Source organism: Mesorhizobium sp. M1312 (genome assembly GCF_040318115.1).
Taxonomy (GTDB): domain Bacteria; phylum Pseudomonadota; class Alphaproteobacteria; order Rhizobiales; family Rhizobiaceae; genus Mesorhizobium.
On sequence record NZ_JAMYLQ010000012.1, the window covers coordinates 1 to 114,592 of the forward strand.

Annotated in this window: 102 protein-coding genes and 4 pseudogenes; 60 read left to right on the top strand and 46 right to left on the bottom strand. The window is 62.1% G+C overall.

Annotation, left to right across the window (positions count from 1 at the left end):
* Positions 1-224: 224 nt before the first annotated feature.
* Positions 225-1,106 carry a DMT family transporter gene (locus tag NKH36_RS15700; RefSeq protein WP_352959193.1) on the bottom strand — a complete coding sequence of 294 codons (882 nt, stop codon included), beginning with the start codon at positions 1,104-1,106 and terminating at the stop codon, positions 225-227.
* Between the two features lie 182 nt (positions 1,107-1,288).
* Between NKH36_RS15700 and NKH36_RS15705 the strand changes: the two genes are divergently transcribed.
* Complete coding sequence (locus tag NKH36_RS15705) at positions 1,289-1,795, top strand: hypothetical protein (protein ID WP_352959192.1); 507 nt, start codon at positions 1,289-1,291, stop codon at positions 1,793-1,795.
* A gap of 172 nt (positions 1,796-1,967) precedes the next feature.
* Here the strand turns inward: NKH36_RS15705 and NKH36_RS15710 are convergent, their stop codons facing one another.
* Complete coding sequence (locus tag NKH36_RS15710) at positions 1,968-3,296, bottom strand: DNA polymerase IV (protein WP_352959191.1); 1,329 nt, start codon at positions 3,294-3,296, stop codon at positions 1,968-1,970.
* A gap of 68 nt (positions 3,297-3,364) precedes the next feature.
* On the opposite strand from NKH36_RS15710, the gene NKH36_RS15715 reads away from it, so the two are divergent.
* Both NKH36_RS15715 and NKH36_RS15720 read left to right on the top strand, forming a co-directional pair.
* Positions 3,365-3,940 (top strand): GNAT family N-acetyltransferase, encoded by a 576-nt coding sequence (locus tag NKH36_RS15715; protein WP_352959190.1) that lies wholly within the window; start codon positions 3,365-3,367, stop codon positions 3,938-3,940.
* A gap of 293 nt (positions 3,941-4,233) precedes the next feature.
* On the top strand, positions 4,234-5,721 hold the full coding sequence (locus NKH36_RS15720) for a hypothetical protein (RefSeq protein WP_352959189.1): 1,488 nt from the start codon (positions 4,234-4,236) through the stop codon (positions 5,719-5,721).
* A 24-nt stretch (positions 5,722-5,745) separates the two neighbouring features.
* Here NKH36_RS15720 and NKH36_RS15725 read toward each other — a convergent pair whose 3' ends face one another.
* The gene (locus tag NKH36_RS15725; RefSeq protein ID WP_352959187.1) at positions 5,746-6,045 is read right to left on the bottom strand and encodes a DUF3572 domain-containing protein; all 300 of its coding nucleotides are present in this window, start codon (positions 6,043-6,045) and stop codon (positions 5,746-5,748) included.
* A 250-nt stretch (positions 6,046-6,295) separates the two neighbouring features.
* Here NKH36_RS15725 and NKH36_RS15730 point away from each other — a divergent pair, with 250 nt between their 5' ends.
* Both NKH36_RS15730 and NKH36_RS15735 read left to right on the top strand, forming a co-directional pair.
* Positions 6,296-6,652, top strand: coding sequence for a response regulator (locus tag NKH36_RS15730; protein ID WP_287247952.1), 357 nt, complete (start codon positions 6,296-6,298; stop codon positions 6,650-6,652).
* Positions 6,653-6,685: 33 nt separating this feature from the next.
* Positions 6,686-8,059 (top strand): PleD family two-component system response regulator, encoded by a 1,374-nt coding sequence (locus NKH36_RS15735; protein WP_352959186.1) that lies wholly within the window; start codon positions 6,686-6,688, stop codon positions 8,057-8,059.
* Positions 8,060-8,447: 388 nt separating this feature from the next.
* Here the strand turns inward: NKH36_RS15735 and rpmG are convergent, their stop codons facing one another.
* The 8 genes and pseudogenes from rpmG to NKH36_RS15775 all read right to left on the bottom strand — a co-directional run bounded on the left by rpmG (position 8,448) and on the right by NKH36_RS15775 (position 17,837).
* Positions 8,448-8,615 (bottom strand): 50S ribosomal protein L33, encoded by a 168-nt coding sequence (gene rpmG / locus NKH36_RS15740; protein WP_006201775.1) that lies wholly within the window; start codon positions 8,613-8,615, stop codon positions 8,448-8,450.
* 481 nt (positions 8,616-9,096) lie between these two features.
* Positions 9,097-9,552, bottom strand: a pseudogene (locus tag NKH36_RS15745) (YqfO family protein).
* Positions 9,553-9,655: 103 nt separating this feature from the next.
* Entirely contained in the window at positions 9,656-10,831 is a 1,176-nt protein-coding gene (locus tag NKH36_RS15750) for an MFS transporter (protein WP_352953619.1), read from the bottom strand.
* Between the two features lie 21 nt (positions 10,832-10,852).
* The gene (locus tag NKH36_RS15755; protein WP_352959185.1) at positions 10,853-11,587 is read right to left on the bottom strand and encodes an NUDIX hydrolase; all 735 of its coding nucleotides are present in this window, start codon (positions 11,585-11,587) and stop codon (positions 10,853-10,855) included.
* A gap of 73 nt (positions 11,588-11,660) precedes the next feature.
* Complete coding sequence (locus NKH36_RS15760) at positions 11,661-12,113, bottom strand: DUF983 domain-containing protein (protein WP_352959184.1); 453 nt, start codon at positions 12,111-12,113, stop codon at positions 11,661-11,663.
* Entirely contained in the window at positions 12,113-14,419 is a 2,307-nt protein-coding gene (gene rnr / locus NKH36_RS15765) for a ribonuclease R (protein WP_502912048.1), read from the bottom strand. The genes NKH36_RS15760 and rnr overlap by 1 nt, the downstream gene beginning before the upstream one ends.
* A gap of 6 nt (positions 14,420-14,425) precedes the next feature.
* The gene (topA, locus tag NKH36_RS15770) at positions 14,426-17,068 is read right to left on the bottom strand and encodes a type I DNA topoisomerase (protein WP_352963190.1); all 2,643 of its coding nucleotides are present in this window, start codon (positions 17,066-17,068) and stop codon (positions 14,426-14,428) included.
* A gap of 451 nt (positions 17,069-17,519) precedes the next feature.
* Complete coding sequence (locus tag NKH36_RS15775) at positions 17,520-17,837, bottom strand: COG4315 family predicted lipoprotein (protein WP_352959182.1); 318 nt, start codon at positions 17,835-17,837, stop codon at positions 17,520-17,522.
* Between the two features lie 174 nt (positions 17,838-18,011).
* Here NKH36_RS15775 and NKH36_RS15780 point away from each other — a divergent pair, with 174 nt between their 5' ends.
* Positions 18,012-18,758 carry a cytochrome c biogenesis CcdA family protein gene (locus NKH36_RS15780; protein ID WP_352959199.1) on the top strand — a complete coding sequence of 249 codons (747 nt, stop codon included), beginning with the start codon at positions 18,012-18,014 and terminating at the stop codon, positions 18,756-18,758.
* An 88-nt stretch (positions 18,759-18,846) separates the two neighbouring features.
* On the opposite strand, the gene NKH36_RS15785 is transcribed toward NKH36_RS15780, so the two are convergent.
* Positions 18,847-19,737, bottom strand: a complete 891-nt coding sequence (locus tag NKH36_RS15785; RefSeq protein ID WP_352963193.1) for an AbiTii domain-containing protein — start codon at positions 19,735-19,737, stop codon at positions 18,847-18,849.
* 344 nt (positions 19,738-20,081) lie between these two features.
* Here NKH36_RS15785 and glmU point away from each other — a divergent pair, with 344 nt between their 5' ends.
* The 3 genes from glmU (at position 20,082) to NKH36_RS15800 (ending at position 24,353) form a co-directional block, all read left to right on the top strand.
* A complete protein-coding gene (gene glmU / locus NKH36_RS15790) occupies positions 20,082-21,443 on the top strand; it encodes a bifunctional UDP-N-acetylglucosamine diphosphorylase/glucosamine-1-phosphate N-acetyltransferase GlmU (RefSeq protein ID WP_352959180.1) in 1,362 nt (453 codons plus the stop codon).
* A gap of 247 nt (positions 21,444-21,690) precedes the next feature.
* A complete protein-coding gene (gene glmS / locus NKH36_RS15795; RefSeq protein ID WP_352959178.1) occupies positions 21,691-23,514 on the top strand; it encodes a glutamine--fructose-6-phosphate transaminase (isomerizing) in 1,824 nt (607 codons plus the stop codon).
* An 80-nt stretch (positions 23,515-23,594) separates the two neighbouring features.
* On the top strand, positions 23,595-24,353 hold the full coding sequence (locus NKH36_RS15800; protein WP_352959177.1) for a DUF502 domain-containing protein: 759 nt from the start codon (positions 23,595-23,597) through the stop codon (positions 24,351-24,353).
* Here the strand turns inward: NKH36_RS15800 and recG are convergent.
* Entirely contained in the window at positions 24,305-26,410 is a 2,106-nt protein-coding gene (gene recG, locus NKH36_RS15805) for an ATP-dependent DNA helicase RecG (RefSeq protein ID WP_352963195.1), read from the bottom strand. The genes NKH36_RS15800 and recG overlap by 49 nt on opposite strands.
* 92 nt (positions 26,411-26,502) lie before the next feature.
* On the opposite strand from recG, the gene NKH36_RS15810 reads away from it, so the two are divergent.
* The 3 genes from NKH36_RS15810 to NKH36_RS15820 all read left to right on the top strand — a co-directional run bounded on the left by NKH36_RS15810 (position 26,503) and on the right by NKH36_RS15820 (position 31,856).
* Complete coding sequence (locus NKH36_RS15810; protein ID WP_352959174.1) at positions 26,503-26,790, top strand: FAD assembly factor SdhE; 288 nt, start codon at positions 26,503-26,505, stop codon at positions 26,788-26,790.
* 12 nt (positions 26,791-26,802) lie between these two features.
* Positions 26,803-30,300 carry a transcription-repair coupling factor gene (gene mfd, locus NKH36_RS15815; protein ID WP_352959172.1) on the top strand — a complete coding sequence of 1,166 codons (3,498 nt, stop codon included), beginning with the start codon at positions 26,803-26,805 and terminating at the stop codon, positions 30,298-30,300.
* A gap of 182 nt (positions 30,301-30,482) precedes the next feature.
* Entirely contained in the window at positions 30,483-31,856 is a 1,374-nt protein-coding gene (locus tag NKH36_RS15820; protein ID WP_352959198.1) for a class II 3-deoxy-7-phosphoheptulonate synthase, read from the top strand.
* A 2-nt stretch (positions 31,857-31,858) separates the two neighbouring features.
* On the opposite strand, the gene NKH36_RS15825 is transcribed toward NKH36_RS15820, so the two are convergent.
* Both NKH36_RS15825 and NKH36_RS15830 read right to left on the bottom strand, forming a co-directional pair.
* The gene (locus NKH36_RS15825; protein ID WP_352959171.1) at positions 31,859-32,323 is read right to left on the bottom strand and encodes a type II toxin-antitoxin system RelE/ParE family toxin; all 465 of its coding nucleotides are present in this window, start codon (positions 32,321-32,323) and stop codon (positions 31,859-31,861) included.
* Entirely contained in the window at positions 32,320-32,586 is a 267-nt protein-coding gene (locus NKH36_RS15830) for a type II toxin-antitoxin system ParD family antitoxin (RefSeq protein WP_352959170.1), read from the bottom strand. The genes NKH36_RS15825 and NKH36_RS15830 overlap by 4 nt, the downstream gene beginning before the upstream one ends.
* 222 nt (positions 32,587-32,808) lie before the next feature.
* On the opposite strand from NKH36_RS15830, the gene NKH36_RS15835 reads away from it, so the two are divergent.
* The 3 genes from NKH36_RS15835 to NKH36_RS15845 all read left to right on the top strand — a co-directional run bounded on the left by NKH36_RS15835 (position 32,809) and on the right by NKH36_RS15845 (position 34,309).
* Complete coding sequence (locus NKH36_RS15835; protein ID WP_352959169.1) at positions 32,809-33,228, top strand: GFA family protein; 420 nt, start codon at positions 32,809-32,811, stop codon at positions 33,226-33,228.
* A 93-nt stretch (positions 33,229-33,321) separates the two neighbouring features.
* A complete protein-coding gene (locus tag NKH36_RS15840) occupies positions 33,322-33,681 on the top strand; it encodes a diacylglycerol kinase (protein ID WP_352959167.1) in 360 nt (119 codons plus the stop codon).
* Between the two features lie 40 nt (positions 33,682-33,721).
* Entirely contained in the window at positions 33,722-34,309 is a 588-nt protein-coding gene (locus tag NKH36_RS15845; protein ID WP_352959165.1) for a hemerythrin domain-containing protein, read from the top strand.
* 3 nt (positions 34,310-34,312) lie between these two features.
* Here the strand turns inward: NKH36_RS15845 and NKH36_RS15850 are convergent, their stop codons facing one another.
* Both NKH36_RS15850 and NKH36_RS15855 read right to left on the bottom strand, forming a co-directional pair.
* Positions 34,313-34,900 (bottom strand): DedA family protein, encoded by a 588-nt coding sequence (locus NKH36_RS15850; RefSeq protein WP_352959164.1) that lies wholly within the window; start codon positions 34,898-34,900, stop codon positions 34,313-34,315.
* Positions 34,897-35,460 (bottom strand): DUF1003 domain-containing protein, encoded by a 564-nt coding sequence (locus NKH36_RS15855; RefSeq protein ID WP_352959163.1) that lies wholly within the window; start codon positions 35,458-35,460, stop codon positions 34,897-34,899. Before NKH36_RS15855 ends, NKH36_RS15850 begins: the two co-directional genes overlap by 4 nt.
* An 84-nt stretch (positions 35,461-35,544) precedes the next feature.
* Between NKH36_RS15855 and NKH36_RS15860 the strand changes: the two genes are divergently transcribed.
* The 5 genes from NKH36_RS15860 (at position 35,545) to gltX (ending at position 42,467) form a co-directional block, all read left to right on the top strand.
* Positions 35,545-36,258: a DNA-3-methyladenine glycosylase I gene (locus NKH36_RS15860; RefSeq protein WP_352959161.1), complete on the top strand. Its 714-nt coding sequence runs from the start codon at positions 35,545-35,547 to the stop codon at positions 36,256-36,258.
* Between the two features lie 118 nt (positions 36,259-36,376).
* Entirely contained in the window at positions 36,377-38,092 is a 1,716-nt protein-coding gene (locus NKH36_RS15865; protein WP_352959160.1) for an NAD+ synthase, read from the top strand.
* Between the two features lie 56 nt (positions 38,093-38,148).
* On the top strand, positions 38,149-38,562 hold the full coding sequence (locus NKH36_RS15870) for a GNAT family N-acetyltransferase (protein WP_352959159.1): 414 nt from the start codon (positions 38,149-38,151) through the stop codon (positions 38,560-38,562).
* 487 nt (positions 38,563-39,049) lie between these two features.
* Positions 39,050-40,855 carry an ABC transporter ATP-binding protein gene (locus NKH36_RS15875; RefSeq protein WP_352959158.1) on the top strand — a complete coding sequence of 602 codons (1,806 nt, stop codon included), beginning with the start codon at positions 39,050-39,052 and terminating at the stop codon, positions 40,853-40,855.
* 238 nt (positions 40,856-41,093) lie between these two features.
* Entirely contained in the window at positions 41,094-42,467 is a 1,374-nt protein-coding gene (gene gltX / locus NKH36_RS15880) for a glutamate--tRNA ligase (RefSeq protein ID WP_352959157.1), read from the top strand.
* On the opposite strand, the gene NKH36_RS15885 is transcribed toward gltX, so the two are convergent.
* From NKH36_RS15885 to NKH36_RS15900, 4 genes are all read right to left on the bottom strand, one after another.
* Entirely contained in the window at positions 42,385-43,623 is a 1,239-nt protein-coding gene (locus NKH36_RS15885; protein WP_352959156.1) for a DUF2865 domain-containing protein, read from the bottom strand. The genes gltX and NKH36_RS15885 overlap by 83 nt on opposite strands.
* Before the next feature lie 355 nt (positions 43,624-43,978).
* Positions 43,979-46,303, bottom strand: a complete 2,325-nt coding sequence (locus tag NKH36_RS15890; RefSeq protein ID WP_352959155.1) for an NADP-dependent malic enzyme — start codon at positions 46,301-46,303, stop codon at positions 43,979-43,981.
* A 150-nt stretch (positions 46,304-46,453) separates the two neighbouring features.
* Positions 46,454-47,944 (bottom strand): gamma-glutamylcyclotransferase family protein, encoded by a 1,491-nt coding sequence (locus NKH36_RS15895; RefSeq protein WP_352959154.1) that lies wholly within the window; start codon positions 47,942-47,944, stop codon positions 46,454-46,456.
* Positions 47,945-48,157: 213 nt separating this feature from the next.
* Positions 48,158-48,937: an SDR family oxidoreductase gene (locus NKH36_RS15900; protein WP_352963203.1), complete on the bottom strand. Its 780-nt coding sequence runs from the start codon at positions 48,935-48,937 to the stop codon at positions 48,158-48,160.
* A 119-nt stretch (positions 48,938-49,056) separates the two neighbouring features.
* On the opposite strand from NKH36_RS15900, the gene NKH36_RS15905 reads away from it, so the two are divergent.
* Positions 49,057-49,878 (top strand): UDP-2,3-diacylglucosamine diphosphatase, encoded by an 822-nt coding sequence (locus NKH36_RS15905; protein ID WP_502912049.1) that lies wholly within the window; start codon positions 49,057-49,059, stop codon positions 49,876-49,878.
* A 109-nt stretch (positions 49,879-49,987) separates the two neighbouring features.
* Positions 49,988-51,205 (top strand): MFS transporter, encoded by a 1,218-nt coding sequence (locus tag NKH36_RS15910; protein ID WP_352959150.1) that lies wholly within the window; start codon positions 49,988-49,990, stop codon positions 51,203-51,205.
* On the opposite strand, the gene dgcA is transcribed toward NKH36_RS15910, so the two are convergent.
* Positions 51,176-52,159 (bottom strand): N-acetyl-D-Glu racemase DgcA, encoded by a 984-nt coding sequence (gene dgcA / locus NKH36_RS15915; RefSeq protein WP_352959149.1) that lies wholly within the window; start codon positions 52,157-52,159, stop codon positions 51,176-51,178. The two genes, NKH36_RS15910 and dgcA, sit on opposite strands and share 30 nt — an antisense overlap.
* Positions 52,160-52,237: 78 nt before the next feature.
* Between dgcA and NKH36_RS15920 the strand changes: the two genes are divergently transcribed.
* The 4 genes from NKH36_RS15920 (at position 52,238) to NKH36_RS15935 (ending at position 56,347) form a co-directional block, all read left to right on the top strand.
* Positions 52,238-53,425 (top strand): MlaE family ABC transporter permease, encoded by a 1,188-nt coding sequence (locus tag NKH36_RS15920; RefSeq protein WP_352959147.1) that lies wholly within the window; start codon positions 52,238-52,240, stop codon positions 53,423-53,425.
* A 1-nt stretch (position 53,426) separates the two neighbouring features.
* Complete coding sequence (locus tag NKH36_RS15925) at positions 53,427-54,245, top strand: ABC transporter ATP-binding protein (RefSeq protein WP_352959146.1); 819 nt, start codon at positions 53,427-53,429, stop codon at positions 54,243-54,245.
* 14 nt (positions 54,246-54,259) lie between these two features.
* A complete protein-coding gene (locus NKH36_RS15930) occupies positions 54,260-55,633 on the top strand; it encodes an MlaD family protein (RefSeq protein WP_352959145.1) in 1,374 nt (457 codons plus the stop codon).
* A gap of 108 nt (positions 55,634-55,741) precedes the next feature.
* Entirely contained in the window at positions 55,742-56,347 is a 606-nt protein-coding gene (locus NKH36_RS15935; protein WP_352959143.1) for an ABC-type transport auxiliary lipoprotein family protein, read from the top strand.
* A gap of 249 nt (positions 56,348-56,596) precedes the next feature.
* Here NKH36_RS15935 and NKH36_RS15940 read toward each other — a convergent pair whose 3' ends face one another.
* Complete coding sequence (locus NKH36_RS15940) at positions 56,597-56,836, bottom strand: hypothetical protein (protein WP_352959202.1); 240 nt, start codon at positions 56,834-56,836, stop codon at positions 56,597-56,599.
* On the opposite strand from NKH36_RS15940, the gene NKH36_RS15945 reads away from it, so the two are divergent.
* The 4 genes from NKH36_RS15945 to NKH36_RS15960 all read left to right on the top strand — a co-directional run bounded on the left by NKH36_RS15945 (position 56,732) and on the right by NKH36_RS15960 (position 59,950).
* On the top strand, positions 56,732-57,412 hold the full coding sequence (locus NKH36_RS15945) for a VTC domain-containing protein (protein WP_352959195.1): 681 nt from the start codon (positions 56,732-56,734) through the stop codon (positions 57,410-57,412). The genes NKH36_RS15940 and NKH36_RS15945 overlap by 105 nt on opposite strands.
* Positions 57,409-58,380, top strand: a complete 972-nt coding sequence (locus NKH36_RS15950; RefSeq protein WP_352959142.1) for an esterase-like activity of phytase family protein — start codon at positions 57,409-57,411, stop codon at positions 58,378-58,380. Before NKH36_RS15945 ends, NKH36_RS15950 begins: the two co-directional genes overlap by 4 nt.
* 168 nt (positions 58,381-58,548) lie before the next feature.
* Positions 58,549-59,076 (top strand): winged helix-turn-helix domain-containing protein, encoded by a 528-nt coding sequence (locus NKH36_RS15955; protein WP_352959141.1) that lies wholly within the window; start codon positions 58,549-58,551, stop codon positions 59,074-59,076.
* A 430-nt stretch (positions 59,077-59,506) separates the two neighbouring features.
* Positions 59,507-59,950: an SRPBCC family protein gene (locus tag NKH36_RS15960; RefSeq protein WP_352959140.1), complete on the top strand. Its 444-nt coding sequence runs from the start codon at positions 59,507-59,509 to the stop codon at positions 59,948-59,950.
* A gap of 75 nt (positions 59,951-60,025) precedes the next feature.
* Here NKH36_RS15960 and NKH36_RS15965 read toward each other — a convergent pair whose 3' ends face one another.
* Complete coding sequence (locus tag NKH36_RS15965) at positions 60,026-66,385, bottom strand: kinesin (protein ID WP_352963210.1); 6,360 nt, start codon at positions 66,383-66,385, stop codon at positions 60,026-60,028.
* A 270-nt stretch (positions 66,386-66,655) separates the two neighbouring features.
* Here NKH36_RS15965 and NKH36_RS15970 point away from each other — a divergent pair, with 270 nt between their 5' ends.
* The 3 genes from NKH36_RS15970 (at position 66,656) to NKH36_RS15980 (ending at position 68,681) form a co-directional block, all read left to right on the top strand.
* A complete protein-coding gene (locus tag NKH36_RS15970; RefSeq protein WP_352959137.1) occupies positions 66,656-67,024 on the top strand; it encodes an Hpt domain-containing protein in 369 nt (122 codons plus the stop codon).
* 100 nt (positions 67,025-67,124) lie between these two features.
* Positions 67,125-67,445 carry a 2Fe-2S iron-sulfur cluster-binding protein gene (locus NKH36_RS15975; protein ID WP_006334837.1) on the top strand — a complete coding sequence of 107 codons (321 nt, stop codon included), beginning with the start codon at positions 67,125-67,127 and terminating at the stop codon, positions 67,443-67,445.
* A 207-nt stretch (positions 67,446-67,652) separates the two neighbouring features.
* Positions 67,653-68,681, top strand: coding sequence for an NAD(P)/FAD-dependent oxidoreductase (locus NKH36_RS15980; RefSeq protein WP_352963213.1), 1,029 nt, complete (start codon positions 67,653-67,655; stop codon positions 68,679-68,681).
* Positions 68,682-68,727: 46 nt separating this feature from the next.
* Here the strand turns inward: NKH36_RS15980 and NKH36_RS15985 are convergent, their stop codons facing one another.
* Positions 68,728-69,345 carry a DUF922 domain-containing Zn-dependent protease gene (locus NKH36_RS15985; RefSeq protein WP_352959134.1) on the bottom strand — a complete coding sequence of 206 codons (618 nt, stop codon included), beginning with the start codon at positions 69,343-69,345 and terminating at the stop codon, positions 68,728-68,730.
* 84 nt (positions 69,346-69,429) lie between these two features.
* On the opposite strand from NKH36_RS15985, the gene folP reads away from it, so the two are divergent.
* From folP to folK, 3 genes are all read left to right on the top strand, one after another.
* Positions 69,430-70,272 (top strand): dihydropteroate synthase, encoded by an 843-nt coding sequence (folP, locus tag NKH36_RS15990; RefSeq protein ID WP_352959132.1) that lies wholly within the window; start codon positions 69,430-69,432, stop codon positions 70,270-70,272.
* 114 nt (positions 70,273-70,386) lie between these two features.
* Complete coding sequence (gene folB / locus NKH36_RS15995) at positions 70,387-70,746, top strand: dihydroneopterin aldolase (protein ID WP_126106424.1); 360 nt, start codon at positions 70,387-70,389, stop codon at positions 70,744-70,746.
* Positions 70,730-71,242, top strand: coding sequence for a 2-amino-4-hydroxy-6-hydroxymethyldihydropteridine diphosphokinase (folK, locus tag NKH36_RS16000; protein WP_352959130.1), 513 nt, complete (start codon positions 70,730-70,732; stop codon positions 71,240-71,242). The genes folB and folK overlap by 17 nt, the downstream gene beginning before the upstream one ends.
* Before the next feature lie 49 nt (positions 71,243-71,291).
* Here folK and NKH36_RS16005 read toward each other — a convergent pair whose 3' ends face one another.
* The gene (locus tag NKH36_RS16005) at positions 71,292-71,840 is read right to left on the bottom strand and encodes a DUF924 family protein (protein WP_502912050.1); all 549 of its coding nucleotides are present in this window, start codon (positions 71,838-71,840) and stop codon (positions 71,292-71,294) included.
* Entirely contained in the window at positions 71,837-73,693 is a 1,857-nt protein-coding gene (locus tag NKH36_RS16010; RefSeq protein ID WP_352959128.1) for a monovalent cation:proton antiporter-2 (CPA2) family protein, read from the bottom strand. The genes NKH36_RS16005 and NKH36_RS16010 overlap by 4 nt, the downstream gene beginning before the upstream one ends.
* Before the next feature lie 260 nt (positions 73,694-73,953).
* Between NKH36_RS16010 and NKH36_RS16015 the strand changes: the two genes are divergently transcribed.
* A complete protein-coding gene (locus NKH36_RS16015) occupies positions 73,954-74,208 on the top strand; it encodes a hypothetical protein (RefSeq protein WP_352959126.1) in 255 nt (84 codons plus the stop codon).
* A 96-nt stretch (positions 74,209-74,304) separates the two neighbouring features.
* On the opposite strand, the gene NKH36_RS16020 is transcribed toward NKH36_RS16015, so the two are convergent.
* The 4 genes from NKH36_RS16020 to NKH36_RS16035 form a co-directional block, all read right to left on the bottom strand.
* Positions 74,305-74,859 (bottom strand): hypothetical protein, encoded by a 555-nt coding sequence (locus NKH36_RS16020; RefSeq protein ID WP_352959124.1) that lies wholly within the window; start codon positions 74,857-74,859, stop codon positions 74,305-74,307.
* 188 nt (positions 74,860-75,047) lie between these two features.
* Positions 75,048-76,136 (bottom strand): YcjF family protein, encoded by a 1,089-nt coding sequence (locus NKH36_RS16025; protein WP_352959122.1) that lies wholly within the window; start codon positions 76,134-76,136, stop codon positions 75,048-75,050.
* Positions 76,133-77,629 carry a YcjX family GTP-binding protein gene (locus NKH36_RS16030; protein ID WP_352959120.1) on the bottom strand — a complete coding sequence of 499 codons (1,497 nt, stop codon included), beginning with the start codon at positions 77,627-77,629 and terminating at the stop codon, positions 76,133-76,135. Before NKH36_RS16030 ends, NKH36_RS16025 begins: the two co-directional genes overlap by 4 nt.
* Positions 77,630-77,693: 64 nt before the next feature.
* Positions 77,694-78,197: a SixA phosphatase family protein gene (locus tag NKH36_RS16035; RefSeq protein WP_352959118.1), complete on the bottom strand. Its 504-nt coding sequence runs from the start codon at positions 78,195-78,197 to the stop codon at positions 77,694-77,696.
* A 263-nt stretch (positions 78,198-78,460) separates the two neighbouring features.
* On the opposite strand from NKH36_RS16035, the gene dksA reads away from it, so the two are divergent.
* Positions 78,461-78,877 carry an RNA polymerase-binding protein DksA gene (gene dksA, locus NKH36_RS16040; RefSeq protein WP_006202025.1) on the top strand — a complete coding sequence of 139 codons (417 nt, stop codon included), beginning with the start codon at positions 78,461-78,463 and terminating at the stop codon, positions 78,875-78,877.
* A gap of 100 nt (positions 78,878-78,977) precedes the next feature.
* On the opposite strand, the gene NKH36_RS16045 is transcribed toward dksA, so the two are convergent.
* Positions 78,978-79,721 (bottom strand): hypothetical protein, encoded by a 744-nt coding sequence (locus tag NKH36_RS16045; RefSeq protein ID WP_352959116.1) that lies wholly within the window; start codon positions 79,719-79,721, stop codon positions 78,978-78,980.
* A gap of 371 nt (positions 79,722-80,092) precedes the next feature.
* On the opposite strand from NKH36_RS16045, the gene cckA reads away from it, so the two are divergent.
* Both cckA and NKH36_RS16055 read left to right on the top strand, forming a co-directional pair.
* A complete protein-coding gene (gene cckA / locus NKH36_RS16050) occupies positions 80,093-82,663 on the top strand; it encodes a cell cycle histidine kinase CckA (RefSeq protein ID WP_352959114.1) in 2,571 nt (856 codons plus the stop codon).
* Between the two features lie 86 nt (positions 82,664-82,749).
* Entirely contained in the window at positions 82,750-83,460 is a 711-nt protein-coding gene (locus NKH36_RS16055; protein WP_352959112.1) for a purine-nucleoside phosphorylase, read from the top strand.
* Here NKH36_RS16055 and NKH36_RS16060 read toward each other — a convergent pair.
* Positions 83,457-83,762, bottom strand: a complete 306-nt coding sequence (locus NKH36_RS16060; RefSeq protein WP_077384009.1) for a ribbon-helix-helix domain-containing protein — start codon at positions 83,760-83,762, stop codon at positions 83,457-83,459. The genes NKH36_RS16055 and NKH36_RS16060 overlap by 4 nt on opposite strands.
* Before the next feature lie 281 nt (positions 83,763-84,043).
* Between NKH36_RS16060 and NKH36_RS16065 the strand changes: the two genes are divergently transcribed.
* From NKH36_RS16065 to NKH36_RS16075, 3 genes are all read left to right on the top strand, one after another.
* The gene (locus tag NKH36_RS16065; protein ID WP_352959110.1) at positions 84,044-84,439 is read left to right on the top strand and encodes a VOC family protein; all 396 of its coding nucleotides are present in this window, start codon (positions 84,044-84,046) and stop codon (positions 84,437-84,439) included.
* 79 nt (positions 84,440-84,518) lie between these two features.
* The gene (locus tag NKH36_RS16070; RefSeq protein WP_352959108.1) at positions 84,519-85,067 is read left to right on the top strand and encodes a gluconate 2-dehydrogenase subunit 3 family protein; all 549 of its coding nucleotides are present in this window, start codon (positions 84,519-84,521) and stop codon (positions 85,065-85,067) included.
* 47 nt (positions 85,068-85,114) lie between these two features.
* Positions 85,115-86,686 (top strand): GMC family oxidoreductase, encoded by a 1,572-nt coding sequence (locus tag NKH36_RS16075; protein WP_352959106.1) that lies wholly within the window; start codon positions 85,115-85,117, stop codon positions 86,684-86,686.
* Between the two features lie 67 nt (positions 86,687-86,753).
* Here NKH36_RS16075 and NKH36_RS16080 read toward each other — a convergent pair whose 3' ends face one another.
* Entirely contained in the window at positions 86,754-87,149 is a 396-nt protein-coding gene (locus NKH36_RS16080; RefSeq protein ID WP_352959104.1) for a hypothetical protein, read from the bottom strand.
* A 302-nt stretch (positions 87,150-87,451) separates the two neighbouring features.
* Here NKH36_RS16080 and urtA point away from each other — a divergent pair, with 302 nt between their 5' ends.
* The 6 genes from urtA (at position 87,452) to NKH36_RS16110 (ending at position 93,880) form a co-directional block, all read left to right on the top strand.
* Positions 87,452-88,762, top strand: a complete 1,311-nt coding sequence (gene urtA / locus NKH36_RS16085) for an urea ABC transporter substrate-binding protein (protein ID WP_352959102.1) — start codon at positions 87,452-87,454, stop codon at positions 88,760-88,762.
* 125 nt (positions 88,763-88,887) lie between these two features.
* The gene (gene urtB / locus NKH36_RS16090) at positions 88,888-90,504 is read left to right on the top strand and encodes an urea ABC transporter permease subunit UrtB (protein WP_352959100.1); all 1,617 of its coding nucleotides are present in this window, start codon (positions 88,888-88,890) and stop codon (positions 90,502-90,504) included.
* Positions 90,501-91,733 (top strand): urea ABC transporter permease subunit UrtC, encoded by a 1,233-nt coding sequence (gene urtC / locus NKH36_RS16095; RefSeq protein WP_352959098.1) that lies wholly within the window; start codon positions 90,501-90,503, stop codon positions 91,731-91,733. Before urtB ends, urtC begins: the two co-directional genes overlap by 4 nt.
* A gap of 3 nt (positions 91,734-91,736) precedes the next feature.
* A complete protein-coding gene (gene urtD / locus NKH36_RS16100; RefSeq protein ID WP_352959096.1) occupies positions 91,737-92,483 on the top strand; it encodes an urea ABC transporter ATP-binding protein UrtD in 747 nt (248 codons plus the stop codon).
* Positions 92,484-92,553: 70 nt separating this feature from the next.
* Complete coding sequence (gene urtE, locus NKH36_RS16105) at positions 92,554-93,249, top strand: urea ABC transporter ATP-binding subunit UrtE (protein WP_352959094.1); 696 nt, start codon at positions 92,554-92,556, stop codon at positions 93,247-93,249.
* A gap of 454 nt (positions 93,250-93,703) precedes the next feature.
* Positions 93,704-93,880, top strand: coding sequence for a hypothetical protein (locus tag NKH36_RS16110; RefSeq protein ID WP_352959092.1), 177 nt, complete (start codon positions 93,704-93,706; stop codon positions 93,878-93,880).
* Between the two features lie 40 nt (positions 93,881-93,920).
* Here NKH36_RS16110 and NKH36_RS16115 read toward each other — a convergent pair.
* The 9 genes and pseudogenes from NKH36_RS16115 to NKH36_RS16155 form a co-directional block, all read right to left on the bottom strand.
* Positions 93,921-95,071: pseudogene (locus NKH36_RS16115) on the bottom strand (GGDEF domain-containing protein).
* Positions 95,072-95,167: 96 nt separating this feature from the next.
* Positions 95,168-95,974, bottom strand: a complete 807-nt coding sequence (locus tag NKH36_RS16120; protein ID WP_352959090.1) for a DUF72 domain-containing protein — start codon at positions 95,972-95,974, stop codon at positions 95,168-95,170.
* A gap of 28 nt (positions 95,975-96,002) precedes the next feature.
* A pseudogene (locus NKH36_RS16125) lies at positions 96,003-96,471 on the bottom strand (GNAT family N-acetyltransferase).
* Positions 96,472-96,505: 34 nt separating this feature from the next.
* Positions 96,506-99,427: an excinuclease ABC subunit UvrA gene (gene uvrA / locus NKH36_RS16130; protein ID WP_352959088.1), complete on the bottom strand. Its 2,922-nt coding sequence runs from the start codon at positions 99,425-99,427 to the stop codon at positions 96,506-96,508.
* A gap of 316 nt (positions 99,428-99,743) precedes the next feature.
* Entirely contained in the window at positions 99,744-99,920 is a 177-nt protein-coding gene (locus NKH36_RS16135; protein ID WP_352959086.1) for a hypothetical protein, read from the bottom strand.
* 665 nt (positions 99,921-100,585) lie between these two features.
* Positions 100,586-100,894 (bottom strand): hypothetical protein, encoded by a 309-nt coding sequence (locus tag NKH36_RS16140; protein ID WP_352959084.1) that lies wholly within the window; start codon positions 100,892-100,894, stop codon positions 100,586-100,588.
* A 73-nt stretch (positions 100,895-100,967) separates the two neighbouring features.
* Positions 100,968-101,573, bottom strand: coding sequence for an ATP-dependent Clp protease proteolytic subunit (locus NKH36_RS16145; RefSeq protein ID WP_352959083.1), 606 nt, complete (start codon positions 101,571-101,573; stop codon positions 100,968-100,970).
* A gap of 21 nt (positions 101,574-101,594) precedes the next feature.
* Positions 101,595-102,062 (bottom strand): SRPBCC family protein, encoded by a 468-nt coding sequence (locus NKH36_RS16150; RefSeq protein WP_352959081.1) that lies wholly within the window; start codon positions 102,060-102,062, stop codon positions 101,595-101,597.
* The gene (locus tag NKH36_RS16155; RefSeq protein WP_352959079.1) at positions 102,059-102,373 is read right to left on the bottom strand and encodes an ArsR/SmtB family transcription factor; all 315 of its coding nucleotides are present in this window, start codon (positions 102,371-102,373) and stop codon (positions 102,059-102,061) included. The genes NKH36_RS16150 and NKH36_RS16155 overlap by 4 nt, the downstream gene beginning before the upstream one ends.
* Positions 102,374-102,609: 236 nt before the next feature.
* Here NKH36_RS16155 and ssb point away from each other — a divergent pair, with 236 nt between their 5' ends.
* Positions 102,610-103,128, top strand: coding sequence for a single-stranded DNA-binding protein (gene ssb / locus NKH36_RS16160; RefSeq protein WP_352959077.1), 519 nt, complete (start codon positions 102,610-102,612; stop codon positions 103,126-103,128).
* 134 nt (positions 103,129-103,262) lie between these two features.
* Entirely contained in the window at positions 103,263-103,688 is a 426-nt protein-coding gene (locus NKH36_RS16165; protein WP_352959075.1) for an OsmC family protein, read from the top strand.
* A gap of 87 nt (positions 103,689-103,775) precedes the next feature.
* Here NKH36_RS16165 and NKH36_RS16170 read toward each other — a convergent pair.
* Both NKH36_RS16170 and NKH36_RS16175 read right to left on the bottom strand, forming a co-directional pair.
* Positions 103,776-104,323: pseudogene (locus NKH36_RS16170) on the bottom strand (MarC family protein).
* 400 nt (positions 104,324-104,723) lie between these two features.
* On the bottom strand, positions 104,724-105,260 hold the full coding sequence (locus tag NKH36_RS16175) for a hypothetical protein (RefSeq protein WP_352959073.1): 537 nt from the start codon (positions 105,258-105,260) through the stop codon (positions 104,724-104,726).
* 86 nt (positions 105,261-105,346) lie between these two features.
* On the opposite strand from NKH36_RS16175, the gene NKH36_RS16180 reads away from it, so the two are divergent.
* Both NKH36_RS16180 and gyrA read left to right on the top strand, forming a co-directional pair.
* Complete coding sequence (locus tag NKH36_RS16180; protein WP_352963231.1) at positions 105,347-106,201, top strand: AraC family transcriptional regulator; 855 nt, start codon at positions 105,347-105,349, stop codon at positions 106,199-106,201.
* A 190-nt stretch (positions 106,202-106,391) separates the two neighbouring features.
* On the top strand, positions 106,392-109,202 hold the full coding sequence (gene gyrA, locus NKH36_RS16185) for a DNA gyrase subunit A (RefSeq protein ID WP_352963234.1): 2,811 nt from the start codon (positions 106,392-106,394) through the stop codon (positions 109,200-109,202).
* 54 nt (positions 109,203-109,256) lie between these two features.
* Here gyrA and NKH36_RS16190 read toward each other — a convergent pair whose 3' ends face one another.
* Positions 109,257-109,409 carry a hypothetical protein gene (locus NKH36_RS16190; protein ID WP_127314881.1) on the bottom strand — a complete coding sequence of 51 codons (153 nt, stop codon included), beginning with the start codon at positions 109,407-109,409 and terminating at the stop codon, positions 109,257-109,259.
* Positions 109,410-109,663: 254 nt separating this feature from the next.
* Between NKH36_RS16190 and coaD the strand changes: the two genes are divergently transcribed.
* The 7 genes from coaD (at position 109,664) to NKH36_RS16225 (ending at position 114,562) form a co-directional block, all read left to right on the top strand.
* A complete protein-coding gene (coaD, locus tag NKH36_RS16195; protein ID WP_027151950.1) occupies positions 109,664-110,164 on the top strand; it encodes a pantetheine-phosphate adenylyltransferase in 501 nt (166 codons plus the stop codon).
* A 75-nt stretch (positions 110,165-110,239) separates the two neighbouring features.
* Positions 110,240-110,830: a peptidylprolyl isomerase gene (locus tag NKH36_RS16200; protein WP_352963017.1), complete on the top strand. Its 591-nt coding sequence runs from the start codon at positions 110,240-110,242 to the stop codon at positions 110,828-110,830.
* A 27-nt stretch (positions 110,831-110,857) separates the two neighbouring features.
* Positions 110,858-111,370 carry a peptidylprolyl isomerase gene (locus NKH36_RS16205; RefSeq protein ID WP_352963014.1) on the top strand — a complete coding sequence of 171 codons (513 nt, stop codon included), beginning with the start codon at positions 110,858-110,860 and terminating at the stop codon, positions 111,368-111,370.
* Positions 111,367-111,765: a hypothetical protein gene (locus tag NKH36_RS16210; protein ID WP_352963012.1), complete on the top strand. Its 399-nt coding sequence runs from the start codon at positions 111,367-111,369 to the stop codon at positions 111,763-111,765. The genes NKH36_RS16205 and NKH36_RS16210 overlap by 4 nt, the downstream gene beginning before the upstream one ends.
* A 12-nt stretch (positions 111,766-111,777) precedes the next feature.
* On the top strand, positions 111,778-112,890 hold the full coding sequence (queA, locus tag NKH36_RS16215; protein ID WP_352963009.1) for a tRNA preQ1(34) S-adenosylmethionine ribosyltransferase-isomerase QueA: 1,113 nt from the start codon (positions 111,778-111,780) through the stop codon (positions 112,888-112,890).
* Positions 112,887-114,017, top strand: coding sequence for a tRNA guanosine(34) transglycosylase Tgt (tgt, locus tag NKH36_RS16220; protein WP_352963006.1), 1,131 nt, complete (start codon positions 112,887-112,889; stop codon positions 114,015-114,017). The genes queA and tgt overlap by 4 nt, the downstream gene beginning before the upstream one ends.
* Before the next feature lie 308 nt (positions 114,018-114,325).
* Entirely contained in the window at positions 114,326-114,562 is a 237-nt protein-coding gene (locus NKH36_RS16225) for an Lrp/AsnC family transcriptional regulator (RefSeq protein WP_352963003.1), read from the top strand.
* The last annotated feature ends 30 nt before the right edge of the window (positions 114,563-114,592 follow it).

Consider the following 114,592-nt stretch of genomic DNA (forward strand, 5'->3'; position numbering starts at 1 on the left):
CCGGCGGCTCTCGCCACCCAAAACCGCCGCTACAACACGTTCGCGAAGATCATCCGAAAGAGGTCGCGTCATCAGATGCTGGCCTCCACTCCAGCCAGCATCTTGAATCACAAAACCGACTGATCCGGAATCCCCTTCGATTCCGTCAAATGAGGAACCGCTCTAGCTCTTTTGCTTCAATGCATTTTGTCAGACGCCAAACGAAGACGTTTGGCTGCAAAATGCTAAGACGCTGCCACTTCCGCAGGTTTGGTCGCTTTTTTCTGCAGATTGAGCAGATTGCCCAGCAGGATCAGCAAGGCGCCGCCGGCGGTGAAAGCATCGATCTGCTCGTGGTAGAGCAGCCAGCCGATCAGCGCCGACAGCGGCACGCGCAAAAAGTCCATCGGCGAGATGACGGTCGCGTCGGCATAGGCGAGTGCGCGGGCCATGCAGAAATGCGACGACATGCCGGTGAAGGCGATCAGCAGGATCCACGGCCACAGCTCGATCGGCGGGTTGCGCCATTCGTAGAGCGCCGGGATAAGGCCGAGCACCGACTGGATGACCAGCATCCAGAAGATGATGGACACGACGCTGTCCGTCCGCGTCAGCGATTTGACCAGGACCACGGAAATACCGAAGCAGACCGCGGCACCCAGCACGACAACATGTCCTGGATCGACGGAGCCGACGCCTGGACGGACGATGATCATCACGCCGATCAGCCCGAGCACGATGGCCGCAAGTCTTGGTCGGCTTAGTCTCTCACCAAGAAAGCCGACCGCCAGAATGGCCGTCCAGATCGGCGTCGTGAATTCGATGGAGATCAGCACGGCCAGCGGGATCAGCGTCAAGGCATAGAGCCATGCCGCCTGGCCGACAAAATGGACGACGTTTCGGGCGATATGGGCCAAGGGGCGTTTGGTGCGCATCGCCGCAAAACCGCCTGACATCATCACCAGCGGCAGGAGGATGAAAAGGCCGATCACCGAGCGCAGCTCCAGCACCTGGAATACGTTGAGCTCGGCCGTCGTGGCGCGGCCGGCGACCGACATCGTCAGAAACGATGCGATCGACAGCGCCATCCAGAACGCGGCCTTGGGGATCGAGGGTGAGGGTGCCATGCGCGCTATGTCGCAAGCCGGGACTTTCACCGCAACCACTAGTCGACGCATTCGGCTGGGCCAGAAGCGACGTGTTGCAAAACGGTCATGTGGAAGGCGGAACCTGCCGTCACGGTGAGCGTTCGTCCAACAGCCAGTTCGTTGGAAATGTCGTGATACAGATATCAACGGGGAGAGATCCAATGAAATCATTCGCACGTTTTGTAGTTGCCGGCTGCCTGGCGGCTGCAACTGGCGCAGCTTGCGCCGACGAAGCCGATTTTCTCCGCTCGTTCGAGGGGAATTTCGCCGGCAAGGGTACCGTCAAGGTAACCACCGAGGCGCCGACGGTGAACGTCTCCTGCCGCTTCAATTCCGACGCGACGTCGAGCTCATTGTCGCTGGACGGCACCTGCCGCGGTCTCGTCGTGGTGTCGCGCGCCATCAGTGCCGATCTGAAGTCCAGCGGGACGAAGTACACCGGCACCTATGTCGGATCCCGCACCGGGCCGGCGCAGCTCAGCGGCAGGCGCTCGGGCAATGCCATCAATCTCGGCATCCGCTGGGCGAAGGAGGTCAACGGCGATCGCACTGCGCAAATGACCGTCGAGAAGAATGGCGAGGACGGCATGCGGCTGACCGTTATCGACGTTGACCCGAAAACCGGCGAGCGCGTGATGACCAGCCGGATCGATTTGCGTCGTATCTGAAGGTCGCTCTATCTTTTTGTTTGAGCATGACCTTTTCCGACCCGGATTCCACTTTTTCTGAATCATGCTTAAAGCACGTCGCATCTGAACGGGTTCATGCGACGCGCTTTAAGTTCTTGTTTTTGTGCATGTCGTTGTCCCAAAACCGCTGCGCACTTTTGGGCGACATGCATTAGTCCTCGATCGGCTCGGGCGGGTGGGTGTTGCGGCCCTTGCCGAAGGTGTAGCCGGTCTCCACCGCCTTGCGGCCGAACTTGTCGCGCAGCGTGTCGATGGCGCCTTCGGCCATAGCGCGCTTGCGCGACCGGATATCGACGAGGTCGGGCGGATCGGCCTTGTCGTCATTCGAGAGGTCGCTGACACCGATGCCGAGCAGCCGGTATCTTGTGCCATCCGCTTCCTTGCGCAGCAGCTCGAGCCCGGTCGAAAAAATGCGGTCGGCCAGCCGTGTCGGGTCGCCGAGTTGGCGGTTGCGCGTGCGGGTCTTGAAATCCTGGGTCTTCAGCTTCAGCACGACGGTGCGCCCGGCAATGCCGGATTTCTTCAGCCGCCCCGAGACCTTTTCCGACAGCGCTCTCAGCACCGAAACCAGTTCATCCAGGGAGGCGATGTCGGTGTCGAAGGTGGTCTCCGCCGAGACGCTCTTTGCGTCCTGGTCGGGATGGACGCGGCGGTCATCCTCGCCGCGTGAAAGATGGTAGAGCCGGTTGCCCATCACGCCGTAGCGTCGCATCAGGTCGCCGCGCTCCATGCGCTGCAACTGGCCGATCATGCGGATGCCGTCCCGTTCAAGCGTGGCGGCGAAAGCTTTTCCCACGCCCCAGATCAGCGTCACCGGCTGCTCGGCCAGAAAGCCTGATGCCTCGGCCTCGCCGATCACCGAAAAGCCGCGTGGCTTGCGAAAATCCGACGCCACCTTGGCCAGGAACTTGCAGTAGGACAGGCCTGATGAAACGGTGATGCCGATCTCTTTCTCCACGCCGAGCGCGAAGCGCGCCAGCACCACCGCGGGCGGCAAGCCATGCAGGCGCTCGGTGCCGGCAAGGTCCAGAAAGGCTTCGTCGATGGAGATCGGCTCGACCAGCGGCGTCAGCGCCTGCATCATAGTGCGCACCTCGCGGCCGACGCGTACATATTTTTCCATGTCGGGCGGGATGACGACCGCCTCCGGACAGGCTTCGAGCGCCTTGAACATTGGCATCGCCGAGCGCACCCCATGGATGCGGGCGATGTAGCAGGCGGTGGAGACGACGCCGCGCTTGCCGCCGCCGATGATCAACGGCCGGTCCTTCAGCGCCGGGTTGTCGCGCTTTTCGACCGCCGCGTAAAACGCGTCGCAATCGATATGGGCGAGATGCAGCCGGTAAAGCTCCGGATGGCGGGCAAGTCGTGGACTGCCGCAGCGTTCGCAGCGCCGTGCCTCGCCGCGCTGGAAAGTCAGGCAGTCGCGGCAAAAACCGTGATCGGGATTGTTGACAGGAGCCGCCATCGCTGCGAACATAAAGAGAACAAAAGCAATGGTACGTCAGGACGGGCGCCACGACAAGGCGGTGGGCCGGGAGAGAGCTCATGAATACGACCATAGCGCCGCTGGTGCCTGAGCTTTGGGCTGATTTCGAACATCTTTTCGGTAAGCAAGGCGCCTGCTACGGCTGCTGGTGCACACATTTCCGGCTGTCGCCGGCCGCACGCCGCGCCAGCAACCGGGAGCGCAATAAGGACCACATCAAGGCGCGGATCGAGGCCGGGCCACCACCGGGCCTGCTGGCGTTCGAGGATGGCAAGGCGGTCGGCTGGATGCAGATCGGCCCGCGCGCCGACGTGCCCGAATGGAACAATAAGGGCAGGGGGTCGGCGCCGGTCGATCCCGCCGACGCCACGGATCCGGGCGTCTGGGCGATTTCCTGCTTCTTCATCCGCGTCAAGGCACGTGGCAGGGGCGTGACGCACCGGCTGGTCGAAGGCGGGATCGAGTTCGCTCGCCAGAGTGGTGCGCGGCTGGTCGAGGCATGTCCGATCGACCTGTCGAAAGATTCGCGTTCGATCGGGCTGTTCGTCGGCTCGTCGCGGGTCTTCGAGAAAGCCGGCTTCGAGAGGCTGGTCGAGCGCAAAGCGGGCCGGCCGCTGATGCGATTGGTGCTTTAGCCACCGCAGCCGACGTTCACGACGCGCTCGGCAAGTCGGCGGAAGATCTCGGCGCGCCGGGCAAGGATGCCGTCTTCGGCTGGGGCCTGCTCAATGCCCGCGCCGCTTGCGTCGTCACGCCGAAGAAGGCGATTTGAAGCTCCGATGACGCGAGCTCTGCCGGGGCGATAGGCTGATGCATCGTCGGTGCTGGTGCCCCGGAATCTAGCGCCCAGGAGGGATTGCACCTTGCCCGTTTCTGCTTACGGTTACATCTGGAGTTTCTACCATAAGAATAGCAACGGAGATTCTGCGTGAACCGTGTTCTGCCGGCCGTCTTTGTCCTCGCGCTCAGCGCGCCCGCCTTCGGCCAGACCGTTGACAGCGAGGGTGCGAAGCAGCTCTCTGAAAATCTGTCCCGCTATATCGGCAGTAAGGCGAGCAGTCTCCTGAAGGTTTCGGTGGAAGGCGACGCTTACAAACTCGCTGTCGACGTCAAACCTGTCGTGGACCTGCTGGCGGCGCAGCATTCCTTCAAGCTCGACTTCAGCCCCTACGCATTGCTCGTCAAGCCGAGCAGCAACGGGACATGGAGCGTCTCGGCGGATGTGTCGCAAAGCGGGTCCTTCGAGTTCAAGGGGCCAGAGGGCCCGCAGAGCATGCAGTTCTCGATTACAAACGGCAAGTTTTCCGGCGTCTACGATCCCGAACTGGCAGCTTTCACCAGCGCCACACACTCGATGGCCGGAATGACGATGAAATCCCGGGACACCATGCAGCGCGCGGAGGTGAGCACCGGCGCCGGTACTGCCACCATGAACGCAAGCAAAGCTGCGAATGGCGGCGTGGATTTCACCGCGACGCAGACGGTCGCCGATTTCGCCGAAGCGCTTGATTTTGACGACCCCAAAAGCGGGTTGAAATTCCCGCTCACGATCAAATCGCCAGTCCTGTCGGTGAATGCGACCGGCAAAGGCGTGCGGACAAAGCCGTTTCTCGATCTGCTGGCATTTGCCGTCGCCAATGAAGACGAGGCCAAACTGAAGGCCAACCAGGCGCAGCTCAAATCGCTTTTGCTCGCCGCGCTGCCGCTGTGGGAGCGGATCGACGGAAGCTACGCGCTCAAGGATATCAGTGTCGAAAGCCCGGTCGGGCATTTCAGTGCGGCGGAGCTGGGCACCAGCTTCGGGTCCGACGGCATCGCCCAGAACGGAGCAATCAACTATACGATCAGGGCCGCAGGATTGGCGATCCCTCCGAATCTTGTGCCCGCCTGGGGTACGGCGCTGCTGCCCACCGACATCAATCTGAATTTCGGCGGCGCCAATATCGATCTCGACAGCATGGCGAAAAAGGCGATCGAAGCCTTTGATCTCAATAAGAATCCGCCGCTGCCGGCCGACTTTGGCGATCGGATCAAGGCTGATTTCATGGCCAAGACGCCGAAATTTGTCATCGGCCACAGCACGGTGAAGAACGGCGACATGGAAATCGCGATGGAAGGCGAGATGACGTTCCCCGGCTTGAAGCCCGAGACAAATGTGACGATCGATATCGCAGGCTATGACAGAATTGTGGAAAGCCTGCAGGCGGCGGCGAAGTCGGAGCCGGAAGCCGCGCAATATGTGCCGGTGGCGCTTGCGATCAAGGGATTCGGCAAGATGTTGCCGGACGGTCGCATCGAATGGGTCGTCAACGGCAAGCCGGACGGTTCGGTCACAGTCAATGGTGTCATGGTGAAGCCGGCCGATCCGGTTGCGAATGATGAAGGCGACGGCAGCAAAGAAGAAACGACGCCGTAGGCGTTTTCGCGATCCGATCGTCGCTCATATGGAATGCTCATGATCGTCGTCGCCGAGCGGCAGCGCCCGCAGCGCCTTGCCGATGGAAGCCGGCGGCGTGTCGGTTTCCTCTGCGAACCGCATGAGCGTCGGCTCGTGGGCGAGGATGAACTGCAGCACGCCGGCCAGGAACCCCGGCTCGCCGGCGGCCTGGCGGATGGAATGTGCCTCGATGCCGGTGATCGCCAGGAAACGGGGCAGAAGTTCCGGATCGGCGGCGACGAAGCCCAATGCTTTCACGGCAATGGTTTCCGCTTCCTCGCGCATTGACGCTGCGTTTGCCATCACTACCTTCATGCGCGGTGGAATGAGTCTCTTTCTGGCAGTAATCGCAAGCGTCGCCTGCGGCAAGCCATCTAGCTCTGCAATGCGGTATCCGAGGTGAAATCCGAAGCTTTTCCGGCAGCCGGTTTCCGTTTCGTCAATTATATTGCCGTAGGGTCGAGCAGGGTTTGGTGCGTACCGGCGAAGGCGCATGACGGCAACCTTCGAGCGGAAGGCAGGCCGGGACGGGAATTTGATGCCTAAGAAGGTCATGATCGTCGAGGACAATGAGCTCAACATGAAGCTCTTTCGCGACCTCATCGAAGCGAGCGGTTACGAGACGGTACGCACACGCAACGGCCTGGAAGCGCTGGACCTGGCGCGACTGCACAAGCCTGACCTCATCTTGATGGACATCCAACTGCCCGAAGTGTCGGGGCTGGAGGTGACCAAATGGCTGAAGGAGGACGATGACCTCCATGTCATACCGGTCATTGCCGTCACCGCATTCGCGATGAAGGGCGATGAGGAGCGCATCCGCCAGGGTGGCTGCGAAGCCTATATTTCCAAGCCGATCTCGGTGCCGCGTTTCATCGAAACCATCAAATCCTATCTGGGCGACGCCTGATGCGTTCTTCCAGCCGAGCCGGAGCTTTATAAGATGACTGCACGGATCCTCGTCGTCGACGACATCCCTGCCAATGTGAGGCTGCTCGAGGTCCGGCTGCTTGCCGAATATTTCGAGGTGCTGACCGCCACCAACGGGCTGGACGCGATCGAGACCTGCGAAAACGGCAAGGTCGATGTCGTTCTGCTCGACGTGATGATGCCTGATATGGACGGGTTCGAGGTCTGCCGGCGGCTGAAGAGCGACCCGGCGACGTCGCATATCCCCGTCGTCATGATCACCGCGCTCGACCAGGTTTCGGACCGCGTGCGCGGCCTCGAGGCCGGTGCCGACGATTTTCTGACCAAGCCGGTCAACGATCTGCAATTGATGACGCGCGTCAAAAGCCTGGTCAGGTTGAAAACGTTGACCGACGAGCTGCGCCTGCGCGCCTCGACCACGCGCAATATCGGCATCGAAGAGCTTTTGAGCCGCAACTTCGCATCCTCAGACACCACGCCGAAGGTTCTGCTGATCGACGAGCGCAAATCCTCCTTCGATCGCGTCCAGAAAATGCTGCGCGGCAGCGCCGACCTCGACATCGCCACCGATCCGCATGCCGGCTTCTTCCAGGCCGCCGAGACGCCCTATGAATGCGTGATGATCTCGACGGCCTTTGCCGATTTCGATCCGCTCAGGCTCTGCTCGCAACTGCGTTCGCTCGATCGTACCCGTTTCGTGCCGATCATCCTTCTGGCGGAGCAGGGTGAGGAGGGGCGCATCGTCCGCGGCCTCGAGCTCGGCATCAACGATTATCTGATGCGGCCGATCGACCAGCAGGAGCTGACCGCTCGGCTGCGCACGCAAGTGCGCCGCAAGCGCTACAACGACCAGCTTCGCGCCAGCGTCACCCAGACCATCGAGATGGCGGTGACCGACGCCCTGACGGGATTGCACAACCGCCGTTACCTCGACAGCCATCTGCAGACGTTGTTCGACCGTGCCGTGGCGCGGCGGCGGCCGCTGTCAATGATGATCACCGATCTCGACCGCTTCAAGACCATCAACGACGCGCATGGCCATGACGGCGGCGACGAGGTGCTGCGCGAATTCGCGCGGCGGCTGCGCAAGAATGTGCGTGGCATCGATCTCGCCTGCCGCTTCGGTGGCGAGGAGTTCGTCGTGGTGATGCCGGACACGGACGGCGCCGTCGCCGAAAAGGTCGCGGAGCGCATTCGCGCCGAAATCGCCCTTATGCCGTTTGCCGTCGGTCACGACGGCAAGACGATCGAGGTTACCGTCAGCGTCGGCGTGTCGTCGGTGCTGAAGGGCGTGGATACGGTTGCCGGGCTGATGAAACGCGCCGACCTCGCGCTCTACGAAGCCAAGAGCGCCGGCCGCAACCGCGTCGTAGCCAAGGCGGCGTAAGGCCGATTATCCAGTCAGTGCGACAGGGTTACGAATTTACCTTAACGCAAGCGATTCGCCGGGCTTGGTTAAGAAATTGTTGATTTTCACAGGCTGTTGCGCAAATGTGCAGACCAATGACGGGACCGGCGCGAGGGTAGATCGCCGGGTCGATCCGAAGAATACCCCATGATTCAGGTCCGCCGCATCTCCTGGGTCCGTGGGGTCGGCCGGCCGGCGCTGGCACATAGTGGCCTCCTCGTACCGCTGCCAAACGCCGACCGGCCCCCATTCTCAAAATAACATCAAAACTCTGCGCCAAGCATTGGAAATTTTCGACTTTTCGAGGCCTTGAAACGAAAACGCCGCCCACAGGGGCGGCGTTTCGGCTTTAAAGCAGGAAACCAGATTACTTGATCTTGGTTTCCTTGAACTCGACGTGCTTCTTGGCGACCGGATCGTATTTGCGGAACGACAGCTTGTCCGTCTTGGTGCGGCTGTTCTTGCTGGTCACGTAGAAGAAACCGGTGTCGGCGGTCGACAGAAGCTTGATCTTGATGTTTGCGGCTTTGGCCATTGTATCAGTCCGTTATGTTCGTGGAGTTTTGGCCGCTGGAGCACGGGGAAACACCCGGACGCGGGAAACTTGACGCGACACATAAAGAACGCGCCCGGAAAGTCAACCCCGTGAGGCGGCCACCCCGTGAGACGGGCTCTGTCGTAAGCAGATGAGTTGTCCGGATTAGGTAGCACGTGAGTTGTCCTGTTTTATTGCAGCGAACGACCGGCCATTTGTCGATGCCGGTGCTGCCCCTCATCCGCCTGCCGGCACCTTCTCCCCGTATAGTGACGGGGAGAAGGGGCTTGCCCACGGCCTCGGCTCCCTTTCTGCAACGCTGGAGATTGGCGAAGTCCTTTGCGAACGCGTTCTTCTCCCCGTCACTATACGGGGAGAAGTGCCCCGGCAGGGCGATGAGGGGCAGCGGAAACCTGAAGCAATTGCTTGCGCAAGCCGTGGCCAGTTATCAAATCCAGCCGGCACCCAGCAGTGTTCCTGATTATGCATCTTCCTTAACTGTAGCTACCTTCTTCCAGTCTCCCGTGGTGTTCCACCAGCGGTTCGGGTTGGAGCGGTCGTCCAACCCCTTGGAACGGCTGGCAAGGATCGGCTGGATGCGGATCACCGGCTCCTGTTAGCTGTGGGCCTGGAATATCGCTTCGACAATGCGGGCCGCCAGCGCCTGGTCGTCGGGCAGCTCAAACGACACTTCCACCGTACCCTGCCGCCTGCGCAATTCCGTCTCGGCGCCGGCGGCCGCGCCTTCGAGCGGCCGGTAGCGCTCGATGCCATGCGCCGACTGGTAGGCATTGCTGTCGTATTTGCCCATGGTCAGCGGGGCGATCGCAACCACCGCTTCCATGATGCGGTCGACATCGCCGACCGGTGTCTGAAAGGTCACCAGCAGCAGCAATTCCATCCGCACCGATTTTGTTTCGAACCCGGAGTCGATCATGGTGGCATCCTCAAATTCGTGGCTTGTTGCTGACAATCTACCCAGGTGCTGCTGACACGGTTATGTCAGCAGCCTCACGCTGCGAGGCATCGATCGGGTCTTTCTACAGGATTTTTCGGACGAGCCTGGCGCCGACTAGCGCGATATAGAAGGCGAAGAACATGCCGAGCGCCCAGCCAAAGCCCGAGGGTCCGAAAAGGTCCATGCCGATGCCGATCGCCTGCGGGCCGAGCACCATGCCGACACCGTAGCAGAGCACGAAGGCAGCGTTGGCCGAAGCCAGGTCGTGGCCGGACAGCTGCGAGCCGAGATGGGCCAGGCCGATCGTGTACATGGCCGCGACCACCCCGCCCCAGACGAACAGAAGCGCCGCCATCAGATGCCAATTCTGCGCGAAGTGCGGCATGAAGATGGTGCCGGCAAGGCCGATGGTTGCGCAAGCCAGAAGCAGATAGCGGCGGTCGCTGACACGGTCGCTGATCATGCCGAGCGGGATCTGCAACAGCACGTTGCCGAGTCCGATCATGGTGAGCAGCAGGGCGGCATCGGCCTCGGAGTAGCCGATGCGGTTGCCATAAACGGGGAACAGCGCAAAGCCGCCGGTCTCGACCGCGCCGAATACCAGCACCGCGGCGGTCGCCGTCGGCACCAACCAGATGTAGCGAAGGAAGTTGCTGGTTTCGCCATTGGAGACGATCGTCGGGCTCTCGTTGCGTGCCGCCAGAACTGGAATGGCGGCTAGCGTCACCAGTGCCATGATGACGCCGAAGGGCAGGAAGCCGGTGCTGCCGAGGTGGGCAAAAAGCCACGGCCCGGCGGCAAAGCCGAGCGACAGCACGGTGGCGTAGATGCCGAGGACGAGGCCGCGCCGGTGCGGCGGCGCCGATGTGCTGATCCAGAATTCCGACAGGATGAACAGCACGGTCAGCGCGATGTGCAGCAGGACGCGCAGCGGAAACCACATCCAGAAGTCCGGCGCGAAATGGAAGCCGACAAAGGCCAGCACTCCCGTGGCGATCATGGCGAGCATCGTCCTGGCGACGCCGAACCGCATCGCGAGCGGGGTGGCGAGCGGTGCGCCGACGATCGAGGCGAGACCGGCGACAGCGGTGTTGAAGCCGATCATCGACGCCGAATGGCCGCGCGTTTCGAGGATGACGCTGAGCAGCGGCATGCCGAGGCCGATGGCGATGCCGACGACGCTGATCGACGAGATCGCCGCGATCATCGGCAGCCAATGTACGCGTTCCTCGACCTCTTGCTGGGTATCGACTGTCATGGGATGTGAATGCTCTATGCTCTACAGAATTTCGCGGACGAAGCGATTGCCGACGAGCCGGTAGAAAGGCACGGAACCACCGGGGCGCAGCAGCGGATCATCGACGAGCCGCTTTTCCAGCTCCTCGAGGACGGCCCTCGTGATGTCGGGAATATCGGCCTGCCTGGCTTTGGCGAGCGGCAGCCAGACCAGTTCCTCCAGCTCGTTGGTCGGACTGCCGTCCGGCAGCTCCACGGCGACATCTTCGCGCCAGGCGCTGAAGAAGCGCGTATCGAAGCGCCGCACCCGATTTGGCGGCGTGATGGCACGCGCGATGAAACGCAGCTCCGCCAGCGACGGTCTTACACCGTGCTTGGCAAAACCCTGCCAATCGCGCCTGCTCGTCGCAAAAGTGCCTTTCCGACCGATCAACAGGCCGGCCTCCTCATACGTCTCGCGGATTGCCGACAGCGCGATGGCGCGGGCGCGGGCCGGGCTGGTGCGGCCGACGCCGGCAGTCAGCCTCGCCTGTTCCTCAGGGTGCAACGCTGTGGCAACGGGAATTCGGCTGTCGGCTGGATCGGTACGGCCACCGGGAAAGACGAATTTTCCCGGCATGAAGGCGTGACGGGCGTGGCGCCGGCCCATCAGTACCAGGAACTCGTCGCCCTTGCGGTCGAGCAGGATCAATGTCGCGGCGTCGCGTGGCCGAATTGGCTTGGCGCCGAGCGCGATCCGCTCAACCTTGTCGACGTCCGCCTTGGTCATAACGTCCATGCGCACGACCTAGCGGAATCTTCTCCGTTGCGAAAGTGGCGTCCATCCATGCCGATTTGCGCCAGCCTCGGTTTCAAGCCTCGGGATGCGACTCGATCAGATCTTCTTCCCCGCCGAAGCCATGCATATAGAACGCCCATTGCAGGCCGATGACGGCGCCCTTGACCGGCTGCAGCAAGACCACCGCCATGAGGATGGTCAGCGGCACCCAGATGGCGATGTGCTGCCAGGTAGACAGAGTGGAGGTCGCTTCGACGCCCATGAAGGCGCCGAGCACGATGTGGCCGACGATGACCACCACCAGATAGGCCGGCAGATCGTCGGCGCGATGGTGATGAAGCTTCTCGCCGCAATGATCGCATTTATCGACGGTCTTGACGAAGGCGCGAAACAGCTTTCCCTCGCCGCAATGCGGGCAGCGGCCAAGCGCGCCACGCTTCATCGCCGTCCACAGCGGGCGGGCAATGCGGCCCGAGTGATGTTCGCCGCCGAAAACCTGTTGGTTCATCTTCAAATCGCTTGGCATTACCGTCTCCTGCCGCGCGAGCCTGGACGCGATTGCGACGCACGGGCACGGCCCTTGGCCTTGTGAAACGACCGTTTGGAGCCGGGCAGCGGCTTTGGGTCGGTCAGCATCTCGAAACGCATCGCGCCGGCCATAGGCGCCACCTCGATCAGGCGAACCTCGACGCGGTCGGCAAGCTGATAGCCCTTGCCGGTGCGTTCTCCGAAAAGCGATCGGGCAGTTTCGTCGTATATGTAGTAATCGCCGTCCAGACTTGACACCGGGATGAAACCATCTGCGCCATACTGCGGCAATTGGACAAATAGTCCCGATTTGGTGACCCCCGAAATGCGCGCATCGAAACGATCGTCGACACGCTCGGCGAGATAGGCGGCGATCAGCCGGTCGACCGTATCGCGCTCGGCAGCCATGGCGCGGCGCTCGGTGGCTGAGATCAGCGCAGAAACTTCTTCCAGCCGCTCCGCCTCATCCTGCGTCAGTCCGCCCGCACCGAAGCCAAGCGCGGCAATCAGCCCGCGATGCACGATCAGGTCGGCATATCTGCGGATCGGCGAGGTGAAATGCGCATAGCGCTTCAGATTGAGGCCGAAATGGCCGATGTTGCTGGGCGAATATTCGGCCTGCATCTGCGTGCGCAGCACCACCTCATTGACCAGCCCCTCATGGTCGGCGCCGCGGACGCGGTCCAGAATACCGTTGAATTGGTTCGGCCGCATCTGCGCGCCGCGCGCCAGCGACAGGCCAAGCGTCTGCAGGAACTCGCGCAGCGATTCCTGCTTGGCGAGCGAAGGCGCGTCATGGATGCGGTAGACCAGCGCCTGTCGTTTCGCCTCCAGCGTCTCGGCGGCCGCGACGTTGGCCTGGATCATGAATTCTTCGATCAGCTTGTGCGCATCGAGCCGCTCCGGCACGACAACCCGGTCGACGGTGCCGTCCTCCTTGAGCAGGATTTTCCGCTCCGGCAGTTCAAGCTCGAGCGGCTGGCGCGTCTCACGACCGCGCTTCACGACTGCGTAGGCGTCCCACAGCGGCTTCAGCACCGTGTCGAGGATCGGGCCGGTTTTATCGTCCGGTGCGCCGTCGATCGCGTCTTGCGCCTGAGGATAGGCGAGTTTCGCCGCCGATTTCATTATGATGCGGTGGAAGGAATGCCTGAGCTTGCGGCCATCGGCCGAGAAGGTCATGCGGACCGCCAGCGCCGGGCGATCCTGGCCTTCGCGCAGCGAACAAAGGTCGTTGGAGATGCGCTCCGGCAGCATCGGCACGACGCGGTCCGGGAAATAGACCGAGTTGCCGCGCTTCAACGCCTCGCGGTCAAGCGCGGTGCCATAGCGCACATAAGCGGCGACATCGGCAATCGCCACGGTAACCACCACGCCGCCGGGGTTCTTTTCGTCCGGATCCGATATGGCGAACACCGCATCGTCATGGTCCTTGGCGTCGGCCGGATCGATGGTGACCAGCGGCAGTTCGCGCCAGTCCTCGCGGCCGGCCAGCGTCGCCGGTTTGACCGCCTCCGCCTCGGCAATGACGTCTGCCGGGAAAATATGCGGAATGTCATGCGCGTGGATGGCGATCATCGAGACCGCTTTTTCGCTGGTCAGCGAACCGAGCACCGCCAGCACCTTGGCTCTGGGCAGTCCGTAGCGGGAGGCCCGCGCCGGCTCGACCTCGACCAGATCGCCGTTCTTGGCGCCGTTCTGGAATTCCTTGTCGACGATCAGCTCCGGCTGGCGTCTTTCGACAGGCTCGATGCGGAACGTGCCGTCCTGCAGCACGCGGAAGACGCCGAGAACGGCCTCGGTGCGCTTCTCGAAGATCTTCATCACCCGCCCGGTATAGGCAGGGCCCGTCGCGTCATCGGTTGGAAAGGTCTTGGCCAGCACGCGGTCGCCGATGCCCGGTGTCGGGCCGCCGCCGCCGCGCGACACGCGGATCGCTATGACAGGAGGCTCGCCGTTGCCGACGGCTTCGGTTGGGTGCGCCAGCAGCACGCCGTCCGCGTCACGGCCAAAGATATCGAGAACGGCGACATGGGCGAGGGCGCCGACGCGGGCGAGCCGCTTGCGCTCCTTGGTCAGCAGGGCCTCGTCCTGCAAGTCGCGCAAAATGTCCTTCAGCCAGATACGGTCCTCGCCGCGCAGCGCAAACGCTTTGGCGATGTCGCGTTTGCCTGAGCGATCCGGATTTTCGGCGATGTAGCGCAGGATCTCGTCGCGGGACGGGCGGTAATTGTCTTTGACCTTGGCCCTGGTGTCGGCGGTGCGCAGATCGCCATGACTTCTTCCGGATACCCTGCGCGCCACGATGCACTATCCCTTTTTGTTGGCCGCTTTCTTGGCCGCTGGTTTTTGGGCCGCCGGCTTTTTGGCCGCCGCTGGCTTTTTGGCAGGTGCGGCCGCTTTGCGGAAGGGCTTTCTGCCGGCGTTGCCGCCCTTGGCTTCCTTCTCGGCAATCAGCGCCACTGCGTCCTCGATCGTCACCGACTGCGGGTCCTTGCCCTTCGGCAGCGTCGCATTGACCTTGCCGAAATTAACATAAGGCCCGTATTTGCCGTCACGCACGACGATCTTGCCGCCGCCCGCCGGATGCTCGCCAAGCTCCTTCAAGGCGGCGGGCGTGCCGCCATTGCGGCCGCCCGGGCCCTTCAACTGCTTCTCGGCGATGACCGACACGGCGCGGTTGAGACCGATCGAGAACACGTCCTCGATGCTGTCGAGATTGGCGTAGGTGCCGTCATGCAGAACGAACGGGCCGTAGCGCCCCAGCCCGGCCGAGATCATCTTGCCGGATTCCGGATGCTTGCCGACGTCGCGCGGCAGCGACAGCAAGGCAAGGGCCTTTTCGTGGTCGATCGAATCGACTGTCCAGCCCTTGGGCAGGCTGGAGCGCTTGGCTTCCTTGCCGTCGCCGCGCTGGATATAGGGGCCGAAACGACCGCTGCGCAGGGTGATTTCCTCCGCCGTGTAGGGGTCCTTGCCCAGCACCTTGGTGCCGTCCTCGCCATTGCCGTTCTCGCCATTGGGGTTGGCGGCGTCGCCGAGCTGGCGGGTGAAGGAGCATTCGGGATAATTCGAGCAGCCGACGAAGGCGCCGAACTTGCCGAGCTTCAGCGACAGGTTGCCGGTGCCGCATTTCGGGCAGATGCGCGGATTTGAGCCGTCCTCGCGCGCGGGAAACACCAGCGGCGCCAGTTCCTCGTTGAGCGCGTCGAGCACGTCGGTGACCCGCAACTCCTTGATGTCGGCGACGGCGCCCGAAAAATCCTTCCAGAAATCGCGCAGCACATCCTTCCAGGCGAGCTTGCCGTCCGAGATCTCGTCGAGTTTTTCCTCGAGCGAGGCGGTGAAATCATATTCGACATAGCGCTCGAAGAAGCTTTCGAGGAAGGCCGACAACAGCCGGCCCTTGGCCTGCGGCAACAGCTTGCGCTTGTCCATGCTGACGTAGTCGCGGTCCTCGAGCGTCTTCAGGATCGCCGTGTAGGTCGACGGCCGGCCGATGCCGAGCTCTTCGAGCTTCTTGATCAGCGAGGCTTCCGAATAGCGCGGCGGCGGTTCGGTGGTGTGCTGGGTGGCGTTGATCGCCTCGCGGTCGAGCTGTTCGCCGGCACGGATCTCGGGCAGACGGCGGTCTTCCTCGTCTTCCGAATCCTCGTCCTTCTGGTCGGTGTAAGCGGCAATGAAGCCGTCGAAGCGAACGACCGAACCGACGGCGCGGAGCTCCGCGGTGCGGGCGCCGTTGACCGCCTCGATTTCGGCCGTGGTGCGCTCGATCTCGGCCGGCTGCATCTGGCTGGCGATGGCGCGTTTCCACACTATCTCGTAGAGCCGTGCCTGGTCGGCATCGAGATATTGCCTGACCGAAGCGGGCGTGCGCATAAAATCGGTCGGGCGGATCGCTTCGTGCGCCTCCTGGGCGTTCTTGGCCTTGGTCGTGTATTGGCGCGGCTTCTCGGGCAGGTATTTGGGGCCGAACTCCTTGGCAATCGCATCGCGCGCGGCTGATATCGCCTCGGGCGCCATCTGCACGCCGTCGGTTCGCATATAGGTGATCAGGCCGGTGGTCTCGCCGCCGATATCCATGCCTTCATAGAGCCGCTGCGCCACCTGCATTGTGCGGGTGGCCGAAAAACCGAGGCGCGAGGAGGCAGCCTGCTGCAGCGTCGAGGTGGTGAAGGGCGGACCTGGATTGCGCTTGGTCGGCTTGGCTTCGACCGACAGCGCCTTGAAGGTCGCGCCTTCGAGCATCGCCTTGATGTTATCGGCCTGCGCCTTGTTGGATATGTCGAGCTTTTGCAGCTTCTTGCGGTCGAAGGCGGTCAGCCGCGCTTCGAAATTTTCCTTGCGAGGCGTGCCGAGGAGAGCTGATACCTGCCAGTATTCCTCGCGGATGAAGCGCTCGATCTCCAATTCGCGGTCGCAGACGAGACGCAGTGCCACCGACTGGACGCGGCCGGCGGAGCGGGCGCCGGGCAGCTTGCGCCACAGCACGGGCGACAGCGTGAAGCCGACGAGATAGTCGAGCGCGCGGCGAGCGAGATAGGCGTCGACCAGCGGCACATCGATCTGGCGCGGATTGGCCATCGCTTCCAGCACCGACGACTTGGTGATGGCGTTGAAGACGACGCGGCTGACCGGCTTGTCCTTCAGCGCGCGCTTCTGCTTCAGCACCTCCAGAACATGCCAGGAAATGGCTTCGCCCTCGCGATCCGGATCGGTGGCGAGGATCAGGCCGTCGGCGTCCTTGACCGCCTTGGCGATGTCGGCAAGACGTTTGCTCGAGGCGGTGTCGACAGCCCAGGACATGGCAAAATCCTCGTCCGGACGCACCGAGCCATCCTTGGCCGGCAGATCGCGGACGTGGCCGAACGAGGCCAGGACCTTATAGTTCTTTCCAAGATACTTGTTGATTGTCTTCGCTTTGGCCGGCGATTCGACGACGACGACGTCCATGAGGTCTCATATCAGCTGTGGTGCGGCAGAAGAATTCCGCTGCGCGCGACGAAATCTCGTATAATTGTCGCTCACATGGCCGCGCTTTTGCATCCGGTCAAGGGGAAGCGCCCAAAATGCAGTCCTGCATTGAGTTCACAACCCAAGAGCGAGTCATGTGATATCCGCAATCCCAGATAAGGGGAGCGGCTGCCTTATCGTTGGACAAGCCGGCAATGAATCCGGGAGAACGGGACAAATTCTTCCGCGGATATAAGAGAAAGATCGATCATGCGCCAGCCCCAGCTGAAGAGACGTCCGGTATGATGCTCTGTCGGCGGGCGAGACCGGCGTCGCGAGTGGGGCCCGTATGTCCAGCGGGACAGTACCAGAAGTTGGCCGCCGGAAGGCCTGCAGGATACGCGGCAGCCACGATTCTCCCGCCCGGTCAAGGCGGGGATCCAGGTCGGGCTTAGTCGGCCTTGGCTATATGCCAGACGCCGCCGACGCCGTCGCCGGTCACATCGCCGGCCTTCTTGTCCTTGATGAACGTGTAGAGCGGCTTGCCCTCATAGGCCCACATCCTGGTGCCGTCGGTCCGCTCGACGACCGTCCATTCGCCCTCGGCCTTGGCGTCGGCCTCAGCCTTTAGCGGCGGCCAATTGGTGGCGCATTTGTCGTAGCAGTTCGACTTGCCCGTCTCGTCCTTGTCGTAGGTATAAAGGGTCATGCCGTTGGCATCGGTGTAGATCTTGGTGCCGCCGACATCGGCTTCCGTGATCGATTTCATGAGGTTCTGCCTGATAGGATCGAGAAGCGCGCGGAAAGTCGCGGTCCCGTTGCATCAACGCGCTTGGCGTGTCGTTTCTTCCTCGATGCAGGGCGGCAACTTGCCACGCAATGGTGATTGGCGGACAAGTCCGTGCGCCGCTATATCGGCGCCGATACAGGTGGAGTCTCGGGAATGGCATTGGATATCGGCTATGTCAGCGCGGTTGGGGCGGGGGCGATCTCGTTCCTGTCGCCTTGCGTGCTGCCGCTGGTGCCGCCCTATCTCTGCTACATGGCCGGCGTGTCGGTCGATGATTTCCGCGGCAATGCCGGCGTCACGGCCAAGGCCGACGCACGCAGCGCACTGCTCTATGCCTCGATTGCCTTCGTTCTCGGCTTCTCGACCGTCTTCGTGGCGTTGGGCGCCGGCGCCTCGACCATTGGCCGGCTGCTGCGCGTCTGGCAGGAGCCGTTGGCTATGGCCGCCGGCGTGCTGATCATCCTGATGGGGTTGAACTTCCTCGGCATATTGCGCATCCCGCTGCTGTCGCGTGAGGCGCGCTTCCAGTCGCAGGGCAAGCCGGCAAGTGTTGTTGCCGCCTATGTCATGGGACTTGCCTTCGCCTTCGGCTGGACACCCTGCATCGGACCGGTGCTGGGACCGATCCTGACGCTGGCCGGCGGCCGCGAGACGGTGGGCGAGGGCGCGGCTCTGCTCGCCGCCTATTCGCTCGGCCTCGGTATACCGTTCCTGATCGCGGCGCTGTTTTCCGGCGCCTTCATGCGCTTTCTCTCGAAGTTCCGCGTCCATCTCGGCCGTGTCGAAAAGGCGATGGGCGCGCTGCTGGTCGTCGCCGGCGTCTTTTTCCTGACCGGCGGCGTGCAGGCCATGTCTTATTGGTTGCTGGAGAATTTCCCTGTGCTAGGGCAGTTGGGGTAAGTTTCATTGCGCGCCATGCAAACTGCGCTCCGGCGGGCCTACTATTGAAACTGAAAGTCAGTTGCTCTACCGGCCGCGCGCTCCCGGATCATAGGCCCCAATATTGCTTGGCCGCAGACGTCGCCACTTCGGTCAACGCTGCTTTGCCGATACCCCAAGCCTCGCTTGCGCCTTTTGCCCCGGCCTTTTTCAACCAAGCCCTCGCGCTCTTTCCTAATGGCTCTTTCGAGGTCTCCGGCTTTTCGGCCTCGATGATCTTGGCTAGCTCATTCGCCTTATCCTTCGGAATACCTTTGCCTGTCAGCGCGTCTATGAGACTTGCACCGTCGCCTTTCACCACGCTCAGGGTAATTTGTGTGGCATCGCCCGAATTGTTGATAGTCGTAACATCACCGTAGAAAGTGTTCTGTGTGATCTGAGCCGCTTGGGCTTGTTCCTGTTCACCGATACCCTGAACGGGCTGGCCTACTGTGATGTCTGCGGCAGCAGGCACGTTCTTCTCGAGTTCCAGTGTGAGATCGAGGACCTTTGCCCTGACGGCATGCTGGATACGGGCAAATGCGTTCAAGTCGATCCTACCCACGAGATCGACGCATGGAGCATCGGGATATATCTTGGTCTGGACCAATAATTTTAGATTCCCGGTATCAATGCCGTACCAAGCATCATCGCTCTTTCCCGCGAGCATGCTGTCAATCAAAGAGAGACTTTCGCGTATCTCGAAATCAACCCAATGATCGCCGCCGTGCTTACGGATCAGATAGGCAGCCACCGAGACGTTGTTGAGTGTCTGAAAGCCGTTCGAAAACGTTCCTGTGTATGACACGGCAGTCTTCCGATAGTCGGGAATCTCGACGCCTCGCGGATACCCCTCAGCCTCGTGCCGAACCCATTCTTCGAGATTATCGACGCCAAGTTTGGATGCGAGGAAGCGCACCTTGAGCAGAATGGAACCCACCCCAACCCTGTCGTCGAGCAACGCTGCCTGATGTCGTGTAGTAGAGCCATCGTATCCTCTTTCCACGGTGCCGACACAACAGATAAGGTAACGATATCAGCTTACCACGCCGGTGGTTATCGCGTCGCGCTCCGCGCTTACCCAGAAGGCAGCGACCCTCTGCGCCCGCATGTGGCCCGTAACTCCAGAGCGGCAAAGTACCTGTTCCATCGCCCGTTTGGCGATCGTAACGAGAATCGAACTCATGACCGCTGATTAAAAGTCAGTTGCCCGACCATCTCACCGGAATTTAACCGCATTGGTGCAACATGGCGCCAATGCTATCTATTCTCGATCCCCAACCCTTTTCATATGGTTGCCATTCCATGAGCCAGAGAACCTGCCTGTCCGTCATCCTCGCCGCCGGCGAAGGCACGCGCATGAAGAGCGCCGTGCCGAAAGTGCTGCACACAATCGCCGGCCTGCCGATGGTCGCCCATGTCGTGAGAGCTGCCGAGGCCGCCGGAGCGGGCGACCAGGCACTGGTGATCGGCCATGGCGCGGAAGAGACGCGCAAGGCCACGCAAAAGTTCGCGCCGAAGGCGGAGACCTTCGTCCAGGAAAAACGCCTCGGCACCGCACATGCCGTTCTGGCTGCTCGCGGCGCCATATCAAAGGGTTACGACGACATCCTGGTGATGTTCGGCGATACGCCGCTGATCGATCCGGAGGTGCTGACTGCTGCGCGCCTGAAGCTGGCCGAAGGCGCTGCCGTCGTTGTGGTCGGCTTCCGCACGTTAAATCCTTCCGGCTATGGCCGGCTGATCGAAAAAGGTGGCAAGCTCGTCGCTATCCGCGAGGAAAAGGACTGCACCGATGAGGAGAAGAAAATCATCTTCTGCAATGGCGGGCTGATGGCGGTGGCCGGCAAGCACGCGCTGCAGCTGCTCGATCAAGTCGGCAACAACAACGCCAAGGGCGAATATTACCTCACCGACATCGTCGAGATCGCCAGCGGACAGGGTTTTGATGTCGTTGCCGCAGAAGCCGGCTTCGAGAATGTGCTCGGCATCAACAACCGGGCCGAACTCGCCGAGGCGGAAGGCATCTGGCAGCAGCGCCGGCGGCGCGAGGCCATGCTCTCCGGCGTCACATTGATCGCGCCGGAAACCGTGTTCTTTTCGCACGATACCGAGATTGGTGCCGATACGATCGTCGAACCCAATGTCTGGTTCGGGCCCGGCGTGAAGATCGCCACTGGCGCCAAGATCCATGCCTTCAGCCATATTGAAGGCGCCACCATCGCCTCAGACTGCGATGTCGGCCCGTACGCGCGGCTACGACCGGGTTCCGATCTCCGGCAAAAAGCCAAGGTCGGCAATTTCTGCGAGGTCAAGCAGGCGACGATCGAGGAGGGCGCCAAGGTCAATCACCTGACCTATATCGGCGATGCCCGCGTCGGCGCCGGCGCCAACATCGGCGCTGGAACCATCACCTGCAATTATGACGGCTACTCGAAGTTCTTCACCGACATCGGCGAGCGCGCTTTCGTCGGCTCGAATTCCTCGCTGGTGGCGCCTGTTACAATCGGTAAGGGCGGCTACATCGCTTCGGGCAGCGTGATCACCGAAAGCGTGCCCGACGATGCGCTGGCCTTCGGCCGCGCCCGCCAGAGGACGCTGGCCGGCAAGGGCAGGGAATTGCGTGAGCGTTTTGCTTCGGCTGCGGCGGCCCGAAAAAAAAGCTAGCCTGACGGGGCTCGGCGACGAGTTGCATCATATCTTTGATGGATTTCAAGAACCACCGAGGCGAGGTAGGATGCATGCTCGGAGAAACTGAGCGATTGCGGTAACCGGATTGCAAGAGCGCTCTGTCATGGTGCATCTGTGCAGAACCGTTCCGGCTGATATGGAACGAAACGCAATGTGATTTTTGTGGCAGCCCTGCCAACCCTAAATGGCGCTGGGTTTCATGCCGGAATCGGGGCAAACGTCTATGTGCGGTATCGTCGGAATTGTCAGCCACTCGCCGGTCGCGCCACTCATCGTCGATGCGCTGAAAAGGCTCGAATATCGCGGCTATGATTCGGCCGGCGTCGCCACCGTCGAGCACGGCAAGCTTGCGCGTCGCCGCGCCGAGGGCAAGCTGATCAATCTCGAACGCCGGCTGAAGGACGAACCGCTCGACGGCATGATCGGCATCGGCCATACGCGCTGGGCAACGCACGGTGTGCCCAACGAGACCAATGCGCATCCGCATTTTTCCGACGGCGTCGCCATCGTCCACAACGGCATCATCGAGAATTTCGCCGAATTGCGCGACGAGCTGATGCGCGACGGCTACACATTTTCATCGCAGACCGACACCGAGGTCGTCGCACACCTGGTGGGGCGCGAACTGGCCAGGGGCCTGAAGCCGGTCGAGGCCGCGCACCAGGCGCTGAAGCGGCTGGAAGGCGCTTTTGCGCTGGCCATCATGTTTAGGGGAGACGAGGACCTCATCGTCGGGGCGCGCAACGGCCCGCCGCTGGCCGTCGGCCATGGCGACGGCGAGATGTTTCTTGGCTCGGACGCCATCGCGCTGGCGCCCTTTACCAATTCGATCACCTATCTGGAGGACGGCGACTGGGCGGTGGTGCGCCGCAACGATGTCGGCATCTTCGACATGGATGGCAACAAGGTCGACCGTAAGCGCCAGCAGTCGCTCAGCACCAGCTTCATGGTCGACAAGGGCAACCGGCGCCATTTCATGGAGAAGGAAATCCATGAACAGCCCGAAGTGATCTCGCACACGCTGGCGCATTATGTGGATTTTGTCGGTGGCGTATCGAAGCCGCTCGACCTGCCGTTCAATTTCGCTGAGATCAATCGGTTGGCGATTTCGGCCTGCGGCACCGCCTACCTGGCCGGCCTGATCAGCAAATATTGGTTCGAGCGATATGCGCGGCTGCCGGTCGACATCGATGTCGCTTCGGAATTCCGCTACCGCGAAATGCCGCTGTCGAAGACCGACGCTGCGTTCTTCATCTCGCAATCGGGCGAGACCGCCGACACGCTGGCCTCGCTGCGCTATTGCCGCAAGGCGGGGATGAAGATCGGCGCGGTCGTCAATGTCCGCGAATCGACGATGGCGCGCGAGTCCGACGTCATCCTGCCGACGCTGGCCGGGCCGGAGATCGGTGTCGCCTCGACCAAGGCCTTCACCTGTCAATTGTCGGTGCTGGCCTCGCTTGCCGTGCGGGCCGGCGTGGCGCGCGGGACGATTTCGCGGGAGCAGGAAACGACGCTGGTCCGCCAACTGTCGGAAGCGCCGCGCTATGCCAACCAGGTCTTGAAGCTCGACGGGCAGATCGAAAAGGTGGCGCGCGAACTCGCTCACTATAAGAACGTGCTCTATCTCGGCCGCGACACCAATTTCCCGCTGGCCATGGAAGGCGCGCTGAAGCTCAAGGAAATCTCCTATATCCATGCCGAAGGCTACGCCGCAGGCGAGCTGAAGCACGGGCCGATCGCGCTGATTGACGAGAACATGCCGGTGATCGTCATTGCCCCGCATGACCGCATCTTTGAAAAGACCGTGTCGAACATGCAGGAAGTGGCGGCGCGCGGCGGCAAGATCATCCTGATCACCGACAGCAAGGGTGCCGCGCACGCCACGGTGAAGACGATGGAGACGATCGTGCTGCCGGACGTGCCGGAAATCATCTCGCCGATCATCTACGCGCTGCCGATCCAGATGCTGGCCTATTTCACCGCGGTGTTCATGGGCACCGACGTCGACCAGCCGCGCAACCTGGCAAAATCGGTGACTGTGGAATAGGCGTGGTTTAAAAAAATTCGCAGTTCCAAAGCCGAATACGGTTCATTAATGTTGCGCCGCAATCATTGCTGCGGTGAACCATGTCCGATGCTCCCAAGACCTCAGGCATGACCCGGCTGCGGAATTATTTCCTGACAGGTTTTGTCGTCTGCGCGCCGCTGGCGATCACCGCCTACATCGCCTGGTCCTTCATCGGCTGGGTCGATTCCTGGGTGAAACCCTATATTCCGGCGCGTTATAACCCCGATAGCTATCTGCCGGCGCCGGTTCCGGGATTCGGCCTGATCGTCGCCTTGATCCTGATCACCCTGATCGGTTTCCTGACCGCCAATATCGTCGGCCGCGCCATCGTCAACTTCGGCGAGCGGCTGCTCGGCCGCATGCCGCTGGTGCGCGGCATCTACGGCTCGCTGAAGCAGATCTTCGAGACCGTGCTGTCGAACAAGGGCGACATGTTTCGCCAGGTCGGGCTGGTCGAATACCCGCGCAAGGGCGTCTGGTCGCTGGTCTTCGTCGCCAGCGACAAGGAAACCGAGATCAACCAGAAGCTCGACCAGGAAGGTGATCCGCTGATCGCGGTGTTCATGCCGTGCGCGCCCAACCCGACCACCGGCTTTCTCATGTATGTGTCGAAATCCGACATTGTGCTGCTCGACATGACGGTCGAGGACGGCGCCAAGCTGATCGTTTCGGCAGGCTTGGTGGCGCCGGCGGTCAAGACGAAAATGGTGACGTTGAACGGCAAGCCGATCGGCGTTCAGATCGCCAATCCGCCGGTCGGCGCCGGGCCTCAGCCGGCGCGCAAGAGCCGCACCGCCTCGTCGCGGCCGAACAAATAAAGCAGCATGCGAAGGGCGGCGCCGCGTTCGGATTGCAGCTCGGGATCGCGCGACAGGATCAGCCGTGCGTCGTCGCGGGCGGCTTCGAGCAGGTCGGCATGCGCCTCGATGCGCGCCACCTGGAAGCCCGGGGTGCCGGACTGGCGGGTGCCCAGCAGCTCGCCTTCGCCACGCAGCTTCAGATCCTCCTCGGCGATGCGGAACCCGTCCTCGGTCTCGCGCATCACCGACAGCCGGCGCGTTGCAGTCTCGCCCAGCGGATCCTTGTAGAGCAGCACGCAGGAGGACGGTTTTTCGCCGCGCCCGACCCGACCGCGCAACTGGTGCAGCTGGGCGAGGCCGAAGCGCTCGGCATGCTCGATGACCATGATCGTGGCATCCGGCACATCGACGCCGACCTCGATGACCGTGGTGGCGATCAGGATGCGTGTCTCGCCGGCCTTGAAGGCGCGCATCGCTTCGTCCTTGTCGGCGCCCTTCATGCGCCCGTGCACCAGGCCGATCACGTCGCCGAACAGCGGCTTTAGCGAGGCAAAACGGTCTTCCGCCGACATCAGCTTGATCTCTTCGGATTCCTCGACCAGCGGACAGATCCAGTAGATCTTCTGGCCGTCGGCGACGGCGTCGCGCATGCGGCCGACCAGTTCGTCGAGCCGCTCGAGCGGCAGGGTGACGGTGCGGATCGGCTGGCGACCGGCTGGTTTTTCGGTGAGCTTCGACACGTCCATGTCGCCGAACGCGGTCAGCACCAGCGTGCGCGGGATCGGCGTCGCCGTCATCACCAGCATGTCAGGCGCGTCGCCCTTGGCGGTGATGGCAAGCCGCTGGTGGACGCCAAAACGGTGCTGCTCGTCGATGACGGCAAGGACGAGGTCGTGGAAGGTCACCGTTTCCTGGAACAGCGCATGGGTGCCGACGACGATGTCGATCTCGCCATTGGCCAGACCGGCCAGCGTCTCGGTGCGCTCGCGGCCTTTTTCGCGGCCGGTGAGGATGGCGCTGCGCAGGCCCGCTTGTTCCGCCAAAGGCGCAATCGTCGCAAGGTGCTGGCGCGCCAGGATTTCGGTCGGCGCCATCAACGCTGCCTGGCCGCCGGCCTCGACGGCGCGCGCCATGGCGAACAGCGCGACAACCGTCTTGCCGGAGCCGACATCGCCCTGCAGCAGGCGCAGCATGCGTTCGGGGTCACCGAGATCGGCGTTGATTTCGGCAAGCGCCATTTCCTGCGAGGTGGTCAGCGAATAGGGAAGGGCGGCGCGCAGCTTTTCGACGATGCGGCCGTCCCCGACCAGTGGTCTTCCAGACAAGCGGCGGACTTTTGCCCGCACCAGCGCCAGAGACACCTGGCCTGCCAGAAACTCGTCATAGGCGAGACGCCGCCAGGCTGCGCCATCGACCGAGACGTGGATCGGGTCGGCGGGATTGTGGATGCGGGCGAGCGCCTCGCCGAAGGCAGGAAAGGTTCGGCGGCGCAGAAACTCGCCATCCTGCCATTCCGGCAGCACCGGCAAGCGAGCGAGCGCCTGGCCGATAGCCCGGCGCAGCACTTTTCCCGAGAGCCCAGCGGTGAGCGGATAGACCGGCTCGACCAGCGGTAGGTTTTCCGCCTCACTGGCCAGCGCGATGTGGTCTGGGTGGACCATGGTCGGGCGGCCGTTGAACCATTCCATGCGCCCGGAGACCACGACTTGCTCGCCCTCGGGCATCGCCTTTTCAAGATAGGCGGCATGCGCATGGAAGAAGGTCAGCGCGATCTCGCCGGTGTCGTCATGGGCGCAGACCCGGTACGGCACCGATCTGTTACCGCGCGGCGGCGGCTGGTGGCGGTCGATGCGCACTTCGAGGGTGACGATCGCGCCTTCGGCCGAACCGGCAATACCCGGCCGGTTGCGGCGGTCGATCACCGTGTGGGGCAGCACGAATAGGAGATCGCCGGCGCGCGCGCGGTCTCTCAGATCGGCCGGCACGATTTTCTCGATCAATGCGCCGACCTTCGGCCCGACGCCGGCAAGCGAGGTGATCGGGACAAACAGCGGATCGAGGAGGGAAGGGCGCATGATGTCAGCTTATGTCGAGACAGCCGCAGCGCAAGGCTGACACCGCCTTCTATCCACGCTATATGCGCCGCTTCAGGCAAGGATGCTGAACAATGACGGGAACGAGACGATCAAGCGAGGGGCTCGACGCCCGCCGCCGCAAGCTTCTGTTTCGATCCTGGCATCGCGGCCTGCGCGAAATGGACCTCATTCTCGGCAGTTTCGCAGACGCCGAGATCGGCGCCTTGACCGGCGACGAACTCGACCAATATGAAAGGCTCCTCGACATTCCCGATACCGAATTCCTGCCCGTGATCACCGGCGAGCGCCCGATTCCCGCAAATATCGACTGTGCCGTCATGCAAAAGATCCTGGCGTCGCGCCAGGCGATGACATTCTGAATACGTGATTTCATGAGCTTGATCCCCACCATTGGCCTGCCGAAAGGCCGCGCCGGCCAGTTCATCGTCGACGGTGTCGCCGACGGTTACGAAGCCTTTGCGCTGGTGCAGGCCGCGCAAGAGATCGCGCCCGACAGGCCGGTGCTGTTCGTGGCGCGCGACGGTCAGCGCCTGCCTTCGATCGTCGAGGCGCTTTCGTTCGCCGCGCCAGGCCTGCCCGTGCTCGAACTGCCGGCCTGGGATTGTCTGCCTTACGACCGCGTCTCGCCCGGGGCGGATGCTGCCGCGCGGCGTCTGGACGCGCTCACCGCGATGGTCGCGCTGGTGAAAAAACCGCACCGCGCCGTCATTCTGACCACCGCCAATGCGCTGCTTCAGCGCATTCCGCCGGCAAGCCTCGTCGAGGCACAGACGTTTCACGCCAAACCCGGCAACCAGATCGACATGAATGCGCTGGTGTCGCGGCTGGAGACGTCAGGCTTCGAGCGGGTGCCGACCGTGCGCGGCGTCGGCGAGTTTGCCGTGCGTGGCGGCATTCTGGACCTGTTCGCACCCGGCTGGACGGAAGCGCTCAGGCTCGATTTCTTCGGCGACACGCTGGAATCGATCCGCGTCTTCGACGCTGACACGCAACGCACCACCGGCCAGCGCAAGTCGATGGCGCTCCAGGCGATGAGCGAAGTGGCGCTGACGCCGGAGACCATCAGCCGTTTCCGCCGCTCCTACATCGAAGCCTTTGGCGCGCCCTCGCGCGACGACGGGCTCTATGCGGCGGTCAGCGAGGGAAGGCGTTTCGCCGGCATGGAGCATTGGCTGCCGTTCTTTTACGAGCGGCTGGAGACGGTGTTCGACTATCTGCCGGACACGCCTGTGGTGTTCGACCATCTGGCACATGAGGCGCTTGCTGAGCGCCATGCGCTGATCCTCGATCACTACGAGGCGCGCAGGAAGCAGGCGGACGGTGCGCTGAAGGACGCCGTACCGTACAAGCCGGTGCCGCCGGACCTGCTTTATCTGTCGCCCGAAAACCTCATCGCCTCGCTTGGCCCGCGCGAAGCGATCGACTTCACGCCGTTCGACGCGCCCGATGCCGGCGCGAAGAAAATCTTCCATGCCGGCTCGCGGCATGGCCGCAGCTTCGTCGAGGAACGCGCCGACCCCAACGTCAACGTCTTCGACGTCGTCGTAAAACACATTGCCGATGAACGGGCCGCCCGCCGCCGCGTCGTCATCGCCGGCTGGACCGAAGGTTCGCTTGACCGGCTCGGCCAGATCCTGGCGGAACATCATCTCGGCAATCTCAAGCCGGTCGCCACGCTGGCCGAGGCGGAAAAGCTCGAAGCGGGGCAGGCGGCACTTGCCGTACTGCCGCTCGAATCCGGCTTCGAGACCGAGAAACTGGTCGTCGTCGCCGAGCAGGACATTCTGGGTGACCGGCTGATCCGGCGCTCGAAGCGCAAGAAGCGTCCTTCCGACTTCATCGCCGAGGCCTCGGCGTTGTCCTCCGGCGACATCGTCGTCCATACCGACCATGGCATTGGCCGCTTCATCGGTCTGCGCACCATCGAGGCGGTCGGTGCGCCGCATGATTGCCTCGAAATCCATTATGCCGGCGACGACCGGCTGTTCCTGCCGGTGGAGAACATCGAACTTCTGTCGCGCTATGGTTCTGATTCGGCCGAAGCGACATTGGACAAACTTGGCGGTGGCGCCTGGCAATCTAGAAAAGCGCGGCTGAAGAAGCGGCTGCTCGACATGGCCGGACAGTTGATCCGCATCGCCGCAGAGCGGCAGATGCGCGCCGCTCCCTCCCTGGTGCCGGCGGACGGTCTCTATGGCGAATTCGCCGCGCGGTTTCCCTATGAGGAGACCGACGACCAGCAGACGGCGATCGATTCGGTCATGGGCGATCTGGGCGCCGGAAAGCCGATGGACCGGCTGATCTGCGGCGATGTCGGCTTCGGCAAGACGGAAGTTGCGCTTCGCGCCGCCTTCATCGCGGCGATGGAAGGGTTTCAGGTCGCGGTGGTGGTGCCGACGACATTGTTGTCGCGCCAGCATTTCAAGACCTTTTCGCAGCGTTTCTCCGGCCTGCCGATCCGCGTCGCCCAGGCCTCGCGGCTGGTTGGCGCCAAGGATCTGGCCGAGACCAAGAAGGGCATCGCCGAAGGCACGGTCGACATCGTCGTCGGCACTCACGCGCTGCTCGGCGCCTCGATTTCGTTCAAGAATCTTGGCCTCTTGATCATCGACGAGGAACAGCATTTTGGCGTCAAGCACAAGGAACGGCTGAAGGACCTGAAGAGCGATGTGCATGTGCTGACGCTGTCGGCGACGCCGATCCCGCGCACGCTGCAGCTGGCGTTGACCGGCGTGCGCGAACTGTCGCTGATCGCCACGCCGCCGGTCGACCGCCTGGCAGTGCGCACCTTCATCTCGCCCTTCGACCCGCTGGTCATCCGCGAGACGCTGCTCAGGGAACGCTACCGCGGCGGCCATTCCTTCTATGTTGTGCCACGCATCAGCGATCTGGCGGAAATCAATGATTTCATTCGTGAATCCGTGCCCGAACTGAAAGTGGCTGTCGCTCACGGCCAGATGCCGCCTGGCGAGCTGGACGACATCATGAATGCCTTCTACGACGGCCAGTACGACGTGCTGCTGTCGACCACCATTGTCGAATCCGGCCTCGATATCCCGACCGCCAACACGCTGATCGTGCATCGCGCCGACATGTTCGGCCTGTCGCAGCTCTACCAGCTGCGCGGCCGCGTCGGCCGCTCGAAGGTACGCGCCTACGCGCTGTTCACGCTGCCCGCCAACCGCAAGCTGACCGACACCGCCGAGCGCCGGCTGAAGGTGCTGCAGTCGCTCGATACGCTGGGCGCCGGTTTCCAGCTCGCCAGCCACGATCTCGACGTTCGCGGCGCCGGCAATCTTCTCGGCGAGGAGCAGTCGGGCCACATCAAGGAGGTCGGCTTCGAGCTCTACCAGCAGATGCTGGAAGAGGCCGTCGCCGAGGTGAAGGATTCCGGCGAGGTGCAGGATGGCGGCTGGTCTCCGCAGATTGCCGTCGGCACGGCGGTGATGATCCCGGAGAGCTATGTTCCGGATTTGCAGCTGCGGCTGGCGCTCTACCGCCGCCTCGGCGATCTCGAAAACACCGAGGAGATCGACGCCTTCGGCGCCGAGCTGATCGACCGCTTCGGACCTTTGCCGGAGGAGGTGAAGCATCTGCTGAAGATCGTCTTCATCAAGGCGCTCTGCCGCAAGGCCAATGTCGAAAAGCTCGATGCCGGACCAAAGGGTGTCGTCATCCACTTCCGCAAGCGCGAGTTTTCCAACCCGGTCGGTCTGGTCAAGTTGATCGGCGAGCAGGGCTCGCTGGCCAAGATCCGGCCCGACCAGAGCGTCGTCTTCAGCCGCGACTGGCCAACACCTGAAAAGCGTCTGGCAGGGGCGGCCGTCGTCATGACGCAACTGGCTCGGCTGGTGGAGAAGGCTGCGTAGCAAGGCGTCGCTGGTGCTTTGGTCAACGACTGCGCCGGCAGTTCTGGCGCATCACGGCCATTCGCCACACGTCCAAATCCGGTCTAGAATAGGAAATCGGCTTCGTGTATGGAGCCGCGAGCCCCATTTTGGGGCGAAATGGCGGGCGATAGCACCCGCTGGAAAGAACGTTGGGTGCAACGATGACGAAATGGTCGCCGAATTCGTGGAGAGCAAAGCCGATCCAGCAGGTTCCTGCCTATCCGGATCTTGCCGCGCTGAAGAACACGGAAGCCCAGCTCGCCACCTTTCCACCGCTGGTTTTTGCAGGTGAAGCACGCAAGCTGAAGAAGCAGCTTGCGACCGTCGCTGCCGGTGACGCATTCCTTCTGCAGGGTGGCGATTGCGCCGAGAGTTTCGCCGAGCATGGCGCGGACAACATCCGCGACTTCTTCCGCGTCTTCCTGCAGATGTCTGTGGTGCTGACCTTTGCCGGCGCGCAGCCGGTGGTGAAGGTCGGCCGTGTTGCCGGCCAGTTCGCCAAGCCGCGCTCGTCCGACAACGAGACCAAGGGTGGCGTGACGTTGCCCAGCTATCGCGGCGACATCATCAACGGCATCGAGTTCGACGCCAAGTCGCGTATTCCCGATCCCGCACGCCAGGAAATGGCGTACCGCCAGTCGGCGGCGACGCTCAATCTTTTGCGCGCCTTCGCCCAGGGCGGCTACGCCAGCCTGGAGAACGTGCATCAATGGATGCTGGGCTTCGTTTCGGACAGCCCGCAAGGCGAGAAATACGAGTCGCTCGCCAACCGCATCACCGAGACGATGGACTTCATGAAGGCCGTCGGCATCACCTCGGAGACCAATTACGCGCTGCGCGAGACCGACTTCTACACCAGTCACGAGGCGCTGCTGCTCGGCTACGAGGAGGCGCTGACCCGCGTCGACTCGACCTCAGGCGATTGGTACGCCACCTCCGGCCATATGATCTGGATCGGCGATCGCACCCGCCAGCCCGATCATGCCCATGTCGAATACTGCCGTGGCATCAAGAACCCGCTGGGGCTGAAATGCGGCCCGTCGCTGACGCCGGACGGCTTGCTGCAGCTCATCGATCTGCTCAATCCGGAGAACGAGCCCGGTCGGCTGACGCTGATCGCGCGCTTCGGTTCAGACAAGGTCGCCGACCATCTGCCGAAGCTGGTGCGCGCAGTGAAGAAGGAAGGCCGCAATGTGGTGTGGTCGTCGGATCCGATGCATGGCAACACGATCGAGGCCGCCGGCTACAAGACACGGCCGTTCGACCGCATCCTGAAGGAAGTGCAGACCTTCTTCGAGGTGCATCGCGCCGAAGGCACGCATCCGGGCGGCATCCATATCGAGATGACCGGCAAGAACGTCACCGAATGCACCGGTGGCGCCCGCGCCATCACTGCCGAGGAGCTGCAGGATCGCTACCACACACATTGCGACCCGCGCCTCAACGCCGACCAGGCGATCGAGCTGGCATTCCTGGTCTCGGACCTGCTCAAGAAGAGCCACCCGGTCCAGCACAAGCAGGCCGTGAACGGCTGATTTCAGTCGCCATCATCAACGGGCGCCGAAATATCCCCGGCTCCTGAGGAACCCGGACCACTGGACGGCTCATCACCGTCGGGTATCTCCGGGCTACCTGCCTTGGCTCTTGCCACATTCTTGAGTGCTCTGATCACTCTATGCCGTGGTTCCATGCGCTCATGAAGCACTCGAACGACAATGACGCCGATCGTTCGTCCGAAAGGCGGCCCCTCATATAGTAAGGCAACGTGCAGCACCTCCGCGCCTTCTCGCAGCGATCTCCAGGTGCAGCAGTCGAACACACCAGCGGCGAGTTCGGCGCGCTCGATGGAACCTGGTCGATCCGGATCTTCCGAGATTAGCAGGATACCAAGTTCGATGATGCGGGCGTAGGCCCGGACTTGCTGCGGACCGAACATCTGCATCGTATTTCGCAAGATGTCCCTGATATCGCGTTCGGCGGTTTCGGTAAGCTCGTGTCTCATCTCCTGGGCGATTCGAGCATCACCTCATCGAGAATGTCACTGACGCTTTTCTTCGAGAACCGCCCTGCGTTGGCGGCTTCCACCCCAATACTGATTTCGCGCCGAAGGATGGCGAGTTTCTCCGCCTGCTGGTCCTTTTCGTGTCGCAGCAGCCGCAGCGCTTCCCTGATGACTTCACTCGAGCAAGCGTACCCGCGTTGGGAGACTTCATGCTCCACGAACTCGACCATATCGCTTGGAAGGCTTACGTTCATCGTTGCCATGTCGCTTCCTTTGCCTACGGCTTCGCCCGATAAATGAGCGCTTGGCAATCTTCGTCAATGGCAATTTAGCGCAGCGCCACATTGGCGCTTTCGGGGTCGCGGTCGGTTCCATAGCTGCAGTTCGAACACGCCCGCTTTGTGTCGCATTTGCTCGTGCGCGGCGGCTATAAAACTGGAATCCTGCCGCAATGCCGAGGATGGCCACTGCGTTGGGAGGGCGAGATGGACGACACTCATACCGGGTCATGCCTGTGCGGAGCCGTGCGCTTCAGGACGCGGGGACCCTTGCGCGGCGTGATCTATTGTCACTGCTCGCAATGCCGGAAGCAGAGTGGTCACTTCTACGCTGCAACCAATGTCCCCGAAGGGAACATCACAATATCAGGTGCCGAGAGCATCACCTGGTACGAAGCGTCTTCGTTTGCAAAGCGCGGCTTTTGCAAGAAATGTGGCTCTCTGCTGTTCTGGAAGCCACGGCAAGATGCCTACATCTCGGTTCTGGCGGGACTATTCGACGAGCCCACGGGACTTCAGGGGGAATGTCACATCTTCGTCGGCGACAAGGGCGACTACTACACGATCGACGATGGGCTGCCGCAGTTCGAGAAGTCGACGCCGTCGATCAAGGTCGCGGATGAGTGAGAAGGTCGCCGACGAATGATTTTGGAGAGATCGCCTTATTCCCTTGATCCAGCCATTGCGCTATCCCCTGCCGGTGATTCGGAAAGGTTTGGCATGCAGCGGCTGATCGATGCTTTCTTCAACTCAGTGCGGGCATTTCGCAAATTGGCTTCCAACGAGAAAGCCTTCCAGCAGGAGCTGATACTGCTCGTGCTGGCGCTGCCGCTCGGCTGGTTTGTTTCGGTGTCGTGGCGCGGCTACGCGCTGCTGATCGGCGCGGTGCTGCTGCTGATCATGGTCGAAGTGCTGAATACTGGCATCGAGGCCGCATGCGATGCGTTCAGCCGGGAGTTCAATGTCGATATCCAGCTCGCCAAGGACTGCGGTTCGCTGGCGGTGCTGATTTCGGTGGTGATCGTTGCCGGCGTCTGGGGCATCGCCATCATCGAGCGAATCTTGGGGCTACCGATCTAGTATCTCACCTCTTATATGACGGTCACCAAAGGAGACCGTCATGGGTGAAGGTGCCGATTTTCTACTGCTGGAGCGGGCAGGCCTGCCGGACGATATGCGCTGGCTGACTGAGAAATATCCGCGCGAGACGTGGCAGGGCCATACCAACATCCATGGTATCGCCACTATGTGGCTGCAGCGGCACGACATGTTCCGCGAGCTCGGCGGCATGCTCACTAATGGTATCGGCGATTATCGCGCGGGCAGGCTGGCGGCGCCGGAGTTTGCGCGCTGGTTCGCGCCGCGCCTCAACCATTTTCTCGGCAATCTCGACGGTCACCACAATGTCGAGGACCATCATTATTTCCCGGTATTCGCCAAAGCCGAGGTCCGGCTGAAGCGCGGCTTCGAGATTCTCGATGCCGATCATCACACGATCCATGAGGGGCTGGAGCGCAATGCCGAGACCGCGAACGCCTTCATCCGCACGCTTCAGGACAGCGAGGACAAGCAGCGCTTTGCCGCCGATGCCTATGCAGACGAGAACAGCCGGCTGATCACCATGCTGACCCGGCACCTTACAGATGAGGAAGACCTGATCATTCCGCTGATCCTTGATCGCGGCGACCGCGCGCTCGGCATCGACTGATCCTCACGTCTCCCTGCTACGCTCCTTTTTGGCAACGTGATGAGCGACTAACCAGGCAAGGACGGCCACGCCCAACCCAATCGCCAGCGCGATCAGCAATCGCTCGTGACGAGCCAACGCCTGGCCGACGATGCGCTCCGCGCCCAGCCCGAACACATAGCCGATGGTGGTGAACAATCCGGCCCAGACTATGGATGAAATGACGTTGAGAATGACAAAGCGCGTCACGGCAATGCCGGACAATCCGGCGGCGATGCCGCCGACAAGTCGCAGGCCGTAAATGAAGCGGTTCGACAGCACGAAAATGTCGGGATGGTTGGAGACGAGACGATAGGCGTGGCTGAAGCCTGGCTGACCTCTCAATTTGATCACCAGCGGATGATCGGCGAAGCTTCGTCCGAGGGTGAAGAAGAAAGTGTCGCCGACAAAGGCGCCGATGGAGGCTGCCAGAAACGCCTGCCAGAGGACGAAGACATGCTGATGGGCGAAAAACCCGCCAAGGAGGGCGGCACTTTCGCCCTCGGCGACACAGCCCAGAAAGACGGCAATCAGCCCATATTGTTCGATGAGATTATGGATGGCATCCGTCATGGACGCGTCCGCTGCTTCGACAGAATCTCGTCGATGCGCTTCACCTGCTCGGCTAGCCGGGCGATCTCGTCGCGCATGCCGATGATCTGGCTGTGGCGCAGTTCGTCGAGCTTTTCATGCAGCGCCATGATCTCGATCTCGGCCTTGAGATTGACCTCGTAGTCGTGCGCGGCATCGATACGATCGCGCTCGGTCTGGCGGTTTTGCGCCATCATGATCACCGGCGCCTGCAGGGCCGCGACCATGGAAAGTACTAGGTTGAGGAAGATGAAGGGATAGGGATCGAAGGCGTCGCGCGTCAAAAGCCAGACGTTGCCCGCCGTCCACAGGATCAGGAAAGCAATGAATGTCAGGATGAACGACCACGAGCCGCCGATCCGGGCGATGGTGTCGGCCAGGCGGTCGCCAAACGTCTGATGAAAGGCGATAGTCTTGTTGGTATCCTTGGAGATCGTGGTGCGCTCGAACGTTGATTGCAGCACCCGGTTTTCAGGTGCGCTGAGGCCGTCCGGCTTTCGCTTCAGCCAACGGTTCGCCAGTTCCTCGATCGTCTTGTTCATCGTCGCCTCCGTCGTCAGCGATAGAGGTAGAGGCTACTTGTTCGCACGGGAAGTGGTAGATTGACGCGATAAGGTGAGGAAATATTGATGGATTTTCAGAAAATCCGCGCCCGCGCGGCCAAACGCAAGGGCGGGGAAGCGGCGCTGGCGTCGCTGCTCGGACCTATGCCCGACAATGCCGCGGTGGCTGACATCACCGACGACCGCATCCTCTCGACCATGGCCGAGCGGCTCTTTGCCGCCGGCTTCGTCTGGCGCGTCATCGAGCAGAAATGGCCGGGTTTCGAAGAAGCGTTTCTCGGCTTCGAGCCGAAACGGTTGTTGTTCCAGCCGGACGATTTCTGGCACGATCTGGCGTTCGACGAGCGCATCGTGCGAAATCCGCAGAAGATCAAATCCGTCCGCGACAACGCGGCCTTCGTCGAGCGGGTGTCGAAGGAGCATGGCGGCTTCGGCAAGTTCCTCGCCGATTGGCCTGCGGATGATCAGGTTGGACTGATGGCCTATCTCGGCAAGCATGGCAGCCGGCTCGGCGGCAACACCGGCCAGTATTTTCTGAGGTGGCTGGAGTGGGACGCCTTCATCGTCTCGGCCGATATGGCGGCCGCACTGCGCGACGCCCGCCTGGACATCGCCGAAAGCCCGATCTCGAAGCGGGATCTCGACAAGATCCAGCATCAGATCAATGTCTGGGCGGCACAAACCGGGCTGCCGCGCCGGCATATTTCGCGCATTCTGGCGATGTCGATCGGCGAGAACCACTCGCCGGAGGCACTGCGCGAATATATGGGCGAATAGGCCTGATCGACATCTCGATCGGTCCGATCGGTCTGACACGAATGACATGTCATTCGGTCTGGGGTGGTCCAAATGAACGCCATTGCCCGGCGAATTCTGTCGCGCTAAGTCAGCAGGCATGACCGACAACACCGCTTCCGACATATTGCGCATCGCCGTCGCCCAGCTCAATCCGACGGTTGGCGACATCGCCGGCAATCTCGCCAAGGCGCGCGAGGCGAGGGCGGATGCCGCTCGCCAGGGCGCCGATCTCGTGCTGTTCACCGAGCTTTTTCTCGCCGGGTATCCGCCCGAAGACCTGGTACTGAGGCCGGCGTTCCTGAAGGCCTGCGAGCGGGCGGCGCAGGATTTCGCCGGCGATACCGCCGATGGCGGGCCGGGCGTCATCATCGGCACGCCGCTGAAGCGCAAGAGCGGCACGCACAATTCGATCATCTTTGCCGATGGCGGCAAGATCCTTGCCGAGCGCTACAAGCTCGATTTGCCGAACTACGGTGAATTCGACGAGAAGCGCGTCTTCCAGGCCGGCCCTGAAATTCAGGGACCGGTCAATTTCCGCGGCGTGCGCCTGGGGATTCCGATCTGCGAAGACATTTGGGGCGACATCGGCATCTGCGAGACGCTGGCCGAAAGCGGCGCGGAAATCCTGCTGGTGCCGAACGGCTCGCCCTATTATCGCGGCAAGGTCGATGTCCGCCACCAGGTTGTGATCCGCCAGGTCATCGAATGCGGACTGCCGATCATCTACGCCAACCAGCTTGGCGGCCAGGACGAGCTGATCTTCGACGGCGCGTCGTTTGCCATAGGTTCTGACAAGACGCTGGCCTTCCGGATGAGCCAGTTCGAGGAGACGGTCAACGTCACCACCTGGAAGCGAAGCCGCCCCGCCGCAGGCGCGCAAAATGGAAATGATTCTGATGGGTGGGTCTGCTCCGAAGGGCCGATGTCGAAAATCCCGGAAAAGGAAGAGGCCGATTATCGCGCCTGCATGCTGGGCCTGCGCGACTACGTCAACAAGAACGGCTTCAAGAACGTCGTGCTCGGCCTTTCCGGCGGCATCGATTCGGCGATCTGCGCAGCACTTGCCGTCGATGCGCTCGGCGAGGAACGGCTGCGCGCCGTAATGATGCCTTATCGCTACACCTCGAAGGATTCGCTGAAGGATGCCGAGGACTGCGCCCGTGCGCTCGGCTGCCGTTACGACATCGTGCCGATCTACGAACCGGTCGAGGGATTTCTGCATACGCTGACGCAGCTTTTCGAAGGCACCAAGGAAGGCATTACCGAAGAAAACCTGCAGAGCCGCGCGCGCGGCACCATTTTGATGGCGATCTCCAACAAGTTCGGCTCGATGGTGGTCACTACCGGCAACAAAAGCGAGATGTCGGTTGGCTACGCCACGCTCTACGGCGACATGAATGGCGGCTTCAACCCGATCAAGGACCTCTACAAGATGCAGGTCTATGCGCTGGCGCGCTGGCGCAATACACATGTGCCGCCGGGCGCGCTGGGCCCTTCCGGCGAGGTGATCCCGAACAACATCATCGACAAGGCGCCGTCGGCGGAACTGCGCGAGAACCAGACGGATCAGGATTCGTTGCCGCCCTATCCGGTGCTGGACGACATATTGGAGTGTTTGGTCGAGAACGAGATGGGTGTCGACGAGATCGTGGCCCGAGGCCACGACCGGGCAACGGTGACGCGCGTCGAGCACCTGCTCTACATCGCCGAATACAAGCGCCGGCAGGCAGCGCCCGGCGTGAAGATCACCAAAAAGAATTTCGGCCGCGACCGCCGTTATCCCATCACCAACCGGTTCAGGGATGGCGGGTAGATCACCGATTCTCGCTCCTGTGAAATGGCTGCGGCCGGACGATCAGTGGGACAGCCATGCCTGACTGTGAAATCAGTTTCGACGTGTCACGGATCGACTTCCGGGCGACCTCCGACCTGTTGATGGCAAGCTACTGGGGCAGCGGGCGCAGCGACGAACTCCATCGTCGCGCCTTTGCCAACTCGCTTTGCGTCGGCGCCTATCTCGACGGCAAGCAGATCGGCTTCGGCCGGGCGATCACCGACCGCACAGTGTTTGCCTATCTGGCCGACGTCATCATCTGGCCTGGGCACCGCGGGCGGGGCATCGGCACGCGGCTTGTCCAGGCGCTTATCGATCATCCGGATTGCACGACAGTCACGCACTGGAGCCTGTCGACCAACGATGCCCACGCGGTTTACGAGAAACTCGGCTTCAGGCCGTCTACCGATGGCCGCTACATGCGTCTCGATCGTATTCCGGCCGCCTGAACGAGGAATCGTACAACCCGCGATTGTTGCACAATCGCCTCAGTGGTTGGACCAGATGCGGTTCGGTCGCTCTCTGGCTTGGCGACGCGTTGAGTCATCTCTATAAGAACGTCTCCGCGATTCCTACGCATCGGCCCGAAAATCGGCATCGATTTTCGGAAAGCACGATTCGCAGATTCAAAGTTGGAGCGTACTTTGTGCGTCCGAATGGACGCACGTCGCTCTAACGGGAGGACCGAATGCCAGGATTTGACATCGTTATGCGAGGCCGCGAAGCCTAGGTCTCAGACGGCGCGTCGGAAGGTTTTTCACCTTCGTGGCCAAGCCCATCTGACAACAGGCGTTCGTCGATGCCGGTCGCTGCCCGTATTCGGGCGAGCCGCCAAATATGCCGAACCTCCGCATTCCCGGGCGCTAATTCGCCCAACGCGGGTTTTTCAATTTTCGACCTTACCGGGACCGGGCTTGCTTGCGCCCGAATGACATCATGGCTCGTCTTCAGATAGATTTGCGCGCCGGCGCCTTTCGCAGCGTCCTTGGCTTCACGCTCAGCCATTGGCGGCGCCAGCCGTGGCGGCTTTCGCTCATCATGGGCACGTTCCTGCTGTCGACCTTGGCCGACGTGCTGACGCCGCTCTATTCCGGCCGGCTGGTCGACGCCGTCGCCAGCAGTGCTGCGGCCGACGACGTCGCCTGGAACGCGGCGATGGCGGCCTTTTCGATGCTGGTGGCGCTGGCGCTCACCGGTGTCGTGCTGCGCAACCTCGCCTTCATGGCCATCGTCGAACTGACCCTGAAGATGATGGCGGATATCGCCGCCGACGCCTTCCACCGCGTCCAGCGCTTCTCTACCGACTGGCACGCCAACAGCTTCGCCGGATCGACCGTGCGCAAGATAACCCGTGGCATGTGGGCGCTCGACCTGCTCAACGACACGATCCTGATCGCGCTGCTGCCGTCCGTCGTCATGCTCGTCGGCTCGACGCTGCTGCTCGGCTGGTTCTGGCCGCTGATGGGTGCTGTCGTCGCCGCAGGTTCGGTGCTGTTCATCGCGGTGACGGCGCTGCTGTCGCTTGGCTATGTCGCGCCCGCGGCAAGGCTTGCCAATGCATGGGACACACGCCTGGGCGGCTCGCTGGCCGATGCGGTGAGCTGCAACGCCGTGGTCAAGGGTTTTGGCGCCGAGGAACGCGAGGAAACGCGCCTTGCCAAGGTCGTCGCCAGATGGCGCGCCCGCACGCGCCGCACCTGGGTGCGCGGCACCGTCAACGGCACCACGCAAGGGTCGATGCTGCTGCTTCTGAGAACAGCGGTGATCGGATTTTCGCTGCTTTTGTGGTCGTGGGGGCAGGCGAGCGCCGGCGATGTCACCTTCGTGCTGACCTCGTTCTTCGTCCTGCAAGGCTATTTGCGCGACATCGGCACGCATATCCGTAATTTGCAGCGCTCGATCAACGACATGGAGGAATTGGTCGACTTCCAGTCCGAGCCGCTCGGCATCGAGGATGTGCCCGGCGCCAAACCGATCCGTATCACCAACGGCCGCATCAGCTTCGACAACGTCACCTTCCATTATGGCAGACACCGACTGCCGCTCTATCGCGACTTTTCGGTGGACATCGCGCCGGGCGAACGCGTCGGGCTGGTCGGCCATTCGGGCTCGGGCAAGACGACCTTCGTCAAGCTGATCCAGCGCCTTTACGACGTGAACGCGGGAACGATCCTGATCGACGGCCAGGATATTTCCGGGGTGGCGCAGGCATCGCTGCGCGGGCAGATCGCCATCGTCCAGCAGGAGCCGATCCTGTTTCACCGGTCGCTGGCCGAAAACATCGCCTATGCCCGGCCGAGCGCCACGCAGGCCGAGATCGAGCACGCGGCACGGCTGGCAAGCGCGCACGACTTCATCGTCAATCTGCCGAAAGGTTATGGCACGCTGGTCGGCGAGCGCGGCGTGAAACTATCGGGCGGCGAGCGCCAGCGCGTGGCGATCGCACGGGCTTTCCTCGCCGATGCTAGAATCCTCATTCTGGACGAGGCGACATCCAGCCTCGATTCGGAATCGGAGGTGCTGATCCAGCAGGCGATGGAGCGGTTGATGGTCGGCCGCACGACGCTCGTCATCGCGCACCGGCTTTCGACGGTGCGGGCGCTAGACAGGCTTCTGGTGTTCGATCGCGGCCGCATCGTCGAGGAGGGTTCGCATGACCAACTGATCCGGCTGCAGGGCGGCATCTACCGCCGGCTGTTCGAGCGCCAGGCGCTCGAATTGACCAAGGGGCTGGTGATCTGACGGGTTACAGCGCCGCGCGTCCATTAGAGCGACGTGCGTCCACTTGGACGCACAAAGTACGCTCTAACACTTTGAATCTGCGCATCGTGCTTTCCGAAAAATCGGTTCCGATTTTCGGGCCGATGCGCTAGGACGCGCGGCGCTGCCGCCTTTTCATCGCCTTCGTCATGTTCTATGTCTGCGGCCAAGCGCGGGGGCGTGTCTTGTCAACAGCAAAACCATCCGGTACGCCCCGTTCATGACAGTTACCGTCCGTTTCGCCCCATCACCCACCGGCCGCATTCATATCGGCAATGCGCGCACTGCGCTGTTCAACTGGCTGTTCGCCATGAACAACAAGGGCCGCTTCATCCAGCGCTTCGACGACACCGACGTCGCGCGGTCGACGCAGGAATTCTCCGACGCCATCCTATACGACCTGCATTGGCTGGGCATCTTTCCGGACGCAACGGAGTACCAGTCACGGCGCTTCGAGATCTACGATGCGGCGATGGAGAAATTGAAGGCGGCGCGCCTTCTCTATGCTTGCTACGAAACACCGGAAGAGCTCGATCTCAGGCGCAAGGTGCGCCGCACCCGCGGCCTGCCGCCGGTCTACGGCCGCGAAGCGCTGACGCTGACGCCTGAGCAGATCGCCGAATACCAGTCCGATGGCCGCCGGCCGCATTGGCGCTTTCTACTGCCCAATTTCACCAGCGACCCGCTGCAGCCGGAGCGCACCGAAATCCACTGGAACGATCTGGTGCGCGGCGAGGAAACCGTCGACCTTGCCTCGCTTTCCGACCCGGTTCTAATGCGCGAGGACGGGACCTATCTCTATACTCTGCCCTCGGTAGTCGACGACATCGAGATGGGCGTCAGCCATGTCATCCGTGGCGACGACCACGTCACCAATACCGGCGTGCAGATCGCCCTGTTCCAAGCACTGGGTGCCGAGCCGCCAGTGTTCGGCCATCACAATCTATTGACCACAGCATCGGGCGAGGGCCTGTCGAAGAGGAGCGGCGCGCTGTCCATCGAAAGCCTGCGAGAGACCGGCATCGAGCCGATGGCCGTCGCCTCGCTGGCGGTGCTTGTCGGCACCTCGGAAAACGTCGTGGCGGTGCCTGACATGGCCGAGCTTGCCCGGCGCTTCGATCCGGCTGCGACCTCGAAATCCGCCGCCAAATTCGATCCGGACGAGCTCTTCGTGCTCAACCGCACACTGCTGCACCATATGCCGTTTTCCGAGGCGCGCGACCGGCTGATCGTGCTCGGCGTTTCCGGCGAACAGGCCGAGCCTTTCTGGCTGGCGGTGCGCGGCAATCTCGACAGGCTGGCCGATGCAGCAATCTGGTGGCGCACACTTCGCGACGGCCCGCAGGAGCAGCCGGATTTTTCCGACTTCGACCGCGATTTCCTTCGCCAGGCGTTCGACCTTTTGCCGGAAGACCCCTGGAACGGGTCGGTCTGGAAGGAGTGGACGGGCAGGATCAGGGAAGCGACCGGCCGCAAGGGCAAGGCGCTGTTCATGCCGCTCAGGCTGGCGCTTACGGGGCAGCCTTCGGGGCCGGAGCTTGCAGATCTGTTGCCGCTGCTGGGTCGGGAAGGAACGTTGGCCCGACGACCCTGACCTTGCGCTGTTCCGGCGGCGGCAAGGTCGTCGGCGAGGGCTTGACGGCGAGGCGCTCGATGGCTTCGCGATCGAGCCCGCCTTCAACATTGGCCAAACTCTCGGGGTCGGCGCCTGGATCGGGTTTGGCCACAGGCACCGGATTGAGCGGTGTGGTCTCTACATCGGGGTCAGTTTGTTTCGGGCTTGGCGGATTGCCGGCAATGATCTCGAAATTCTGTGCAGCGTTGCAGCCGCAGGCCGGCGGGCGCGATGTTTCGGGCTGCTTGTAGAGATAGGCGGTCGGCAGTTCGCTGTAGGGCCTGCCGGTTACCGAAGACGTCATGTCAGCCGAATCGTCGCCAATGCCGCGCGTATAAAACACCTGCATCTCGGTGCCGGGGCAGCTTGAACCGCAGTTCTTCTGGTCGCGCTCGAAATCGCCCAGCGAGGCGGCATTCGACATCGGGAAGAAATAGCCGTCGCAGGTGCGCACGCACATGGTGCGAAATTCGCCGCCAAGGCGTGGCAGGTCCAGGCCGTCTGGTTGATTGATCATGCCATCGGGCTGATTGATCATGGCGCGGACACCGCGTTCTTGGTCGGGATCGCTCGGCTCGTCCAGCGCATCGGGCTGACTTCTGGCGTCGCCAAAAAGCCGATCGAGCAGATTTCCTTTGCCGTTCTCACGGTTCGCTTCGAGGACAGGCGCGCGCTTCGAAGGGACGGCGCTGTCGCGGCAGCCGTTGGCGTCGAGCGAAGCCAATATGCGCGCGCGATCGCGGCGCGAGCCGCCGCCGGCGAGCTGCGCGCGCTTGGCCTGCAAGTCATCGAGATTGGCGTTCATGCGCTTGAGCGTGGCCTCGAGTGCGGCGCAAGCGTTGCGGTTGCGGCCGAGCAGCGAAAAGCCGCAGCCGGCGCTATCGGACTGGCGGCCTGCCTTTGAAATCTGCTCGCGCTGCCGCACGATCGCGTCGTCGTATTTCCTGAGCAGGGCCGGCTTGCCGCCGCCACCGCGCGAAGCGGCCGCGAGATCGGCCTGCAACTGGCGGCAAACACCGGAGGCGGCCTTCGGCTCAGTGACGGCAAAGCCTGATGACGCCAGTGCACCGAGCAGCGCCGCGGCACGCGTCAGCTTTAGCGCTTTCTCGCCCCGGGCGTTGGCGCTGCCCCTCACCTGCCTGCCGGCATCCTCTCCCCGTATAGTGACGGGGAGAGGGGCGCTCTTGTCACCGGTTTCGCCAATCACCAGCGTCGCAGGAAGGGCGCCGTGGCTGCGGCCAGCCTCCTTCTCCCCGTCACTATACGGGGAGAAGTGCCCGGCAGGGCGATGAGGGGCTGCGCCGACTTCAACAATTGATGGTCTCCAACGCAAGTTGGATGCCATCATTTGTCTGAAGCTGTTGCCGAGTAGTACGGCGGCATGCGTCAGCTTCACCTCCCGCCCATCATCTACCCGGAACTCCGCTTGCCTTCGCCCGTTGCGAAGCTACCGCGTTGGCGTTTGACTTTAGCTTACTGCAAATCCGGTCTCAGCCCAAATTAACTATGGCCTGCGCCTTGTGGGCCGCTTCGACCACGGCAAGCGCGGTCATGTTGACGACGCCGCGTGACGTCACCGACGGCGTCAATATATGCGCCGGCCTGTCGGTGCCGAGCAGGATCGGCCCGACATGCAGCGCGTCCATCATCGCGCGCAGCGCGGTGAGCGTGATGTTCGCCGAATCGAGATTGGGGAAGACCAGCAGATTTGCTTCGCTCTTCAGCCGCGAATGCGGATAGACGCGCTGGCGCAGCGGCTCCGACAGAGCCGAGTCGGCATGCATCTCGCCGTCGCATTGCAGGTCGGGCGCGATGCGCGCCAGAATCGCCGCTGCCTGCCGCATCTTGAGCGCGCTTGGCGAGTCGCGTGAGCCGAAATCCGAATGCGACAGCAGGGCGGCCTTCGGCTCGATGCCGAAGCGCTGGATTTCCTCGGCTGCCAGCACCGTCATCTCGGCGATCTCCTCGGCGGTCGGATCGACGGTGACATGGGTGTCGGTGAGGAAAATGATGCCGCGCTGCGAGATCAGCATGGAAAGCGTCGACAGGTCGTGATCCTTGATGCCGGCGCGCGGGCCGATGATCAGGGTGACATTGCGCAAATGCCGCTCGAACCGTCCTTCCAGGCCGCAGACCATGGCGTCGGCGTCGCCACGCTTGAGGGCAAGTGCGGCGATCACTGTGTTGTCGGTGCGCACCATGGTGCGCGCGGCTTCCGTCGTGACACCACGCCGGCCGGCGAGTTCGATCAAAAGATCGACATAGTGGCGGTAGCGGGGATCGTCCTCGGGATTGATCAGGCCGAAATCGACGCCCGGCTTAATGCGCAATCCGTAGCGTTTCAGCCGCACCTCGATGACGTGCGGGCGGCCGATCAGGATCGGCTCGGCGATACCTTCCTCCAACACCACCTGGGCGGCGCGCAACACACGCTCATCCTCGCCGTCGGCATAGATGACGCGCTTGGCACTCGACGTTTTGGCCATCGTGAACAGCGGCTTCATGACGAGGCCGGAGCGGAAGACGAAGCGGTTCAGCGTGTCGATATAGACCGTCATATCGGTGATCGGCCGCGTCGCGACGCCGGTGTCGCAGGCGGCCTTGGCCACCGCCGGCGCGATGCGCAGGATCAGCCTGGGATCGAAGGGCGAGGGGATCAGGAAATCAGGCCCAAAGATCGGCGTTTCGCCGGAATAGGCGCGGGCGGCGACATCCGACGGTTCTTCGCGGGCAAGGGCTGCGATCGCCCGCACCGCGGCCATCTTCATCTCTTCGTTGATGGCACTGGCGCCGCAGTCCAGTGCGCCACGGAAAATATAAGGAAAACAAAGTACGTTGTTGACTTGATTGGGAAAATCGGAGCGGCCGGTGCAGATCATCGCGTCGGGTCGCGCCGCCCGTGCCGCTTCCGGCATGATCTCAGGATTGGGGTTAGCCAGCGCCAGGATCAGCGGTTTTGGGGCCATATGCTGGAGCAATTCCGGTTTCAGCACGCCGGCTGCCGAAAGACCCAGGAACACGTCGGCGCCGGGCAGCACATCGGCCAGCGTGCGCGCCTCGGTGTCCTTGACATAGGGGTCCTTCCAGCGGTCCATCTCATCGACGCGGCCCTTGTAGGCGACGCCGAAACGGTCGGTGACCCAGATGTTTTCGACGCGCGCGCCGAGCAAAACCAGTAAGTTGAGGCAGGCAAGGGCCGCAGCTCCGGCACCGGAGGTGACGATCTTGATGTCGGAGATCGTCTTGCCGGCGAATTCCAGCCCGTTGAGCACGGCGGCGGCGACGATGATCGCGGTGCCGTGCTGGTCATCGTGGAAGACCGGTATGGCCATGCGGGCTTTCAGCCGTTCCTCGACTTCAAAACATTCGGGCGCCTTGATGTCCTCGAGATTGATGCCGCCGAAGGTCGGCTCCAGTGCCGAGATCGTCTCGACCATGCGCTCGATGTCAGGCGCGTCGATCTCGATGTCGAAGACGTCGATGCCGGCGAACTTCTTGAACAGCACCGCCTTGCCTTCCATCACCGGCTTGGACGCCAGCGGTCCGATATTGCCGAGGCCGAGCACCGCCGAACCATTGGAGACGACGCCAACCAGATTGGCGCGCGCGGTGTAGTCGGCGGCAGTCGCCGGATTGTCGCGGATTTCCAGACAGGGCGCCGCGACGCCGGGCGAATAGGCAAGCGCCAGGTCGCGTTGGTTGCCGAGCGGCTTTGTTGCCTGGATTTCAAGCTTTCCAGGCCGTGGATGCTTGTGGAAATAAAGTGCGGCTTCGTCGAGGTCCGACCGGGCTGCTTTTTTGTTTTCGCCTTCCATATCGGTCGCCTCTTCAGTTCAGCCCGTTTACTGTTTTGAGTCTCTTAGCATGCAGCCGGGGCTTTTCGAGAGGTGATATGTCGCAAAGTGCGACGCTTATGGCTTCGCATCGCCGTCAGGCTTGTGGTCCCATTGAAATGTTGGATGCCGTCACTGTCCGGGACTTCCGAGCGTGGCGCGCTGCTTCTTGTCGCGTGTCTTGTTGGGATCGTCGATCGCCTCGACCGACTGGATGCATTCGTCAATATACTCCAACGGCAGTCCGTGCTCCCTGCCACCTGCAAGCACAAAGTCCTTGTACCAGCGATAGGGTTTGAGGCCGTCGTCGATGTAGTCGGGAGTGGCGAGATAGGTAAGGACCTTTCGCCTGCGACCTTTGTTGTTAATGACCGTGACCGTCGCGTGCTCGTAGCCGCTGCCGACGCCTTCGGCCTTATCCAGCTTGGCACGATCGGCAGGATCGAAGCTGAACAGGACCCTGATCACGCTACTATCGTTTTCACTGGCAACTGCGTTGCACTTCCCGGATTTGTCCGTGCTGCGTTTATGAAAACGGAGCGCATGACCCGGCAAGGTTGCGATGCCGAGTGGTTTGCAGCTCGGCATGCGTTCGCGCAGCCGGGCGGTCGACATGTTGGACCCATAGGCAAAATAGACGACGTGCTCCGGGGGTCCGGTCTTTGTGTTCTTCAGCGGCTCGATCGTGGGATTTCCCGGCTTCAGGATCGTGCGTAGCGGTACTGTCATTATGCTGCACTCGTCGGTTTCTTCGCCTTCGCGTGTGATGATGGGCTGTCCATCCTCGAGGTCGAGGATTGGAACGGGCCTGCCGGCCCATCCGCAGTCGGCGCAGCGCGGTCTTTCCCAGAGTACACCGGGTGCCTCAGTATCTTCGCCATGTTCGGGTCGGAGATGCGGCGAGCCGCAGTTCGGACATTCGCGAGGCACCCCGCGCAACTCGCGAATGATCAATGATGTCGCCATGCCGATTGCGTGTTGGATCAACGATTCCGAGATCTCGGCATCAATCCAGGTGGCCGACTTTGAATGCGTCAGCCAGTTTGAAAACGTCCATGCGGACTCAAGCGCACTCTTGAGGGCTCCGCGACGCTCTTTATTGGTGTCGCTCGGCAGAAGTTCGTTGCAGATGATCTCCGTCCACGCGCGAAAATTCGCACGCTGTGGCGGTGCGTCTGTCCACATTGCCGCGTCCTGCGCGACGCCGATCAGCTCGAGTAGCGCCTCGCGGCAGCGAACGCCGACGGCCTGATAGTCCGAGAGGTTCTGCGCTTGTGCAACGGCGGTGCCAGCTTCTTCCATCTTCTCGAAGACAGGGCCGAACGGAAGGATGCGTAGGTCGCCTTCCTGTTGTTTTCCCGTTCGGGGGATGCGGAGCATCAGGCCAATATGGAAGGTCAGAGCAAGGTCCATATTAGGGAATTGCTCCTGAGAGTAGAGGTTTGTGCCGCCCGTGATGACCCACCAGCGATCCTTGTTGGTGTGGATGTCCCACACGTCGTGGCGGGTGTTGAGAACGGCCTCCGAGTAGACCTTCTGCATGAAAGTCACTTCTAGGTCGGGCGCCTGCCACTCAAAGTATTCCCGGACTTCCTCGATTTCCTCTTCGGTAGCTTTCAACATGGTCTACTCCGCGACGGGCTAGTCGCACTGCGCTGCAAAGGTTTGCGAAACCTCATCAATAGACCGATGTCGCCCTAGCTTTCAAAGTCCGGCGCGGCAACGCGGGATGTCCGCTTTGGGTCAAGGGCGTGAATTCGACTGAGGGCGAACGAGCTTCCGCTTAGGTGACGTTTTCCCCCGTTCTCAGCCGGTGCCAAACCTTGGATTCTGCCACTAAAACGCGCTGACGTAGAGGCCGCCATCCACCGGTATATTCTGCCCGGTCAGGTAGCCGGCATGAACCGAGCACAGGAAGGCGCAGATCTGGCCGAATTCCTCCGGCGTGCCGAGCCGCTTGGCCGGAACGTTGGCTGCTGCCTGGGTCTTGCGCGCGACAGCGGCAGCCGGATCTTCGGGGGTACCGGCTTCGTGCGGAGGGCGCAGCCTGTCGGTGTCGATCTTGCCCGGCAGCATGTTGTTAATCGTCACATTGCGGTCGATCACCGTCCGCGCGACGCCGGCTAGGAACGAAGTCAGGCCTGCGCGCGCGCCGGACGACAGATCGAGGCCGGGAATCGGAACATAGACCGACAGCGAGGTGATGTTGACGATACGGCCGAAGCCGCGCTCGGCCATGCCGTCGATCACAGCCTGAACCAGTTCGACCGGGGTCACCATGTTCTGGGTGACGCCTTCGAGGATCTTTTCGCGGTTGAGCTCACGGAAATCGCGAAGCGGCGGTCCGCCATTGTTGTTGACGAGGATATCGGGATCGGGACAGGCGGCAAGCAGCGCCTTCTGCACCTCGGGCTTCGACACGTCGCCGACGATCTCGGTCACCTCAACGCCGAATCTTTCGCGCAGTTCGGCGGCGGTCTTGGCCAGTTGGTCGGCGTTGCGCCCGTTGACGACCAGATCACTGCCGGCTTCGGCCAGCGCCATGGCGCAGCCGCGCCCAAGGCCCTTGCTCGAAGCACAGACGATGGCCTTTTTTCCGCGAATACCGAGATCCATGGCGATTTCTCCTCTGATTGGCGCCGCAACCTACTCTTGGGGCTGGACCAATCGCAACCGTCATACGGTTGTTGCATGAATCGGGGCATAGCCTGCTCGGAACCAACGGTGAGAATCCAATGCCTGGCGCAGAGCCCCGCACTTTCCGCAGCATGTTCATCTCCGACGTCCATCTCGGATCGAAGGCGGCGAAGGCCGAGTTCCTCATCGATTTCCTGCGCCATCACGACGCCGATATCATCTATCTCGTCGGCGACATCGTCGACGGCTGGCGGCTGAGACGGAGCTGGCACTGGCCGCAGAGCCACAATGACGTCGTCCAGAAATTGCTGCGCAAGGCCCGCAAGGGCGCCAGCATCACCTACATCGCCGGCAATCACGACGAATTCGCGCGCCAGTTCCAAGGTGCGCATTTCGGCGGCATCGTCGTCGCCGACCGTGCCGTCCACGAGACCGCCGACGGCAAACGTCTTCTTGTCATCCATGGCGACCAGTTCGACACTGTCGTCCACAATGCGCGCTGGCTGGCCTATCTTGGCGATTACGCCTACAACGCGGCCATGCTCGTCAACCGCGTGGTGACGCGGCTGCGCCAACTGCTTGGCCTGCCTTATTGGTCGTTTTCGTCCTGGGCCAAGGTCAACGTCAAAAAGGCGGTGAATTTCATCGGCTCGTTCCAGACCATGCTGACCGAGGAAGCGCGCCGCTCGCATGTCGACGGCGTGATCTGCGGGCACATCCACCATGCCGCGATCGAAAATTATGAGGACGTGCAGTACATCAACACCGGCGACTGGGTGGAGAGTTGCACCGCGGTGGTCGAGCATTTCGACGGCCGGATGGAGATCCTGCACTGGGCGCATGTGCTGCCGGAGGCTCCGGTCGGCAGCGAAGTGCTGGTGCCGATCGACATCAAGGGCAGGGCAGTCCAGGCTGCCTGACGCGATGATGCGTTAGTCTAGGCGGTTTCATCGCTTTTTTTGCCATGTTATGGGATCGACGTGCGTTGCCGGCCGGCCGGCCGATGCCGTGCCGACGGATTGCCTGCTGATGTCCTCCCTGCCGCCGCTTTCACCCGAACAGCTCGTCAAGCCGCGTCATTTCGAGCTGCGCATGAGCCTGATTTTCTTAACGCTTTTCGTGCCGCTCGGGATACATTTGCCATACTTTCCGCTGTGGCTGCAGGCAAACGGCTTTGATGCCGAGCAGATAGCGATCATTCTCGCGGCACCGATGTTCCTGCGCGTTGTGACGACGCCATTGCTTACGGCCCTGGCCGACAGGGCGAGCGACCGCGCCCATGTCTATGTCGCGCTGACGGCCGCATCGCTGACGCTGTCCGCGGGTTATTTCCTGACGCCGAGCTACGCGATGGTGCTGGCCGTTTCGCTGGCGCTCGCCGTGGTCTGGACGCCGCATTCGCCGATTGCCGATTCTCTGGCGCTATCGGGGGTACGCCGCTTCGGCTCCAACTACGCAAGCATGCGCAAATGGGGATCGATCTCCTATCTGTGCGCAAGTCTTGCGGGCGGTTTCATCCTGTCGGCCACCGGCGCCCAGGCTGTTCCGATGATCATCTTCGTGGCATTTGGCGCGGCGCTTGTCGTCGCACTGATCGCGCCGCGGCTCGGCCGCCCCCGCCGTGCCTCGCCGCTTTCGGCGGCCGACATCCAGCAATCGGCACCAAAACTCCTCAACGCCTATTTCCTGTATTTCTCCGTCGGCGTCGGCGTCATCACCGCCAGCCACGCGTTTTTCTACGGCTTCGTCTCGATCTACTGGAAATCGATCGGCATCGGCGATCAGGTGGTCGGGCTGCTTTGGGGTTGGGGTGTGGTGGCCGAGATCGGCATGTTCATGGTCTTCACCCGGGCTTTCGGCTCCTTCTCGGTGGTGTCGATCATGGTGATGGCCGGGATAGGCGCGATCGTGCGTTGGATTGCCTTCCCTTTGATCTGGCCGCTCGGCCTTGGCGTCGCCGGATTTTTCGCAGTCCAGACGCTGCATGCGGTCTCCGTGGCGCTGGTGCTGATCGGCCTGCAGAAAATGATCGGTGAGACGGTCGCGGAGGAACGCACCGGGGCCGCGCAAGGCATCGCCTATTTCTCCAACGGCTTTTTCACCGCCGTGGTGACGCTGATGTCCGGCCCACTCTACGACCGCTTCGGCGCGGGCGGCTTTTTTGCCATGATCCCGATCGCCCTGGTCGGCCTTGTGCTGATCGGGCTTGCCGCGCGTTCAGCCCCACAGCGCCGTATCGGGCGGTGACACCAGCGAGCCCTGGTAGACAAGGCCAGGCACACGGTCGCGGGCCAGCAGCAGCGGACCGTCGAGATCGACGAAATCGGCATCCTGCGCCAACAGCACCGCCGGCGCCATGGCCAATGAGGTGCCGACCATGCAGCCGACCATCACGCTAAAACCCAGTTCGCGGGCGCGCTCGCGAAGGACGAGGGCTGCGGTCAAGCCGCCCGATTTGTCGAGCTTGATGTTGACGGCATCGTAAAGGCCGACAAGCGAGGCAAGCCCCTCTGCCTCATGCACGCTTTCATCGGCGCAGATCGGCACCGGATGCGCGATGTGGCGAAGGATGCCGTCACGCCCCGCCGGCAGCGGCTGTTCGATGAGCGCAATGCCGTGCTCGGCGGCAAAGGCGAGGTTTGCAACGATGTTGTCGTCCGTCCAGCCCTCATTGGCGTCCAGGATGATTCGGCTCGCCGGTGCCGCCTCCCTAACCGCGCGGATACGGGCCATATCGTTGTCGCCGCCGATCTTGACCTTGAGCAGCGGGCGCTGGACGTTGGCGCGGGCCTGGGCTGCCATCGCTTCGGGCTCACCGAGCGATAGCGTGTAGGCCGTCTCGAGCGCCCTCGGCGGAGCCGCGCAGATGCTGGAGGCGACCGGCTGGCCTGTGATCTTCGCCTCCAGGTCCCATAGCGCGCAGTCGACGGCGTTGCGCGCTGCGCCCGCCGGCATGGCGTCGAGCAGCGCGGCCCGGCTGATACCGCCTTCAATCTGCTCCCGCATCGCCTCGATCACGTCGCGGACACCGTCCATGGTCTCGCCATAGCGCTTGTAGGGGACGCATTCGCCGCGCCCGCTATGGTTGGCTTGGCTGATCGTGCACGCGATCACCTCGGCTTCGGTTTTCGAACCGCGCGAAATGGTGAAGGTCCCGGCGATGGGAAAGCGCTCGGACTCGACCGAAATGACACGCGCCATATTTTTCTGCTCCGGCTGTGCGACAACAAGCTTGTCGGCAAATCGACAGGGGGGTTCCGTCAGGCTAAACAGGACGCCATGTTGACGATCCGCAAACGCGACGCAAGCGGCACGACCGCCAAGGAGGCCGACCACCAGCCGCGCGTTGTTGTCGGCGAGGAGGGCGGCGTTCTCGGCTGCGCTTTCTCCGGGACCTGGACGACACGCACCGTGGCGCTCGTCGATGCCGAGATGCGCAAGATCGAGCAACGCAGCGGCTTTCAGACGCTGGCGCTCGACCTCTCGCATATCGAGAAGATGGATACCGCCGGGGCCTGGGTGATCGACCGTCTGGTCAGCGCCTTCGAAAAGCAGGCTGTGGAAATCACGATGCAGGGGCAAAGCGAGATTGCCTCGATCCTGCTCGGCGCCGTCGGTGACGCCGTTCGACGCGAACCTGATTCCGGCACCGTCAGGCCGCCGAATATCGTCATTCGCGCGCTCGAGGCGGTTGGCCGGCGCGTCTATGAGATGCGTGACGATTTCCTGGCCTCGATGAACATACTGGGCGCCACGATCCGCGGCGCGCAGATGAAGCTGGGCCGCGGCCATGCGGTCAATCCGGCGGCGATCTTCAACCAGATCGATCGCATGGGCGTCGGCGCCATCCCGGTGGTCGTGCTGATGTCGGCCATCGTCGGCGCGATCGTGGCCCAGCAAGGCGCCTACCAGCTCAGCTATTTCGGCGCCGACATCTTCGTCGTCGATCTGGTCGGTGTGCTGATCCTGCGCGAACTCGGCGTGCTGATGACCGCGATCATGATCGCCGGCCGTTCGGGCAGCGCGATCACGGCTGAGATCGGCTCGATGAAAATGCGCGAGGAGGTCGACGCGCTGAAGGTCATCGGGCTCAATCCAATCGGCGTGCTGGTGTTTCCGCGGTTGGTCGCGCTGGTCATCGCACTGCCTTGCCTGACGATCATTGCCAATTTCGCGGCACTCGGCGGCGGCATCCTGGCCGCATGGCTCTACTCCGACATCGCACCGGCCGCCTTCATCGACCGGCTGCGCGTTGCCATCGATCTCAGCACCATCTTTGCCGGTCTGATCAAAGCGCCGTTCATGGCAATGATCATCGGCACGATCGCCTCCGTCGAAGGCATGAAGGTCGGCGGCAGCGCCGAATCGCTCGGGCAACACGTGACTGCTTCCGTGGTGAAGTCGATCTTCGTGGTGATCATCCTCGATGGGCTTTTTGCTATGTTCTACGCAGCGATCGAGTTCTGACATGGCGCTGCTGGGCACAAAGCCGACCAGGACTACGAAAAGGGCGGAAGAAGACGAGATTGTGCTTTCCGCGCAGGACATCACCGTCTCCTTCGCCGACAAGGTCATTCTCGACAGATTGTCGCTCCATATCCGGCGCGGCGAAATCCTCGGCTTCGTCGGGGCCTCGGGCGCCGGCAAGTCGGTTCTCCTGCGCACCATACTCGGGCTGACGGGCAAGCAGTCGGGGACGATCAAGCTGTTCGGCGTCGATGTCGAAAAGGCGAGCGAGAGGGAGCGTCTTCGCATCGACATGCGCCTTGGCGTCCTCTTTCAGCACGGCGCTCTGTTTTCGGCGCTCACGGTTCTCGAAAACGTGCAGGTGCCGATGCGCGAATATCTCGATCTGCCGAAAAAGCTGATGGACGAGCTGGCGATGCTCAAGGTCGAACTGGTCGGGTTGCCGCCGGATGCGGCGCAGAAATTCCCGTCCGAGCTTTCCGGCGGCATGATCAAGCGTGCGGCGCTGGCGCGCGCGCTGGCGCTCGACCCGGACATCGTGTTCCTGGACGAGCCGACATCAGGCCTCGATCCGATCAGCGCGGCCGAGTTCGACGAACTGGTCGTCAAGCTGCGCGATACCATGGATCTGACCGTGTATATGGTCACGCACGATCTCGACACGCTGTTCACCGCTTGTGATCGGGTGGCCGTGCTCGGCAAAAAGAAAGTGCTGGTCGAAGGCACGATCGACGACATGCTCAGAAGCGAGGAACCCTGGGTGAAATCCTATTTTCGCGGAAAACGTGCGCGGCAACTTGATCTTGCGGCCCGCGCATAGCCATAAGTGGGTAAATGGAAACCAGAGCCAACTACGTCATTGTCGGCATTTTCACGCTAGCCGCGATCCTGGCAGCATTCGCGTTCGTCTATTGGACGGCCGCGATCGGCGACAGGGGTGAGACGGCGATGCTGCGGGTGCGCATTCCGGGATCGGCTTCCGGCCTCGGCCGCGGCAGTTTCGTGCTGTTCAACGGCGTCAGGGTTGGGGATGTCAAGCGCGTCTATATCGACCTCGCCAATCCGACCGCCGCCATAGCCGACGCCGAAATAGACCGCACGACGCCGATCACCAAATCGACGCAGGCCGATATCGGCCTTGCCGGCCTCACCGGTCAGGCCAATATCGAACTCAAGGGCGCCGACCCCAAAGAAGTGAACCTTCTCGATCAGGCGGAGGCGGAGGGCCGCGTCGCCGAGATCGTCGCCAACCCGTCGGCGGTCACCAACCTATTGCAGACGGCGCAGAACATCTTCACCCGCGCCGATACGGTTCTCTCCCAACTCGAAGGATTCACCAGGGACGTTCGCGGGCCGCTGACGCAGACCGTCAACAATGTGCAGACCTTCTCCGATGCGCTGGCCAAGAATTCCGACGGCATCGACAAATTCCTCGCCAGCGTCAGCTCGCTGTCCGACGAGTTGAGGGGCGTCTCGGGCAAGCTCGACGGCACGCTGAAGGCGGCGGAAGGACTGCTCAACGCCGTCGACAAGGATCAGATCAAGAGCATCGTCGCCAATGTCGACACGGTGACCACGAACCTGAAGGAAACCAGCAAGCAGTTCGACAGGGTCGTGAGGAATGTCGACACGGCGGTGGGATCGATCAACGATTTCGCCCAAAGGACGCAAGGCACGCTGGCCAAGGTCGACGGTGTTCTCGACGGTATCGACCCGGCACAGGTTCGCACCGCGCTGGCCAACATTCAGAAGGCCAGCGAAAACGCCAACGAGGCTGCCGCCGACATCGCCAAGGTGACCAGCAAATTCGCCAACCGTGCCGACGACATCGACCAGACGATCAAAGACGCGCAACAGCTCGCGGAGCGTCTCAACGACGCTTCGGTGCGCGTCGACGGCATCCTCGCCAAGGTCGATACGTTGCTCGGCTCAGGCCAGGCCGACGGCATGATAGCCGATGCCAGGAATACGCTGAAATCGTTCAAGCAGGTCGCCGACACGCTGAACGCCCGCCTCGGCACCATCACCGACAATCTGGCGCGATTCTCAGGTCAGGGCTTGCAGGACGTCGAGGCGCTGGTCCAGGACAGCCGCCGTTCGATCACCCGCATCGAAGAGGCGGTCACGGATCTCAGCCGCAATCCGCAGCGGATCCTGTCAGGCGGCGAGGGCGAGGTTCGGCAATTCGACGGCAGGGTGCGGCGTTGACTTCGACTTTTGCCCGCCCCAAGAACAGCAGGCAAGTGCACTGCGGATGCGGATTGCTCATACGATTCGGGGACAACGGGATCGCGGGTGAAGTCGGGGGTGCTTAAATTGGGCGGGGTCAAATCGGGCGGGCTCAAAGCGGGTGTGGCGTTGCTTACGCTTTCGCTAGCCAGTTGCGCGTTTTTGCCGGGCGGCGGGCCGGCGCCCCTGGATACATTCGAACTGTCGGCGCCGCCGCTCGATGCGCGCGGCCGCAGCCGCCGCCAGATCCTCATTGCCCAACCCTCCGCGCTCAAGGCGCTGGACAGCCAGAACATCGTCATCAAGCCTTCCGTGCGCTCGATCCAGTACCTCAAGGGCGCGCAATGGGCCGATCGGCTGCCGCTGATCGTGCAGGCGCGGCTGGCCGAGACATTCCAGCACTCGGGCAGCTTCGCCGGTGTCGGCAAGCCGGGCGAGGGGCTGGCGATCGACTACCAGGTGATCGTCGAGGTCCGTTCCTTCGAAGTCCGGGTCGACGGCGGCGAACATGCCGAGGTCGAGCTCTTTGTGCGGATACTGAACGACCGCAATGGCGAGGTGCGCGCCTCGAAGAGCTTTACCGCGACCGCACCGGTCTCGGGCAGCGGCAACCAGGCCTATGTCGGCGCGCTCGACAGGGCATTCGGCGATGCCGCCAAGGACATCGTCCGCTGGACCGATTCGGTGATCTGACACAGCCTAGGCCACCGGGCGCAGCTTAGGATCAAACTCAATGGGTCAGGTTTCGGTGACAAACCAGCCATTCACTGCCCCGCAGACGGAGTCTGCAGAGTTCGAAAGCGGTCGCAGAAGCCCAACATAAAGGTCTGCCGCCCCTGCGGGGGTCAGAACAAGAACTGTTCCCGTAGACACGCCAAGAAGAACAGACCACGAACCTACTTGCTAGCGGAACGAGAGGGATCACTGCCCCCGGTAAGCGGTCTAGGGAACGCTTGGCTGGAGCGGGCTTTCGCCCCGATCAGCCTGGATGCTCTCAACGCAAAGGCCGAGATGCTGGAGCGGCTCGACAACAAATATATCATCGGGGCGGCCGTACTTCGCCGCGCCGCGGCTGAACTGGCAACGCACTTCGATATTCTTGAGATCGGCGGGCGCCGGATATTCACCTACGAAACCTGCTATTTCGACGATGCGGACCGGCAGAGTTATTTCAATCACCATCAGGGCCGGCGCAGGCGGGCGAAAGTCCGAATCCGGAAATACATTGAGGCAGGGCTGTGCTTCGTCGAGGTGAAGCTCAAGGACAAGCGCGGCGCCACCATCAAGAAGCGACTGCCCTACGATCCCGTCAAATTCGGTGTCCTTGATGAGACAGCTCTGGGTTATGTCCACGGCGTCTATTTCGACCAGTATCGTCAGGACTTTCCATACGAACTCTCGCGGGTCATCGACATGCGCTATGTCCGCATGACGCTTGTCGCCAAGGAGGGCGGCGAGCGTATGACGATCGATAGCCAGTTGCGTTTTTTTGCTCCTGGCTCATCGCACGCCGTTCGTGATGATCGCTTCATCCTAGAAACGAAATCCGCGAACGGCAACGGGATAGCCGACCGCATTCTGCGAACGCTGCACCAGCACCCGACCAAGCACTGTTCAAAATACTGCACGGCGATCGCGATCCTGAACCAGGGAACGAAGCACAACAAGTTTCTTCCGGCTCTCCGCAAGCTTGGGAGCGTTCCCGCGCAACAACTCGAATTGGCCATCTCACCGATCGAAAAGGAATTAGCCGCATGACAAACCCAAGCGGAATTCGCCGCATGTTCAACCGCCTTGCATGGGCTTCGCTGCTGCTTGCCTCAACCGCGATGACAACGCCGAGTGCGGTCGGAGCCGGCGCGGCAAGCCTGGAGGCCTTGGACAGCATGGAAGTGCCCGCGGAGGGCGCAAACGGAATGAGAATCGAGGAATTCTCCGGCCGGGCCTGGGATGAGGATGAGCAACTTCTCTATGCGGTCTCCGATGGCGGCGTTCTCCATCATTTTCGCGTTCGCATGGACGGGATTCGGATCGCGGAGATCCAACCCGTCTTCTCCGTCCCGATCGCGGCGACGGCAAGTCAGGCTTCCGGCGGGTCCGTCACCAATGCGGAAGGCCTCACCGCGCTCAATGACGACAATGGCGAGCAATCCGACACCGAGTTGCTGATCGCGTTCGAAGACGGGCCCGCGATTGTCCGCTTTACACCGGAAGGCAAAAAGATCGGTGACATATCACTGCCTGGTCCGTTGGCGGACGAGACGCAATACAGCAAGAAAAACAGCCGCCTTGAAGCGGTCGCGTTCGACAAGCGTCATGGCATGCTGACGGCGCCGGAACGGCCCCTGGAGGGCCAGCCAGAAGACAGCCACACGCTTTATGCGGCTGACGGAACGACCTGGTCCTTCGAGGCTTTCCAGCCCGATAGCAGGCTCAAGGCGATCCAGAAGTTGCCGGACGGCAATCTCCTTGTTCTGGAACGAACCCGCGAGGAAAAGGGCGGCGCACCGACAGCGCGCCTGCGCTATCTCGACTTTGCTGCGTGCTCCGCTGAACAGGAGTGCCACCTTGCCGAGCTTTCAGCCGTGCCTGATGCAATGCTGGTGAACAACTTCGAGGGACTGGCCCGCCTCTCGGACGACCTGTTTCTCATGGTCACCGACAAGACAAAGAAGGACGCTGAACCGACGACTTTCGTCCTGTTCAAGGTCACGGCGACCCCGTGAATAAGCAGCCGATGGCAGAGCAATGAAGCCGTTCTACCCAACGCATTCAACCCTAGCGAGTTATCCCGATGTTTCTTCCTTCAGACAATCTTTGGTTCAGGCAAGCTGTTTTACACGATTGATGATGCTGCGCTCGCGGCCCACGACAGTACCAAGGCGCTGGATGAGATGCTCAATCCCACTGCCCGCGCCACGGGCCTGGAGGCGATCAAGCTGGCTCGGCGGCGCGAGCAGCGCAAAAACCTTGTCCTGATGCTCACGGCCAGAGACAGCCTGCAGGACAAGGTCGAAGGGCTGAAGGGTGGCGCCGACGACTATCTCACCAAACCCTTCGCCTTCGACGAACTGATCGCGCGGATGGAACCGCTGCTTCGTCGCGGCACCAGCGCAGGCGCAGACCCGGTGCTAAGGGTCGGTGACCTGTTGCTCGATCCGACCAGCAAAAAGGTCTGGCGCGGCGAGCGCGAGATCAGCTTGACGGCCAAGGAATTCAGGCTTCTCACCTATCTGATGTCGCATTCCGGCGCCGTCATCAGTCGTACGCGCCTGCTCAACAACGTTTGGGATCTGAGCTTCGACCCGGAAACGAAGGTGGTCGATGTCTACATACGCTACCTTCGTCGGAAGATCGATTGTGCAGGGGAGCGGCCGCTTATCAAGACCGTGCGCGGCTTCGGTTACGAGATTTCGGCTTGAAGCAAGCTGTCGGACGTAAGAGCAGCTCTTACCCCCTCTAACCGCGCTTGCCAAAATCTAATCCGGCGTTCTCCAAATATAGCCAAGCTCCGGCGAGGTTTTAGCCGGCTGTCCATACTTGGTGCGTCTCGCCCCTTGGTTGGGAGCATATCAACCTCACCGGCATTTATTCCTCTGGCGAGCCGCGAAATCTCGTCGACGGATACATGCCGCTGCGCCTGTCAAAGGGGATTGCGCGAGCAGCGTAAGGCCGATCGACAATCGGCTGACCTAGCTCAGTGTTCGTAGTCTGTTCTTTCTTAGTATGTCCGCGGGAACAGTTCTTGTTTTCGCTCCTGTTCCAAAAAAACCTCAGAACTTGTGTCGGATTGGTCAGGACCGGTTCGTCCTTGGGCATGGATCGACACTCCAACCACAAGGATAAATCGATATGCCCAGTACCGTACGCCTGCACCGCGTCCTGGCAACCAGCCCGGAAAAAGTCTACCGCGCTTTCCTTGAGGCGGACGCGCTCGCGAAATGGCTACCGCCCAACGGCTTTACCTGCACGGTTCATCATCTGGAACCCAAAGTCGGCGGCATATTCAAGATGTCGTTCCGCAACTTCACAACGGACCAAAGCCACGCGTTTGGCGGCGAATATGTCGAGCTCGTTCCGGGCGAACGCCTGCGCTATACGGACAAGTTCGACGATCCTAACTTACCCGGCGAGATGCAGGTGACTGTGATATTGAAGAAAGTATCAGTCGGCACGGAGCTGGATATCACGCAGGCAGGTGTTCCGGACGTCATTCCAGCTGAGGCTTGTTATCTCGGTTGGCAGGACTCGCTACGAAACCTGGCAAGGCTCGTCGAACCGGAGATCAATCAATAGAGCATCATCCCGAGGACGCGGGGACGGCATGAAAAAGGCGGGAAATTTTCCCGCCTTTTGGTCGCTGTCGTCCGATCAATGCAGGCGGCCGCTGGCGTGGGCAAGCATCGTATAGACCTTGCCGGTGTCTGACGTCAGGTAGGTCTGCGCCATCATGTTGTCGCGGTCGTTGCGCGACACATCCTTGAGCAGCTTTTCGAAATCGTCGCAGTAACGGTCGACGGCGGCGCGGAATTCCGCCTCCATCTGATATTTGCGACGGATCTCGTCGAAAGTCTGCTGGCCCTTCAGCGTGTAGAGACGCCGCGTGAACACGTCACGCTCGCCGCGCCGGTAGCGGTCCCAAAGCTCGATCGAGGCGTCGTGATCGATGGCGCGGGCGATGTCGACGGAAAGCGAATTGAGCGACTCCACGACGTGAAGCGGCGAGCGCTGGGCCGGTGCCGAGCGTGGCGCTTCCGAAGGTGCAGCGGGCTTGGCGCCCTCATCGCGCGATGCCCCGGTCAAGAGATCGCGCACCCAGCCGCCCTGCGGCGTACGGCCATTGGGGTCGCGCTGGCGCGGCGCCGTCTCAGCCGGGCGTTCCAGGTCGAGCGCGCCGCGCAGTGCGGTGTCACCCGATGGCGCCTGCGGGGCACGAGGTTCGGGTTGCTGGGCCGGAGGACGGCGCAGCGGCTCGGTGGCGCGCGCGGCAGGAGCTTGCGGCGCAGGACGCAGGTTGCGCGGCTCCGAGGAATCGGTGCTGCGGCCCGATTTCGCAACGATTTCAGATAGTTCCTTCAGCGCGTTGATCTGCTCGGAAACGGCGCGGCGGATGGCCGTGGTCGATTCCTTTGCCTCTTCCGGCATCTCGATGACGCCCTTCTTGAGCTCGGCGCGGGTGAGATCGAGCTCGCTCTTGATCGAGCCGGCGGTGCGCCGCATCTCCTCGGTCGCGTCGGCGAAGCGCTTCGTTGCCGAATCGACGACATCGGCAATGGCGGTTCGAATCTTGTCCGCCGACTCCAGCGTCTTCCCTTCGGCGTTCTGCAACGTCTGGCCGACCAGATCCTCGAACGAGCGCATGACCTTTTCGAGATCCTCCGACTTCTTGACCAGGCCGACGGCGAGGTCCTCCAGCGACGATTGCCTTTCCAGCGTGTGTTCGAGGTTGCTCTGGGCCGAGCTCAACAGATCCGAAGCACTGGACAGCAACCGGCTGTGCTCGTCGAACTTGGTGGCGATCGAGGCAACCTCGCGCAAGGTCGCGGATGACAGCTCGGTAAGCCGTGTCGTGTTCGAATCGACCAGGCGCGCCGAGCTGGCGAAGGTCTGCGCGGCTTTTTCCGTCGTCGCGGCAAAGCTTTGCGTGCTGCCGGTCAGGCGTTCGTCGACCTGGCCGAGATTGGCCGCCGCCTGCTCGATCAACTGACCGAGCTGCGAGCTCGAGGTGCTCATGCGTCCGATGAGATCGGCGACACTGTCGGCGAGCGTCGAGCGCGCGCCTTCGATGGCCGACAATGTTTCGGCCGTGCGGCTGGCGAGCGCATTGACGAGGGTGGCGTTTTCACTGCGCAGCTTCTCGGTGGCGCGTTCGGTCACCTCTTCCATGCTCTTTTGCAGTTCCGAGCCGCCCTGGGCGAAGCGCTCGACCAGCGGCCGTGCCGTTTCGTCGAGGATTTTCGAGATCTCGGCCGAACGTGCCGCAAGCATGGTGTTGAGCTCGCGGGTGTTAGTGCCGATGGTCTTCGCTGCGTCGTTGGTGCTCTGGCCGATATGCTGGCCGACCGCAGTGAAGGTTTCGGCGATCGAGTTGGCGCGCGAAATAAGTTGCGCCTCAGCGGTCGAAACCTGCTCGTTGAGCTTCTGGCCTATCGTTTCGGTGGTGTAGACGAGACGGTTTTCGACGCCGGCAACCTGCTCCTCGACGCGAGCTGCCGCAGCCGCCGCGCTGGATGCCAGGCGCTCGTCGGCGCCGGCGAGTACCTGCTCGATTTCACGGGCGTGGACAGCCAGTTCCTGACCGGTCTGCCTCGCACGTTCGGCAACCCGCTGCTCGGTGCTGGCAAACGCCCCGACGATGTTGTCGGCATGTTCTCCGATCGTCGACGAGCTGTCTGCGATACGGGACACCAGACGGTGATCGGCCTCGTCGAAGATACGGCCGATTTCGGACGCGCGGGCCGACAGCGCTTCCGAACCTTCGGCGATGCGCGAGATCAGCTGCTGGTCGGCGGCATCGAAAATGCGGCCAAGGTCCGATGCCCGCGCTGCTAGCGCTTCGGCCGATTCGCCGATGCGCACGCCGAGCCGTTCGTCGGCGCCTTCGAAATTGCGCAGGATGTCGCCGGCGCGTGCCGCCAGCGACTGCGCCGTTTCGACCGCGCGGGCAACCAGCTTCTGGTCCGCCGCATCGAATGTACCGGCGATCTCGCTGGCACGAGCGGCCAGCTGGTCGGCCGTTTCCTGGGCGCGCGTCAGCAAGGAGTTCGATGTGTCGTCGACACGGGCCATGATTGCGCTCGATGTATCCTCGGCCCGGGCAATGAGCGCGCTCGACGTGTCTTCGGCACGCGCGGCGAGGCGGCGATCCGCCTCCTCGAAGGTGCGGGCGATATCCTCCGCCCTGGCGAGCAAGGCGGCAGAGGTCTGCTCGGCACGTTCGGCGATCTTGCGATCGGCGTCGCTGAACGCCGCGCCCGCCTGCTCATGCAGCGCGCTGGTGACTTCCATGACCTTTTCACGCAGCGCTCCCGCAACGAAGACGGCGCTCTTTTCGAGCACGCTGCGGACGTTGTCGACACCGGTCGACAGCGCGCGCTCCATGGTTCCGGCGCGCTCCTCGATGACGCCGGTCTGGCGGCTGAACGCCTGTTCGATCTTTTCGACGTTGGCGGCAATGGCGTCCGAGATGTCGGTGCTTCTGGCGCCGATCTGATCGATATGGCCGGACAGGGAACGGTCGACTTCCTTGCGCGTATCGGCGAGCTTGGAGAGATCGTCCTCCAGCGCACGGGTCAGGGCGTCGCGGCCTTCGGCCAGCTTGCCGACATGCCCGGCGATGATGTCGTCCACCTCGCTGCGGCTCGCTGCAATTTTCTGCAGGTCTGCTTCCAGCGCGCGTCTAAGGATATCGCGGCCTTCGGCCAGTTTCTCGACTTGGCCGGCAACCAGCCCGTCGATGCTCGACCGGCTTTCCGCCAGCTTGGCGAGATCGTCTTCCAGCGCCTTGGACAGGATCGAGCGGTCCTGGATGAGCTTCTCGGCGTGGCTGTTTACGAGACCGTTGACGCTGCCGAGATCGGCCTCCAGCGCCCGCGCAAACTCTGCACGATTGTCGGTCAGCTGCTGGGACTGGTCGGCGACGACACCCTTGATGGTATTGAGGTCTGCTTCCAGGGCGCGTCTGAGAATGTCGCGGCCTTCGGCCAGCTTCTCGACCTGGCCGGCAACCAGCCCGTCGATGCTCGACCGGCTTTCCGCCAGTTTGGCGAGGTCGTCTTCGAGCGCCTTGGACAGGGTCGAGCGATCTGCGGCGAGCCTGTTCATGTGATCGGAGACAAGGCCGTTCACATTCTGCAGGTCGGTTTCCAACGCTCGCGACAGTTGGCCACGATCTTCCGCCAGCTTTTCGGACTGGCCTGATATGACGTCCTTGATCGTGTTGAGATCGGATTCCAGCGCGCGCTTGAGAATGTCGCGGCCTTCGGCCAGCTTCTCGACCTGGCCGGTAACCAGACCATCGATGCTCGACCGGCTTTCCGCCAGTTTGGCGAGGTCGTCTTCGAGCGCCTTGGACAGGATTGAACGGTCCTCGGCGAGTCTGTTCATGTGATCGGAGATAAGGCCATTCACGCTCTGCAGGTCGGTTTCCAACGCCTTGGAGAGCTGACCACGGTCTTCCGCCAGCTTTTCGGACTGGCCTGATATGACGTCCTTGATCGTGTTGAGATCGGATTCCAGCGCGCGCTTGAGGATGTCGCGGCCTTCGGCCAGCTTCTCGACCTGACCGGCGACCAGCCCGTCGATGCTCGCGCGGCTGTCCGCCAGCTTGGCGAGGTCTGCCTCGAGCGTCTGCGAAAGCAGGCTGCGATCGTCGGCGAGCCTGCCCGAATGGTCCTCGATCAAGCCTCGGATCCCGGACAGGTCGCTTTCAAGCGAGCGCGAAAGCAGGCTGCGGTCCTCCGCCAGTTTGGCGGAATGGCTCTCGATGAGATCCTTGATGCCGACAACGTCGGTTTCCAACGCCTTGGCGAGAATGGCGCGACCTTCGGCGATCTTCTCGACCTGACCGGCGACCAGGCCGTCGATGCTCGCGCGGCTGTCCGCCAGCTTGCCGAGATCGGCCTCGAGGGCGCGTGAAAGAATGCTGCGGCCTTCGGCGAGCTTGCCAACGTGACCGGCAACCATTTCGTCAATGATCGTGCGGGCTTCTACAAGTTTTCCGGAGTCTTCGTTCAAAGCCTGTGAAAGCCTGTTACGGCCCTCTTCGAGCCGTTCGAGATGGCTGCCGAGCGAAGCATCGATGGTGGCGCGCGACTCGTTGACCTTGCGCAGATCCTCTTCGAGGGCGCGCGAGATCAGGTTGCGGCCTTCGGCAAGCTTCTGCACCTGGTCGGTGACAGCCGCGTCGATGCCGGCGCGGCTTTCGGCGAATTTCGCCAGATCGGCCTGCATGGCCGCCGCCATGCGTTCGCGGCTTTCGGAAAGCTTGCGGCTGTGGTTCTCGACGGCTTCTTCGATGCCGACGCGGGCATCGGCAAGCCGCTGGATGTCGGCGTCGAAGGAGCGCGACACCACATGACGGGCCGCTTCCATGCGCCCGGCGAAATCGCCGGCGCGTGCTTCAAGCATGGACGAAGTCGACGAAACGATGTCGGCCATGTCGGCGCCGATCTGGGTCTTGCCCTGATCGATCATCGCCGACAGCGTCTCTTTGCTCTCCTGGAAGGTATGGGCGATTTCGCGCGCGCGCTCGACCAGCGTCTCGTTGATCTGGCGTGCGCGAGCCTCGAGCGCGGCGTTGAGCTTCTGGGTGCCGGTGTCCAGCGCCTCGGCGCGGGTCTGGAATTCACTGATCAGCGCCTGGCCGCGTTCGGCCAGCGTCCGCTCGATGCCGTCAAGGCTGGCTTCAAATTCGGAGTTGAGCGTACGCGCTGCGCCGCCGAGCAGCGACACCATGCCGGAGGTCCGATCGTCGAGCAGATCGGTCAGCGACCGCGTGAGGCCGTCGGTCGTGTCCGTCAGCTTGGCGATGCGTGTATCGAGAAGGCTGGCGAAGGCTTCGCCGGAGGTCGACAGCCGGTCCGTGATCGATTCGAGCCGGCCCTCCACCGAATCGAAGATCGACAGCGAGCTTTGGTTGATCCTGTCGATCAGCGTGTCGCCGGAATTGGTGATCGTCATCGACAGGTTGGTCGAGGCGTTGAGGATGCTGTCGCGAATGATGTCGCTGGCAGCCCCGATTTCGTCCTTCAGCGTCTCATGCGCGCCGGTGATCGAGGCGCGCACGCGTTCGGCGTGGGTGACCACCGCTTCGCGCTCGCTGCCCAACCCGTCGACAAGCGAGCGGATACGCGATTCATTCTCCGAGTAGGAGCGTTCGATCTGGTTCACCTCGCTGTGGACCAGGGTTTCGAGCTCGACGGCCCGCGCAAGCGTGCGCTCGATGCCTTCACCCATGGCCGCCACCTCGCGGCGGACGGCTTGCCCGATCATCATGACGCGATCCTGGGCGACATTTTCCGGCTCGGTCAGGCGGAAGGCCACTTCGGTCATCGACTGAGCGGCGATACGCATTTCCTGCGCGCGGCGAATCATGGCTGCAAACGCCCAGAACAGGAGGACGGGCAGGATCGCAGCGATCGCCAGGCCGATCAGTTCGGGACGGGCGAAAAATTGGTCGGGCGTGCGGATTTGCCAGATGCCTGGCCCAAACAGCAGATTAGCCAATGCACCGGCGCCCGCGATCCAGGCGAGCGAAACGAGCGCCACGACCCAATAGATCGTGTTCGAGGCACGCCGATTGAGGGTGTGCAGCAGCGTCTTGTAGTCTTTTTGGCGAGGGTCATTGGCCGGGGTGAAGCCGGCCGGCTGCGTGCCATTGCGCGTTTCCACAGGGCGCAGCAGTTCAGCCGGCTTAGCCTTTGCCGCGGGCCTTGCTTTCTGGTCCTCGGCTTTCTGATCCTGGTTGGCGGCTGGCTCCGTCTTCTGAATCTGGTTGACGACAGGTTCGGCATTCTGGCTCTGGCTGGCGACAGGCTCGGCATCCTGGTTACGGCCTTCGCGTGCCAACTCGTCGGCGGCTTGCGATATCTGCGCTTCCAGATCTTCCATCGACGCTGCGATGTCGAGGTCGCCACCAGCATCCCCGTTCAGATCGATATCAAGCGCTTTTTCGAGTTCCCTGGCTACGTCGTTGTCGAGCGTTCTTGTCGTCGTTGTTTTCTTCGCCATGCCTTCGCTACCCTGTACAAGCTGCCGCGGGACTTATTGTGCTTTTCGTGTACCCACGCAAGAGGCTGAAAATGACCTGTCGTATCGTAATGACACACCGGGGTAAAGAAAACATGCATTCGGCGTGATACGTAAAACTTTAAATATAAGGTTAACGAAACTGTGATTCCGACGCCGTTATCGCAACATTTTTCCGGGCCAATCATTAACCCGGCGTCCACAGGAAAGGCCTATTTTTTCGCGACAGTCGAAGAACGGAGTTGCAGATTCATGCGTGGCGAAAACGGCATTGCCTTCTCGATGCCCGGCGGCGATGTGTCGGGAACGGCCGGGTCGCGACCGGTGGACCTGGCGCATCTGGCGCGTCAGACGATGGGCGACCGCAGCCTCGAACAGGAGGTGCTGGCGCTGTTCGTGCAGCAGGCGCTGTCCGTTCGCGACAGGATCGTCGACGCCGATGTGGGGCAGAGACTGCTTCTGGCGCACGGGCTGAAAGGTTCGGCGCGCGGCGTCGGCGCCTTCGCTATCGCCGATTGCGCCAGCGCGATCGAACTTCAACCTGAAGATACCAATACACTCAAGCGGCTTGGCTCCCTGATCGAAGAAGTCCGCGATTTCGTCGCCGCCATCAGCCGTTAAACCGATTTCCGAAAAAAACGGCACAGAACGCCGCTTTCGCGCGGCAGTTGACTTGTCTGCTGGAGTGATTATCTCGGCTGGAACTCCCTTCAGGTGACAAATGACCAAGCTGACCTTCATCGCCCATGACGGCACACATTTTGACGTGGATGCCGAAAATGGCTCGACCGTCATGGAGAACGCGATCCGCAACGCAGTGCCGGGGATCGAGGCCGAGTGCGGTGGCGCCTGCGCCTGCGCGACCTGCCACGTCTATGTCGACGAGGCATGGACGGCGGAAGTCGGCGAGCCGGAAGCGATGGAAGAGGACATGCTGGACTTCGCCTACGACGTCCAGCCGAACTCACGGCTCTCCTGTCAGATCAAGGTGCGCGATGCTCTCGACGGCCTAGTTGTGCGCGTGCCCGCCCGCCAGGGCTGAAGCGTGAAGGCTGAAGCGCTAGATATAGCCGATTTTTGCGGCTCCGGCTTGGCAGCGGGCCAATGGTCATGCAGTGTCGCGCCGTTCTCTACAGCGCCGCGCGTCCTCTTGGGCGCGCAAGAGACGCTGTAGCACCGTGATTTGGCGCATGATCCCCAGCGAAAATCGATTTCGATTTTCGGAGTCGTGCGGATTGAAGGGGCATTCATGACCGATATCACCAGGACGGACGTATTGATTGTCGGGGCAGGACCTGTCGGCCTGTTCGCCGTGTTCGAGCTCGGCCTCTTCGACATGAAATGCCATCTGATCGACATACTCGATCGGCCCGGTGGGCAATGCGCCGAACTCTATCCTGAAAAGCCGATCTACGACATTCCCGGCCAGCCATCGATCTCGGCGCAGGGCCTGGTCGACAGGCTGCTTGAGCAGATCGCGCCGTTCAAGCCCGACTTCACCTTCAACCGCATGGTCTCAAGCCTCGAAAAGCTCGAGGACGGCAGCTTTCGCGTCATCACCGACGAGAACGAGGTGTTTGAAGCCAAGGTTGTGGTTATCGCCGCCGGCGGCGGTTCGTTCCAACCGAAGCGGCCGCCGATCCCGGGCATCGAGCTTTATGAGGGCAAGAGCGTCTTCTACTCGGTTCGCCGGATGGAGGAATTCCGCGGCCACGACCTCGTCATCGTCGGCGGCGGCGATTCGGCGCTCGACTGGACGCTGAACCTGCAGCCGGTGGCCAAAAGCGTGACGCTGGTCCACCGGCGGCCGGAGTTCCGCGCAGCACCCGACAGCGTCAACAAGATGTACGCCATGCAGGAGATGAAGGAGCTGGATTTCCAGGTCGGGCAGGTGACGGGACTGACCGGCGCCGACGGCCAGCTTTCCTCCGCGACCATCAAAGGCCCCAGCGGCGATATCGAGGTGCCGTGCACGCGGATGCTGCCGTTCTTCGGCCTGACCATGAAGCTAGGACCGATCGCCGAGTGGGGGCTCAATCTTCACGAGAACATGATCCCGGTCGACACCGAGAAATTTCAGACATCGGTACCGGGCATTTTCGCCGTCGGCGACATCAACTGGTACCCCGGCAAGCTGAAGCTGATCCTGTCGGGCTTTCATGAGGTCGCCCTGATGGCGCAGGCGGCCAAGCGCCTCGTCAGCCCCGGCGAGCGCATCGTATTTCAGTATACGACGTCGTCGACCAGCCTGCAGAAGAAGCTCGGCGTCGCCGGCTGATGCCCATTCCTACTCCGCGAGAATCGACCTTACCATTTGGCCTAAGCTAACCCGGCAGCCGGCCGTTCTCGATGCGCTCCATGCGATAGCGCAGCAGCCGCAGGATGCGGCTTTCGAAATTGATGGTTTCGACGCGATCGAATTGCATCTGGGCCCGGTCGTGCTTGGCAAGAATAGCGGCGGCGATTTCCGCGGCCTTGGCCTTGGCCTCCTGGCAGGTCTTCTGTGGATAGGTCGCCTTCAGCGCATCCTCGAGGTCGCGGGCATGGTTCTTGGCGATCTCGACATGGCGGTCCTCATGGCGCTTGATGTCGGCGGACAATGTGTCCCAAAACAGCCTTACGCCCGCATCAGCCTTGCGCGAGCGGCGCCACTCGGGAAGGATCACCTTGACCTTGAGGGTGACGTCGGCGTCGGCAATCGCGCAGGAATTCGATTTTTCCGCATAGCTGACGCGGGTGGTGAACGCCATTTGCGTGGCGCCTGGATGCCGCATCCCGGTGCTTTTCACCTGAGGTCCAAGTTTCGTAAGCTGGGATCCGATATCATCGAGCGTTCTGCCGCCGATGCTGAAATAGCTATATGTCTTTACCAAACTCGCCGTGCCCGCCGGCAGGGCGGAAAAAGCGAGCATCAGGGCGCAAACCAGTGATCGTTTCATCATGTTGCCTCTTTGCCTACCTTGCGCTACGGCCGTTGCCGGCGCAACGGAATTGATCTTTGGCGGATCACACATGGTTGATCGACAATGACGACAGGGCGATGGCAGCTGGCGCATGGACGCCATCTCGACCTCGGCGGCAACGCGGTGATCGTCGGTATCCTCAATATCACGCCGGACAGTTTTTCCGACGGCGGGCTGTTCTTAGCGCCCGAACAGGCGATCGCCCAGGCGCGCCGGATGGTGGAAGAGGGGGCCTCCGTCATTGACGTCGGTGGCGAATCGACACGCCCCGGAGCATCCCCGGTTGCCATCGAGGAAGAGCGGGCTCGCGTGCTGCCTGTCATCGAGGCGCTCGCCGGGCTTGGCGAGACGCTGATTTCGGTCGACACCTATCGCGAGGATACCGCCCGGCTTGCCGTCGCCGCCGGCGCCCATATCGTCAACGATGTCTGGGGCCTGCAACGCGAACCAGGCATCGCGCTGGTCGCGGCCGAAACCGGCGCCGGGCTTGTCATCATGCACACCGGGCGTGACAGGCAAAAACTGCCCGACGTGATCCAGGATCAGTTTTTCTTCCTCAGGAAGTCCCTCGAGATCGCCCGAGGAAGCGGCGTTACCGACGAGCAAATCGTGCTCGATCCAGGCTTTGGCTTCGCCAAGGAAACAGCGGAGGAAAACCTCGACCTGATGGCACGGTTTACCGAGCTCAATGCGTTGGGCTTTCCGCTGATGGCCGGCACATCGCGAAAGCGCTTCATCGGCGCCGTTACCGGCCGCGACGCCTCGGCAAGAGGCGCCGGAACAGCGGCGACGAGCGTCATACTGAGGCTCAAGGGCGCGCAGCTTTTTCGCGTCCATGATGTCGCAATCAATGTGGATGCGTTGGCGCTTGCCGATGCTATGCTAGCGCGTGAAACCACCGCATAGGTTCGAAAATCAGAATCGATTTCGGAAAGCAGGATGCGTAGATTTAAAGCGTTAGAGTGTAGCTTGTGCGTCCAACTGGACGCACGTTGCTCTATTCCAGCGGGACGCTGAGCGATGTATGTCATCCGCATGAAGAACTGCGCCTTCTTCGCCCGGCACGGCGTGCTGGATGAGGAGGAGACGCTCGGCCAGCGTTTCTATGTCGACGCTGCGCTCACCGTCGAACCCGGCCGCGCGCTGGTCGACGATTCCATCGAGGATACCGTTCACTATGGTGTCGCATTCGGGGTGATCGAAAGGATCATAACCGGGGAAAGGCGTTTTCTGATAGAAGCGCTGGCGCTGGAGGTGGCCCGGGCGCTAACGGCCCGGTTTCCCCAGATCAAAAAGGCCGAGATTACTGTGCGCAAGCCGAACGCGCCGGTGCCCGGTGTGCTCGATCACGTAGAGGTGACCGTTGTCTGGCCAGAATAACACGGTCTACCTCAGCGTTGGGGGCAATCTCGGCGACCCGGCAAGGTCGATGGGCGCGGCGCTGCGCATGCTGGACGCCGACGAGAACACGCGCGTCGTTGTCGTCTCCTCGCTTTACCGCACGCCGCCCTGGGGCAAGCTCGACCAGCCGGATTTTCTCAATGCGGCTGCCGAAATTTCGACCGTGCTCGCACCACATGCATTGCTCGATCTCTGTCTCGACGTCGAGCGCAGGCTGAAGCGGGTGCGCGAGGAGCGCTGGGGTCCACGCCTGATCGACATCGACATTCTGGTGTTCGGCGATCGGATCATCCACGAAACCGGGCTGGAAGTGCCGCATCCGCGCATGCTGGAGCGCGCCTTCGTTCTGGCGCCGCTGGCCGAGATCGCGCCTGACCTCACCGTCGACGGCAGAAGCGTGGCGGAGCGGCTTGCCGCTCTCGACAGCGGCGGCATCGAGCAATTGTCGTCCGGTCGGGATTGGTGGCTGACCTAAAGCATCGGACCATAATCTCTTTACCACTTTTGGCTCCGATGCATTGATCTCAGCCGGAAAATCCGCCCCCGTCGAGGAACACCTGTTCCTCCGGCGTCGTTTCGCGGCCAAGCATCCTGTTTCGATGCGGAAAGCGGCCGAAGCGCTGAATGATCTCCAGGTGCTCGACCGCATATTTCAGATAGGATTGGGCTTTGGCGGTAAAGAGGTCCATCGATTTGAGCTGGTCGGCGAGATGCTCCGAATGCTCATACGGCAAATAGAGGAAGGCGCGCAGGCCTTCGTCAAGCGCCAGATCCTGGCCGGCGGCGATCGCCTTTTCGGCAAAATGCCTTGCCAGCGGGTCAGTGGCATACATATGGCCGGTGCCGCGAAAGCAGTTTCGCGGGAACTGGTCGAGCAGGATCATCAGCGCCAGTGAGCCTTCGGCATGCTCCGACCAGTCGTCGCATTCACGCCGCGCGGCAGCGTAGTGCAGGTCGAGAAACCGGTTGCGGAACTCCGCATCGAAGACGTCCTTCTTCTCGAACCATGCATCCTCTCCAGCGTCACGCCAGAATTTGGTGACGGAGAGCGCGGGCTCGTCCAGTTCGATCATCTGTTTGCTCCAGGTGTTAAATCCGCAGGCTCGGATTTATGCAGAACGCCGGCGGTTTCTTCATTGAGCGCCTGACCGGTGCGGCGCGGCTGGCTGAGCGGCGTCGGAATCGGCGTGCCGATATTGCCCTTGAGGAAGCGCGCTCCGGCGCGAACGCCTTCGGCGAGCTGCAGCTCGAAACGGGCGGCATCGCGATGGCGGACATCCTCGATCACCTCGGCGACTTCCTCCGGGTCGACGCCCAGCGCTTCCAGCGTGGAGCCGCCGAAGACAAGCGCTGATTCGAAGGTTTCGCGAATCTGGAAATCGACGTCGGCACGTATCAACTGCAGTGCGGTTCCGCGGTCGAAAGCGCGTGCCAGCACGGTCAGCAGGGGGAACTCCGCCTTGATGAGCTTTGCGATGCGGACGGCGACATCGGGCTTGTCGACGCAGATCAACACGGCGCGCGCGCGGCCGGCGCCTGCGGCACGCAGAATGTCCAGCCGCGTGCCGTCGCCATAATAGACCTTGAAACCGAAATCGGCCGCCGCCTGGATCATCTCGACCTCATTGTCGATGATCGATACATCGATCCCGCGCAACAGCAGCGGTTGGCTGGCGATCTGGCCGAAGCGGCCGAAGCCGATGATCAGCACGCTGCCGGTAAGGCCATCGGCGATGTCAACGCCTTCGAGCGACTGCTCGTCGCGCGGCGTCAGATACCGCAATGCCAGAATGGCCAGCGGTGTCAGCACCATGGAGATGATCACGATCGCCGTCAGGGTCGCGTTAGCCTGGCTGTCGATGATGCCGACCGCCGCGGCGGCGGAATAGAGAACGAAGGCGAATTCGCCGCCTTGCGCCATGAAGACGGCACGCTCGAGCGCTTCCCGGTGACCGGTCTTGAGGATGCGGGCGACGAGATAGATGCCGATCGCCTTTATTACCATGTAGGCGACGACGTAGATGACGACAATCCGCCAGTTTTCGACGACCACATGCAGGTCGAGCGACATGCCGACAGCAAGGAAGAACAGCCCGAGCAGCACACCCCGAAATGGTTCGACATCGGCCTCCAGCTGATGGCGAAAGGTGGATTCCGACAACAGCACGCCGGCCAGGAAAGCGCCCATCGCCATCGACAGGCCGCTGAGCTGCATGGCAAGCGCCGACCCCAGAACGACCAGAAGGGCGGCTGCGGTCATCACTTCGCGGGCGCGGGCGTCCGCCAGGATGCGGAAGAACGGATTGAGCAGATAACGCCCGGCCAGCACCAGCCCGACGATGGCGGCAAGGCCGATTCCCACCTCCGTCAGCCGCTGCGCATAGCTCATATCGGTGCCGCCCGGCGCCAGGAAGGCGATCAGGGCCAGCAGCGGCACGATCGCCAGGTCCTCGAGCAGCAGGATGGAGACGATGCGCTGGCCTTTGGGCGCCGCGATCTCACCGCGTTCTTCCAGAAGCTGCATGACGATCGCAGTCGAGGTCAGCACGAAACCGGCGCCGGCGACGAAGGATTGCGAGACCGGAAAACCTCCCGCCAGTCCGACTCCGGTCAGCAACAGCGCGCACACGCCGACCTGCAATGCCCCAAGGCCAAAGATTTCTCGCCTGAGGCCCCACAACCGTGACGGCTGCATCTCCAGCCCGATGATGAACAGGAACATGACGACGCCGAGCTCGGCGACGTGAAGAATGGCTTCCGATTCGGAAAAAATGCCGATGCCGAACGGGCCGATGACCACGCCGGCCGCCAGATAGCCGAGGATGGAACCAAGCCCCATGCGCTTGAAGATCGGCACGGCGACAACACCTGCGGCGAGCAGCGCCACCACGTGGATCAGATCGCTGCCCCCTGCCTCTGCCGCCATGCCTGCCGTTCCGTTCTTTTCAAGGACCGCTGCATGTGCGCAGCATCGAGCGGCCAAGATAGGGGCTTCGGCAGAAATCGAACAGTCCGAATCCGGAAACTGGTGCGGCAGTGTTGCAGGCGCGCTCCACAATTTATGCACCCGCTGCGTTGCGTGTTGCAGCAATCGGGCGCTAAGGACGCGCGGCTTTGGCCGTGAAGGGCGGACGACGATCAAGTCGGCCGCCTTTTTTGAGGGAGACAACTGACATAAAGATACTTTTGCTTGTTGCCGTTGGCATCGCGGCACTTGCCGGCTCAGCCTGCTCGAAGGCGCCGGACTGCACGACCGAAATGCTGACCAAGAAGGCTCAGGACATGACTGCAGCCCTTCAGGAGGCAATTACCAGAGATCCGGCCAAGGCAGCCGATCTCACCGCCAAGGTCCAGGCGGTCACGACCAAGTTTCAAGGCACGACGACGGCCGACGAGGCCTGCAAGGCCTATGACGAGCTGACTGCCGCCATCAAGGCCTGAGAATCGATTTGAGTTTTGCAAAAGAAGCGGTGGCCGTGGCTGCCGCTTTTTTGCAACTAGACTTGAGCGCCGCCTATCGGACGTGCAAAAGGTTGCTCAGTTCGGGGCGATCGAGCCGACTTCGACCGTATCGACGCGCTTCAGCTTCATGCCAATGACCGGCACCAATTGCTGGTCGACGCGCACCGCGACAGTCACCGTCATCGAATTGTCGTTGGCGACAAGAGCCTGCATGACGCCACGCAACTGGTTGCGGTTGATGGTGAAGACGACCTTGTTGGCGCTGACCACGTTGCCGCCGATAATGTCGAGGCCGGAACCGGCGGCACCGCCCATGAAGCTGCCCTTGTAGCCCTCGCGGCCCTTGTGCTGGATCGTCGCCGACATCTGCTGGGTGAACATGCCGACCCGGCAACCGCCGTCGAGCGACATGCCGATCTTGCCGTCAGGTGTCGAGCCGGTGAAATTGCAGGTGAATTTCGTGCCCTTGTATTTGCCGGCGACGATTTCCCCCGGGCCGACCCATTCGCCTTCCACCGATTGAAAGAACTTCTTGTCCCGTTCTGCTGCAAAGGTCTTTTCGGCCAGGCCGGCAGTTGTTGAAACCACAACCGCCATCGGCAGGACACTGGACAAGATCACGCTTTTCATCGACGACACCCGGCAACAAAGAGACTGGTTTGGAACCCGTCCGACCATGAACAAGATTGGTTAATGCTTCGTCACCGCTAGCGCATGGCACCGAGGAATCGGATTGCGCTGGGGTTCATGCGCAAAAATCAACGTGCTGCAGCGTCCCTTGGGTGCCCAGCATAGCACATATTGCGCTGGAGCAGGTGTCACGTGTCGGAAGCGGATGTTTCCTTCTGCTTTTTGGTTGCGAACGATGTCAGAGCGGACAGGAAATCACCCATGCCGGGCCGTCTCGTGGCGCTGAAGGGCAGGGGCCTTGCTGTCTCCATCGCAGCAATGCCGATGCGCGCCGTCATCATGCCGTTGACGACACCTTCGCCAAGCTTGGCCGAGAGCCGGGCGGCGAGGCCATGGCCGACGATCTGCTGCACGAAACTGTCGCCGACGGCGATCGAGCCGGTCACTGCCAGATGAGCGAGAACGCTGCGCGCCAGGCGGAAGAACCCCAGCGTGCCCGGCCGGCCGCCATAAAGTTCCGACAGCCGGCGAATCAGCCGCCCCGCTTCGAATACGACATAGGCGACGTCGACCAGAGCGCGAGGGCTGACCGCCGTCACCAGCGACACACGCTTCGCCGCTTCGAGGATCATCACCTTGGCGCGCTCATCGAGCGGGCCGAGGATTTCGGCCTCGGCCAGGCGCACCAGATTGCCACCGTCAATGATCTCGTCGCGCAAATCAGCCAGCGCGCGTCTGCCGGCCGCGGTTTCGGGCTTGGCCGCGACGAAGGCCGAGAGTTCGTCGACCACCGCGCGAGCGGCTTTCGGATCGTCGCGGGCAATGGCGTCGAGCGCCCGCTTCTGCAGCTTTTCGACCTCGGCGAGGCGGGCGATCGCCAGGAACTCGCGGGCAAGGATGACCAGAAGCGCGAGCAGCGCGATCACGGCCATCCCGGCGGCCAGCCAGCCCAGCCATTCGGCGCGCGCGAACAGATCGCGAATCAGCTGATCGGTCCAAAGGCCGAGGGCCAGCGAAACCAGAACGCCCAATGCGCCGAACAACAAGCTACCTGATATCGAACGCTTCCGCGGCGCGGTCGCCGGCGGCGGTTCGGCGGCGATAATATCCGGCTCGTCGAAAACATCGATTTCCGCCGGAGTGACGACGGCAAGATCAGCCTTCACGGTGCGCGGCTTTCTGACCGATGGAGCGTCGGGCTGGCGCAAAGCTGCGCGTTCTTTTGGCGGGGCTTCCGGCTCGATGCGAAATGCCGCCGGCTTGCGGGGCGCGGTCATGCCAGATGATCTCCGATCAGGAACTGCAGGGCGCGGTCGAGCCTGATATGCGGCAGCGACAACGTGACGCCTTCAGCCGTGCGTTCGAGCTTTGGCGGGCGAAAGCGCACGAAGCGGATCGCCGGGTCATCATTACTTTGTCGATGGTCTGGGCTTTGCCGATGGTCTGGTCCAGAGACATCGAATACCGCATCAATTTTCTCCGGTAAATCACCGGGAAATATGGCTGTTTCGGTTCTTCCATCAAATGTTTCGCCGTTGATCTTTTCACCTTTCAGCGGGGTGCCAATGATGACCGGCAGCGTCTCACGGCCTTGCTTGACCGTGCCTTCCCGGGTCGCGCGCACCGCCGCCAGGGCAACCACGTCGACATCGGCGCCGGTGAAATTCGCCCGCGCCACGGCACGGTCGGCAAGCCGCCGCACGATCGCCTGCAGCCGGTCGTGGCTTTCGTGGTGCAGATGGTCCGCCTTCGTCGCCGCCACCAATATGCGGTCGATGCGCCTGGAAAAAAAGTCGGTCAGGAAATTGCCGCGGCCGGGGCGAAAACAGGCGAGGATTTCGGTCACCGCACGTTCGAGATCGGCCATCGCGCCTGGGCCTGCGTTCAAGGCCTGCAGGGCGTCTATCACCACGATCTGACGGTCGAGGCGCGTGATGTGCTCCCGGAAGAACGGCTTTACGACATATGTCTTGTAGGCCTCGTAGCGCCGCTCCATCATCGCCTGAAGCGACCCGGAACGCGCCCGCGGCTCACTCAGGCCCGGCAAGGGCGCGAAGGTCAGCGCCGGCGAGCCCTCAAGATCGCCAGGCATCAGGAACCGGCCGGGTGGCAGGGTTGAAAGCGCCCGCTCGTCGAGCTTGCATGCCTTGAGATAAGCGGCGAAGCTCTCGGCGAGGCCTCGCGCGGTCATCTCGTCGGCGTCCGCATTCGGGTCGACTGCGGCGGAGAGCGCGCGCCATTCCTGCGAAAGGTCGGCGCGCACCGGCAGCACGGCGATCTCGAACGCTTCGCGTGAGAAATCAGCGTAGGATTTGCCGAGCAGCGGCAGGTCGAGCAGCCATTCCCCGGGATAGTCGACGATATCGACCGACAATCTGCCTGATGAAAACATGCGGCTCCAGCCGGAGGCCGATTCATATTCGATGGTGAGCCTCAGCTCGGAAATGGCACGTGTCGAATCCGGCCACAGGCGGTCGTTGACCAGGGCCGCGACGTGATCCTCGTACTGGAATCGCGGTACGGCGTCATCCGGTTGCTCTTCGAGGAAGGCACGGGCGATGCGTCCCGATTTCTGCGCCGCGAACAGCGGCAAGCGCCCGCCATGGATCAGATTGTGGACAAGGGCTGAGATGAACACTGTCTTGCCTGCGCGGGAAAGGCCAGTCACCCCCAGCCGCAGTGACGGTGAAAAAAGCCCTGTAGCGCGCCCCGACAGCGTATCCAGGGCAATCTTCGCCTCGTCGGTGAAAGTGGTCAGCGATGATGCCAAATCGGTTCTCTCGGGGCTTCGGTACGCTCCGATATAGACGCTGCCACCTGGATTTGAAACGGCGTCAGAGATCAACCGGCGTCACGAAGGCTTCGAGATAGCCGGTGCCCTGCGCGGCGTTGGCAAGACTGCCTGGAAAGCGGACGACCGCAAGGCCGGAGGTCGGGAAGCCGTGGTTCAGCATTGCCCTCGCAGCCTCATCGCCGTCGCCCGAAAGCGCGATAGTGATATCTTCCGTCATCGGGTTGTGGCCGACGATGAGCAGCGAGCCGGGCCCGCCATTGCCGCGGATGAGGTTGAGATAGCCGGCGGCATCCTCGCTGTAGAGCGTGTCCAGGAATAGGACCCGGCCTGTATCGGTGTGACCGGCCAGACCTTCCAGCGTCTGGCGCGCTCGCTTTGCGTTGGAGCAAAGGGTGAGGTCCGGAACGTAGCTGCGGGCCCGCATGGCCGCACCCATCGTTTCGGCGTCGGCGAGGCCGGATGCTTCGAGCGGACGATCGAAATCGCGCATGCCGGGCAGGGCCCATCCGGCCTTGGCATGCCTCAACAGATAAAGCTTGCTCACCGGCCCCTCGCTTGTGCCAAACACCGAAACTCGTCAAAAGGCGCTGCAGGATTAGCCATGAGAAAGGCCTTATGCACAATGGCCAGCACCTTTCAAACCCAACAAATCATACGCGAATTCGCTCGCGCCCTTCATGCGAATGATGCGGCCGATACCGTTTTGCCCGACATTAACAATTGCGTGAAACTGTCGTCGATTACGCTTGTGCAGCATTCGGTCCGCGAATATATAGGCGCCAAAATTGGGGCTGTTGGGTGAGTCGAATGAACGACATCGTTACTGCCGATTACGTACCCTCCGAAGACGAGCCGTTCATGAACGAACGGCAGAAATCCTACTTTCGCCTGAAGCTCGTCACCTGGAAGAACGACATACTGCGCGAAGCGCGCGAAACTCTCGAAATCCTGCAGCAGGAAAACGCCAACCACCCCGATCTCGCTGATCGCGCCTCTTCGGAAACTGACCGCGCCATCGAACTTCGCGCCCGCGATCGCCAGCGAAAACTCATTTCAAAGATCGATTCCGCGCTTCAGCGCATTGATGAAGGCACTTACGGTTATTGTGAGGAAACCGGCGAGCCCATCGCGCTGAAGCGGCTCGATGCGCGTCCGATCGCGACCTTGTCGATCGAGGCGCAGGAGCGCCACGAGCGCCGCGAGAAGGTCTATCGCGACGACTGAAGCACAGGCGAAGCGCCTAAAAAGCAACAATAGCGAATATTCTCATGACCGGTCTCCGGCCATTTTTTGTTAGCTGTTCGCCGGCCCGGTTTCTGGCCGGTTATCTTTTCTGGCTGGAAAGCTCGCCGAGAAGCTTCGTCATCTCGTCATCGAGAGACGACGGCGCCTTTGCCGCCGGCTTGCTCTCCGGCTTGGCGGGGTGCGGGTCATCAAACGAGACCTCGAGCTCCCTCATCAGCGTATCGTCAATAGAATCCTGCTTTGCCGGGGAATCCTGTCTTGCCGGCGATGGCGCGTGTCGAAAGGCACTGGCGTTCGCCGGTCCGTAGGCGGGCAGCGGGGTGATGGTCGCCGATTGATGGCTTTGCGCTGGCTTCGGCGACGGCGCTGGCGCCGTCTGATGGTGCCGGACAGGCGTCGGGGCCGCGCTTACCGGCTGCGGAGGCGGTGCTTGCATCATTGGCGCAGGAGCCGGCTGAGGCGCGCGCGGCCGCGGTGCCGGCTGATGGCCGCCGCCATCTCCGGTCAGTGCAGGACGGCGCAGCGCCGACAGCCTGATGTCGCGTTCGACGACGACGTCGGTCGGGCCGCCGATCAGCAGCAGGTGCTCGATATCGTCGCGGCGCACCAGCACCAACCGGCGGTGACTGTCGACTGCGGTGGCGTCCATGACGGCCAGGCGCGTCTTGCGGTTCCTGCCGCCGGCAACGAATGTTCCGAAGGTCAGATTGCGGACCAGCTTGATGATGAGGAGAATGATGACCACAAGGACAAGCGCGACAAACGTCCACAGGATTGCCGCGGCATAACCAGGACCCGCCACACTATCCAGCCACTGCAGCATTGGTGCCCCCAATATCGGCTTTCGAAGAAGACGCGACACTAGACTGTTGCGGCACGCCACTGCAAGTCGCCTTTCGCGCCTCTTGAACAGCTTGAAACGCCAATGTGGTGGATTTGAAGTCCCTGCCAATTGGGGGCGTCAGCATTCCGGAACTTCAAATCCACTACGCTGGATTCTTCGGCAAGTTGCTGGTGTGATGACCCGAAATTCGGTCCGCGTTGCACCACAGCGATAGGAATTTCGGATTCACCGCACCAGGCGCCGAACGGGTGTCATTTTTAGCGAACATTTGCCGCCAAGGCCTTTTCCGGGCCCTGAGAATGTGATTCAACCGGGCAGGGGCAGTACCGGAATTCACGAGCAGGGGGCACATGGCCAAGGAAGCGCGCGGCGATTTCTATCCGGTACCGATCGTCGACCAGAACACGCGACCGGGCGCGGTCACCCGGCTCATCGTCTTCATCGTCGTCCTGACGGGCGCTGCGATCGTTTTCGGCCTTTTCCGCGAACGTCTAGGCGATCCGTTCCTGCTTGGAATGCTTGGCGTGCTGGCGATGATCGGCGTCGGCTTCCTGTTCGCCACCGCCATCGGTTTCGTGCAGATTACACCGCGTTCGACGAGTGACGAGCTGTCGAAAGCCTTCGTCGATTCAATGTCGCAAGGCCTTCTGGTCACAGACACCAAGGGTCGTGTCGTCTACGCCAATCGGGCCTATGCCGACATGACGGGCGCGGCGTCCGCGGCGGATCTCAAGACGGTGGAAGGGTTGCTGTCCGATGTTCCTGAGGCTTCGGTGACCATATACCGGCTCGCCTCCGGCCTGCGCGACGGCCAGCCCGGCGACGGGGAGTTTCGGCTTGCGCAATCCATTCGACCCGGCGCTGAGCCGGGCGCGCGCTGGTATCGTGTCCGCGCCCGCGCCTTCAGCGTCCCGGGCCAGCGGCTGCCCTTGCTCGCCTGGCAACTCGCCGACATCTCGGAAGAACGCGCCGAGCAGGAGCGGTTCTTCCTCGATCTGCAGGAGGCCATCGACCATCTCGACCATGCGCCGGCAGGCTTCTTTTCGGCCGATCAGGACGGCCGCGTCACCTACATCAACGCCACGCTTGCGGAGTGGCTGGGCATCGACCTGACGAGCTTTACGCCTGGTGCAGTCACGCTTTCGGAGATCGTCGCCGGCGACGGCATGGCGTTGGTCCGCTCGGTAAAGGCCGATCCCGGCACCACGCGCAATGCGGTCATCGATCTCGATCTGACCACGGTGAAGGGCGAGGCGCTGCCCGTGCGTTTCATGCATCGGGTTTCGGCCAGTCGCGAGGGTGCCAATGGTCCGACGCGCACCATCGTGCTCAACCGGACGCAGGGCGAAGACGCTTCCGCCGATCTGCGCGCCTCCGAGATCCGCTTCACCCGCTTCTTCAATTCGACGCCGATGGCAATAGCGGCGGTCGACAACAGCGGGCGCATCTTGCGCACCAACGCGCCTTTCCTGTCATTGTTTTCCTCCGTCGTCGACGGGGACGCGGTCGATCGGCGCGTGCGGTTGGACACTGTGATCCATGAGCGCGACCGGCTCGCCTTTGCCGCGGCGTTCGAAAAAGCGCGACAACGGCAGGCCGACATCGAACCGATCGACACGCTGCTGCCCGGCAATGAAGAACGGCACATGCGCTTCTACGTCAACGCGGTTGCCGACGGCACCGGCGAGGGCGCCGAAGAATCGGCTATCGTCTACGCCGTCGAGACCACCGAGCAGAAGGCGCTCGAGGGCCAGATGGCGCAAAGCCAGAAGATGCAGGCGGTCGGCCAACTTGCCGGCGGCATCGCACACGACTTCAACAACGTACTGACCGCCATCATCATGGCGTCGGACCTTTTGTTGACCAACCACCGCCCGTCCGACCCGTCCTTCCCCGACATCATGAACATCAAGCAGAACGCCAACCGGGCGGCGTCGCTGGTGCGGCAGCTTCTGGCCTTCTCGCGCAAGCAGACGCTGCGGCCGGAGGTGCTCAACCTGACCGACGTGCTTGCCGATCTGCGGATGCTGCTGGCCCGTCTGGTCGGCAACGACATCAAGCTGAAGGTCGATCATGGCCGCGATCTGTGGCCGGTGAAGGTCGACATCGGGCAGTTCGAGCAGGTGGTGGTCAATCTGGCGGTCAATGCGCGCGATGCGATGCCGACCGGCGGCGACCTCACCGTGCGCACCCGGAATGTGACGACAGAGGAGAGCAAGAGCCTTCCCTACCGCGAACTTGCGCCGGCCGACTATGTGGTGGTCGAAGTCGAAGACACCGGCAGCGGCATCGCCCCCGAAGTGCTCAAAAAGATTTTCGAACCCTTCTTCACCACCAAGGAGGTCGGCAAGGGCACCGGCCTCGGCCTGTCCATGGTCTATGGCATCATCAAGCAGACAGGCGGCTTCATCTTCTGCGATTCCGAGGTCGGCAAGGGATCGGTGTTCCGCATCTTCCTGCCGCGCTACATTGCAGAGGCCAGAACGGCAGGCGAACCCGGCGAGGCGCCGGCTGCACCGGCAAAGATCGCCGACGCTGCCAAGGATTTGTCGGGTTCGGCCACGGTGCTGCTCGTCGAGGACGAGGATGCCGTGCGCATGGGCGGCATGCGGGCGCTGACGTCGCGCGGTTACACCGTCCACGAAGCGTCCTCGGGCGTCGAGGCGCTGGAAGTCTTCGAGGCGCTCGGCGGCAAGGTCGACATTGTCGTTTCCGACGTGGTGATGCCTGAGATGGATGGGCCGACGCTGCTTGGCGAATTGCGCAAGCGGCAGCCGGACATCAAATTCGTCTTCGTTTCTGGCTACGCGGAGGATGCGTTCGCCAAAAACCTGCCGGCAGACGCGCATTTCGGTTTCCTGCCGAAGCCGTTTTCGCTCAAGCAACTGGCCACAATCGTCAAGGATGTGCTGGAATCTTAGGGCTTACTAATTCTCGCACTTGCGAAATGGCGTGAGACTGCCATGATTGTGGGCGAAACGGGCGGCGGGTTTTGGGGGAGCATGCCGTGACGCCGCACAACGAGGCAGGCAAGGGTGATTATGCCGCAACAGTGCTGTTGCCGGGCGACCCTCAGCGTGCCGAATGGATGGCGGAAACCTTTCTGGAGGCGCCGCGCTGCGTCAACCGTCGAAGGGAAGCCCTCGGTTTCACCGGCCGGTTTCGCGGCAAGCCCGTCAGCATCCAGTCCACCGGCATCGGCGTCTCGTCATTCCTGATCTACGCGCATGAATTGCTGGACTTCCATGGCGTCAGGACGCTGATCCGCACCGGTACCTGTGGTGCCCTGACGGCCGCGGTTAAACTGCGTAGCCTGGTGATCTCGCAGTCGGTGCGCGGTGAAAGTGCCGAGAGCGGGCAGGTTTTTGGGCTCTATGGTGCTGATGCCGGCCCCGATCCGGCGCTTTATGCCCAGGCATTGACGCGGGCCGCCGAATTCGGCATCGAACATCAGGCCGGGCTGACCATCTGCAGCGATATATTCTATCATCCTCAGGGCCGCGATCGCTTCGCCGAAGCGCAGGCCCACGGCGCGCTGGCCGTGGATATGGAGACCAGTGCGCTCTATCGCATCGCCGCGCATTTCGGCGCCCGGGCGCTGTCGATCCTGACTGTAGTCGACAATGTGGTGACCGGCGAGCAAACCGACTATTCCGAACGCCAGGCGCTTTTCACCGATATGACCCGCCTGGCGTTCGATGTTGCGATCGAAAGTTAAGCTGCTTGCCGCTTCGGCGCCGTGTGTTCTTCGATGCCCGGCCGATGGCCGCGCAGATAGAGAGCACAGGTCGTGCGCAGCATCGAGGCGAAGTTCGGAATCTGGCCATTGATCTCAATGGCCTCGTCATAGAGCTTCGAGATGAATTTCGGCGTCGTTAAACCTTGGCTGTCGGCGATCTCGTCGAGCAATGCCCAGAACGTCGCCTCGAGCTGGATGCTCGTCGAGTGCCCGTCGATGCGGATCGATCGATTGATCTGCCGGTAGCCCTCCGGATCCTGCCCGGCAAAAACCCTGCACATCGTTACCTCCCGTTCTTATGGTCTGGGCCGTTCTTATTCGTCTTGGCCATTCTTGTTGACTTTAGGCGCAATCAGCAGCGATTCGCGCCTTTGAGCAGTGCCTAATTGCGGCCAATTATCTTCAGCCGGAAAGCGGAAAACAGCAATCGGACTTTCGTCCTTAGGCGGTTTGCCACCCCGTCGTTAGATTAGCGCGTGGTAATCGGCTGCCACCACGTTTGCCGCAACCCGCGCATAATCACGCCGACGCGCACATCGCGCTTACCGCAACGGAGTGTCATTTGGCGAAGGCGATCCACACCATGATCCGGGTTCTGGACGAGACCCGGTCCGTCGACTTCTACCGGAAAGCCTTTGGACTGGATGTTGCTGAACGGCTCGACTTCGAAACCTTTACGCTCGTCTATCTGAGCAATGCCGAGGCGGGGTTCGAAGTCGAGCTCACCGTCAACAAGAGCCGCCAGGAGCCTTATGCGCTCGGCGACGGCTACGGCCATCTCGCGGTTTCGGTCGCCGATCTGGACAGCGAACATGACCGGCTCGGCGCGCTTGGCCTGAGCCCGAAGAAGATCGTCGAGTTCAACCGCGACGGAGCGCTGCTCGCGCGCTTCTTCTTCATCGAGGATCCCGACGGCTACAAGATCGAGGTTCTGCAGCGTCAGGGCCGGTTCAAATAGGAGACATTACGGCCGCGCCGGCCAGCGCGGCGCCAGCCAGGCACCTTCGGGTGCGAACAGCAAGCAAAGGGAGGAACAAATGGTCACGATTTATGAGAGAAAGCCGGCCCATGAAAGGAAGCCAGGGCTATCGCGCCGCGAGCTTCTGAAGCGCGGCGGTGTCGGCGCGTTGCTGGTGATTTCGGGCAGTGCCGTCATCAGCCCGGAACATGCATGGGGCCTCGAGACATCCGCGCTCAAGCCCGAAACCATGGCAACCCTGATCCAGATGGCGCGCGACATCTACCCGCACGACCAGGTGCCTGACAAATATTACGCAATCGCCGTCAAGGCCCATGACGAGCAGGCCGGCAAAGACTCCGCCCACAAAGATCTTATCGAAAAAGGCATTGCCGAGCTCGACTTGAAGTCGGGCAAGGACGGCTACACCGGTCTCGGCTGGGAGGAGCAGCGCGTTGTGGTGCTGAGAGAGATCGAGGACACGCCATTCTTTCAGGCCGTCCGCGGCGGGCTGGTCGTCGGCCTCTACAACCAGAAAGAGGTCTGGCCGATCTTCGGCTACGAGGGCGAGTCCTACTCCAAGGGCGGCTACATGGCGCGCGGGTTCGACGACATCGAGTGGCTCTGAGCCTCATCGTCCCAAACCGTACACAACAGACATCATGGGAGGAAACCATGGCAGCACCATTTGATCTCAAGAACGACGGCGTGGTCGTCATCATCGGCTCGGGCGCCGGCGGCGGCACGCTCGGCAACGAACTCGCGCAGAAGGGCATCGATGTCGTTATCCTGGAGGCGGGCGCCCGCCATGAATACGAGGATTTCATCAACGACGAGTGGGATTCATTCGCCCAACTCGCCTGGACGGACAAGCGCACGACCTCGGGCGACTGGCGGGTGGCGAAGGATTTCCCAAACCTGCCGGCTTGGATCGTCAAGGCGGTCGGCGGCTCGACCACGCACTGGGCGGGCGCCTCGCTGCGCTTTCAGGAGCACGAATTCAAAACGCTTTCGACCTACGGAAAAATGGTAGGCGCGAACCTGCTCGATTGGCCGATTACGCTTGCCGAGCTGGAGCCCTACTACGCAAAGGCCGAAGACAAACTAGGTGTGACGCTCACCAACAACATCCCAGGCCTTCCCGGCAACAACAACTTCAAGGTGATGAAGGCCGGCGCCGACAAGCTCGGCTACAAGGAGTGCCACACCGGCCGGATGGCAATCAATTCCGAGCCGCGCGACGACCGCAATGCCTGCCAGCAGACCGGCTTCTGCTTCCAGGGCTGCAAATGGGGCGCCAAATGGTCGACGCTCTACAGTGAAATTCCCAAGGGCGAGGCGACCGGCCATCTTGAGGTCAGGCCGAACGCCATGGCGATCAAGATCAACCACGATGCCTCAGGCAAGGTGACTGGCGTCATCTATGCCGATAAGGACGGCAGACTGCAGGAACAGAAGGCCCGTATCGTCGCCGTCGCCGGAAATTCGATCGAGAGCCCGCGGCTGCTGCTCAATTCGGCATCGAGCCAGTTTCCCGACGGCCTTGCCAATTCCTCGGGGCAGGTCGGCAAGAACTACATGCGCCACACCACCGGCTCGGTCTACGGCATTTTCGACAAGCCGGTGCATATGTATCGCGGCACCACCATGGCCGGTATTATCCGCGATGAGGCCCGCAATGATCCTTCGCGCGGCTTCGTCGGCGGCTACGAACTGGAGACGCTGTCGCTCGGCCTCCCGTTCATGGCCGCCTTCCTCAATCCCGGCGGCTGGGGGCGTTCCTTTACCACGGCGCTCGACCACTACGACCATATGGCCGGGATGTGGATAGTCGGCGAGGACATGCCGCGCGAGGAAAACCGCATCAGGCTGCATGCCGATATCAAGGACGAGCACGGCATGCCGGTGGCGGACGTCCATTTCGACGACCATGCCAACGACACGGCGATGCGTAACCACGCCTACAAGCAGGGCTCGGCGCTCTACACGGCGGTCGGGGCGACGCGGACCTTCCCGACGCCACCCTATCCGTCGACCCATAATCTCGGCACCAACCGGATGAGCGAGGAGGCGGCCGACGGCGTCGTCAACAAGCATGGCCAGGCGCACGACATCAAGAACCTGTTCGTGTCGGATGGCAGCCAGTTCACCACCGGCGGTGCTGAAAATCCGACATTGACGATCGTGTCGCTGGCGATTCGTCAGGCTGCCTATATTGCCGAACAGATGTCGGCCAAGAGCATTTAGCCATACCCTCCCGACTGCCTGCTGGCGCGGAACCTCGCAAGGTTTCGCGCCTCTTCTTGTCGGCTGTTCAACGCCTTGTGCAGGTCGAGGCGGTGAAGGCGCCGTCAGGCTGCTTCATGATGATGTCGAAGGACGGGCTGGTCTGACCGTCCAGGGTGGCTTGCGTGAGCGAGATCGAATTGCCGCCGGTCGTATAGCCGCCCAACGGGCCCAACCAGGTGATCTCGCCGTTTGCATCCATCTGATAGTTGTAGCCCTGCCGGGCGGTTCCGAAGGTCACCGGGCCGCTATAGACATTCCCCTTGATGGTGATGTCGCCAAGGCTGAGGAACATGCCAAGCAGATAGACTTCGCAGTGATAGGTGCCGTCCGGCAATTTGCCGTCTGTGAATTCGGCGCGTGCACTGCCGCTCGCTGCAGCCAGAAGCATGGTGCTGAAAATACAAGAAATCCTGGAGGCCATGACGTCGCTCGTTTGAAGATCGAACTTGCCCCATTTTCCTGCTGCGCTGCAACGGTTCGCCGCCTTTGATCTGGTTCTGCTCAAAGCTGGTGCATTAATTCGCGGGTGATCAAAAATTAGGCGAGAGCGGGAAATTTTTTCTCAAGCAGAGCACCGGCTGCCGCGCTTATCTTTGGCGGCTAATATAGTAACCGGCTGATAGGGCTAGGAAATCCAAGCCCACTTAATTTTGCTCCCGCGGTTGGCACAGCCGTTGCATGGTCTGTTTGCGATGCGATCAACCAGCTAGGGAGTTTTGAAATATGAGGGGCAGTTTCTCGACAATAACAAAAATGTTTTCGGCAGGCGCGGTTACGGCCGGCCTGCTGATGAGTGTCCCGGCCAGGGCTGCTGACGACACGATCAAGGTGGGTATTCTCCATTCGCTGTCGGGGACCATGGCGATTTCGGAGACGACGCTGAAGGACGCCATGCTGATGCTCATCGAAGAGCAGAATGCAAAGGGCGGCCTGCTCGGCAAGAAACTCGAAGCGGTCGTCGTCGATCCGGCTTCGAACTGGCCGCTGTTCGCCGAAAAGGCGCGCGAGCTGATCTCCAAGGACAAGGTCGCGGCGGTGTTCGGTTGCTGGACCTCGGTGTCGCGCAAGTCGGTGCTGCCGGTGTTCAGCGAACTCGACAACATCCTGTTCTACCCCGTCCAGTATGAGGGCGAGGAGAGCGAGCGCAACGTGTTCTACACCGGCGCGGCGCCGAATCAGCAGGCTATTCCGGCGGTCGACTATCTGATGAGCGAGGACGGCGGTTCGGTGAAGCGCTGGGTGCTTGAAGGCACCGACTATGTCTACCCGCGCACCACCAACAAGATCCTTGAAGCCTATCTGAAGGCCAAGGGCGTCGCTGCCGAAGACATCATGGTCAACTACACGCCGTTCGGCTTCTCCGATTGGCAGACCGAGGTCTCGGCCATCAAGAAGTTCGGCTCGGCCGGCAAGAAGACCGCCGTCGTCTCGACGGTCAATGGCGACGCCAACGTGCCGTTCTACAAGGAACTCGGCAACCAGGGCATCAAGGCTGAGGACATTCCGGTCATGGCCTTCTCGGTCGGCGAGGAAGAGCTTGCCGGTCTCGACACCGCGCCGCTCGTCGGTCATCTCGCCGCCTGGAACTATTTCCAGAGCATCGATACGCCCGAGAACGCGAAGTTCATTGCCGACTGGCACAAGTTCATCAAGAACGACAAGCGCACCACAAACGATCCGATGGAAGCCCACTATGTCGGCTTCAACATGTGGGTGAAGGCGGTTGAGAAGGCCGGCACCACCGACCCTGACAAGGTCATCGACGCCGTGATCGGCGTCTCGGTGCCGAACCTGACCGGTGGTTATTCGACCATGATGCCGAACCATCACATCACCAAGCCGGTGCTGATCGGCGAAATCCAGGCCGATGGCCAGTTCGAGACCGTCTCGCAGACGCCTAGTTTGGTGATGGGTGACGAGTGGTCTGACTATCTGGCTGATTCGAAGGACCTGATCTCCGATTGGCGCGCGCCTCTGTCCTGCGGCAACTTCAATGTTGCAACCGGCAAGTGCGGCGGCAAGGGAACCAACTGATCCTCCCGGGTCTGACGGTCGTGGATTTCTCCACGACCTAGACCGCGACGCGTCCGGGCGAGCTCCTCCTCTCCTCCAGCCCGCTCGGACGCGAAGTTCAACCCTTCAAGAGTCGCCAGAAATCGATGATCTTCACTCGCGCGATCGGCCTGACGCTGCTGCTCCTCCTGGGGATGCTATCGCCGTCGAACGCTGCCGAAGCGGATCTGCGCGCCATCATCGCCAAATTTGCCACTGCCTCGAATTTTTCGGCCACCGAAGCTGTCGTGCGCGAGCTGGCGGCCACCGGTGATACTGCCGTCGAACGCCCGCTCGGCGCACTCGCGGAGGGCGATCTTTATGTTCGCAAGGCCGATTCGCTGGTTTTCATCGGCAAGGAAGGTGGCGGCAACGTTGCGTTGCTCGACCCGCTGAGCGGTGAAAAATCCGGCGAGGCGGCCAAGGGCGAGATCACCAAGATCAAGGTCAACAATACGCTGCGCCGCGTCATCCGCGATGCGCTGGGCACGCTGACGCTCGGCGCGAAAGATCCGGCCGCGCGCATTGCCGCCGCCGACACCATGTTCAAGACGCCCGATGCCACAAACATCGAGCCGCTCGATGCCGCAATCGCCAGCGAAACCGTGGCGAGCGTCAAAGCACTGCTCGAACAGGCCCGCGCCGCATCGGGCCTGGTGTCGGACAGGCCGGAGGCCGATAAACTCCCGGCGATCGCCCTGATCGGCGCGCGCGGCGACCGCGACGCGCTGTCCCTGCTCACCGCCGTCGAGGCCAATTCCGAAGGCGCGGTCAAGGACGCGGCGACGGGGGCGATCGCCAGGATCAATTCGACGCTGGCGCTGTGGGATGCGGGCCAGAACATCTGGTACGGCATTTCGCTCGGATCGGTGCTGCTGCTGGCGGCGATCGGTCTCGCCATCACCTTCGGCGTGATGGGTGTGATCAACATGGCGCATGGCGAAATGGTCATGCTCGGCGCCTACACGACCTTTGTCGTGCAGGAGGTGATCCGAAATTCCTTTCCCGGCCTGTTCGACTGGTCGCTGGTTATCGCGCTGCCGCTCGCCTTCTCGGTCGCGGCGCTCGTCGGCCTTGTCATCGAGCGGGGCGTGATCCGTTTCCTCTACGGCCGGCCGCTGGAGACGCTGCTGGCGACATGGGGTGTCTCGCTGATCCTGCAGCAGGCCGTGCGCACCATCTTCGGGCCGACGAACCAGGAGGTCGGCAATCCGTCATGGATGTCCGGTTCGTTCAATATCGGCCAGCTTGCCGTGACCTGGAACCGGCTCTGGATACTGGTATTCGCGCTCGCCGTATTCGCGGTGCTGCTTTATGTGATGAAGCGCACGCCCTGGGGCCTCCAGATGCGCGCCGTCACCGCCAACCGCCGCATGGCCGCGTCGATGGGCATCAGGACACCTTGGGTCGACGCGCTGACCTTTGCATTGGGGTCCGGCATTGCCGGCATCGCCGGTGTCGCGCTCAGCCAGATCGACAATGTCTCGCCCAATCTCGGCCGCGGCTACATCATCGACAGCTTCATGGTCGTCGTCTTCGGCGGCGTCGGCAATCTCTGGGGCACGCTGGTCGGCGCCTTCTCGCTCGGCATCGTCAACAAGTTTCTCGAACCCTATGCCGGGGCAGTTCTCGGCAAGATCGTCGTGCTGGTCCTCATCATCCTGTTCATCCAGAAACGCCCGCGCGGCCTGTTCGCGCTCAAGGGCAGGTCGGTGGAAGCATGATCACGGGACGCTTCTTCGCCGCCGGCGCCGACCGCCGCATCGCCATCATGATCTTCATCCTTTTGGCAGTCGCCATCATCGTGCCGCTGCTCAATCTTGCAGTCTCGCCGACGAGTGCGTTCTACGTGCCGTCCTATGTCGTCGCGCTCACCGGCAAGTATCTCTGCTACGCGCTGCTCGCCTTGGCGCTCGATCTCGTCTGGGGGTATTGCGGCATCCTTTCGCTCGGCCATGGCGCCTTCTTCGCGCTCGGCGGCTATGCGATGGGCATGTATCTGATGCGCCAGATCGGTTCGCGCGGCGTCTACGGCAATCCGCTGCTGCCGGATTTCATGGTGTTCCTGAACTATAGGGAACTGCCGTGGTTCTGGTACGGTTTCGACCACTTCTGGTTTGCCGCGATCATGGTGCTTGCGGTGCCCGGCCTGCTCGCCTTTGTCTTCGGCTGGTTCGCTTTCCGCAGCCGCGTCACCGGCGTCTATCTGTCAATCATAACCCAGGCGATGACCTATGCGCTGCTGCTTGCGTTTTTCCGCAACGACATGGGTTTCGGCGGCAACAACGGCCTGACCGATTTCAAGGATATTCTCGGCTTCAACGTGCAGGCCGATGCGACACGCTCGGCGTTGTTCGTGGCCAGCGCCATAACGCTGGCGCTCGCCGTCTTTGTCACCTGGGCAATCGTCGGCTCCAAATACGGCAAGCTGCTGATGGCGGTGCGCGACGCCGAGAGCCGCACGCGCTTTCTCGGCTGGCGCGCGGAGAACGTCAAACTGTTCGCCTTCACTGTGTCGGCTGTCATGGCCGGCATTGCCGGCGCGCTCTACGTGCCGCAGGTCGGCATCATCAATCCAGGCGAGTTCGAGCCGTCGAATTCGATCGAGGTCGTGGTATGGGCGGCCGTCGGCGGGCGCGGCACCATCGTCGGGCCGATCATCGGCGCGCTCGTGGTCAATGCCGGCAAATCCTGGTTCACGGGCGTGCTGCCGGAGTTCTGGCTGTTTGCACTGGGCGGGCTGTTTGTCGCCGTCACGCTGTTCCTGCCCAAGGGCATTGTCGGCATGTGGGATTCCTGGCGTGGCAACGCCAAGGCGCTGCGCGCCGCCTCGATCGCCGACGAAGCCGGCACCGATCCCGACTTCCCGGCGCCGCCAAAGATCGTTCGCTCGGCTGCGAGAACGCCCGGCGACTGGTCCGCGTCCAGCCCCGAACCGCAGCCGGCGGAGTGAGCGATGTCGAAGAGCAACACCATCCTCTATCTCGACGGCGTCTCGGTTTCCTTCGACGGCTTTCGCGCCATCAACAATCTGTCGCTGGTGCTCGACAAGGGCGAGATGCGCGCGATCATCGGTCCCAACGGCGCCGGCAAGACCACGATGATGGATATCGTCACCGGCAAGACGCGACCCGACGCGGGCGAGGTTTTCTTCGACGGCGAGGTCGACCTGACGAAACATGACGAGGCCGAGATCGCCATGATGGGCATCGGCAGGAAATTCCAAAAGCCTACGGTCTTCGAAAGCCACACGATCGAGGAGAACCTGATGCTGGCGCTGAAGGGCCCACGCTCGATCTTCCCGGCGCTGTTCCATCGCCGCTCGGCCGCGGAAGTGCGGCAGATCGACGATATCCTCGGCATCATCCGGCTTGGCAACAAGCGCGACGAGCTTGCCGCCAATCTCAGCCACGGCCAGAAGCAATGGCTCGAGATAGGCATGCTGCTGGCGCAGGATCCGAAGCTGCTGCTGGTCGACGAACCGGTCGCCGGCATGACCGACGCCGAGACCGAGGAGACCGCGCGGCTGCTCAAGGATATTGCGCGCGACCATTCGGTCATCGTCGTCGAGCACGACATGCATTTCGTGCGCGAGCTCGGTGTCAAGGTCACCTGCCTGCACGAAGGCTCGGTGCTTTCCGAGGGCTCGCTGGATTTCGTTTCGGCCGACGAGCGCGTCGTCGAAGTCTATCTGGGGAGATGATCATGGTCTGGCGCGTTCCGTTCCATCATTTCGACCTTTCGTTCTTCAGGCGTTGGAGAAAGCGCTGACCATGCTCGAAGTCTCCAACGCCACGCTCCACTACGGCGCCGCCCAGGCGCTGCGTGGCGTCTCGCTGAAGGCCGGCGCGGGTAAGATCACCTGCGTGCTCGGCCGCAACGGCGTCGGCAAAACCAGTTTGATGAGATCAATCGTCGGCCACCACCGGCTGACGAGCGGAAGCGTTGCCTTCGAGGGGAAGGCGCTCGACCGGAGCGCGGCGTATGATCGCGCCCGGTCGGGCATCGCATTCGTGCCGCAGGGCAGGGAGATCTTCCCGCTGCTCACCGTGCGGGAAAACCTCGAATCGGGCTTTGCGCCATTGAAGCGCGCCGATCGCAACATTCCCAGCCACGTCTTCGAATTGTTCCCGGTGCTGAAGCAGATGCTCGGCCGCCGGGGCGGTGACCTTTCCGGCGGCCAGCAGCAGCAGCTTGCCATCGGCAGGGCGCTGGTGATGCGGCCGAAACTGCTGGTGCTCGACGAGCCGACCGAAGGCATCCAGCCGTCGATCATAAAGGATATCGGCCGCGCCATCCGCTATCTGCGCGACCAGGCAGGCATCGCCGTGCTGCTGGTCGAACAGTATCTCGATTTCTGCCGGGAATTGGCCGACGAGGTCAACATCATGGACCGCGGACAGATCGTCCACACCGGCCCGGCCGAGGATCTCGACCGGGCGGATGTCAGGAAATTTCTTACGGTGTAGGGTCGCAAACCTCTAGGATTAGCCGAACCATCCCTCACTTCGTCATCCTGGGGCGAAGCAAGCAGCGAGGGGACGCGGCGCAGACCCCAGGATCCATGCCGTGCCGTCAGTCAAAGAATGCAGCGGTCAAGAACAGAAGCCGTTTTCCGGCGTACACCATCCTGGATTCTGTACCGTGGCGACGCTCAGAAGCTACGGCATGGATCCTTGGGTCTTCGCTCCGCTCCGCGTCGCTACGCCCAAGGATGACGAAATCACGAAGGTCACCGTTTGCAACTCGAGCGCGTTGAAGATTGCATGCTAGATTTTGCTTGGCCTTGGTGAGTCGGCCGCTTTCCGTATCAGTCTCAATCGGCAGATCAGAGGAAGGTGCAACCGCGCCATCACACTTCATGCGAGCGGCTTCCTCCTGTGATTTGATTATTGTTTCAACTTCGGGCACCCAGGGCAGCCGATGGAACGTTACGTCGAGGACTACCAGAAACGACGGCTCACCGAGCGCGTCGACATCATGACCGCCATTAACATTCTGAAATCGCAAGGATACGACTACGACGAGCTGATCGCAGAGATCACCAAGGTCTTCTACGTCGATCTCGATACCTACAACGAGGTCGTGATGGCGGCATGAGGGCTGACGGAAGGAGCGGACGCGCGATGCCGCCAAGTGGCTAGCTTGCGCGTCGGAAGGTCGAGGCCGCGAGGCGGTTGCGACCGCCGCGTTTGGCGGCATAGAGCGCCTTGTCGGCGGCGCTGAGCACCTTGTCGAAGCTCATGCCGTCCTTGCTGCCGAAAGCGTATCCGGCGCTGACCGTACATGTCAGGGGACGGGTTTCGGTCTCGATGACACGCGCGGCGAAGGCGGTGCGTATGAGCTCGGCGATAAACTCCACCGCTTCGGGCAGAATGCGCGGCAGGACCAGCGCGAATTCCTCTCCGCCCATGCGCGCGGCGACATCGGTCGGGCGAAGGTTCTCGACCAGTTCCTCGGCGAACACTCTCAGCACCTGATCGCCCGTGGCGTGGCCGAATTCGTCATTGATGGCCTTAAAGCCGTCGAGGTCGAACACGACTACCGCTGTGAAAGCCCCGATCGGGACGCCGCCATTGAGATCGAACAGCGCGCGGCGATTGAGCAGGCCGGTCAGCGGATCGGTCAGCGCATCCAGACGGTGATGTCGGGCCAGACGGCCCTGGTTGAACGCCAGCGAAGGGCGCCGATGCCGGTCATGCTGGCATGACGACGACGAGGCTCAGATCCTCGGCCCAGTTGCTCGGCGCATGGTCCGAGGACCAGCTTCCCATCCCATGCACGCGCCATGGCACACAGCACAAAGGAAATGCCGGTGGTCGAATAGAGCATGGTAAGGCCGATGATCGGGACAGGGGCTTCGCTGCGCCCGATCCAGTACTGATACGCCGTTGCAAACAGAAGCAGGGCGGCAAGGAAATTTTCGAACATGAAGCCGAGCCCGTCATATCCGAGCGCCATCGGCGGCAGCGCCAGGGCAAGCGAGATGCAGCTGCCGAGCACCGTCAGCGGTATCGGCGACCGGCCTGACCTGAACTGGTAGGCGGCGCCTAGCATGGTCGAGAACCCAACCAGGAGCAGGGTGAATGTTGCGATGCCGAGGATGCGTCCGGGCGTCTCGAAATAGTCCTCGTAGATAACAACATCGCCGACGATCAACAGCGCGCTGATCGACCACGTCAGCAGAAACTTTTCAGTTCGCGCGGTCAGCCAGATGCCGAACAACGTCAGGCTCAGGCAGGCGGCGGAAAAACCGACAGCCAGCAGAAGTGAGTGGTAGTCGAGCGACATGCCCTAACCCGCGGCTGCCCTAGCTCCGCGGATTCATGCAGCAAGGAGGTATCGATAAGGTTACGATGGTGATGAAGATGTCACAATTCGAGGCCGTCAGCCTGTGACACGTTTCATCAGCGCCATGGCGCCGAACGGCGCGCGGACCTTGCCCTCCGTAATGAAGTAGACGAACACATCGCGCGGTTTGACCGGCGCGTCGGTTGAGGGATCGGCGCGCGGCAGGTCGGCCGGCGCCTTGCCTTCCGCCCAGGTTTTCGCCCGCGCCGCCCATTCGTCGAGCGCCTTTGGCGTGTAGCAGTCCGGATTGTCGTCGCTGCCTGTCTGCAGCCGCGCATAGATGAAATCCCCAGTGACGTCGGCGATCCCAGGATATTTGGCGTGGTCGGCGTAGACGATCGCCACCTTGTATTTGCGCGCCAGGGCGGCGAATTCCGGCACGACGAAACTGTCGTTGCGTACCTCCACCGCATGGCGCAGCGCGACGCCGTCCTGCTTTTCGGGCAAAAGCCTGAGAAAGGCCTCGAAATCGTCCGGATCGAACTTTTTCGTCGGCGCGAACTGCCACAGGATCGGCCCGAGCTTATCGCCGAGTGCGGCGACGCCCGACCCGAGGAAGCGCATCATCGATTCACCGGCCTCGCCGAGCACGCGGCGGTTGGTGACGAAGCGGTTGCCTTTCAACGAATAGACGAAGCCATCCGGCGCCTCACCAGCCCACTTGACGAAGGTCGGCTCCTTGAAACTCGAATAATAGGTGCCGTTGACCTCAATGCTCGGCACCTGCCGGGTTGCGTAGTGCAGCTGCTTCGCCTTGGATAGCTTGTCCGGATAGAAGGACGTATCCCACGGCTCGAAGGTCCAGCCGCCCATGCCGGCGCGGATTGTTCCCGATTGAGTCAATGTCGTCCTCCCGGTTTGCTGAAAAGGATCAGATGGCGATCGTCTCGACGGCTTTGGCCATGTCGACGACCATCCATCCTGGCCGATATGGATTGGGCCGGCGACCCGTTTCGCGAAAACCGTAGGCCTTATACAACGAAACGTTCCGTTCCATTCTGGAATTGGTGTAGAGTCGGATTTCAGGCAAGGTCCACAGGCGGGTCTGTTGCTCGGCCCAGTCGAGCAGCGCTATGCCGAACCCCTTGCCCTGAAAGGCAGGCGCGACGGCGACACTGAAGATCATCGTATGGTCCGGATGCCGTTCGAGAACGATCAGGCCGGCCGGCTCGCCGCTGCTTTCCAGCAGCCAGACCCTCGCCGCGTCCGATCCGCGGCGCATAGTCCTCGGTGACCGGGATCGGCGGCGCGCCGAACAGGGCGGTGTAGGGCGCATAGGCGGCTTCGGTCAGCCGGGCGACAGCGTCAAGATCACCGGCAAGCGCTCTTCGTATCTTCATTTGAAGGTTCTTCCAAACGCCAGCCAGTCCTCACTCACTCCGCCGCTTCGCGCTTGCCTCCGGGCCGCCGCTCCAGCAATTCCCGCAGGAACTGGCCGGTATAGCTGCGCTTCTCGCGGACGATGTCCTCCGGCGTGCCTGAGGCCACCAGCTCGCCGCCGCCGTCGCCCCCCTCGGGACCGAGGTCGAGCACCCAGTCGGCGGTTTTGATGACCTCGAGATTATGCTCGATCACCACAACCGTATTGCCCTGGTCGACCAGCTCGTGCAGCACTTCGAGCAGCTTGGCGACGTCGTGGAAATGCAGGCCTGTGGTCGGCTCATCGAGGATATAGAGCGTCTTGCCGGTCGCCTTACGCGACAGTTCCTTGGCCAGCTTGATGCGCTGCGCCTCGCCGCCCGACAAAGTTGTCGCCTGCTGGCCGACATGGATGTAGCCGAGGCCGACTTGCTTCAGCGTCTCCAGCTTGTCGCGCACGCCGGGCACGGCGGCGAAGAAATCGACGCCTTCCTCGACCGTCATGTCGAGCACGTCGGCAATCGACTTGCCCTTGAACAAGACGTCAAGCGTTTCGCGATTGTAGCGCTTGCCATGGCAGACATCGCAGGTGACGTAGACGTCGGGCAGGAAGTGCATCTCGATCTTGATGACGCCGTCGCCCTGGCAGGCTTCGCAGCGGCCACCCTTGACGTTGAACGAGAAGCGACCCGGCTGATAGCCACGCGCCTTGGACTCCGGCAGGCCGGCGAACCAGTCGCGGATCGGCGTAAAGGCGCCGGTGTAGGTGGCAGGATTGGAGCGCGGCGTCCTTCCGATCGGCGACTGGTCGATATCGATGACCTTGTCGAGGAACTCGAGGCCCTCGATGCGGTCATGATCAGCCGGATGCTCGCGCGAACCCATGATCCGGCGCGACGCTGCTTTGAACAAGGTTTCGATCAGGAAGGTCGACTTGCCGCCGCCGGACACGCCGGTGACGGCGGTGAAGGTGCCAAGCGGGATTTCGGCGGTAACGTTCTTCAGATTGTTGCCGCGCGCGCCGACGATCTTCAGGCGCCGGTTCTTCTTGGCCTCGCGCCGCACCGCCGGCGTCGCCACTTCGAGCTCGCCGGACAGATATTTGCCGGTGATCGAGGCGGGGCTTGCCATGATCTGCTGCGGCGTTCCCTGGGCGATGATGTGGCCGCCATGGATGCCGGCAGCGGGGCCGATATCGACGACGTAGTCGGCATGCAGGATGGCGTCCTCGTCATGCTCGACGACAATCACCGTGTTGCCGATGTCGCGCAGGTGCTTCAGCGTGTCGAGCAGGCGCGCATTGTCGCGCTGGTGCAGGCCGATCGACGGCTCGTCCAGCACATAGAGCACGCCGGTCAGGCCGGACCCGATCTGCGAGGCCAGGCGAATGCGCTGGCTCTCGCCGCCCGATAGCGTGCCGGAATTACGCGACAGCGTAAGATAGTCGAGCCCGACATCGTTGAGGAAGCGCAGCCGCTCACGGATTTCCTTGAGCACTCGCACCGCGATCTCGTTCTGCTTGTCGCTGAGCGAAGCGGGCAGCTCGGTGAACCATTGGTCGGCCTTGCGGATCGACAGTTCGGTGACTTCGCCGATATGCTTGCCGGCAATCTTCACCGCAAGCGCTTCCGGCTTCAGCCGGTAGCCGCGGCAGGCCGGGCAAGGCGTGGCGGACATGAAGCGCTCGATCTCCTCGCGCATCCAGGCGGATTCGGTTTCCTTCCAGCGCCGCTCCAGATTGGGAATGACACCTTCGAAGGTCTTGGTCGTCTTGTAGGAGCGCAGGCCGTCATCATACTGGAAAGTGACCTCACGCTCGCCGGTGCCATGCAGGATGGCTTGCTTTGCCTCCTCGGTCAGATCCCGGAACTTGTCGCCGAGCTTGAAGCCATAGGCCTTGCCCAGCGCTTCGAGCGTCTGCACGTAATAAGGGGAAGTCGATTTCGCCCATGGGCTGACTGCGCCGGCACGCAGGGACAGGTTGTCGTCGGGCACGATCAGGCTGGCGTCGATGGCGCGCTGGCTGCCGAGGCCGTCGCAGGTCGGGCAGGCGCCGAACGGGTTGTTGAAGGAGAACAGCCGCGGCTCGATCTCGGGGATGGTGAAGCCGGACACCGGGCAGGCGAATTTTTCCGAGAACAGGATGCGCTCATGCGTCTCGTTCTTCGACTTGTTGACCGAATCCTCGCCGGTCTGGCTGGCGTCGAGCGGCCGGTCGGCGAATTCGGCCACCGCCAGCCCGTCGGCGAGCTTCAGCGCGGTCTCGATCGAATCGGCAAGCCGCGTCGCCAGATCGCCGCGCACGACGATGCGGTCGACGACGACGTCAAGATCGTGCTTGTACTTCTTGTCCAGCGCCGGCACGTCGGCTATTTCGTAAAAGACACCGTCGACCTTGACGCGCTGGAACCCCTTTTTCTGCAGCTCCAGCAGTTCCTTGCGGTACTCGCCTTTGCGGCCGCGCACCATCGGCGCCAGGATGAACAGACGCGTGCCTTCCTCGACCGCCAGCACGCGGTCGACCATCTGCGACACCGTCTGGCTCTCGATCGGCAGCCCGGTGGCCGGCGAATAGGGAATGCCGACGCGCGCGAACAGCAGGCGCATGTAGTCGTAGATCTCGGTGACCGTGCCTACCGTCGAGCGTGGATTCTTCGAAGTGGTCTTCTGCTCGATTGAGATGGCCGGCGACAATCCGTCGATCTGGTCGACATCAGGCTTCTGCATCATCTCTAGAAATTGCCGCGCATAGGCCGACAGGCTCTCGACATAGCGGCGCTGGCCCTCGGCATAGATGGTGTCGAAGGCGAGCGACGACTTGCCGGACCCCGACAGGCCGGTCATGACGATCAGGCTGTCACGCGGCAGATCGAGATCGACATTCTTCAGATTGTGTTCGCGCGCCCCGCGAATGGAAAGATATTTATGGTCGGCCATCGCCGGTCGCCGCCTCAGATCTGGAATCTCATGGGATGGCGGGTTGTCCCGACCATCCCCTATGTAGGTAATTTCGTCACCTTTTCGAGAGACGCCACAACTCTCGACCAAAGCCTTTAACCGTCTTTCGCGCGGGCGAGCAAGCGGAAAGAACAAAGGCCGAACACGCTCCTGACAAATGCGTCTGTGAAACCAGCTTCACAAACCGCCCCATCATGGTGGGTTTGAAGTTCCACGCGTTTGCTGGGTCGCGGACCTATAAACGGGCGGGCTGCTAGCGACCGACGTGGACGCGGCCCGCCGACGGAGAGCGAAGTCACACCGCAACAAAAGAAACCGTACCCATTAATACAATCGCTGCCGCCGCAGCAAACCAATACGACGAGCGTAGAACGTTGCGGTCGCTTTTCTTCCCATGGCCTCTCACGAGCAAAACCAAGCCGACCGAGCAGAAGATAAATCCCACAAGGGCCGACAGAATAAGGAGATACATACCCTCTCCACTCCAAACTGCGTACTCTAGCAAATGGGGGCATCTGTCGATAGTCACTCTTCGCGCGCACCACGCAGCACTCTAATCCACGGCCGACCCCGCGCTGCTCAAAACTGGAGCGAATTTCGGATTTGCCATTTAAGCGATCACATTTTTTGTAATCGGCTATCCAACGGTTGACGTCTCAGCCTCAGGGGGGCAGACTCCAAACGTCACCGAAGCCGGCTGTCTTTCGATGGCCTCGCCACCCAAGGTGGCCTGCGAGACGCCGCGGGCTTTTGCGATATGTGCTTCGGACGACGCCAGTCGCAATGGACAGAAAAGGAGAGCAGAGGAATGACTCCACCGGACAGTCCCCTGAGGCTCCACGTGTCGCTGGAGCCGCGGCAGGCATAAGTGCCAGGGCTAGGCGTTTACGCCGCCCGACAAACCGTGACCTGCCGATCCCCATAAAATCAGAGACTACTAGTCGGATCGTCGGCTGAACGCCGCGAAGCATCCGAAATCAAAAGCCGGCAGTGTACTCCCGGCGAGTTTTGGATTTTTAGATCCAAAAAAAGCCCCGACCGTTTGCGGAAGCAGCGGCGGGGCCGTTCGTTTCAAATGGCCGCAAGCGGCACGAGTGCCTTGAGATCAGTGGCAGCGAGACGGCCGATGGATGTTTCCTATCGCCGGGGGACGTTGATCTCGCCGGCGCCGACATCGAAGGTTATGCTGCCGGAAATCCTGACGTCGGTATCGCCGATCTTGAACTGGCCGTCGCTGGGCACGGCATCGTCGGGGTCGGGAGCCGGCTTGGCGATGCGACAGTCGCCGGCCACTCCGGGCAGTGTGCCGTTCTCCGACGGCGTTGAATTGTCTTCGGCGAACGCCGCTCCGGAGGTCATGGCCGCGACGGCAACACCGATGACTACGCGGTTCAAACGGCTGCGTGAAATCTTGTCGAGCATCGGCGGACTATATCGCCGCGCCATGGTCGAAGCCAGACCAGTGGCGATCAAACTCGCAGAATGACTTGGCCGTCGTCGCTCATGAGCCGGCTATCTTTCACGCCGCCCTTTTACGCGTGTCAAAAACATGATCGACAAGCCCCCAAGTCTTTGCCTCCTCGGCGGTCATGAAATGGTCGCGGTCGAGCGTGCGTTCGACCTCTTCGAAGGTGCGACCGCAATGGTGCGCGTAAAGCTCGGTCATCCGCCGCTTGGTCCTGAGAATGCCTTCGGCGTGGCGCTGGATGTCGGAGGCCTGGCCCTGGAAACCGCCTGACGGCTGGTGCAGCAGGATGCTGGTGTTGGGCAGCGCGATGCGCCGGCCCGGCGTGCCCGCCATCAGCAGAAACGAGGCCATTGAGGCGGCAAAGCCCATACAGACGGTCGATACCGGACTGCTTATATACTGCATCGTGTCGTAGATGGCGAAACCGCTGGTCACCACGCCGCCCGGCGAGTTGATGTAGAGCGAAATCTCCTTATCGGGATTGTCGGATTCCAGCGACAGAAGCTGGGCACAGACCAGCGCCGACACATTGTCGTCGATCGGACCGTTGATGAAGACGATGCGCTCGCGCAGCAGCCGCGAAAAAATGTCGAAGGCGCGTTCGCCGCGGCTCGACTGCTCGATCACCATCGGCACAAGGTTGGCAAAACCGCTCATCGCTTTTCTCCGTTGTGCCGCTCAGGCCGCACGCAGGAGGCGAGGCGCGTTTGCGGCAATGGTCTGTCTGGGGCTGTGTGCGTTGAGCGAAAGCCGGCAACCGGTGCCTGCAACCGCAGGCGCAGCTACTCGCGTAAATCCATTGTGGACGATGCGCAGATGCGTACCGCCCGACACGGTGCGGTCGAGCGTAAAGGTGACGATACTGTCCAGCGGATCCGCTGTATTGCCAGGCGCCGGCCGCTCCCGCCAGGAATAGCGCAGCAGGCGTTCTGGCTCGGCGTCGAGGATTTCGCACTCGATCTGCGCATCAGCCTTAGCAAAGGCAAAGCGGCCGCCGATTTCAGGCTTGATGTCGTTCGGCATCATCCAGGCTGCGAGCAGGTCTGGTACCGTCAGCGCCCGCCACACTTTTTCCGGCGGCTCTGGAAGCTCGCACTCGAACTCGATCGAATCTGCCGCCATGTCTGAATGCTGTTTTGCCGTCATTGATCCATATCCTTCAAAACCGCCTTGAGCCTTTCGATACGCTCGGGCCAGAACGCGCGGTAGCGCTCGATCCAACCGAGCAGTGGGTCGAGCCCTTGCGGATCGGCGCGATAATAGGCGTTGCGGCCGGCTCGCCGCTCGACCACCAGGCCGGCGCCGCGCAGCACCGCGAGATGCTGCGACACGGCCGGTTGCGACACGGTCATGCCGCTGCGCAATTCCGACACGGTCATCTCGCCAGCGGAGAGCCGCTCGTAGACGGCGCGGCGCGTCGGGTCGGAAAGCGCTCGAAAAATCTCTGCTTCGATCATGATAGAAGCATAAGTCTACACTTATTGATTTGGCAAGTGGTCTTTTCGCGCCCATATGAAATGGCGCGGCGAACCCCATCGATTGCTGACATTCCTTGACAGTTGGGTTTGGTGGGCCTAGAACGAAAAGAGAACAAAAACCTTGTGGGAAAAGGCAGCCGCGGCAGGCGGGGATTGTCCGCAGTCTATAAGGTGAGCGACAGAAATTTTGTTTCGGATGAGCGCGGAGAAGTATCATGGCGGGTAGCGTCAACAAGGTCATTCTGGTGGGCAATCTCGGGGCGGACCCGGAAATCCGCCGTTTGAATTCGGGTGAGCCGGTCGTCAATATCCGCGTCGCCACGTCGGAAAGCTGGCGCGACAAGACTTCCGGCGAGCGCAAGGAAAAGACCGAGTGGCACAATGTCGTCATCTTCAACGACCAGCTCGCCAAGGTCGCCGAGCAGTATCTGAAGAAGGGTGCGAAGGTTTATGTCGAGGGCCAGTTGCAGACGCGCAAATGGCAGGACCAGACCGGCAATGACCGCTACACGACCGAAATCGTGCTGCAGAAATTCCGTGGCGAGCTGCAGATGCTCGACGCACGCGGGCAGGGCGAGGGCGGTCAGGTCGGCAGCTATGCCGGTGGCGGCAGCAGCCGCGGTTCGGACTTCGGCCAGTCCGGCCCGGGCGAGAGTTTCAATCGCGGCGGCGGTGGCGGCAGTAAGGGTGGCGGCGGTTCGTCGCGCGAACTCGACGACGAAATTCCGTTCTGATCCTTCGGAGCAAACGGCTCTGCGCGAGCTGACAACGCCAGCTATTTGGGGCCACGCATTGGCGTCTCGAAAATCTGTCTTGGATTTTCGGGACGTTGTCCGTTTGAGTAGTGCGCGGTGAAAGGACGTATCAGATGAAAGCACGGGTCAAATGGGTCGAGGAGCGCACGTTCGTCGGCGAGTCCGGCAGCGGCCACAAGGTTGTGCTTGGGACCGCGTTCGGGCCGGACGGCAAGACGCCGGGGCCAAGCCCGATGGAACTGGTGCTGCTCGGCACCGGCGGCTGCTCGGCCTATGATGTCGTCCACATCCTCGAAAAGGGCCGCGAGGCGGTCGAAGACTGTGTGGTCGAGCTCGACGCCGACCGGGCGGAGAAGGAGCCGCGGGTGTTCACCCGCATCCATATGCATTTCATCGTTAAGGGCCGCGCGCTTTCGCCCGACAAGGTGAAACGGGCGATCGACCTGTCGATCGAAAAATACTGCTCGGCCTCGGCAATGATGGCCAAGACCGCCGAGATCACCCACGACTTCGAAGTCATCGACACCACGGCTAAGTAGGATGGCGTCCAGTGGCGGCGGCTCGTCGCGCGAGATGGACGATGAAAATGACGGCCTCGGCAATCAAGCGCGAGGCCGCTTTCATTGTCATGCCGCCATCAGCGCCTTGATGCCATCGGCGACAAACTGCACGGCGAGCGCCGCCAGGATGACGCCGAGCAGCCGGGTCAGGATCGAGCGGCCGGTCTGGCCGAGGATGCGGTCGATGCGCTCGGCCAGCACGAACACCAGCAGATCGCGATGATGCCGACAAGGGCTGCCTGCGCGCCAAAACCTGGAAACGAGCCGGACAGCAGGACGGTCGCTGAAATCGCTCCCGGACCGGCGATCAGCGGGATCGCCAGCGGAAAGGCGGCGATATTGTGGATCATGTCCTTGGTGATGGCGACGTCGCCGATCTTCTCCTTGCGGTCCTGCCGGCGCTCGAACACCATTTCGAAGGCTATGAAGAACAGCAGAAACCCGCCGGCGACGCGGAACGCCGGCAGCGTGATGCCGAACACCGACAGGATCGATGCGCCGGCGATTGCAAACAGCGCCATCACCAGGAAAGCGATGATCGAGGCCCGGACAGAAACCTGGTTGCGCTCCTCGCGGTTCATGCCGCGTGTCACGGCGAGGAAGAGCGGCGCCAGGCCAGGCGGGTCGATGGTCACGAGAATGGTGACGAAGGCATTGAACAGGCTGTCGAAGCTCGGCATCTCTGACCCTCCCCGCCGGGCCGTGCCCGAGACCCCAGCATTGGTAGAGCAAAGTAGGAGCGGTGAAAACTGCTGGAGAAACTGCCCGCGTGCCGGGAAACCTTTTGATGTCGACGGGACAGCACCCCCCCTCTGGCCTGCCGGCCATCTCCCCCGCAAGGGGGGAGATTGGCAGCTCAGTCAGCCGCGCTATCTTGCTCAACGTTGGAGATTTGGCGAAGGCTGATGTGACATCCGATCTCCCCCCTTGCGGGGGAGATGTCCAGCAGGACAGAGGGGGGTGGGAAGGATCGCTGCGGCTCTCATTTCGCACCGCTGCGTTCCTCGGTGCCCATTAACTTCCCCCCGCGCGCCGCGCCAGGAACTCGACTTCGAGCCGCCAGGTCGCGCCGTTGTCCTGCGAGCGTTCGCCCAGCCAGCGGAAGGAATTTTCGGTGATGCGGGAGAAACTCCAGCGCACCGAAGCGCCGGTGCCGTCAGCGCCTTGCTGGACGATGGTGTCGCCCTCGGCGCGACCGAGCTGGCGGCTGTAATATTGGGTGCGCGGATCGCTCCAGAAAATATGCCAGGCGTCGACGCCGGGGTCATAGACGCGCAGTGTCGTGCCATAGAAAGTCCATTTGCCGAGGGAAGCCTGTGCGCCAGTGTTCCGCGCGGGCAGGATCCATACGTCCTGGATCGCGCGGCCTTCGAGCACCCAGCCGAAATGCACCTCGCCGCGCCCGGTCAGCACTTGGCCGTCTTCGAGATGGCGCGTGGCGTTGAATATCCAGGCGCCGACGAAGCGGCCGTAAAGATCCAGTTTCTCGGCAAGGTTTGCGGCTGGCCCGTCGCTGTGCAGGGCTTCGGCAAAGGAGGATGAATTGAACATGGTTGTGGTCTCTTCTTGTCAGGAGACCGGGAGGAATAGGCCTTGGCAGGCTTCTTGCGCTTGGGAAAATTGCTATCTTTCAAGCCATGACGACGAGCGTGCATACACTGGCGTCCGGAAAAGGCTGGCGGGTGTCGGACGTGGTCTGCACTGCCGGCGCCGCCGATCGCCCGTTCGAGGAACAGCATCGTAATTTTTGCGTCGCCGCGGTGACCAATGGCACCTTCCGCTACAGCGCACGCCAGGGCACGGCGATGCTGACGCCGGGCGCGCTTCTGCTCGGCAACCCTGGCACTTGCTACGAGTGTGGGCACGAGCATGGCGCCGGCGACCGCTGCATCTCCTATCATTTCAGCCCGGCCTATATGGAACAGATCGTCGCCGACACGCCGGGCACGAAGAAGCTGGCCTTCGAGACACCGCGGCTGCCGCCTCTGTCTTCGCTGGCACCGCTGCTGGCCGAGGCCGAAGCCGCGCGCGAGATGGCCGAGATCGAGGCGTTCGAGGAACTCGGTTTGCGGATTGCTGGCGCAGCCGTTGCCTCCGGTATCACGCCTGCTGCCCAGGCGCCGAGCCGCCGCGACCAAAAACGTGTCGCGGAGGCGGTGCGGCGCATTGAGCTGAATGCCGACCGACCGGTCTCGCTTGCCGAGCTTGCAAGCGAGACGGCGACCAGCCCGTATCATTTCCTGCGCACGTTCCGACACGTCGCGGGCATGACGCCCTACCAGTTCCTGCTGAAAACCCGGCTGCACAGGGCGGCGGTGCGACTTCGCATGTCGGACGAGGCGATCTCGACGATAGCCTTCGAGGCAGGGTTCAACGATTTGTCGACCTTCAACCGCCGTTTCCGGCGCGTGATGGGGGAGACGCCCGGCGCCTATCGGCTCCGGCAGCGAGGCGATAAAGCGCCGGACACATCTGCCGTTCCGGTTTTGTGAAGCAAATTGGCCTGACAATGAGCTTTGCCCCGGCGGCCATGAAAAGCGCCTCGGCCATATCGTCGCAATCAGTGATATCCTTTTGAAATCACCACAAAAATCGACACTGGAAAACTGCCGCGGACGTTGGAGTTTCGACCCGGCTTCCTATATAAGCACCGAGTGATTCCCGATTAGATTGTGACCTGATTTGACCGACCAGAAGACACCGCGCGGCGCCGACGGCGGCCCCACCGGCATTGAGCCGATATCCATCATCGAGGAGATGCAGCGCTCCTATCTCGATTACGCCATGAGCGTGATCGTCAGCCGTGCGCTGCCCGACGTGCGCGACGGGCTGAAGCCGGTGCATCGCCGCATCCTCTATGCCGCGCATGAGAGCGGCTACCACTGGAACCGCAAATATGTGAAGTCGGCCCGCCCGGTCGCCGACGTGATGGGTAAATACCATCCCCACGGCGACGCCTCGATCTACGACGCCTTGGTGCGCATGGCGCAGGACTGGTCGCTGCGCGTGCCCCTGATCGACGGGCAGGGCAATTTCGGCTCGATCGACGGTGATCCGCCGGCGGCGATGCGTTACACCGAATCGCGCCTGACCAAGGTCGCGCATGAGCTGCTGGAAGACATCGATAAGGACACCGTCGATTTCCAGGACACTTATGATGCGTCCGGCAGCGAACCGAAAGTCCTGCCGGCGCGCTTTCCAAACCTGTTGGTCAATGGCTCCGGCGGCATCGCCGTCGGCATGGCCACCAACATCCCGCCGCATAATCTGGGCGAAGTCTGCAACGGCGCCATTGCCCTCATCGACAATCCGGCGATCGATCTGCCGGCGCTGATGGAGATCATTCCGGGGCCGGATTTCCCGACCGGCGGCATCGTGCTTGGCCGCTCCGGCATCTACAGCGCCTATTCGACCGGCCGCGGTTCCATCGTCATGCGCGGCCGCGTCAACGTCGAGGCGCGCGGCAACGACCGTGAATCGATCGTCATCACCGAGGTTCCCTACCAGGTGAACAAGTCGTCGATGATCGAGAAGATGGCCGAGCTGGTGCGCGACAAGCGCATCGAGGGCATTTCCGACATCCGCGACGAGAGCGACCGCCAGGGTTACCGCGTCGTCATCGAACTGAAGCGCGACGCGGTCGCCGACGTCATCCTCAACCAGCTCTACCGTTTCACGCCGCTGCAGACGTCGTTCGGCGCCAATATGGTGGCGCTGAACGGCGGCAAGCCGGAATTGCTGACGCTGACCGACATGCTGAAGGCGTTCGTCGCCTTCCGCGAGGACGTGATCAGCCGGCGCACGAAATTCCTGCTGCGTAAGGCGCGCGACCGCGCCCATGTGCTGGTCGGCCTTGCCATTGCCGTCGCCAATATCGACGAGGTGATAAAGCTGATCCGCACCGCGCCGGACCCGCAGACGGCCCGCGAGCAGTTGATGGAGCGGCGCTGGCCCTCGGGTGACGTCGAATCGCTGATCCTGCTGATCGACGATCCGCGCCACCGCATCAACGAGGACGGCACCTACAATCTGTCCGAGGAACAAGCCCGCGCCATCCTCGAACTGCGCCTGCAGCGCCTGACCGCGCTCGGCCGCGACGAGATCGCCGACGAGTTGAACACGATCGGCGACGAGATCAAGGATTACCTGGACATCCTGTCGTCCCGCGCCCGCATTCAGCAGATCGTCAAGGACGAGCTTGCCGCCGTGCGCGACGAGTTCGGCACGCCGCGCCGCACCGAACTCTCCGAGGGCGGGGCTGATATGGAAGACGAGGACCTGATCCAGCGCGAGGACATGGTCGTGACGGTCAGCCATTCCGGCTACATCAAGCGTGTGCCGTTGTCGCTTTACCGGGCGCAGCGCCGCGGCGGCAAGGGCCGCTCCGGCATGTCGACCAAGGAAGAGGATTTCGTCACCCGACTGTTCGTCGCCAACACGCACACGCCGGTGCTGTTCTTCTCCTCGCGTGGCATCGTCTATAAGGAAAAGGTCTGGCGCCTGCCGATCGGCAATCCGCAGTCGCGCGGCAAGGCGCTGATCAACATGCTGCCGCTGGAGCAGGGCGAACGCATCACCACCATCATGCCGCTGCCTGAGGACGAGACCAGCTGGGGCGAGCTCGACGTGATGTTCGCGACGACGCGCGGCACGGTGCGCCGCAATAAGCTGTCAGACTTCGTCCAGGTTAACCGCAACGGCAAGATCGCCATGAAGCTGGAAGAGGAAGGCGACGAGATCCTTGGCGTCGAGACCTGCACCGATAATGACGACGTGCTTCTGACCGCAAGCTCCGGCCAGTGCATCCGCTTCTCGGTCAGCGACGTGCGAGTCTTCCAGAGCCGCAATTCGGTCGGCGTCCGCGGCATCGCCATGGCTGCCACCGACCGGGTGATCTCGATGGCGGTGATCGAACATGTCGAGGCGCCGCCGGCCGAGCGCGCCGCCTATCTCAAGCGGGTGGCGGCCGAACGGCGGCTCGCCGCCGGCATTGCGGCGGGCGAGGACGAAGACATCCAACTGACCAATGAGGAGGTCGGCGAGGAGACCGAGCTTTCCGACGAGCGCTACGAATTCCTCAAGGCACACGAGCAGTTCGTGCTGACGGTGACGGAATATGGCTACGGCAAGCGTTCGTCTTCCTATGATTTCCGCCTCACAGGGCGCGGCGGCAAGGGCATCCGCGCCACCGACGTGTCGAAAGTGGCTGAGATCGGCCGTCTGGTGGCGACTTTCCCGGTCGGCAATGACGACCAGATCATGCTTGTCTCGGATGGCGGCACCGTCATCCGCGTGCCGGTCAACGGCATTCGTTTCGCCAGCCGCGCCACCAAGGGCGTGACCATCTTCAACACGGCTGACGGCGAGAAGGTCGTTTCGGTAGAGCGGATATCGGAACCGCAATCGGACGAGGAGGCCGAAGAGAGTGTCGAGGGCGACGCAACTCTGGATATCGGTGGTGGAGGCGTTGGCCCGGACAACAACGCCGAGTAAATCTCGATGGGCAATGCCGGCCCGATCGGCCGGCGCGTCAACAGCTAGCGGCCGTTAGAAATGGCGATACGGCTTGCGGATACCGAAGCCTCCGAACCGCTTGGCATTGGACTTGGCGCGGACGCGCTCTGCTTCCTGATGCAGCCCGAATACGGTGGCGATTAGCATGGCGACGGTCATTGCGGTGGCGAGCATGTAGATCAGCATGTGCGTGTTCTCCTGCATCTAGCAACGACTGAATGGCGTTTTGGTTTCATCTTCTGAAACTTCAACCTAGTGAACGCTGCGTGAAGCCTTCGTGATCGGCCCGTTCATTGGTCGTTCATCTCGGCCAAAACGTTCACTCAAAGCGCATCGCGATTACCGTGGCTCAGGCGATGCGCTTTGAAGTCCTGTTTTGGCATTGGCGGCTCGCTGATCGGATTGCCTTTGCGAGAGAGGCTCGCTAGAAGCACCCTGCCATGACCGAACGCATTGCCCTTTATGCCGGCTCCTTCGACCCGCCGACCAACGGCCACCTAGACGTGCTGAAGGCGTCGCTGGCCGTAGCGGACACCGTCTATGCGGCGATCGGCATCCATCCCGGCAAGAAGCCGCTGTTTTCTTTCGAGGAACGGGTCGGCCTCATCGAAGCGGCGACCAAGGCCGAATTCGGCCGCGACGGCGCCCGCATCAAAGTTGTCGCTTTCGACGGGCTGGTCATCGACGCGGCCAGAAAGCAGGGCGCCTCGATCATGATCCGTGGCCTGCGCGACGGCACCGATCTCGACTACGAGATGCAGATGGCCGGCATGAACGAGACCATGGCCCCGGAACTGCAGACGGTTTTTCTGCCCGCCAGCCCTTCGGTGCGAACCATTACCGCCACACTTGTCCGCCAAATAGCCTCGATGGGAGGCGACATCCGCCCCTTCGTGCCGGCGGCCGTGGCCGGCGCGCTCACCGCCAAATTCGCGAAATGATGCATGTCGCCCAAAAGTGAAAGCCGGTTTTGGGGCAACGACATGCGTGAAACAAAGGTTTTCGGAGAAAGATCCATGCAGCTCAAAAGGCTCGCCACCTGCTTTGCCGTTGTTTTCGGTCTTTTGACCGCATCCGTTTCGGCGTTCGCCGCCGATCCGGAAAACACCATGATCATTACGCTGAAGGGCGGCGACGTGACCATCGCGCTCAGGCCTGATCTCGCGCCGAAGCATGTCGAGCAGATCAAAAAGCTGGTTCGCCAGGGCGCTTACGACAACGTCGCTTTCCACCGTGTCATCGACGGCTTCATGGCGCAGACCGGCGACGTGAAGTTCGGCAATATGAAGAACGGCTTCAGCGCCGACGCTGTCGGCACCGGCGGTTCCGATCTTCCCGATTTGCCGGCCGAATTCTCGAAGACCGAGCGCTACGGACGCGGCGTGGTCGGGATGGCGCGCTCGCAGGACCCGGATTCCGCCAATTCGCAGTTCTTCATCATGTTTGCGCCGGCGCCGCCGCTCGATGGCCAGTACACCATCGTCGGTAATGTCGAGAAAGGCATGGAGTTGGTGGATCAGATAAAGAAAGGCGACGCGGCGCAGAACGGGGTTGTCACCGATCCCGATCGCATGATCAAGGTGCGCATCGCCGCCGACGGCAAGTAAACCCATCTGTTCAAAGGATATTCTGACATGGCCGAGATCAAGGACCGCGAGAACGCGCTCATCATGGAAACGACCAAGGGCAAGGTCGTCATCGAACTGTTTCCCGATCTGGCACCTGGCCATGTCGGCCGCATCAAGGAACTGGCGCGCGAAGGCGCTTATGACGGCGTGGTGTTCCACCGCGTCATCGACGGCTTCATGGCGCAGACCGGCGACGTGAAATTCGGCAATTCCGCCAAGCCCTCTTTCGCACCGGCGCGCGCCGGCACGGGCGGCTCCGACAAGCCCGACCTGAAGGCGGAGTTCTCGAACGTCAATCACGGCCGCGGCACTTGCTCGATGGCGCGCTCGCAGAACCCGAACTCGGCCAACTCGCAGTTCTTCATCTGCTTCGACGATGCCGCCTTCCTCAACCGCCAATACACGGTCTGGGGCCAGGTCATCGAAGGCATGGACAATGTCGACAAGATCAAGCGCGGCGAGCCGGTGCCGGATCCCGACAAGATCGTGTCGCTGAAGGTGGCGGCCGACGTGAAATGACCTACCGGGCTGTCGCGGCTATCACTCTGATGCTTGTCGCGGCGGCCACTCCGGCGTTGGCGACGGAATCGATCGTTTGCAGCGCTGAAGACGACGCGGCGTCGATCGACATCCTGATGGGGCACACTGCCGTCATCGCGGTTGCGCGGATATGGCTAGATGCCGGCGGCAGGAACTGGACCACTGACGCTCAGTCGGGTTCGACGAAAGTCATCGTTGGACAGGCATTCGAAGACGACCAGCACATGGCGATCGATCTCACCGATGAGGGCATCAACTCGATCATCGCCAAATTGCGACTGGTCAAGGCCATCGAACAGTCCAATTTCGCAATGGGCGGCACGCTGAGCATCGACGGTGTTGGCGCCTGGGCGGTGACCTGCCCGGAATTTTGAGGCGGGATTTCCTTGCGCGTCGATCTTTTCGACTTTGATCTGCCGGAGGAGCGCATTGCGCTTCGACCGGCCGAACCGCGCGACAGCGCCAAAATGCTGGTTGTCAGGCCGGGTGAGAGGCTCGAGGACCGGACGGTTCGCGAGCTGCCGTCCCTGCTCGAGGCTGGTGACGTGCTGGTCTTCAACGACACCAAGGTTATTCCGGCACAGTTGAAAGGCATCAGGCGGCGCGGCGAAGCGGCGGCGCAAGTCGAAGCCACGCTGCACATGCGGGTGGCTCCCGATCGCTGGCTGGCTTTCATGCGGCCGGGCAAGCGCATCGCCGCCGGTGACCGCATCCATTTCGGCCATGACGCCAATTCCTGCTTTCTCGGCCAACTCGATGCCACGGTGATCGAGAAGGGCGAGGCCGGCGAGGCTTTGCTCGGCTTTGATCTGTCAGGTCCGTTTCTCGACGAGGCGCTGCACGCCGTCGGCCACATTCCGCTGCCCCCTTACATAGCCTCGAAGCGCGACGACGACGAACGCGACCGCAAGGACTACCAGACCATCTATGCCAGGGAGGAGGGGGCTGTGGCGGCACCCACGGCCGGCCTGCATTTCACGCCCGAGCTTTTAGCCGCTCTCGATGCCCGGGGTATCGAGCAGCGCTTCGTCACCCTGCATGTCGGCGCCGGCACGTTCCTGCCGGTGAAAGTCGACGACACCGCCGACCACAAGATGCATGCCGAGATCGGTTCGGTCAGCCCGGAAACCGCCGAAGCGCTGAACGCGGCGAAGGCGCGTGGCGGGCGCATCATCGCCGTCGGTACGACATCGCTGCGCCTGCTGGAGAGCGCTTCGCGGGAGGACGGCACATTGGCCGGATGGTCGGGTCCGACCGATATCTTCATCACGCCGGGGTACCGTTTCAAGGCCGCCGACATGCTGATGACCAATTTCCATCTGCCGCGCTCGACGCTGTTCATGCTGGTTTCGGCGTTTTGCGGTCTGGAAACAATGCGTGCGGCCTATGCGCATGCCATCGAGAACCGGTACAGGTTCTACTCCTACGGAGATGCAAGTCTGCTATTCAAGGAGGAGAACGATGGACGCGCGCCTGGTATAGAACAAGGAATTCAATGACTAAGGCGTTCACCTTCAAGGTGCTGGCGACCGATGGCAAGGCGCGGCGCGGCGCGATCACCATGCCGCGCGGAGAAATCCGCACGCCGGCCTTCATGCCGGTCGGCACCGGTAGCACGGTCAAGACCATGTATATGGATCAGGTGCGCAGTTTCGGCTCGGACATCATCCTGGGCAACACCTACCATCTGATGCTGCGGCCCGGCGCCGAACGTGTGGCGCGGCTTGGCGGTCTGCATGAATTCGCCCGCTGGCCGCACCCGATCCTGACCGACAGCGGCGGCTTCCAGGTAATGTCGTTGTCAAAGCTGAGGAAACTGACTGAAAAGGGCGTCACCTTTCGCTCGCACATTGACGGCGCCGCCTATGAGATGTCGCCCGAGCGCTCGATCGAGATCCAAGGGCTGCTCGATTCCGACATCCAGATGCAACTCGACGAATGCACCGCGCTGCCGGCCCTGGAGAAGGAGATCGAGCGGGCGATGGAGCTGTCGCTGCGCTGGGCCGAGCGTTGCAGGACCGCGTTCGGCGACCAGCAGGGCAAGGCGATGTTCGGCATCGTTCAGGGCGGCGACATACCGGCTCTGCGGCTGCGCTCGGCGCAGGCGCTGAAAGCGATGGACCTCAAGGGCTACGCGATCGGCGGGCTGGCGGTCGGCGAGCCGCAAGCGGTGATGCTCGAAATGCTCGACATCACCTGCCCGGAGCTGCCGGCGGACAGGCCGCGCTATCTGATGGGTGTCGGCACGCCTGACGACATATTGAAATCGGTGGCGCGCGGCATCGATATGTTCGACTGCGTGATGCCGACGCGCGCCGGTCGCCATGGCCTCGCCTATACACGGCGCGGCAAGGTCAATCTGCGCAACGCCCGCCATGCCGACGATCCGCGCCCGCTGGACGAGGAGAGCGACTGCCCGGCGGCCAGAGATTATTCACGCGCCTATCTGCACCATCTGGTCCGCTCGCAAGAGGCGCTGGGGGCAATGCTTCTGACCTGGAACAATCTCTCCTACTACCAGAGGCTGATGCAGGACATTCGTGCCGCCATCGAAGCCGGCGCTTTCGAGGCGCGGGCGGTGGAGATTTCCGAAGGCTGGGCGAGGGGCGATATTCCAGCGATGTGACCGAGCGCTCAGATGCTCAGCGAAGCGGATGCGCAGACATCGCATACGCTTGGCAACGGTATCAGCGCCCACGAACATTCGCCGTTTGGCTGCACTTAAGCTTCCTTAAGGGCGGGTTCTGCCTGAGCGCCGTCCTGATGCTTGAAAGCCGGGCGGCAGTCTGCCACAAGGGCCGCCTATGCGCATGACCCCGAAAATCGGAATCGATTTTCGGAAAGGGATCATGCGCAATCAAAGTGCTACAGCGTCCTTTGCGCGTCCAAAAGGACGCGCGGCGCTGTAGGCGCAAGCTTGAGCAGGACCGGGCAATGAAGGCATTTTTCGTGCAGATAAAGTGCGATCTGGGCAGGGCCTATGACGTTGCCGGCGCATTGGCCGATGCCGAGATCGCTTCGGAAATCTACTCGACAGCCGGCAACTACGATCTGCTCGCCAAATTCTATGTCGATGACGAGGAAGACATCGGCCACTTCGTCACCGAGAAGGTGCAGATTCTTCCCGGTATCAAGGACACGTTTACGGTCGTCACCTTCCGCGCGTTCTGAGCGGCGCCTGCCGCCTGCCCGGGCACAAGG

Excerpts from the sequence above, each read along its gene's own strand:
- NKH36_RS15700 (WP_352959193.1), bottom strand. The coding sequence starts at position 1,106 with ATGGCACCCTCACCCTCGATCCCCAAGGCCGCGTTCTGGATGGCGCTG.
- NKH36_RS15705 (WP_352959192.1), top strand. The coding sequence starts at position 1,289 with ATGAAATCATTCGCACGTTTTGTAGTTGCCGGCTGCCTGGCGGCTGCA.
- NKH36_RS15710 (WP_352959191.1), bottom strand. The coding sequence starts at position 3,296 with ATGTTCGCAGCGATGGCGGCTCCTGTCAACAATCCCGATCACGGTTTT.
- NKH36_RS15715 (WP_352959190.1), top strand. The coding sequence starts at position 3,365 with ATGAATACGACCATAGCGCCGCTGGTGCCTGAGCTTTGGGCTGATTTC.
- NKH36_RS15725 (WP_352959187.1), bottom strand. The coding sequence starts at position 6,045 with ATGGCAAACGCAGCGTCAATGCGCGAGGAAGCGGAAACCATTGCCGTG.
- NKH36_RS15730 (WP_287247952.1), top strand. The coding sequence starts at position 6,296 with ATGATCGTCGAGGACAATGAGCTCAACATGAAGCTCTTTCGCGACCTC.
- NKH36_RS15735 (WP_352959186.1), top strand. The coding sequence starts at position 6,686 with ATGACTGCACGGATCCTCGTCGTCGACGACATCCCTGCCAATGTGAGG.
- rpmG (WP_006201775.1), bottom strand. The coding sequence starts at position 8,615 with ATGGCCAAAGCCGCAAACATCAAGATCAAGCTTCTGTCGACCGCCGAC.
- NKH36_RS15750 (WP_352953619.1), bottom strand. The coding sequence starts at position 10,831 with ATGACAGTCGATACCCAGCAAGAGGTCGAGGAACGCGTACATTGGCTG.
- NKH36_RS15755 (WP_352959185.1), bottom strand. The coding sequence starts at position 11,587 with ATGGACGTTATGACCAAGGCGGACGTCGACAAGGTTGAGCGGATCGCG.
- NKH36_RS15760 (WP_352959184.1), bottom strand. The coding sequence starts at position 12,113 with ATGCCAAGCGATTTGAAGATGAACCAACAGGTTTTCGGCGGCGAACAT.
- topA (WP_352963190.1), bottom strand. The coding sequence starts at position 17,068 with ATGGACGTCGTCGTCGTCGAATCGCCGGCCAAAGCGAAGACAATCAAC.
- NKH36_RS15775 (WP_352959182.1), bottom strand. The coding sequence starts at position 17,837 with ATGAAATCGATCACGGAAGCCGATGTCGGCGGCACCAAGATCTACACC.
- NKH36_RS15780 (WP_352959199.1), top strand. The coding sequence starts at position 18,012 with ATGGCATTGGATATCGGCTATGTCAGCGCGGTTGGGGCGGGGGCGATC.
- glmU (WP_352959180.1), top strand. The coding sequence starts at position 20,082 with ATGAGCCAGAGAACCTGCCTGTCCGTCATCCTCGCCGCCGGCGAAGGC.
- glmS (WP_352959178.1), top strand. The coding sequence starts at position 21,691 with ATGTGCGGTATCGTCGGAATTGTCAGCCACTCGCCGGTCGCGCCACTC.
- NKH36_RS15800 (WP_352959177.1), top strand. The coding sequence starts at position 23,595 with ATGTCCGATGCTCCCAAGACCTCAGGCATGACCCGGCTGCGGAATTAT.
- recG (WP_352963195.1), bottom strand. The coding sequence starts at position 26,410 with ATGCGCCCTTCCCTCCTCGATCCGCTGTTTGTCCCGATCACCTCGCTT.
- NKH36_RS15810 (WP_352959174.1), top strand. The coding sequence starts at position 26,503 with ATGACGGGAACGAGACGATCAAGCGAGGGGCTCGACGCCCGCCGCCGC.
- mfd (WP_352959172.1), top strand. The coding sequence starts at position 26,803 with ATGAGCTTGATCCCCACCATTGGCCTGCCGAAAGGCCGCGCCGGCCAG.
- NKH36_RS15820 (WP_352959198.1), top strand. The coding sequence starts at position 30,483 with ATGACGAAATGGTCGCCGAATTCGTGGAGAGCAAAGCCGATCCAGCAG.
- NKH36_RS15825 (WP_352959171.1), bottom strand. The coding sequence starts at position 32,323 with ATGAGACACGAGCTTACCGAAACCGCCGAACGCGATATCAGGGACATC.
- NKH36_RS15830 (WP_352959170.1), bottom strand. The coding sequence starts at position 32,586 with ATGGCAACGATGAACGTAAGCCTTCCAAGCGATATGGTCGAGTTCGTG.
- NKH36_RS15835 (WP_352959169.1), top strand. The coding sequence starts at position 32,809 with ATGGACGACACTCATACCGGGTCATGCCTGTGCGGAGCCGTGCGCTTC.
- NKH36_RS15840 (WP_352959167.1), top strand. The coding sequence starts at position 33,322 with ATGCAGCGGCTGATCGATGCTTTCTTCAACTCAGTGCGGGCATTTCGC.
- NKH36_RS15845 (WP_352959165.1), top strand. The coding sequence starts at position 33,722 with ATGGGTGAAGGTGCCGATTTTCTACTGCTGGAGCGGGCAGGCCTGCCG.
- NKH36_RS15850 (WP_352959164.1), bottom strand. The coding sequence starts at position 34,900 with ATGACGGATGCCATCCATAATCTCATCGAACAATATGGGCTGATTGCC.
- NKH36_RS15855 (WP_352959163.1), bottom strand. The coding sequence starts at position 35,460 with ATGAACAAGACGATCGAGGAACTGGCGAACCGTTGGCTGAAGCGAAAG.
- NKH36_RS15865 (WP_352959160.1), top strand. The coding sequence starts at position 36,377 with ATGACCGACAACACCGCTTCCGACATATTGCGCATCGCCGTCGCCCAG.
- NKH36_RS15870 (WP_352959159.1), top strand. The coding sequence starts at position 38,149 with ATGCCTGACTGTGAAATCAGTTTCGACGTGTCACGGATCGACTTCCGG.
- NKH36_RS15875 (WP_352959158.1), top strand. The coding sequence starts at position 39,050 with ATGGCTCGTCTTCAGATAGATTTGCGCGCCGGCGCCTTTCGCAGCGTC.
- gltX (WP_352959157.1), top strand. The coding sequence starts at position 41,094 with ATGACAGTTACCGTCCGTTTCGCCCCATCACCCACCGGCCGCATTCAT.
- NKH36_RS15890 (WP_352959155.1), bottom strand. The coding sequence starts at position 46,303 with ATGGAAGGCGAAAACAAAAAAGCAGCCCGGTCGGACCTCGACGAAGCC.
- NKH36_RS15895 (WP_352959154.1), bottom strand. The coding sequence starts at position 47,944 with ATGTTGAAAGCTACCGAAGAGGAAATCGAGGAAGTCCGGGAATACTTT.
- NKH36_RS15900 (WP_352963203.1), bottom strand. The coding sequence starts at position 48,937 with ATGGATCTCGGTATTCGCGGAAAAAAGGCCATCGTCTGTGCTTCGAGC.
- NKH36_RS15905 (WP_502912049.1), top strand. The coding sequence starts at position 49,057 with ATGCCTGGCGCAGAGCCCCGCACTTTCCGCAGCATGTTCATCTCCGAC.
- NKH36_RS15910 (WP_352959150.1), top strand. The coding sequence starts at position 49,988 with ATGTCCTCCCTGCCGCCGCTTTCACCCGAACAGCTCGTCAAGCCGCGT.
- dgcA (WP_352959149.1), bottom strand. The coding sequence starts at position 52,159 with ATGGCGCGTGTCATTTCGGTCGAGTCCGAGCGCTTTCCCATCGCCGGG.
- NKH36_RS15920 (WP_352959147.1), top strand. The coding sequence starts at position 52,238 with ATGTTGACGATCCGCAAACGCGACGCAAGCGGCACGACCGCCAAGGAG.
- NKH36_RS15925 (WP_352959146.1), top strand. The coding sequence starts at position 53,427 with ATGGCGCTGCTGGGCACAAAGCCGACCAGGACTACGAAAAGGGCGGAA.
- NKH36_RS15930 (WP_352959145.1), top strand. The coding sequence starts at position 54,260 with ATGGAAACCAGAGCCAACTACGTCATTGTCGGCATTTTCACGCTAGCC.
- NKH36_RS15940 (WP_352959202.1), bottom strand. The coding sequence starts at position 56,836 with ATGGTGATTGAAATAACTCTGCCGGTCCGCATCGTCGAAATAGCAGGT.
- NKH36_RS15950 (WP_352959142.1), top strand. The coding sequence starts at position 57,409 with ATGACAAACCCAAGCGGAATTCGCCGCATGTTCAACCGCCTTGCATGG.
- NKH36_RS15955 (WP_352959141.1), top strand. The coding sequence starts at position 58,549 with ATGCTCAATCCCACTGCCCGCGCCACGGGCCTGGAGGCGATCAAGCTG.
- NKH36_RS15960 (WP_352959140.1), top strand. The coding sequence starts at position 59,507 with ATGCCCAGTACCGTACGCCTGCACCGCGTCCTGGCAACCAGCCCGGAA.
- NKH36_RS15965 (WP_352963210.1), bottom strand. The coding sequence starts at position 66,385 with ATGGCGAAGAAAACAACGACGACAAGAACGCTCGACAACGACGTAGCC.
- NKH36_RS15970 (WP_352959137.1), top strand. The coding sequence starts at position 66,656 with ATGCGTGGCGAAAACGGCATTGCCTTCTCGATGCCCGGCGGCGATGTG.
- NKH36_RS15975 (WP_006334837.1), top strand. The coding sequence starts at position 67,125 with ATGACCAAGCTGACCTTCATCGCCCATGACGGCACACATTTTGACGTG.
- NKH36_RS15980 (WP_352963213.1), top strand. The coding sequence starts at position 67,653 with ATGACCGATATCACCAGGACGGACGTATTGATTGTCGGGGCAGGACCT.
- NKH36_RS15985 (WP_352959134.1), bottom strand. The coding sequence starts at position 69,345 with ATGATGAAACGATCACTGGTTTGCGCCCTGATGCTCGCTTTTTCCGCC.
- folP (WP_352959132.1), top strand. The coding sequence starts at position 69,430 with ATGACGACAGGGCGATGGCAGCTGGCGCATGGACGCCATCTCGACCTC.
- folB (WP_126106424.1), top strand. The coding sequence starts at position 70,387 with ATGTATGTCATCCGCATGAAGAACTGCGCCTTCTTCGCCCGGCACGGC.
- NKH36_RS16005 (WP_502912050.1), bottom strand. The coding sequence starts at position 71,840 with ATGATCGAACTGGACGAGCCCGCGCTCTCCGTCACCAAATTCTGGCGT.
- NKH36_RS16010 (WP_352959128.1), bottom strand. The coding sequence starts at position 73,693 with ATGGCGGCAGAGGCAGGGGGCAGCGATCTGATCCACGTGGTGGCGCTG.
- NKH36_RS16020 (WP_352959124.1), bottom strand. The coding sequence starts at position 74,859 with ATGAAAAGCGTGATCTTGTCCAGTGTCCTGCCGATGGCGGTTGTGGTT.
- NKH36_RS16025 (WP_352959122.1), bottom strand. The coding sequence starts at position 76,136 with ATGACCGCGCCCCGCAAGCCGGCGGCATTTCGCATCGAGCCGGAAGCC.
- dksA (WP_006202025.1), top strand. The coding sequence starts at position 78,461 with ATGAACGACATCGTTACTGCCGATTACGTACCCTCCGAAGACGAGCCG.
- NKH36_RS16045 (WP_352959116.1), bottom strand. The coding sequence starts at position 79,721 with ATGCTGCAGTGGCTGGATAGTGTGGCGGGTCCTGGTTATGCCGCGGCA.
- cckA (WP_352959114.1), top strand. The coding sequence starts at position 80,093 with ATGGCCAAGGAAGCGCGCGGCGATTTCTATCCGGTACCGATCGTCGAC.
- NKH36_RS16060 (WP_077384009.1), bottom strand. The coding sequence starts at position 83,762 with ATGTGCAGGGTTTTTGCCGGGCAGGATCCGGAGGGCTACCGGCAGATC.
- NKH36_RS16070 (WP_352959108.1), top strand. The coding sequence starts at position 84,519 with ATGGTCACGATTTATGAGAGAAAGCCGGCCCATGAAAGGAAGCCAGGG.
- NKH36_RS16075 (WP_352959106.1), top strand. The coding sequence starts at position 85,115 with ATGGCAGCACCATTTGATCTCAAGAACGACGGCGTGGTCGTCATCATC.
- NKH36_RS16080 (WP_352959104.1), bottom strand. The coding sequence starts at position 87,149 with ATGGCCTCCAGGATTTCTTGTATTTTCAGCACCATGCTTCTGGCTGCA.
- urtA (WP_352959102.1), top strand. The coding sequence starts at position 87,452 with ATGAGGGGCAGTTTCTCGACAATAACAAAAATGTTTTCGGCAGGCGCG.
- urtB (WP_352959100.1), top strand. The coding sequence starts at position 88,888 with ATGATCTTCACTCGCGCGATCGGCCTGACGCTGCTGCTCCTCCTGGGG.
- urtC (WP_352959098.1), top strand. The coding sequence starts at position 90,501 with ATGATCACGGGACGCTTCTTCGCCGCCGGCGCCGACCGCCGCATCGCC.
- urtD (WP_352959096.1), top strand. The coding sequence starts at position 91,737 with ATGTCGAAGAGCAACACCATCCTCTATCTCGACGGCGTCTCGGTTTCC.
- urtE (WP_352959094.1), top strand. The coding sequence starts at position 92,554 with ATGCTCGAAGTCTCCAACGCCACGCTCCACTACGGCGCCGCCCAGGCG.
- NKH36_RS16110 (WP_352959092.1), top strand. The coding sequence starts at position 93,704 with ATGGAACGTTACGTCGAGGACTACCAGAAACGACGGCTCACCGAGCGC.
- uvrA (WP_352959088.1), bottom strand. The coding sequence starts at position 99,427 with ATGGCCGACCATAAATATCTTTCCATTCGCGGGGCGCGCGAACACAAT.
- NKH36_RS16135 (WP_352959086.1), bottom strand. The coding sequence starts at position 99,920 with ATGTATCTCCTTATTCTGTCGGCCCTTGTGGGATTTATCTTCTGCTCG.
- NKH36_RS16140 (WP_352959084.1), bottom strand. The coding sequence starts at position 100,894 with ATGGCGCGGCGATATAGTCCGCCGATGCTCGACAAGATTTCACGCAGC.
- NKH36_RS16145 (WP_352959083.1), bottom strand. The coding sequence starts at position 101,573 with ATGAGCGGTTTTGCCAACCTTGTGCCGATGGTGATCGAGCAGTCGAGC.
- NKH36_RS16150 (WP_352959081.1), bottom strand. The coding sequence starts at position 102,062 with ATGACGGCAAAACAGCATTCAGACATGGCGGCAGATTCGATCGAGTTC.
- NKH36_RS16155 (WP_352959079.1), bottom strand. The coding sequence starts at position 102,373 with ATGATCGAAGCAGAGATTTTTCGAGCGCTTTCCGACCCGACGCGCCGC.
- ssb (WP_352959077.1), top strand. The coding sequence starts at position 102,610 with ATGGCGGGTAGCGTCAACAAGGTCATTCTGGTGGGCAATCTCGGGGCG.
- NKH36_RS16165 (WP_352959075.1), top strand. The coding sequence starts at position 103,263 with ATGAAAGCACGGGTCAAATGGGTCGAGGAGCGCACGTTCGTCGGCGAG.
- NKH36_RS16175 (WP_352959073.1), bottom strand. The coding sequence starts at position 105,260 with ATGTTCAATTCATCCTCCTTTGCCGAAGCCCTGCACAGCGACGGGCCA.
- NKH36_RS16180 (WP_352963231.1), top strand. The coding sequence starts at position 105,347 with ATGACGACGAGCGTGCATACACTGGCGTCCGGAAAAGGCTGGCGGGTG.
- NKH36_RS16190 (WP_127314881.1), bottom strand. The coding sequence starts at position 109,409 with ATGCTGATCTACATGCTCGCCACCGCAATGACCGTCGCCATGCTAATC.
- coaD (WP_027151950.1), top strand. The coding sequence starts at position 109,664 with ATGACCGAACGCATTGCCCTTTATGCCGGCTCCTTCGACCCGCCGACC.
- NKH36_RS16200 (WP_352963017.1), top strand. The coding sequence starts at position 110,240 with ATGCAGCTCAAAAGGCTCGCCACCTGCTTTGCCGTTGTTTTCGGTCTT.
- NKH36_RS16205 (WP_352963014.1), top strand. The coding sequence starts at position 110,858 with ATGGCCGAGATCAAGGACCGCGAGAACGCGCTCATCATGGAAACGACC.
- NKH36_RS16210 (WP_352963012.1), top strand. The coding sequence starts at position 111,367 with ATGACCTACCGGGCTGTCGCGGCTATCACTCTGATGCTTGTCGCGGCG.
- tgt (WP_352963006.1), top strand. The coding sequence starts at position 112,887 with ATGACTAAGGCGTTCACCTTCAAGGTGCTGGCGACCGATGGCAAGGCG.
- NKH36_RS16225 (WP_352963003.1), top strand. The coding sequence starts at position 114,326 with ATGAAGGCATTTTTCGTGCAGATAAAGTGCGATCTGGGCAGGGCCTAT.